The 115343-nt window shown below is 48.0% G+C and carries 85 protein-coding genes and 1 tRNA gene (2 of these 86 cut by a window edge); 30 read left to right on the top strand and 56 right to left on the bottom strand.

Features of this window, described 5'->3' with window-relative positions:
* From HPS54_RS00915 to lptB, 9 genes are all read right to left on the bottom strand, one after another.
* Window positions 1-775 carry the 5' portion of a peptidylprolyl isomerase gene (locus HPS54_RS00915; RefSeq protein WP_172343614.1) on the bottom strand. It extends 671 nt beyond the left edge of the window, so 775 of the gene's 1446 nt are visible here — the first part of the coding sequence; its start codon is at window positions 773-775; the stop codon falls past the left edge of the window.
* Complete coding sequence (locus HPS54_RS00910; protein WP_172343613.1) at window positions 775-2202, bottom strand: peptidylprolyl isomerase; 1428 nt, start codon at window positions 2200-2202, stop codon at window positions 775-777. Before HPS54_RS00910 ends, HPS54_RS00915 begins: the two co-directional genes overlap by 1 nt.
* Before the next feature lie 54 nt (window positions 2203-2256).
* Window positions 2257-3735 (bottom strand): IMP dehydrogenase, encoded by a 1479-nt coding sequence (gene guaB, locus HPS54_RS00905; protein WP_172343612.1) that lies wholly within the window; start codon window positions 3733-3735, stop codon window positions 2257-2259.
* Between the two features lie 277 nt (window positions 3736-4012).
* Window positions 4013-5575 (bottom strand): pectate lyase family protein, encoded by a 1563-nt coding sequence (locus HPS54_RS00900; protein WP_172343611.1) that lies wholly within the window; start codon window positions 5573-5575, stop codon window positions 4013-4015.
* Window positions 5576-6063: 488 nt separating this feature from the next.
* The gene (recQ, locus tag HPS54_RS00895; RefSeq protein ID WP_172343610.1) at window positions 6064-8241 is read right to left on the bottom strand and encodes a DNA helicase RecQ; all 2178 of its coding nucleotides are present in this window, start codon (window positions 8239-8241) and stop codon (window positions 6064-6066) included.
* Window positions 8242-8303: 62 nt separating this feature from the next.
* Window positions 8304-9536: an ATP-dependent Clp protease ATP-binding subunit ClpX gene (gene clpX / locus HPS54_RS00890; protein WP_172343609.1), complete on the bottom strand. Its 1233-nt coding sequence runs from the start codon at window positions 9534-9536 to the stop codon at window positions 8304-8306.
* A 17-nt stretch (window positions 9537-9553) separates the two neighbouring features.
* On the bottom strand, window positions 9554-10273 hold the full coding sequence (gene clpP, locus HPS54_RS00885) for an ATP-dependent Clp endopeptidase proteolytic subunit ClpP (RefSeq protein WP_172343608.1): 720 nt from the start codon (window positions 10271-10273) through the stop codon (window positions 9554-9556).
* Window positions 10274-10403: 130 nt separating this feature from the next.
* Window positions 10404-11759, bottom strand: coding sequence for a trigger factor (tig, locus tag HPS54_RS00880; RefSeq protein ID WP_172343607.1), 1356 nt, complete (start codon window positions 11757-11759; stop codon window positions 10404-10406).
* Window positions 11760-12119: 360 nt separating this feature from the next.
* Entirely contained in the window at window positions 12120-12938 is an 819-nt protein-coding gene (gene lptB, locus HPS54_RS00875) for an LPS export ABC transporter ATP-binding protein (RefSeq protein WP_253951899.1), read from the bottom strand.
* A 334-nt stretch (window positions 12939-13272) separates the two neighbouring features.
* On the opposite strand from lptB, the gene HPS54_RS00870 reads away from it, so the two are divergent.
* Both HPS54_RS00870 and HPS54_RS00865 read left to right on the top strand, forming a co-directional pair.
* Window positions 13273-14019, top strand: coding sequence for an MlaE family ABC transporter permease (locus HPS54_RS00870; RefSeq protein ID WP_172343606.1), 747 nt, complete (start codon window positions 13273-13275; stop codon window positions 14017-14019).
* Between the two features lie 71 nt (window positions 14020-14090).
* Window positions 14091-14870, top strand: coding sequence for an ABC transporter ATP-binding protein (locus HPS54_RS00865; RefSeq protein ID WP_172343605.1), 780 nt, complete (start codon window positions 14091-14093; stop codon window positions 14868-14870).
* 174 nt (window positions 14871-15044) lie between these two features.
* On the opposite strand, the gene HPS54_RS00860 is transcribed toward HPS54_RS00865, so the two are convergent.
* From HPS54_RS00860 to HPS54_RS00830, 7 genes are all read right to left on the bottom strand, one after another.
* The gene (locus HPS54_RS00860; protein ID WP_172343604.1) at window positions 15045-15407 is read right to left on the bottom strand and encodes a hypothetical protein; all 363 of its coding nucleotides are present in this window, start codon (window positions 15405-15407) and stop codon (window positions 15045-15047) included.
* Window positions 15408-15436: 29 nt separating this feature from the next.
* Window positions 15437-16750, bottom strand: a complete 1314-nt coding sequence (gene der / locus HPS54_RS00855) for a ribosome biogenesis GTPase Der (RefSeq protein ID WP_172343603.1) — start codon at window positions 16748-16750, stop codon at window positions 15437-15439.
* A gap of 136 nt (window positions 16751-16886) precedes the next feature.
* Window positions 16887-17768: a GTPase Era gene (gene era, locus HPS54_RS00850; protein ID WP_172343602.1), complete on the bottom strand. Its 882-nt coding sequence runs from the start codon at window positions 17766-17768 to the stop codon at window positions 16887-16889.
* A 324-nt stretch (window positions 17769-18092) separates the two neighbouring features.
* A complete protein-coding gene (locus HPS54_RS00845; RefSeq protein WP_172343601.1) occupies window positions 18093-19112 on the bottom strand; it encodes a beta-ketoacyl-ACP synthase III in 1020 nt (339 codons plus the stop codon).
* Window positions 19112-19297 (bottom strand): 50S ribosomal protein L32, encoded by a 186-nt coding sequence (gene rpmF, locus HPS54_RS00840; protein ID WP_172343600.1) that lies wholly within the window; start codon window positions 19295-19297, stop codon window positions 19112-19114. Before rpmF ends, HPS54_RS00845 begins: the two co-directional genes overlap by 1 nt.
* A gap of 6 nt (window positions 19298-19303) precedes the next feature.
* Window positions 19304-19861 (bottom strand): YceD family protein, encoded by a 558-nt coding sequence (locus HPS54_RS00835; RefSeq protein ID WP_172343599.1) that lies wholly within the window; start codon window positions 19859-19861, stop codon window positions 19304-19306.
* 549 nt (window positions 19862-20410) lie between these two features.
* The gene (locus tag HPS54_RS00830) at window positions 20411-20554 is read right to left on the bottom strand and encodes a hypothetical protein (protein WP_172343598.1); all 144 of its coding nucleotides are present in this window, start codon (window positions 20552-20554) and stop codon (window positions 20411-20413) included.
* 244 nt (window positions 20555-20798) lie between these two features.
* Here HPS54_RS00830 and HPS54_RS00825 point away from each other — a divergent pair, with 244 nt between their 5' ends.
* Window positions 20799-21224 carry an HIT family protein gene (locus HPS54_RS00825; RefSeq protein ID WP_172343597.1) on the top strand — a complete coding sequence of 142 codons (426 nt, stop codon included), beginning with the start codon at window positions 20799-20801 and terminating at the stop codon, window positions 21222-21224.
* Between the two features lie 170 nt (window positions 21225-21394).
* Here the strand turns inward: HPS54_RS00825 and HPS54_RS00820 are convergent, their stop codons facing one another.
* Genes HPS54_RS00820 through dut form a run of 4 tightly spaced genes read right to left on the bottom strand, consistent with a single transcriptional unit; the run spans window position 21395 to window position 26144 of the window.
* Entirely contained in the window at window positions 21395-23002 is a 1608-nt protein-coding gene (locus tag HPS54_RS00820) for a murein hydrolase activator EnvC family protein (protein ID WP_172343596.1), read from the bottom strand.
* Window positions 23003-23893, bottom strand: coding sequence for a lipoprotein insertase outer membrane protein LolB1 (gene lolB1, locus HPS54_RS00815; protein WP_172343595.1), 891 nt, complete (start codon window positions 23891-23893; stop codon window positions 23003-23005).
* Window positions 23880-25661: a tetratricopeptide repeat protein gene (locus tag HPS54_RS00810; protein ID WP_253951898.1), complete on the bottom strand. Its 1782-nt coding sequence runs from the start codon at window positions 25659-25661 to the stop codon at window positions 23880-23882. Before HPS54_RS00810 ends, lolB1 begins: the two co-directional genes overlap by 14 nt.
* 45 nt (window positions 25662-25706) lie before the next feature.
* Window positions 25707-26144, bottom strand: coding sequence for a dUTP diphosphatase (gene dut, locus HPS54_RS00805; RefSeq protein ID WP_172343594.1), 438 nt, complete (start codon window positions 26142-26144; stop codon window positions 25707-25709).
* A gap of 249 nt (window positions 26145-26393) precedes the next feature.
* Here dut and dgt point away from each other — a divergent pair, with 249 nt between their 5' ends.
* Entirely contained in the window at window positions 26394-27734 is a 1341-nt protein-coding gene (dgt, locus tag HPS54_RS00800; RefSeq protein WP_172343593.1) for a dGTP triphosphohydrolase, read from the top strand.
* A 331-nt stretch (window positions 27735-28065) separates the two neighbouring features.
* Here dgt and glsB read toward each other — a convergent pair whose 3' ends face one another.
* Together glsB and glsA are read right to left on the bottom strand one after the other, a co-directional pair.
* Window positions 28066-29055 carry a glycine N(alpha)-acyltransferase GlsB gene (gene glsB, locus HPS54_RS00795; RefSeq protein WP_172343592.1) on the bottom strand — a complete coding sequence of 330 codons (990 nt, stop codon included), beginning with the start codon at window positions 29053-29055 and terminating at the stop codon, window positions 28066-28068.
* A 72-nt stretch (window positions 29056-29127) separates the two neighbouring features.
* Window positions 29128-29955, bottom strand: coding sequence for a lyso-glycine lipid O-acyltransferase GlsA (gene glsA, locus HPS54_RS00790; RefSeq protein WP_172343591.1), 828 nt, complete (start codon window positions 29953-29955; stop codon window positions 29128-29130).
* A 344-nt stretch (window positions 29956-30299) separates the two neighbouring features.
* On the opposite strand from glsA, the gene mraZ reads away from it, so the two are divergent.
* From mraZ to HPS54_RS00710, 16 genes are all read left to right on the top strand, one after another.
* The gene (gene mraZ, locus HPS54_RS00785; protein WP_172343590.1) at window positions 30300-30767 is read left to right on the top strand and encodes a division/cell wall cluster transcriptional repressor MraZ; all 468 of its coding nucleotides are present in this window, start codon (window positions 30300-30302) and stop codon (window positions 30765-30767) included.
* Window positions 30768-30831: 64 nt separating this feature from the next.
* Window positions 30832-31794: a 16S rRNA (cytosine(1402)-N(4))-methyltransferase RsmH gene (gene rsmH, locus HPS54_RS00780; RefSeq protein WP_172343589.1), complete on the top strand. Its 963-nt coding sequence runs from the start codon at window positions 30832-30834 to the stop codon at window positions 31792-31794.
* Window positions 31791-32225, top strand: coding sequence for an FtsL-like putative cell division protein (locus HPS54_RS00775; RefSeq protein ID WP_172343588.1), 435 nt, complete (start codon window positions 31791-31793; stop codon window positions 32223-32225). Before rsmH ends, HPS54_RS00775 begins: the two co-directional genes overlap by 4 nt.
* Entirely contained in the window at window positions 32222-34375 is a 2154-nt protein-coding gene (locus HPS54_RS00770; protein ID WP_253951897.1) for a penicillin-binding protein, read from the top strand. Before HPS54_RS00775 ends, HPS54_RS00770 begins: the two co-directional genes overlap by 4 nt.
* A gap of 19 nt (window positions 34376-34394) precedes the next feature.
* On the top strand, window positions 34395-35846 hold the full coding sequence (locus HPS54_RS00765) for a UDP-N-acetylmuramoyl-L-alanyl-D-glutamate--2,6-diaminopimelate ligase (protein WP_172343587.1): 1452 nt from the start codon (window positions 34395-34397) through the stop codon (window positions 35844-35846).
* Window positions 35847-35916: 70 nt separating this feature from the next.
* Window positions 35917-37188, top strand: a complete 1272-nt coding sequence (locus HPS54_RS00760) for a phospho-N-acetylmuramoyl-pentapeptide-transferase (protein WP_172343586.1) — start codon at window positions 35917-35919, stop codon at window positions 37186-37188.
* Window positions 37189-37198: 10 nt separating this feature from the next.
* Entirely contained in the window at window positions 37199-38530 is a 1332-nt protein-coding gene (gene murD / locus HPS54_RS00755) for a UDP-N-acetylmuramoyl-L-alanine--D-glutamate ligase (protein WP_172343585.1), read from the top strand.
* 28 nt (window positions 38531-38558) lie between these two features.
* The gene (locus HPS54_RS00750; protein ID WP_172343584.1) at window positions 38559-39848 is read left to right on the top strand and encodes an FtsW/RodA/SpoVE family cell cycle protein; all 1290 of its coding nucleotides are present in this window, start codon (window positions 38559-38561) and stop codon (window positions 39846-39848) included.
* Between the two features lie 75 nt (window positions 39849-39923).
* Window positions 39924-41039 carry an undecaprenyldiphospho-muramoylpentapeptide beta-N-acetylglucosaminyltransferase gene (gene murG / locus HPS54_RS00745; protein WP_172343583.1) on the top strand — a complete coding sequence of 372 codons (1116 nt, stop codon included), beginning with the start codon at window positions 39924-39926 and terminating at the stop codon, window positions 41037-41039.
* A 39-nt stretch (window positions 41040-41078) separates the two neighbouring features.
* Window positions 41079-42461, top strand: coding sequence for a UDP-N-acetylmuramate--L-alanine ligase (gene murC, locus HPS54_RS00740; RefSeq protein ID WP_172343582.1), 1383 nt, complete (start codon window positions 41079-41081; stop codon window positions 42459-42461).
* Window positions 42462-43253: a cell division protein FtsQ/DivIB gene (locus HPS54_RS00735; RefSeq protein WP_172343581.1), complete on the top strand. Its 792-nt coding sequence runs from the start codon at window positions 42462-42464 to the stop codon at window positions 43251-43253.
* A gap of 21 nt (window positions 43254-43274) precedes the next feature.
* On the top strand, window positions 43275-44726 hold the full coding sequence (gene ftsA / locus HPS54_RS00730) for a cell division protein FtsA (RefSeq protein WP_172343580.1): 1452 nt from the start codon (window positions 43275-43277) through the stop codon (window positions 44724-44726).
* 52 nt (window positions 44727-44778) lie between these two features.
* Window positions 44779-46101: a cell division protein FtsZ gene (ftsZ, locus tag HPS54_RS00725; RefSeq protein ID WP_172343579.1), complete on the top strand. Its 1323-nt coding sequence runs from the start codon at window positions 44779-44781 to the stop codon at window positions 46099-46101.
* A 99-nt stretch (window positions 46102-46200) separates the two neighbouring features.
* The gene (locus HPS54_RS00720; protein ID WP_172343578.1) at window positions 46201-46650 is read left to right on the top strand and encodes a GatB/YqeY domain-containing protein; all 450 of its coding nucleotides are present in this window, start codon (window positions 46201-46203) and stop codon (window positions 46648-46650) included.
* Between the two features lie 737 nt (window positions 46651-47387).
* The gene (gene gyrB / locus HPS54_RS00715; protein ID WP_172343577.1) at window positions 47388-49361 is read left to right on the top strand and encodes a DNA topoisomerase (ATP-hydrolyzing) subunit B; all 1974 of its coding nucleotides are present in this window, start codon (window positions 47388-47390) and stop codon (window positions 49359-49361) included.
* A gap of 75 nt (window positions 49362-49436) precedes the next feature.
* A complete protein-coding gene (locus HPS54_RS00710) occupies window positions 49437-50312 on the top strand; it encodes an AraC family transcriptional regulator (protein ID WP_172343576.1) in 876 nt (291 codons plus the stop codon).
* A gap of 379 nt (window positions 50313-50691) precedes the next feature.
* On the opposite strand, the gene rpsT is transcribed toward HPS54_RS00710, so the two are convergent.
* Together rpsT and HPS54_RS00700 are read right to left on the bottom strand one after the other, a co-directional pair.
* Complete coding sequence (rpsT, locus tag HPS54_RS00705) at window positions 50692-50946, bottom strand: 30S ribosomal protein S20 (protein ID WP_172343575.1); 255 nt, start codon at window positions 50944-50946, stop codon at window positions 50692-50694.
* Between the two features lie 165 nt (window positions 50947-51111).
* Window positions 51112-51183, bottom strand: a tRNA-Glu gene (locus HPS54_RS00700).
* 188 nt (window positions 51184-51371) lie between these two features.
* Here HPS54_RS00700 and recO point away from each other — a divergent pair.
* Window positions 51372-52094, top strand: coding sequence for a DNA repair protein RecO (gene recO, locus HPS54_RS00695; RefSeq protein WP_172343742.1), 723 nt, complete (start codon window positions 51372-51374; stop codon window positions 52092-52094).
* Window positions 52095-52543: 449 nt separating this feature from the next.
* On the opposite strand, the gene HPS54_RS00690 is transcribed toward recO, so the two are convergent.
* From HPS54_RS00690 to ung, 18 genes are all read right to left on the bottom strand, one after another.
* Window positions 52544-52813: a hypothetical protein gene (locus HPS54_RS00690; protein ID WP_172343574.1), complete on the bottom strand. Its 270-nt coding sequence runs from the start codon at window positions 52811-52813 to the stop codon at window positions 52544-52546.
* Between the two features lie 131 nt (window positions 52814-52944).
* Window positions 52945-54696 carry a M6 family metalloprotease domain-containing protein gene (locus tag HPS54_RS00685; protein WP_172343573.1) on the bottom strand — a complete coding sequence of 584 codons (1752 nt, stop codon included), beginning with the start codon at window positions 54694-54696 and terminating at the stop codon, window positions 52945-52947.
* Between the two features lie 232 nt (window positions 54697-54928).
* Window positions 54929-58603: a choice-of-anchor J domain-containing protein gene (locus HPS54_RS00680; RefSeq protein ID WP_172343572.1), complete on the bottom strand. Its 3675-nt coding sequence runs from the start codon at window positions 58601-58603 to the stop codon at window positions 54929-54931.
* Between the two features lie 81 nt (window positions 58604-58684).
* Window positions 58685-62101, bottom strand: a complete 3417-nt coding sequence (locus HPS54_RS00675) for a hypothetical protein (RefSeq protein ID WP_172343571.1) — start codon at window positions 62099-62101, stop codon at window positions 58685-58687.
* Between the two features lie 49 nt (window positions 62102-62150).
* Window positions 62151-62804, bottom strand: a complete 654-nt coding sequence (locus HPS54_RS00670; protein ID WP_172343570.1) for a hypothetical protein — start codon at window positions 62802-62804, stop codon at window positions 62151-62153.
* A 14-nt stretch (window positions 62805-62818) separates the two neighbouring features.
* Window positions 62819-63619, bottom strand: coding sequence for an Omp28 family outer membrane lipoprotein (locus HPS54_RS00665; RefSeq protein ID WP_172343569.1), 801 nt, complete (start codon window positions 63617-63619; stop codon window positions 62819-62821).
* A gap of 6 nt (window positions 63620-63625) precedes the next feature.
* Window positions 63626-65287 (bottom strand): DUF6029 family protein, encoded by a 1662-nt coding sequence (locus tag HPS54_RS00660; protein ID WP_172343568.1) that lies wholly within the window; start codon window positions 65285-65287, stop codon window positions 63626-63628.
* Between the two features lies 1 nt (window position 65288).
* On the bottom strand, window positions 65289-65774 hold the full coding sequence (locus HPS54_RS00655; RefSeq protein ID WP_172343567.1) for a TlpA family protein disulfide reductase: 486 nt from the start codon (window positions 65772-65774) through the stop codon (window positions 65289-65291).
* Between the two features lie 38 nt (window positions 65775-65812).
* Window positions 65813-67897, bottom strand: a complete 2085-nt coding sequence (locus HPS54_RS00650; protein ID WP_172343566.1) for a M6 family metalloprotease domain-containing protein — start codon at window positions 67895-67897, stop codon at window positions 65813-65815.
* A gap of 691 nt (window positions 67898-68588) precedes the next feature.
* Entirely contained in the window at window positions 68589-69512 is a 924-nt protein-coding gene (locus tag HPS54_RS00645) for a tyrosine-type recombinase/integrase (RefSeq protein WP_172343565.1), read from the bottom strand.
* 565 nt (window positions 69513-70077) lie between these two features.
* Window positions 70078-72147: a M6 family metalloprotease domain-containing protein gene (locus tag HPS54_RS00640; protein ID WP_172343564.1), complete on the bottom strand. Its 2070-nt coding sequence runs from the start codon at window positions 72145-72147 to the stop codon at window positions 70078-70080.
* 384 nt (window positions 72148-72531) lie between these two features.
* On the bottom strand, window positions 72532-74208 hold the full coding sequence (locus HPS54_RS00635) for a hypothetical protein (protein WP_172343450.1): 1677 nt from the start codon (window positions 74206-74208) through the stop codon (window positions 72532-72534).
* An 11-nt stretch (window positions 74209-74219) separates the two neighbouring features.
* Window positions 74220-75578 carry a DUF4302 domain-containing protein gene (locus HPS54_RS00630; RefSeq protein ID WP_172343563.1) on the bottom strand — a complete coding sequence of 453 codons (1359 nt, stop codon included), beginning with the start codon at window positions 75576-75578 and terminating at the stop codon, window positions 74220-74222.
* Between the two features lie 22 nt (window positions 75579-75600).
* The gene (locus tag HPS54_RS00625; protein ID WP_172343562.1) at window positions 75601-76854 is read right to left on the bottom strand and encodes a substrate import-associated zinc metallohydrolase lipoprotein; all 1254 of its coding nucleotides are present in this window, start codon (window positions 76852-76854) and stop codon (window positions 75601-75603) included.
* Window positions 76855-76873: 19 nt separating this feature from the next.
* Window positions 76874-78625: a RagB/SusD family nutrient uptake outer membrane protein gene (locus HPS54_RS00620; RefSeq protein WP_172343561.1), complete on the bottom strand. Its 1752-nt coding sequence runs from the start codon at window positions 78623-78625 to the stop codon at window positions 76874-76876.
* 28 nt (window positions 78626-78653) lie between these two features.
* Window positions 78654-82001, bottom strand: a complete 3348-nt coding sequence (locus tag HPS54_RS00615; protein WP_172343560.1) for a SusC/RagA family TonB-linked outer membrane protein — start codon at window positions 81999-82001, stop codon at window positions 78654-78656.
* Window positions 82002-82589: 588 nt separating this feature from the next.
* A complete protein-coding gene (locus tag HPS54_RS00610; protein WP_172343559.1) occupies window positions 82590-83186 on the bottom strand; it encodes a DUF3109 family protein in 597 nt (198 codons plus the stop codon).
* A gap of 30 nt (window positions 83187-83216) precedes the next feature.
* Window positions 83217-83879 (bottom strand): uracil-DNA glycosylase, encoded by a 663-nt coding sequence (ung, locus tag HPS54_RS00605; protein WP_172343558.1) that lies wholly within the window; start codon window positions 83877-83879, stop codon window positions 83217-83219.
* Window positions 83880-84079: 200 nt separating this feature from the next.
* Between ung and HPS54_RS00600 the strand changes: the two genes are divergently transcribed.
* Both HPS54_RS00600 and HPS54_RS00595 read left to right on the top strand, forming a co-directional pair.
* Window positions 84080-84340, top strand: coding sequence for a hypothetical protein (locus HPS54_RS00600; RefSeq protein ID WP_172343557.1), 261 nt, complete (start codon window positions 84080-84082; stop codon window positions 84338-84340).
* A complete protein-coding gene (locus tag HPS54_RS00595) occupies window positions 84324-84656 on the top strand; it encodes a type II toxin-antitoxin system RelE/ParE family toxin (protein WP_172343556.1) in 333 nt (110 codons plus the stop codon). The genes HPS54_RS00600 and HPS54_RS00595 overlap by 17 nt, the downstream gene beginning before the upstream one ends.
* An 82-nt stretch (window positions 84657-84738) precedes the next feature.
* Here the strand turns inward: HPS54_RS00595 and gpmI are convergent, their stop codons facing one another.
* Window positions 84739-86256 (bottom strand): 2,3-bisphosphoglycerate-independent phosphoglycerate mutase, encoded by a 1518-nt coding sequence (gpmI, locus tag HPS54_RS00590; RefSeq protein WP_172343555.1) that lies wholly within the window; start codon window positions 86254-86256, stop codon window positions 84739-84741.
* A 450-nt stretch (window positions 86257-86706) separates the two neighbouring features.
* Here gpmI and HPS54_RS00585 point away from each other — a divergent pair, with 450 nt between their 5' ends.
* The 6 genes from HPS54_RS00585 (at window position 86707) to HPS54_RS00560 (ending at window position 97858) form a co-directional block, all read left to right on the top strand.
* Window positions 86707-90012 carry a SusC/RagA family TonB-linked outer membrane protein gene (locus tag HPS54_RS00585; RefSeq protein ID WP_172343554.1) on the top strand — a complete coding sequence of 1102 codons (3306 nt, stop codon included), beginning with the start codon at window positions 86707-86709 and terminating at the stop codon, window positions 90010-90012.
* Between the two features lie 31 nt (window positions 90013-90043).
* Window positions 90044-91618, top strand: a complete 1575-nt coding sequence (locus HPS54_RS00580) for a RagB/SusD family nutrient uptake outer membrane protein (protein ID WP_172343553.1) — start codon at window positions 90044-90046, stop codon at window positions 91616-91618.
* Between the two features lie 24 nt (window positions 91619-91642).
* Window positions 91643-92593 (top strand): zinc-binding metallopeptidase, encoded by a 951-nt coding sequence (locus HPS54_RS00575; protein WP_172343552.1) that lies wholly within the window; start codon window positions 91643-91645, stop codon window positions 92591-92593.
* Window positions 92586-93944 (top strand): DUF4302 domain-containing protein, encoded by a 1359-nt coding sequence (locus tag HPS54_RS00570; RefSeq protein ID WP_172343551.1) that lies wholly within the window; start codon window positions 92586-92588, stop codon window positions 93942-93944. The genes HPS54_RS00575 and HPS54_RS00570 overlap by 8 nt, the downstream gene beginning before the upstream one ends.
* A 234-nt stretch (window positions 93945-94178) precedes the next feature.
* Window positions 94179-95393, top strand: a complete 1215-nt coding sequence (locus HPS54_RS00565) for a hypothetical protein (RefSeq protein ID WP_172343550.1) — start codon at window positions 94179-94181, stop codon at window positions 95391-95393.
* 227 nt (window positions 95394-95620) lie between these two features.
* Entirely contained in the window at window positions 95621-97858 is a 2238-nt protein-coding gene (locus tag HPS54_RS00560; protein WP_172343549.1) for a M6 family metalloprotease domain-containing protein, read from the top strand.
* A 396-nt stretch (window positions 97859-98254) separates the two neighbouring features.
* On the opposite strand, the gene HPS54_RS00555 is transcribed toward HPS54_RS00560, so the two are convergent.
* Both HPS54_RS00555 and HPS54_RS00550 read right to left on the bottom strand, forming a co-directional pair.
* Complete coding sequence (locus HPS54_RS00555) at window positions 98255-99154, bottom strand: helix-turn-helix transcriptional regulator (protein ID WP_172343548.1); 900 nt, start codon at window positions 99152-99154, stop codon at window positions 98255-98257.
* A gap of 77 nt (window positions 99155-99231) precedes the next feature.
* On the bottom strand, window positions 99232-99852 hold the full coding sequence (locus HPS54_RS00550) for a ribonuclease HII (protein ID WP_172343547.1): 621 nt from the start codon (window positions 99850-99852) through the stop codon (window positions 99232-99234).
* A gap of 135 nt (window positions 99853-99987) precedes the next feature.
* Between HPS54_RS00550 and HPS54_RS00545 the strand changes: the two genes are divergently transcribed.
* Window positions 99988-100275, top strand: coding sequence for a hypothetical protein (locus HPS54_RS00545; RefSeq protein WP_172343546.1), 288 nt, complete (start codon window positions 99988-99990; stop codon window positions 100273-100275).
* A gap of 179 nt (window positions 100276-100454) precedes the next feature.
* On the opposite strand, the gene HPS54_RS00540 is transcribed toward HPS54_RS00545, so the two are convergent.
* The 11 genes from HPS54_RS00540 to speA all read right to left on the bottom strand — a co-directional run.
* Entirely contained in the window at window positions 100455-101669 is a 1215-nt protein-coding gene (locus tag HPS54_RS00540; RefSeq protein WP_172343545.1) for an aminotransferase class V-fold PLP-dependent enzyme, read from the bottom strand.
* A 204-nt stretch (window positions 101670-101873) separates the two neighbouring features.
* Window positions 101874-103220 carry a Fe-S cluster assembly protein SufD gene (gene sufD / locus HPS54_RS00535; protein WP_172343544.1) on the bottom strand — a complete coding sequence of 449 codons (1347 nt, stop codon included), beginning with the start codon at window positions 103218-103220 and terminating at the stop codon, window positions 101874-101876.
* A gap of 90 nt (window positions 103221-103310) precedes the next feature.
* On the bottom strand, window positions 103311-104063 hold the full coding sequence (gene sufC / locus HPS54_RS00530) for a Fe-S cluster assembly ATPase SufC (RefSeq protein ID WP_172343543.1): 753 nt from the start codon (window positions 104061-104063) through the stop codon (window positions 103311-103313).
* An 86-nt stretch (window positions 104064-104149) separates the two neighbouring features.
* Entirely contained in the window at window positions 104150-105610 is a 1461-nt protein-coding gene (sufB, locus tag HPS54_RS00525) for a Fe-S cluster assembly protein SufB (protein WP_172343740.1), read from the bottom strand.
* Window positions 105611-106114: 504 nt separating this feature from the next.
* The gene (gene infB, locus HPS54_RS00520) at window positions 106115-108961 is read right to left on the bottom strand and encodes a translation initiation factor IF-2 (RefSeq protein WP_172343542.1); all 2847 of its coding nucleotides are present in this window, start codon (window positions 108959-108961) and stop codon (window positions 106115-106117) included.
* A 180-nt stretch (window positions 108962-109141) separates the two neighbouring features.
* On the bottom strand, window positions 109142-110404 hold the full coding sequence (gene nusA / locus HPS54_RS00515) for a transcription termination factor NusA (protein WP_172343541.1): 1263 nt from the start codon (window positions 110402-110404) through the stop codon (window positions 109142-109144).
* 3 nt (window positions 110405-110407) lie between these two features.
* On the bottom strand, window positions 110408-110875 hold the full coding sequence (rimP, locus tag HPS54_RS00510) for a ribosome assembly cofactor RimP (RefSeq protein WP_172343540.1): 468 nt from the start codon (window positions 110873-110875) through the stop codon (window positions 110408-110410).
* A gap of 607 nt (window positions 110876-111482) precedes the next feature.
* Entirely contained in the window at window positions 111483-111953 is a 471-nt protein-coding gene (locus HPS54_RS00505) for a pyruvate ferredoxin oxidoreductase (RefSeq protein ID WP_172343539.1), read from the bottom strand.
* The gene (locus tag HPS54_RS00500) at window positions 111943-112458 is read right to left on the bottom strand and encodes an RNA polymerase sigma factor (RefSeq protein WP_172343538.1); all 516 of its coding nucleotides are present in this window, start codon (window positions 112456-112458) and stop codon (window positions 111943-111945) included. The genes HPS54_RS00505 and HPS54_RS00500 overlap by 11 nt, the downstream gene beginning before the upstream one ends.
* Window positions 112459-112563: 105 nt before the next feature.
* A complete protein-coding gene (argB, locus tag HPS54_RS00495) occupies window positions 112564-113334 on the bottom strand; it encodes an acetylglutamate kinase (RefSeq protein WP_172343537.1) in 771 nt (256 codons plus the stop codon).
* A gap of 152 nt (window positions 113335-113486) precedes the next feature.
* Window positions 113487-115343: the 3' portion of a biosynthetic arginine decarboxylase gene (speA, locus tag HPS54_RS00490; RefSeq protein ID WP_172343536.1), read on the bottom strand. 36 nt of this gene lie beyond the right edge of the window; only the last 1857 of its 1893 coding nucleotides appear in the window; its start codon lies off the right edge, out of view — the gene reads right to left on this strand; the stop codon is at window positions 113487-113489.

Genomic DNA, 115343 nt, shown 5'->3' with positions numbered 1-115343 from the left:
CTCCTCCAAGACGTGCTGTTCCCGGATCTTCCGAATACAGACGCGCAAGAGTAGAGAAAGAGGTCTCTCCGTTGATAACACGATCGGTATAATTCCTAAGCTCATCCTTTACACGGTTTATTTCCTCCGGTGCTACTTTGGGAGATTTTGTGATTATCTGCACTTCCACTTCCGTCGGGACAAGCGGAATGCTGTCTTCCGGCATATCCTTGAAAAAACGGCGCACATCGGCAGGCGACACGGTTATGTCCGACACCAGTTTGTCTTTCATCTTCTCTATCAGCTGACGGTCGCGGAAATCATCACGCATGCTTTGACGCATTGCCGTGATGCTTTGCTTTTTGTATTCCTCAAGCTTTTCCTTTCCTCCGGCAGCCTGTATCCAATAGTTTATCTGTTGGTCCACACTCTGCACCACCTCAGACTCCGTCACCTCGATACTGTCTATTGCAGCCTGATGCAGGAAGAGTTTCTGTACGGCTATCTGTTCCGGTATTGCACAGTCCGGATTACCGTTCCATTTAACTCCTTCCACCTCACCCTGCATACGGATAGCCTCAACGTCCGATTTCAATATCGGCTCATCTCCAACCACCCATATAACCTCGTCTATTATGCTGTTCTCATCTACCGCCGCAACCGTATCCGTCAAAACCTTTACAGTATCGGTATTCTCAGCAGTATCGTCTCCGTCATGCTGCGCCTTTACACCAAGTCCGCCAAGCAGCATCAGCGAGACAGCAAGACACAAGGTTATTATTTTTCCGTATTTCATCAATCGTGTTTATTTACCGTTTCCAACACTTCCCTGTTAACAACAACAGGATATTTCTTCCGGAGTTCCGCCACCCACTGTTTTTCGAGCATCTCCTGATAGTCGGCTGTTACAAGTCCGCGTACATCCTCATAACATTCCGGTCCTTTCTTCAAAAGTTTTCCGTATGTGGCATCGATGGGATATCCTTTCACACCGTTCACCGTCGTATCTTTCTTGAATATCACCTTATCTATATAAGCATTGTCTCCTTCCTTGAATATACCTTTCTCCACACGTATCCTTATTATGGTGTCGTTATTAAACGTGGTACGCAGTTTTTCTGCCCAACCGTTGAACGGCACCCCCTTGACACAGTCCTTTACAGCTTTCACGTCATCCTTTACCTTGACATGGTATGCCATACCTTTGAAACGCGGACGGTCCCAGTTATACTTTTTCTTGTTTTTCTTGAAATACGCGGCAAGCCCCTCATCGTCCTTCGCGGCCTTGTCCCATACGTTGCGGTTGCTTATCTCGTAAAGCAGCAGACCGTCATGATACTCACGTATAAGATTCTTCATATCCGAGTCGGTTGCCTCAAGTTCAGCCGCTCTTCTGCTCATTATGTCGTCTTTCGTAAGCTTTCCTTCCGACTGTGCCACAAGCTCCTCTATTTTTTTGTCTGCCACCCTGTCACGCACATTGCGGTTCTCCAGAAAACGTATTATATCGCTCTTGAGTGTGTCAAACGGCTCAAGCTGCTTGCGGTCTTTCATCAAGATTATATGATATCCGAAAGGAGAAAGCACCGGTTCCGACATTTCCCCCACCTCAAGGGCAAAGGCAGCATCATTGAACTCCTTTACTGTCTGATTGGATTCTATCCACGGAAGCAGTCCGCCATTACGTGCAGTACCAGGATCCTGCGATAAATTCTTTGCAAGTTCCGCAAAATCGGCTCCGCCCTTCAACGCCTTATAGATAGAATCTATGCGCAGTTTCGCCGCTTCCTGTTGTTCCTTTGTGGCATCTTGCGCCAAACGCAGCAATATATGTGCAGGCATTATAAGTCCGGCAGATCCTATACGCTTCACCGTCTCATCGTATACTTTCTTTGCTTCGGCAAGGATATCGGTATCTTCAACAAACGACGGACGTATCTGCTGGTCACGATACATTGCAAACTCCGACTTGAACGACGATAGCGTGTCAAGACGTGCGGCATACGCTTCAACCACTTTCAACTTATAGTTTATAAACAAGTCCACATACTCTTCTACGCTTTTCTTGTCTATTACGCCTTCCGAGTTATTCTTATTATACGAATATTCAAATTCCGAACGGCTTACCGGCTGTCCGTTGACAGTCATTATGGTCGGATCATTCTGCGCCTGTGCAAATGCGGTGCACAATAACAGAAAAGCCAACAACAGTCTTATTTTCATCTTCACCTTATTATATTATATAGATATATTCTCTTTTTATACGTGCAGCAACAACTATTCGGGTCTTGAATAATTCGGAGCCTCGCTTGTTATGGAAATATCATGAGGATGACTTTCCATTACACCGGCATTGGTTATACGCACGAACTTGGCATCATGCAGTTTATCTATGCAGCCTGCACCGCAATATCCCATGCCCGAACGCAGACCACCTACAAGCTGGTATACAACCTCCTGAAGGGTTCCCTTATAAGGCACGCGTCCGGCAATTCCTTCCGGAACAAGTTTCTTTACATCCTTCGTTCCTGCCTGGAAGTAACGGTCTTTGGAACCGTTCTCCATGGCCTCAAGACTGCCCATACCGCGATAACTCTTAAACTTACGTCCGTTAAAGATTATCGTATCGCCCGGGCTTTCTTCCGTTCCGGCAACGAGTGAACCAATCATCACACTGTATCCGCCGGCAGCAAGAGCCTTCACTACATCTCCGGAATAGCGCAAACCACCGTCGGCTATCAACGGAACCCCCGTTCCTGCAAGAGCACAAGCCACATCATACACCGCACTAAGCTGCGGCACCCCGACTCCGGCAACCACACGTGTTGTGCATATACTGCCCGGACCTATGCCCACCTTTATTGCATCGGCACCATGTTCCACAAGCATTTTAGCCGCAGCACCCGTAGCAACATTGCCCACAACGATATCCACACCGGGGAAAGCAGCCTTCGCTTCGACAAGTTTCTCTATCACCGACTTCGAGTGTCCGTGTGCGGTATCTATGACAATGGCATCGGCACCCGCCTCAACAAGTGCTTTCATACGGTCAAGCGTATCTGCCGTCACACCAACTCCGGCTGCTACACGCAGACGTCCTTTCTCGTCCTTACATGCCATAGGCTTATCCTTTGCCTTGGTAATGTCCTTGTATGTTATAAGTCCCACCAACTTGTTGTCACCATCGACCACCGGCAGTTTCTCAATCTTATTCTCCTGCAATATCTTTGCCGCAGCAACAAGATCTGTCTGAATATCTGTTGTCACAAGATTCTCGGAAGTCATTACCTCATCGATTTTCCTGTCAGGACAAAGTTCAAAACGCAAATCACGGTTGGTAACGATACCTACCAGACGGTTATCGTCGTCAACAACAGGAATACCTCCGATGTGGTATTCTGCCATCATGTCAAGAGCTTCACGCACCGTTGAACCGCGACGTATTGTCACAGGATCGTAAATCATGCCGTTCTCGGCACGTTTCACGATAGCCACCTGGCGTGCCTGCTCCTCTATCGACATATTCTTGTGTATCACACCGATACCTCCCTCGCGTGCTATGGCTATTGCCATTGCAGCCTCAGTCACGGTATCCATCGCTGCCGTAACAAACGGAATATTAAGTTCTATGTTACGCGAGAACTTGGTTTTCAACTCTACCGTGCGTGGAAGCACCTCTGAATAAGCGGGAATTAAAAGGACGTCGTCAAACGTAAGACCGTCCATCACAATCTTGTCTGCAACAAATGATGACATATTATTTTGGAATTTATTGCGTGCAAATTTAGCAAAAAAAATCCATTCGATAAAACATTAATTCCTTTCATTCGCCTTATTAATTCTATTTAACGTGCGCGCGTGAGAGTGCAATGCTCTTGTATACATGGAAATCAGTATTTAAAAGGCAACACAACGACGGCAAATGACGGTAAAACAAAAGTGCCGCCCTTATTCACATAAGAACGACACCAAATCAAGTAATTATTATTTTTTGATATATTACTACACACGGGATACACTATCCCCATTATCTTTATCTCATTACAATTTTCGAAACAATCTCTCTTCCCTGTGCATCCGATATCTTACGTATATATACTCCTTTTTCCGGAGCGTTCACACGCACACCGTCAAGTGTATAATATGCAGTATTTGCCACACTGCCGGAAAAGACATCGTCTATCGCTGTGGGAACATCGGTTATCTTGTTTCCGTCTTCATCATAAGCATCACCTGTCAGCTTATCCTTTACGGCATGTGCAAACTCATTTATATCCTCACCGGGAAGATTATCCGTATAGGTCTTGTATATTTCTATTTTTCCGGCTCCGGCATACTTTTTCAGCAGTTCCGGCACATCGGCAGTCTTGTCAAGAGTGTTCACCCTATATGACGAAGCAGACTGCGCCGGTGTCCAGTTTGTCGATGTTACAGGATAGTTTTTGCTTATCTTGTGACCGTCTGTATTTGTGTATCCCTCCATCAGGTTATTGCACCCTTTATATATAACGTCATATCCGGATATCTTGTTGACATTCAGAGAGCCGCCGCGATCCGAGCGGACAGGCGACTTGGTGTTCTCAAAATAACTCGCCTCAAGACAACCTACCGCTCCCGGACGTACATCCCAGCCGTCCTGGCACCCCAACATGTAATTATTGTAGAAGTGAAGATTGCCGCCACGCTGCAACGGAAGACGAGAGCCCTCTATATTTTCGAAGAAATTGTGGTGAAAAGATATTGTACGGCAGTTTTCATACACATCGGTATCTCCCTTACCGAAAAGACACGACTTGTCATGATTATGGAAGTGATTATAGCTGAAAGTCATCCACTGAACGTTGTTTTTACAGTCTAGCAACCCGTCATAGCGATCCTTGCTTGCCGCATTGCCGTTGAAAAACTCGCAATGGTCTATCCATATATGCCCACCCCAATCGGTCTTCGCACTTACCTTATCAGCCTGTATGCCTATACAATCGGGGTCTCCAACTTCCGCCTGCACACCATTACGGAATGCCACAATTTTGTTCTCACCACTTTTCAACACCGGTACGCCGTTCATGGTGAAACGGCAATTGCGTATGATGATATTATCAACACACTGCATAACAAATGTTATACGTGAGAAAAGAGGAGCCTTGCCTGTTGTCGGGTCTACCACACCGATAAGAGTTTTGTTCGGCGCCACCATAATGCGTTCCCCATAAGTTGTCGCCACACCCTGCGAACCATCCTGCGCATCGCACAGTTTTCCCGTATCAAGCCCGTCTACATAACATGTTATACCGGTTGTCATGTCTTTGTCTACAATGACTATATACGGGTCTTTTGCCTGAAGATATGCCTGAAGCTGAGAGAAATTGGCGGCATAAACTACCTTTCCACCTGCACCGCCGGTAGTTCCGCCGGCACGATAATGATTTGTACCGGCATTACCGTCAACTGCCGCAAAGCCGTCTATAGAGAAGTCGCGCCCGTCAATGACCTGCGCATTGACTGAAAAGCACGACAGGCACGAAACAAAAACTGCAGCGGAAAACAACCTTCTGCATGAACACAAAACACCCGACATAGGCTTTAACTCTAAATTCATTGTCTTTATCAATTTGATTTTATTGTTTTAAGTAGATTATGCAACAACCGGAAGAATGACACGCCGTCATTCCGCGAATAAACACATGTCATGAAACCGACATACAGCCGGCAGACATGATGATTGAATGTATTACGTCTTTTTTATTTCCTTTAGTAGTCTTTCGAATGCAAAGATAACAAAACAATATATTAATGCAATGGTATCATACCATAAAAAACTAAAATTACACATCACATCAAAAGAAGATAGAAGAAGATAGAAGAAGATAGGAGAAGATAAAGTAAGATAAAAGACAAATGTCAGGGAGATGTAGAACAAGGAGATAAGAGAAAATTGGAGAAGATATGTGACTTGCGCCATAGGAGATAAAGGACAATAGTCTTGGATTAAAGAACTCGACATTTGTCTTTTATCTCCTCTTTTCTTCTCCTAACTCCTCTTATCTCCTTTTGATGCCCCCTTATCTCCTTATTATATATTCCACATTAGTTCGCCATTTCCGAGAAGAACTTTATGCGCACAAGCCGTACTTCGTCCTCGGTATAGTCGCTTCCAAGCTCTTCCATCGCCGTTTCAAGGTCATCGGTCTCGCTTGTCTTGAAATATTCGTATATGTCATCGATGTGGTCTTCATCCATGACCTCGTCCAAGAAATAGTCTATATTAAGTTTCGTACCGCTGTATACGATGGCCTCCACCTCGGTAAGAAGGTCCTCGAAATCTATGTTCTGCGCATCGGCAATGTCGTCAAGGGGCACATGACGGTCTATGTTTTGTATTATCTTTACCTTAAGCATGGACTTCTTTGCTACCGTGCGCACACGCAGATCTTCGGGACGCTCGATACCGTTCTCTTCACAGTGTGCCTTTATCAATTCTATGAACTCCCTGCCGTAACGTCTTGCCTTGCCTGCTCCTACGCCCTGTATGTTCTGCAGTTCCTCCATTGTCACCGGATACACGGTTGCCATCTGATCTATTGACACGTCCTGGAATATGATGTATGGCGGCAAACCATGCTTCCGACTCACCTTACGACGCAGTTCTATAAGCATGGCGCAAAGCGTGGGGTCAAGAGCGCCACCGTGTTTTTCTCCTATTTCATCGTCGCCGTCTTCATTAAACTCGATGTCTTTCACAATCATGAACGACGACGGATTTTTCATAAAAGCCCTTCCTGCCGATGTAAGTTTGAGCAATCCGTAATTCTCAACATCTTTCTTTATATACCCTGCAATAATGGCCTGCCGTATCACTGGGTTCCATATATTGCCGTCCATATCCTCGCCGGTGCCGAAATCATCGAGTTTATCGTGCTTGTGCGCCGCGATATCGTCTGTGGGATTACCCTTTACGAAATCGATGACATAATCGGTTCTGAAATCTTCTTTGAGCACCGTTATTGCTTTCAATACGACGACAAGAGCGTCTTTTGCTTCTATCTTTGTCTTGGGATTAAGACAGTTATCGCAATTTTCACAGTTGTCCGGTTCAAAATCCTCGCCAAAGTAGTGCAACAGCAATTTGCGCCGGCATACCGACGACTCGGCATACGCCGCCGTCTCTTGAAGCAACTGCCTGCCTATGTCCTGTTCGGCTACAGGCTTGCCCTCCATGAACTTCTCGAGTTTCCGCAAGTCTTTCGATGAATAAAAGGCAATACACTTTCCTTCTCCGCCGTCACGTCCGGCACGTCCTGTCTCCTGATAATATCCTTCAAGACTTTTCGGTATGTCATAGTGTATGACAAATCTCACATCGGGTTTGTCTATACCCATTCCGAAAGCTATCGTCGCCACGATCACGTCTATGCGCTCCATAAGGAAGTCGTCCTGAGTGTTGGATCGTGTGGCAGAGTCAAGACCCGCGTGATATGCGGCAGCCTTGATGTCATTGGCTTTAAGAACCTCTGCCAGTTCTTCAACCTTCTTACGCGACAGACAATATATTATACCGCTCTTGCCGGAACTCTGTCTTATGAATTTTACTATCTGCTTGTCGATGTCCTTTGTCTTCGACCTTACCTCATAATAAAGGTTCGGACGGTTGAAAGAACTTCTGAACTCCACGGCGTCAAGTATGCCGAGACTCTTCTTGATGTCGGTTCGCACCTTGTCGGTGGCTGTTGCCGTGAGCGCAATAACCGGCGCCTTGCCTATCTCGTTTATTATCGGACGTATGCGGCGGTACTCCGGACGAAAGTCATGTCCCCACTCCGAGATACAGTGTGCCTCGTCGATTGCATAGAAAGAGATAGGTACTTTCTTCAGAAAACCCACATACTCATCTTTTGTAAGCGACTCCGGTGCTACATACAGAAGTTTTGTTCTGCCTGAAAGAATATCGGTTTTCACCTGGTCTATGGCAGACTTGTTGAGCGAAGAGTTAAGATAATGCGCCACGCCTTCATCCTCGCTCATGCCGTTTATGACATCTACCTGGTTTTTCATAAGGGCTATGAGCGGTGATATGACTATGGCGGTGCCTTTCATTATGAGCGAAGGAAGCTGATAGCATAAGGACTTGCCGCCACCCGTAGGCATAAGCACAAACGAGTCCTTGCCGTCAAGAACGTTGCGCACAATTGCCTCCTGATCGCCCTTAAACTTGTCGAAGCCGAAATACTGCTTCAGTTTTTCTATTAGATTAATGTCATTTGCCATAAACAACAGGCATTCTTGTTCTTATGTTATTAGGTTGTGTTTTCAATGGGAGCATCTCTCGGTCAGGCTTGGTCAAGCTTACTGAGGTTGGCTTTTTCGAGCTGGGAGCGTGCATATTCGGCATCTACCTCAAACGCATCGACATTCTGCGACGGTATGTCGAACATGGCGTCTATCACCACACTCTCTACTATGGAGCGCAGACCTCTTGCGCCGAGTTTGTACTCCATGGCCTTGTCTACTATGAAGTCGAGTGCCCCGTCGGTGAAAGTAAGCTTTATACCATCCATCTCAAACAGCTTTATATACTGCTTAACGATAGAGTTCTTGGGTTCTACAAGTATCGACCGGAGGGCTTTACGGTCCAACGGATTAAGATATGTAAGCACCGGCAGACGACCTATAATCTCCGGAATAAGCCCGAATGACTTGAGATCCTGCGGCTGTATGTACTTCATAAGGTTGTTTTTGTCTATGCCGCGCACATTGTCTACCGAGCTGAAGCCCACCACATGGGTGTTGAGGCGCTGGGCAATCTTGCGCTCTATGCCGTCGAAAGCACCTCCGCAGATAAACAGTATGTTCTTTGTGTCCACATGGATATATTCCTGATCGGGGTGCTTGCGCCCGCCCTGAGGCGGCACATTGACGACAGAACCTTCGAGAAGTTTGAGCAATCCCTGCTGCACACCCTCGCCGCTTACATCGCGGGTAATCGACGGATTGTCGCTCTTACGTGCTATCTTGTCCACCTCGTCGATGAACACTATACCCCTCTGAGCTGACTGTACGTTATAGTCGGCAACCTGAAGCAGACGGCTGAGGATGCTCTCCACGTCCTCGCCAACATATCCGGCCTCGGTAAAAACCGTTGCGTCCACAATGGTAAAAGGCACATCGAGCAGACGGGCTATAGTCCTGGCAAGGAGCGTCTTGCCCGTTCCGGTGCTTCCCACCATTATTATATTACTCTTCTCTATCTCTACACCGTCGTCTTCAGAAGCCTGCTGCAGACGTTTGTAATGATTATAAACAGCTACGGAAAGATAGCGTTTTGCCTCGTCCTGACCTATCACGTACTGGTCGAGATGCTCTTTTATCTGATGCGGTTTGGGTACTGCTTTCCAGTCTAATGCCGGAACGTCCTTTTCGTCTTCCTCCTCTGCAAATCCCGCCGAGCAGGCTATGTCGTATGCCTGTTTAGCACATTCCTCGCAGATGTGACCGTTAAGCCCCGTTATCAACAACTTTACCTCATTTTCACTTCTACCGCAGAAGCTGCAAGTTTTCTTCATCCTGTCCTGTCTTTTCTTTACTCCTGCACCGCGGCATCGTCTTGTCTGTCGTTGCCGACGGTTGTTGCAGGTTTGTTCTTTCTTACCATCACGGCATCTATCATGCCATATTCCTTTGCCTCATCGGCTGTCATCCAATAGTTACGGTCCGAGTCTTTCCATACTTTTTCGTATGGTGTATGCGAGTGTTCGGATATTATCGTGTAAAGTTCTTTCTTGAACTTCATTATCTCCTTTGCCTCGATCTCTATGTCCGAAGCTTGTCCCTGAACCCCTCCGAGAGGCTGGTGTATCATCACACGGCTGTGAGTAAGAGCGGTGCGCTTGCCTTCGGCACCGGCAACGAGGAGTACCGCCGCCATGGATGCAGCCATTCCGGTACACATCGTGGCAACATCGCTCGTTATGAATTGCATGGTGTCATAGATGCCGAGACCTGCCGTGACGCTGCCTCCGGGACTGTTGATATATATGGAGATGTCCTTTCCGGGGTCGGTAGAGTCGAGATACAGCAATTGCGCCTGCAACGTGTTTGCCGTATAGTCGTCTATCTGGGTTCCGAGAAATATTATACGATCCATCATCAACCTCGAGAATACGTCCATCTGAGTGACATTGAGCTGCCGCTCTTCCAATATATAGGGATTGAGATACTGTGCCTGGGCTTTCATCACATTGTCAACAACCATGCCGCTGATACCCAGATGACCTGTCGCATATTTTCTAAAATCATTCATAATCGTATGTTCGTTTTATTAGAAAGAAAAGAGGTTACCGGCACTTTCCGGTATCTTCTAAACACAAAGATACTAAAAAAAGCCGACAACCTCCTTGTATAAGAAAGTTTTTTCAAAAAAATGTACCTTTTTACTCGCTCATCATCTTGTTGAATTCGTCAAGGCTGATGTTCTTGCCGTTAAGTTTCACCACGTTCTTGAGCACCGATGTGAGTTTGCGGTCTATGCTGCGGTCAACCAAAGAATCGGTATATTCCTTCTTCTTGAGCATGTCTGTGGCATAATTCTCGATGTATTCTTCAGGAATATTGTTCATGCCATACTGTGCAAACTGTGCGCGTGCAGCTTCCTTGGCAGTGTCCATTATATCCTCGTCGTTAATCTTTATCTCGTTAGCGGCAACAAGCTGTTCCTTGATGAGGTGCCATGTCAGTTCCTTGATGCTCATGTCGTAGTTCTTGTCAACGAACTCTTGTCCCTTGTCCTTGTTGTTGTTAAGCATTATACGCTTAAGCATGGCATCGGGATATGTAAGCGCACCGACTTTGTCTTCGAGGTATTTGCGCACGTCTACAATGAACTTATAGTCCGAGTCGGATGCAAGTTGGTTCTTCAACCCTTCTGATATCTTCTCACGGAACTCCTTCTCGTCTTTCACTGTGTCCTTGCCGTAAACCTGATCGAAAAGTTCCTGATTGACCTCAGCTTTCACAAAGCGTGATATTTCGATGATCTGGAAGCTGAAATCGGATGTGAGTTCTGCCACGTCCTCTTTCTTCATCTTAAGCAGTGAAGATACTTCCACGTCGTTCTCGGGATATGCTTTCTTGGGGTTGAACGTGATTATGTCACCGAGTTTTGCACCTTCGAAAAGCTTTTTCTGGTCTTCAACCTTTATATATTCGGGCATCATCACAGCACCTTCGACCGTTATTCCGCCTTCCTTGGTATTTCCGTTCTCGTCAAGTTCGCGTATATCACCCTTAAGCATGTCGTTGGGCTGATATTCTTCTGCCTTGTCATAATGACCGCTGCGCGATGTAAACATATCTACCTGACGATCTATAAGGGCATCGTCAACGTCTATCGTATAATAGTCTATCGTATCGTCGCCTGTCAGAGACACATTGAAATCCGGAGCAACGGCTATGTCAAACATGAATGTATACGGTGCAGCGGCTTCCATATCCACCGGAGTCTGCTTGTCGGACGGCAGCGGCTCGCCAAGCATCTTTATGTTGTTGTCGTTTACATATTTGTAAATCTGTTCACCAAGAATCTTGTTTATCTCATCAACCTTCACTGATGTTCCGAACTGACGCTTAACCATACCCATAGGAACCTGTCCCGGACGGAAGCCGGGGATATTGGCTTTTTTACGATAGTCTTTCAGTGTTTTCTCGACTTTATCCTTATAATCGGCTTCTTCTACAGTCAAAGTCAACAGACCATTAACTTTGTCGGGATTTTCAAATGAAATCTTCATCTCTTGTATTTTTATGTTAATTATTAATTCAAAATTGAGGTGCAAAATTAAGGAATAAAGCCGTAAATACCTAATATAATAAGGAAAAATATATCAAAAGTTTATTTTTTTAACCATAACATGCATACTTACATATCGACATAAAGCTGAAGACAAAACAATAAAAAGCAACGGTGTCGCGGATGTATGAGAACTGCCGTTTTGCAAAAGGGCATCTTTCGGCGTCTAAAAGGTGCCCTTTCAGACGCTAAGAGGCGGTCTTTCGCACTGCAAAAGACCGCCTCTTATAACGTAGTGTATTTCAAGTGTTTACAAGGAAGGTGCTTTATGGCATTCTAATATGACCCAAAACAGCATCTGTCAGTCGTTTCCCTCGTCGTGAAACTGACCGGTATTAAAACGGAATTCTTTCTTTTTCAACTCGAAATCGCGCCCGAGATATTTCTCCTTTACTATCTTGTTGGCAGCAAGTTCTTCGGGTGTTCCCTGGAAAAGCACACGTCCCTCAAAGAGAAGATAGGCGCGGTCGGTAATGGCAAGGGTCTCGTCCACATTGTGGTCGGTTATCAGTATTCCGATGTTACGGTATTTAAGCTGTCCCACCACTTTCTGTATCTCGCCCACGGCAATAGGGTCTACGCCGGCAAAAGGTTCGTCGAGCATTATAAACTTAGGCTCTATCGCCATGCAACGGGCAATCTCCGTGCGGCGACGCTCGCCTCCGGAAAGCCTGTCGCCAAGGTTCTTACGCACCTTGCCAAGACTGAATTCGGTTATGAGACTCTCGAGTTTTTCCAACTGATACTTTCGCGGCTTGCCTGTCATTTCAAGAACGGAAAGGATATTGTCTTCCACACTCATCTTGCGGAAAACACTCGCCTCCTGAGGCAGATAGCCTATTCCCGCACGGGCACGCTTGTACACCGGATACTCCGTAATGTCCGTATCGTCGAGGTATATATGACCGGCATTGGGCACGATAAGTCCCGTAGTCATATAGAACGATGTTGTCTTACCTGCCCCGTTGGGACCAAGCAGACCTACAATCTCGCCCTGTCTCACATTAATGGAGACATCGTTGACAACGGTGCGTTTGCCATATTGTTTTACAAGACCTTCGGTACGAAGCATCATCCCTTCGCTCCCTACGCCGGAGCCTGTCATTTCGTTTCCGTCCATACAAATATTTTTTTGATAAGGTTTTAAGGTTTTTAGATCTCAGGTGACAGATTATTAGGTTTGAGGTTATAAGGTGATAATTGTCCGGATGATAGTTTGTTCATCGTGTCAAGAGTATTTTCACCTTATGACCTGAAACCTCACACTTGTCACCTCAAGACCTGAGACCTCACAACCTGAAACCTCTAACTAACTGCAAAAGTAGTAAATTTGTCTCTAATAAAGGTTGTTATACTAAAAAACTCTTAACCCCTTTGTAGTTTTTTGGCTATTTTTGGTTACTTTTGCAACAGATTTATCCGTCAAGGAAAGTAATATTTTTTATTTTGTTAAAATGCTGATAGACAAAGGACTTACACTCTTCGGACGTTATATTATACTCATGGGACGCGCTTTTTCACGTCCGGAACGCATAAGGATGTTTGCCAAGCAATATGTCAAGGAGATGTCTTCACTTGGAGTAAACTCGATAGGTATAGTGCTGTTGATATCGTTTTTCATCGGTGCCGTTATATGTATTCAGATGAAACTGAACATCCAAAGCCCGTGGATGCCACGCTGGGTGTCGGGCTATACAACGCGCGAGATTATGCTGCTCGAGTTCTCATCATCCATAATGTGTCTGATATTGGCAGGCAAAGTGGGGTCGAACATCGCCTCGGAACTGGGTACCATGAGGGTGACACAACAGATAGACGCGCTCGAGATAATGGGTGTCAACTCCGCCGGATACCTCATAATGCCTAAAATTCTGGGACTTGTAACGCTTATGCCGTTCCTTGTCATATTCTCGTCTGCCACCGGAATACTCGGAGCATACGGTACGGCATACATTGGAAACATACTTAGTCCGGAGGATCTGACGCTCGGGCTGCAACACAACTTCACGCCGTGGTTCGTATGGATGAGCATCATCAAGAGTCTGTTCTTTGCCTTCATTATATCAAGCGTGTCGTCTTTCTACGGATATACGGTAGAGGGCGGTTCGGTAGAAGTGGGCAAGGCAAGCACCAACGCCGTTGTATGCTCGAGCGTGTTGATATTGTTCTCGGACGTATTCCTCACAAAGTTGCTGTCGTAAACGGCATGGGCGGAAACGATCAACAGCATCAGCCGTAACTACGGTCATCCGCCGATAAAGAAAGAAACATCATGATAGAGATAAATCATTTATACAAATCATTCGGAGATAAGGAGGTGCTGAAAGACATCAGCGCAACCTTTGAGAATGGAAAAACAAACCTCATAATAGGTCAGAGTGGAAGCGGAAAGACCGTGTTGGTGAAAAATCTCGTCGGACTTCTTGATCCCACGAGCGGCGAGGTATTATACGACGGGCGTAATTTTGTGCTTATGGACAAGAATGAAAAGGTTGCCATGAGACGTGAAATGGGAATGATTTTCCAGAGCGCAGCGCTCTTCGACTCGCTCAACGTACTCGAAAACGTAATGTTTCCATTGGATATGTTTTCATCTATGAACTACCGCGAGAGGATGAAAAGGGCACAGGAGTGTCTTGCAAGGGTCAATCTGATAGACGCGGAAAAGAAATTTCCCGACGAGATATCGGGCGGAATGCAGAAGCGCGTGGCGATAGCAAGGGCAATAGCGCTTAACCCTAAATATCTGTTCTGCGACGAACCAAACTCGGGTCTGGACCCTAAGACATCACTTGTGATAGACGAACTGCTGCATGGCATCACACACGAGTTCAACATAACGACAATCATCAACACCCACGACATGAACTCCGTAATGGGCATCGGAGAAAAGATTATCTACATATATGAGGGAAAGAAGGAGTGGGAAGGCAAGAGCAGCGACATCATGATGTCTACAAACGAGAAGCTCACCGACTTCGTTTTCGCAAGCGATCTGTTGAAAAAGATGAAACAGAACGAGATGGAAAAGATGCGGAGGAACAACAGTTGAGAGAAAGACAGATACTTCGTTTGATGTAAGAAGGAAACAAAAGGATATAAAAGAAGATAGGAGAAGATATGTGGCTTGCGCCACAGAAGATAAATGACAATAGTCTTGAAACAAACAACAAGGCATTTGTCTTTTATCTTCCCTTTATCTTCTCCTATCTTCTTTTATCTCCTTTCATCTCATAAACCATTTGCCGTTGTGTTTCGTCATTGGCACTACGATTTCTTCTTTAAGACTGTCGCCATAGCATAAAAGGAGGAATGCCTGTGCTGTAGACGACAGACTGTCGGTCTTGGAGCCAATTATGCGCACCTCGCGCACGCCGTTATGCATTTCTTTCTGCCGTGCTGCAAACATAGCAGCATTGGCTATAAGCTGCCGGTGGTATGTCTCGGGAATACTGTCCGGAAAGAACATGGCAGCGGTAAAGCCGGCATAGTCGCCGGCAAAAAGCATGTCATAATATTCCTTCGCGGCATGTTCTGCCGTAATCTCCGCCTTCTGTTCCGAACAGGAAAGGCACAATGCAGCAATCATACAGATGCATGAAAGGAGACCTTTCCTCATCACTTCTGACGTATAAATATGTTTATCGGCGAACCGGTGAGTTTCCAGTTGTCGCGTATCTTGTTCTCAAGGAAGCGTCTGTAAGGCTCTTTGATATACTGAGGTAGGTTGGCATAGAAGACAAACGACGGTATCTGCGTGTTCGGCAACTGAGTACAATACTTTATCTTTATATACTTTCCCTTTATTGAAGGAGGCGGATAAGCCTCTATGAGCGGCAGCATCACCTCATTGAGCTTTGATGTTCCGATCTTTGCCTTACGGCTCAGATACACATCCTTTGCCGTCTCCAAAACCTTGAAAATACGTTGCTTCGTAAGAGCCGAGGCGAAAACTATCGGAAAATCGGTAAACGGTGCCATGCGGTTACGTATCGCGTTCTCGAACGTATCGATAACTTTCTGCGTCTTGTCCGCCACCAGATCCCACTTGTTTACCACCACTACAAGCGACTTGTTGTTCTTCTGTATGAGCTGGAAGATGTTCATATCCTGTGCCTCTATTCCCCTCGTGGCATCTATCATAAGAATGCAGACGTCCGAACTCTCTATGGAGCGTATGGAGCGCATTACCGAATAGAACTCCAGATCTTCGGTAACCTTATTCTTGCGGCGTATGCCGGCCGTGTCAACGAGATAGAAGTCGAAGCCGAACTTGTCGTATCTTGTATATATACTGTCACGTGTCGTGCCGGCAATCTCCGTCACAATGTTGCGGTCTTCACCGATAAATGCGTTTATGATACTGCTCTTTCCGGCATTTGGACGTCCCACCACGGCAAAGCGGGGGATGCCTTCCTCTATCTCATCGGTCTTGTCAAACGACAAGGTGTCTACCACTATGTCAAGCAGGTCGCCTGTTCCGCTGCCCGTGGCACTGCTTATGCAGACCGGATCACCCAGCCCAAGCTTGTAGAACTCGGCGGCGGCATAATGTTGATAGTTGTTGTCCGTCTTATTTGCAACAAGCACGACAGGCAGGTTGGAACGCCTCAGGATAAGGGCAACGTCCTCGTCCCAGTCCGTAAGACCTGTCGCAACGTCGACCAGGAAGAGCACAAGGTCTGCCTCTTCCGTCGCTATTATCACCTGCTTGCGTATCTCTTCCTCAAACACATCGTCCGAGTTTACGACCCATCCGCCCGTATCCACGACGGAAAACTCACGCCCGTTCCACTCGCACTTGCCATACTGGCGGTCGCGCGTGGTGCCTGCCTCATCGCTCACAATGGCACGGCGTGTCTTTGTTAGGCGGTTAAAAAGGGTGGACTTTCCTACATTTGGACGTCCGACAATTGCTACTAAATTTGCCATTTGATTTATTTTTAGGTGAAAGGCCGCAGACAGTAAGTATGCCCGGACATGTCTTCACCGGTTGTTTTTAATATTGTCCGACAGTTATCAGCCGTGTTGCGACAACCGCAGCCGTCACATTCTATCGTCTGTACGGCTAATCGGGATTATACCCGAAACTGTCAAGTTCTCTCTTGGAAGAGCGCCAGTCCTTGTCAACCTTTACGAAAGTCTCGAGAAATATACTCTTGCCGAAGAACTTTTCGAGCGCCTTGCGCGCTTCGGTACTCATCTTCTTCAACGCATATCCCTGATGTCCGATGATAATACCTTTCTGCGAATCGCGCTCAACATATATCACAGCATTGATGTGTATGCGTTTTTCGTCTTCCTTGAACGACTGCACGCTTACCTCCACCGAGTATGGTATTTCCTTGTCATAGTAAAGAAGTATCTTCTCACGGATAATCTCGCTGACAAAGAAACGTGCCGGTTTGTCCGTCAGCTGGTCCTTGTCGAAATACGGCGGAGAGTCGGGCAGAAGCTCTTTGATGCGCTTCAGGAGAATGTCGGTACCAAACCTGTTAAGTGCCGATATGGGTAATATATCGGCATCGGGCAGCAACGAGTGCCACTTGGCTACGATGTCACCAAGCTTTTTCTGATCGCTCATGTCTATTTTGTTTATAAGGAGGATGACAGGTATTGTCATTTTCTGTACCTTACCGAGAAAGTCGGCGTTCTTTTCGGGGTTCTCCACAACATCGGTTACATACAGAAGAACGTCTGCATCCTGCAGTGCCGACTCCGAGAATGCCAACATGGACTCCTGTAATTTATAATTAGGTTTGAGCACACCGGGCGTATCGGAGAACACAATCTGCATCTCGTCGGTATTCACTATGCCCATTATGCGGTGGCGCGTGGTCTGCGCCTTGAACGTGGCAATGCTTATGCGCTCGCCCACGAGCTGGTTCATGAGCGTCGATTTTCCAACGTTCGGATTGCCAACTATGTTTACAAAACCTGCCTTGTGCATCTGTTTAAGGTTTTACTTTATATTATATAACAATGTAAGTCTGCTGAAAAAGAACAGCAAGTATCGGGCGTCAGCACGGCTTGCGGTGGCGAAGCCTATTCTTTAATGCGACTGTATCAATTCTTTGATGCAAATATACTAAAAAAATCCGTTTTCCTCAAAAACGCCATATTTTACCTTGTTGAAAATCAAAACAAAAACGTTTATGTCTCATCAAACACCTGCAGGCAACCGAGATGCCGCGACAGAACGTGAAAAGACAAAAGAGACGCACCACATAAAACAACGTGATACGTCTCTTTCGTATTCAACTTGAGTTTCTTCTTATTTGCCCGAACCGGACTTGCATCCGTCGTAAGCCCACTTGTAATACGAAGCTCCGTGTACGAAACCGGCACCGAAAGCCGTCATTATCAGATTGTCACCTTTCTTTAACAAATGCTCGTTTTCCCAAAGCGCAAGCGGTATGGTTGCCGCACTGGTATTACCGAAGTGCTCAATATTGACCATCACCTTGTCCATGGGCAGGTCGAGTCGCTTTGCAACAGCCTCTATGATGCGTATGTTTGCCTGATGAGGAACGACAAATCGTATGTTGTCCTTGTCCAGATTGTTACGCTCTGCTATCAGCGCACAGTCATCGCTCATGCTCGTAACGGCATAACGGAACACTGTGCGACCCTCCTGATAGAGATAGTGCAGACGGTGGTCTACGGTGAAATGTGACGGAGTACATACAGAACCACCAGCCTTTACATGAAGGAAAGGCAAACCTTTGCCATCGGCACGGAAGTAAGAATCCATCACTCCGATGTTTTCTTCCGTAGTACCTTCAACCAATACTGCAGCTGCACCATCGCCGAAGAGTGCGCATGTGCTGCGGTCCTTATAGTCTACGACCGACGACATTTTGTCCGCACCTATGACTATTATCTTTTTATAGCGACCGCTCTGTATCATGCCGGCCGCAACATCGAGAGAATAAAGGAAGCCACAACATGCAGCCCAAAAGTCGAATGCGAAAGCATTCTTCAGTCCGAGCTTTCCGAGAACCACCGATGCCGTTGAAGGGAACTGATAATCGGCTGTCGAAGTGGATACAATCACCGCGTCTATAGAGTCGGGATCGGCTCCTGTTCTGGCAAGAAGCTGCTTGGCAGCCTTGCGCGCCATATATGATGTACCCAGTCCCTCTTCGGTCAGGATGCGGCGTTCTCTGATGCCGACACGCGTCATAATCCACTCATCGTTGGTGTCTACCATTCTGGAAAGCTCCTCGTTGTCAAGGACATAGTCCGGAACGTATCCGCCGATACCTGTGATTATTGCGTTTATTTTCTCCATTATTCAGCCGCTTCCTTTACTATAGCTACTTTTCCTCTGTAATAGCCACATGTAGGACAAACCGTGTGATAAACATAGTAAGCACCACAGTTAGGGCATTTTGCCAATGTTGGAGCTACAGCCTTATCATGAGTTCTTCTCTTAAGTGTACGAGTCTTAGACTGTCTTCTTTTAGGATGTGCCATTTTCTTTTAATCTTTAATTATTGTTTTTAATTTCTCTAATTCACTCCATCGGGGGTCTGTCGCCTGCCCGTCGTTATGTTCCTGAGAGCCTCCGGACATGTACCCGCCAAGCACCTTTACCATTTCCGGGTTGCATTCTCCATCCTCGTGTACATGCTTTATCGGTATGGCAAGGGCTATAAACTCGTAAATGAACCACGACACGTCGACAATGCCTTCGTTTTCATCAACAACAACAATGTCTCCGCCGTCCGTATCGCCGCCTGTCTGCACTGCTTCCACGTCGCCGAAACGCACTATCAGCATGCCGTCGGCAATTATCGGCTGGTCCATATCGTCAAGACACAAGTCGCACGAAACCACAGCCGTACCCTCTGCATGAAACTGCAACTCAAAGCTTCCATGCGTAACGGGACGCACTTCCACTGTTGCCTTGAGGTCGCCGCCTCTCACTTCGGACGCGTCGAGAGCTTCAAAAAACGAGTTATCAAGGTCAAAATGAAAGGTTTCACCACTCTCATCCAACCTATGCAAATCAATTTTGAAAAGCTCTAAATCGCACATTTACAATAGTTTATATGCAAAGTTGTGACATCACATACATGCAGCGATATGCTTGCATGGCTGAAACATGCACATACTTCGGGCTGCAAAGTTACAAATTATTTTTAATTTCTGCACGACAAATGTAAAAAAATCGCTCTTAATTAGTAATTTAGAATGATTTATAAAGATGTGGGATGACAAATTGAAAGACATCCGTCTTTTTCTCGGAGATGACATATCGGTTTCTAAAAGGTGGCATTTCAGGCTCTAAAAGGCGGTCTTTTAGCGTCTAAAAGGGCACCTTTTGGAAGCTAAAAGGTATCATTCTGGTTTTCAAGGGGTTACAGAACGGGATTTTAGATGCAAGGAGATAGAGGGAGACAGGGGAAGATAAAGGGGAGATAAAAGACAAATGTCGAGAGTTATTTGGTAATGATATAAAAGAAGATAAGGGAAGAGATGCGGCTTACGCCACGAGAGATAAAGGAAGATAGTCTTGTATTGAACAGCCCGACATTTGTCTTTTATCTCCCCTTTATCTTCCCCTATCTCCCTTTATCTCCTTATTTACACTTGGTTTTCCTCCGCCCGGTAGGGCTGTACCATGGTGCAGCCGCCGTCATGACGAATGATAAAAGCCATGCGGTTTAGGATACTCCATGGAGCATCCCTACGGGCAAACAGTCTATATCTCCCTACTACATAAACCATTACATATATGAATGTGTACGCGCCCGAATGATATTTTTATATCTCAAAGGCTCGTGTCTCGGTTTTTATTTATACCTTTGCGATAAGATAAGCGGCGTCTCTGCAAGTCAAGCAAGCTTGATTGCGTTCGGCTTGCATTATCTTTGTAAAGTGATGACGCAAACATGCGGGCATACTAAGGTTTGCACGTCACGGAAACAAACTACACCGGAAACACGTTTTTCATTAACTTAAATACTATAATATGAGAAGTAATCCCAACGAGTGTCTTTACTGTACAAACAACGAGACACTGCACAATCTGATGATTGAAATAGCTACACTCAGCGTTTCGAGGGTTTTCCTGTTCAAAGAGCAGACCTACCGCGGACGTTGCCTGGTTGCCTACAAAGACCACGTTAACGATCTTTTCGAACTGAGCGATGACGAACGCAACGCTTTCATGGCTGATGTCACACGCGTTACACGTGCCATGGACAAGGTATTCCACCCTGAAAAGATAAACTACGGGGCATACAGCGACAAGTTGTCGCACCTGCACTTTCACCTGGCACCTAAGTATGTGGACGGTCCCGACTACGGAGGAACATTCCAGATGAACCCCGGCAAAGTTTATCTTACCGACGAGGAATATGCCAAAATGATTGAGGACATCAAGGCTGCGCTGTAATCCGGGCGTGGCTTCTGCGACAGAGCATAAACAAAAGAGACAGGGAAACCGCTGCGTACAGTTGGTGATATGTCACCGAAAGAGTACATACGTAGCGATTTCCCTGTCTCTTTTATATTGTAACCGAACGCAACGCCATTCCTTGGCGACGGAATGACGGATGTCGGAAACTATCGTCCCAACCACACCTCGGGGTTCAGTTTGGCTGTTCCCTGACGCAACTGGAACTGGAGAATGTTGTCGGCCCCGACGGTTCCGAGCACCTGACGTGTGCTTACCTGTTGCCCCTTATGAACACTTACGGTGCGCAGGTTGCAATAGACAGATATGTAGTTGCCGTGACGAACCATGACAAGTTTCGTCCCTCCATATTCGAACACGGCACTCACCTCACCGTTGAAAATAGCCCGTGCACATGCCCCGGCACTTCCGAGGATGTTAATTCCCTTATTGTCGAGTGTCACATTCTTAAGTCCCTCCACTGTGTATTGCCCGAAATGGCTCACAATGCGGTACGAACCTGTTATCGGCATGGGCAGCCGCCCACGGTTGTCTGCAAAACGACGGTTAAGTTCGCGGTCAACAGAACTTACCGACAGTGCCTCGTCAGAACGCGTCTTAGCTTTCGCAACCTCCTTTTCATGGCGCGACTTGTCCACTTCCGCCTTTCTTTCGGCAGCCACACGGTTTGCCTCAGCCTCACGGGCTGCCCTCTCCGCACGTTCTCTTTCCGCACTGCTTTTCTTCTCGGCAGCACGGGCTTCAGCCTTCAGGCGCTCCTCTCTTGCCTTCGCTTCTGCCACTCTGCGCGCGTTCTCACGTGCTGCAGCCTCTGCGGCTGCTTTCTTACGGGCAAGTTCTTCCTCTCTCTTTTTCTTCGCGGCAGCTGCAGCCTCCGCCTTGCGCTTCGCTTCGGCGGCAGCCCTTGCACGGGCTTTCGCCACCTCTATGGCTATAAGACGGTCTATCTGTGCGTTCAGTGCGGCGTCTTTCTTGCGCTGTTCACCGATAATCGACTCTATCGTCTTTTGCTGTTTCTGAAGCGATTTTACCACCTTTTGCTGTTCCGCCTGCTTATCCTGCAATGCCGCATGCTCCTGCTTGCCTTTATAAAGAAGAGTGTTTTTCTGTCCTTTAACCATCTCAAGCTCCTCATGCTTACTGCTCACCTGCCGCTGCTTTGCCTTAAGCATCTCGCCCTGAGCCTGCTGATACGCCGCATATTCACGGACAAAACGCATGCGGCGGTACATCTGCGTGAAGTTGTCTGCACTGAAGATGAACATCAGACGATCCTGCACCGAGCGCTGCTTTGCCATGTAACGCATGGACTTTATATACTTAGCCTTACGGTCGGCGAGCTGCTGTTCGAGAGTGGAAAGCTGCGACTTAAGCAGACTTATGTTTCCTTCTATATGAGTAATGTCATCCTGTATTACATCGATTGATTTCTTGTGACGGTCTATATCGCCGTTTATCGCCATCAGATCTCCGAGCCGTTTCTTCACGTCTGCCCTGTTGGCACGCAGTAACCGTTCCTGTTCCTTTATCTTGCGCTGTACCGCAGCACGCTGGTTCTGCAACCCCTTGATTGATTCGTTGGTATATACCGGCTTCTTACCAACGTTTTTTTTCTTGAGCTTTCCAGTTGCTCTCTGCTTTGTTCCGCCTTTTCTCACGGTGGTTGCAGTACGTTTCTTTACAGTCTGCTTTCTGTTTTGTGCCGGCGTAGAGAGCACAAAAGACAACATAAAAAGTATGGTTAAAAATCTTCTCATTTACAAACTCAAAATTCTCTTCATAACATCGTCAACACCCACTTGCCTGTATTTACCGGATATATTGGTACGCGGTTCCCAGTCTGAGTCCGTATTCAGCGAGTTCATCTGTATGCCCATGCCCATTTTCCTGCCACCTTTCAAGGCGTCGGTCTTCATGTTCAGTATAAGAGAAGATGGGAATTTTTTTGCGCCGAGGGCTTTGAAAGCCGAGTAAGAGCATTCGAGCGATGTGACGCCATGTGTGCCGCTCTTATACGACACGACAACGTTCTTTATCATGCCGCTTGCCTTTTCCGCCGTCCAAAGACAACTCAGCTTGCCTTTCGACAGTTTTATATTATTGTCTGACATGTTATCCGACATCTCGACATCATATATTTTAAGCGATGAATCCTTGACTTTCTGCTCTCCGGGAATAAACAGTTCGTTCCAGAACAGGGCTTGAAGAGCGTAGAAATCTATGCCGTTGTCGCGCAAGAAATCAACCTGACTGTAGTCTGCCTTTATATATTCCTTATTTATACGGTCCATTATAAGAACATAATCCTTTGTAAACTCGAGCCGTCCCGCCTCTATCAACCCCAGCGGAGTGAGCTGTATGCGTATCACGTCGTCCTTTCTCATGTGCAGAGAACCTGCCACAGAGATGTTCTTGGAACCGGAAGAGATATTGAACTTGATTTTAGACGTAATGTTCCGGGCATACGTTGCGTTGTCCAGAACTTTCTGAAGATATTTCATCTTTGCCTGTTCCTTCCTGCCGGAATCTTTTTCCACGCCCGCACCAGAACCTGCACTGCCGGCAATGTTCTTGCCCGAGCCGCAAGAATACATGATAAAAGGTATCGCAACAAGAGCGATACGTATGAGCCACTTATTTGTTTTCATCTTTTATATACTTCTTTTGTCTTATCTTCCTTATAAGCACCTTGCTTTCGCTGCCTGCTTCCTTTGCCTTCCGCCAGTATTCAAGCGCCTTCACGACATCACCGTTCATGGCATGGATATCTCCCGCATGCTCGAGTATAACATCACTTGCGAGAGAGTCGGACGCCACCGCCTGGTCTATATACAATTTCGACTCGGCATACCGCTCCTGCATGAACAGTATCCAGGCATACGTATCCAGATAGGTACTGTTTGACGGTTCTTGTTTCACTGTGCGGTAACTCATCTGCTCCGCCTTTGTCAAATCACCTCCATGAAGACTCAGGAAATAGGCGTAGTTGTTAAGACATCCCATGTTGTCGTCCTTCCATTGCAGACAACTGTCATACGCGGCGAACGCCTTGACATAGTCATCCTTCTTGCAAAGGATATCCCCCATTATGGCATAAAGGTCGGAAACCATGTCAGGATTGGCACCTTTCTTGTCCAAGGACAATCCCTTCCTTACCACATCAAGCGTCTCGTTCTCCATTCCTTTATCCGTATACGCAATGCCAAGGAAGTAATAAAACACCATTTCATCGGGATTATATTCAATTGCCGGACGACAAAGTTCTATCACTCTATCGGCATCCTGCATGCTGAAAGCCTTTCGCACAAGTTCCATGCGCACCGGTGCATAATCCGGGAAATCGGTCAGGAACTTCTCTTCAAAAGCCTGAATGGTATCCTCGGGCATTTTCTTCAAATTAAGATAGGCAAGATACACAGCGGCTATATCCGGTGTTTTCTGCGGCATGTCGAGCATCCTTTCAAGCAGATTGAGCACATACGTACTGTCACCTCCGTTTTTCTCGCTTTCATCGACAATCTGACGAATGAGCGTAACCTTTGTATCAACGGCGTTGTCCGGATTAAACAACATCTTCTCTCGCAACGTTCCGGCAAGCGTATCTTTACCCACAGCCCTGTAATAGTCGAGCATCGACATCTGCGCCATGACATTATCGGGTTCCGCCGCCAACACATCGGCATACTCGCGGTGCGCTCCGTCATTGTCACCGTTCTGCAACAGCCAGTTGCCAATCATCACCCTATAGTTCATATCGTAAGGATGACCGGCGGCAAGTGCTCTCAGCACCTCTATCTCCTTGTCCTTCTTGCCTTGCATCGAGTAAACGTTCATCTTGGCAAGAGCCGTCTGCTCCGTCACGCCGTCCTGCTCTTCAAGTCTTTCAATGGTTCCGATCATGTTGTCATAATCTTTCTCGACACCATACAACTTCAAAAGAATCTGGAGCACATCGGTTCTCGACTGATCGCCGGCATAAAGTTTTTCATATACCTTACGTGCCTCTTTATAGTCGGCAATTCCGATATATGCCACGGCAAGACGTTCCTGGAAAGTGGCATTTTCCGGACGCAACTCGGCAGCACGTTTGATTTTCTGCAATGCCGCAGAGTCTCCGTTCAAGACTCCTTCGTAGCCGGACAAATAATAATATGCCTCCGCCGAATTGGGATTGATGCGAAGACAATTTGACATCAGTTCATAGGCAGCACCATAGTTGCCTTTCATCTGCTGTTTCAAAGCCTCATAATAGAAATATTTGAACCGCAGACTGTCGTTGCGACTGATTTCCGGAAGCGCGGCACGAACAATTTTTGCCGGTTTCACCGATGAACCGACAACATTTGTCCCACCACATCCCTGCAACACGGACACGACAGACAAAACCGCTGCAACATACCCAAAGAACCTGTACATTTATCTTATTAACGTATACATCAAGATATCACAAAATCATAAAAATCACTTCACGCCGGTGTGCCCGTAACCACCTTCTCCTCTTTCCGTGACATCCAGTTCCTCAACAAGAGTAAAATCCGCCTGTCCGTGGCGCGCTATTACCATTTGCGCAATGCGCTCGCCATCGTTCACGACAAAGTCTTCGGAAGACAAGTTTATAAGCAAAACGCCGATTTCACCGCGATAATCGGCATCTATGGTGCCGGGAGAATTAAGCACGGTGATACCGTGCTTAAGAGCCAAACCGCTACGCGGACGCACCTGTGCCTCGTATCCTGCAGGAAGGGCTATATGCAATCCGGTGGGTATTAGCCGCCTCTCCATGGGGTGCAGGACCACCGCATCGTTGATATTTGCCCTTAGATCCATTCCGGCACTTTGCTCTGTGGCATACGCGGGCAACGGCTGATGCCCTTTGTTTATGACTTTAACCTGTATCATTGTCTTGTTTTTAGTTTCATACATGCCTCCGACAGAAAGCCGGAACTTACATATTTAGAATTGCAAATGTAGCCATTTATATTTATATAATTGTATTTTTTAGAGCCAAAATGCAAGAATTTAGCCAAATTTAGACTACTTTTGTGCTGACTGCAAGGCACATATACAATACTCCGCCACAACCGCAAGGCAGATATTGCACAAACAATAATAATGCAAGAAACGAACAAAAATAAAACAAGAAACATCATGAAGTGGGAAAAACTCATATCAAACAAACGTTTGGGACAGGAAGACCGCCACGCCGAAAGGCACGACGACCGCAGCGAATTCAAGCGAGACTACGACCGTCTGATATTCTCCGCCCCGTTCAGACGGATGCAAAACAAGACACAGGTGTTCCCTCTTCCGGGCAGCATCTTCGTGCACAACCGGCTGACACACAGCCTCGAGGTGGCAAGTGTGGGCATGTCGTTAGGCAACGACGTGGCAAACGCGATACTGAAAAAACGTCCGGAACTTGCCGACACGCTGTTTCCTCAAATCGGAACGATAGTAAGCGCCGCATGCCTTGCCCACGACATGGGCAATCCTCCGTTCGGACACTCGGGCGAAAAGGCGATACAGACGTTCTTCACCGAGGGCAAAGGAGCTTTCCTCAAAGGCATGCTCAGTCGCGAGATGTGGAACGACATAACACATTTCGAAGGAAACGCCAACGCGTTCAGACTGCTCGCCCACCGTTACAAGGGTCGACGTGACGGCGGATTTGTAATGACCTACTCCACGCTTGCTTCCATTGTGAAGTATCCCTTTGCATCGGAGTGGACGAGAGATAACCATTCCAAGTTCGGGTTCTTTCACACGGAGAGCGACATTTACAGGAAAATCGCCGATGAATTGGGCATTTTACGCAAATCAACGGAGGGCGAACCGCCGGCATACGCACGTCATCCGCTGGTATATCTTGTGGAAGCAGCCGATGATATATGCTATGAAATAATGGACCTTGAAGACGCCCACAAACTGAAGATAATATCGTTTGAGGAGACCAAAGACCTGCTATTAGGTTTCTTTGACGGCGAAACAAGACAAAAAATAGAGAAACGCATAATCGACGAAGGCATAACCGACGACAGCGAAAAGGTGGTATACATGCGTGCATGTGTAATAGGCAAGCTGGAAAACGAGTGCGCAAACACTTTCATCAAGCATGAGGAAGAAATTCTGAAAGGCTCTTTCGAAGGCTGCCTTACGGCAAACATGGCGGAGCCTATGCAGAACGCATACAGACGGTGCACGGATGTCGCCGTAAGAAAGATATACAAGAGCAAGCCCGTGCTCGACGTGGAACTGAGCGGTTTCAAGATTATGGAGACACTGATGGAGGTAATGACAGATGCCGCCGTGCACCCCGACCGTTTCTACTCACGCCAACTTATAAGTCGGGTGAGCAGCCAGTACGACATAGACTCACCCGACCTTGACACACGCATCATGGCTGTCATCGACTATATAAGCGGCATGACGGATGTATATGCACTCGACGTATACCAGAAAATCAACGGTATAAGTCTTCCGATAATATAATTTACGGGGTGTTGTAACAACCGTTTAAAAGGCATAAAAACGCCTCGAACAGTCCCATCTGTAACACACTGAAAATCAAGATAATACCTTTTACGTTCCAAAAGGGCACCTTTCAGGCTCTGAAAGACCACCTTTTAGAAGCCAATATGCCGCCTTTTAGAAGATGAAAGATTATATATGAGAAGGAGATAGGGGAAGATATGAGGAGACAGAGGGAAATAAAGGACAATAGCCCGGTTGTTTAACCCAAGACCATTGTCCTTTATCTCCCGTGGCGCAAGCCACATATCTACCCTTATCTCCCTATATCTCCCTATAAAGAACTCCCCTTTCAGCTTTCCTTATATATTATGTTATTGGCTCCGGAAGTAATCTTCAGAGCATCGGGATTTTCCTTTATAAACGAGTCTATGTGGCGTATACGCTTCTGTTCAAGTATCTCATCCACGGCTATAAGTATTCCCGTTTCCTCCACATCGCCAAATCCGTAGTTGATAGCCGTACCGAACATCTTCATCGTAGGGCTAAGACTCATGTACGCATTGACCAACGGCGGAATGTTATATCCCATCTTGCGTATCTCTGTATTCAAGATGCGATAGTCCGACTTGAATGTCTTTTCACAGAAAAGAGCCTCCAGTTCGCTGCTATCGGTCTCTATTTTCAGCGGTTTCATCGGTATAATGAGATTTTCCGGGTCGTCAAAATGCTTCTTAAGGAAGTATAGTATCATATCCCTTCCGCGACGTACATACGACGGATACATTGTCATCTTGCCGAAGAAATACTTCACATTAGGCATCACAACGGTAAGCGCACCGAGCCCGTCCCAAAGGTTGTCGAGTGCAAAAAGGCTTTTCGAACCCATTCGCGAACTCTGGTATTCCACCGAAACAAACGAGCGTCCAAGCTCTATCGTACGCGGAAGATATTCTTTCATAAACTTCTCCGAGAAATGAAACATGTGGCTCGTGGCAAGTACCGGCTGCCCGTTGGCATCCACCTCAACGTCGGTACCAAGCAGATAGCGATAGCCTCCGATAATCTCTTCTGCCTCCGGATTCCACACGATGAGCTGCTTGTAACAGTTGTCCATCGTGTCAAAATCATCGATATCCATGCTTTTTCCTGTGCCTCCGCCTGCCTCGCGGAAGGCTATCTCACGCAGACGACCAATCTCCCTCATGACATTCGGCGCGTTATGAGCCGTGATGACATATATCTCGTTATGGCTTTTGTTGGTCATTCGGAGCTGCTTGTCCGGCGTAAGCTCGCTTTTAAGCAGTTCTTTGTCCACAGGTTTAATTATCTCTTGTTCCATCTCTTATTATGAATGTTATTGTCCTATATAAAGAATCTCAAACTAATCTGCCCTTTCACCGGACGCTTTCCACTACAGTCCGTACACCCGTTCGCGCACAAAAGCAGCCCATTCCAACGGTGTTTTCGTCTTGTCGAACGTCTGCCAAGGTATCGGTTTCCCTATTGAAACACGGAATGTCTTATGCACGTTTTTGTACATTTCATCGACAAGAAACAGCATTGCAATATTGAATTTTATGCCTGCCGCCTTACATATATTGGCAAGCCGATAGAAGAAATCGGAGTTCTGCCCTCCAAAGTGTATGGGCACAACATCGCGTTTAGTCTCCACGCTCTTTGTTATAAAAGTCTTCTTCCACTCCAGATCACGTATCTGTCCGTCTATGCGACGCGAGCATATACCTGCCGGAAACATAAGCATATGAGTGTCGCTCTTGAACCCTGCCTCTACCATTGCGGGGAAACTACGGCTCTGACTACCGGTCTTGTTTATCGGTATACACACGGGGGCAAGTCCCGGGAGATTCATCAACAGATCGTTGACAAGATATCTGAAACGCCCGTCGTAATGACGACCGATAATGGCACCGAGCGCCACTCCGTCGATACCGCCGAGCGGATGATTGCTCACAAAGGTATAAAGTCTGCCGTCGTTCTTGTCCGGAAGGTTCTCCAGACCCTCCACCTCAAGATGCATGTCAAGATATCTCACACACTCCTCAAGCCAATCAACGCCCGTAAGATGACGGCTGTCAAAAAGATAACGGTTAACCTCGTCCTGATGAATAATCCTCTTAAGCCAGCTGACAACAGGCTTCGGGACAAGACGCGCCTTATCACCCATCTTGCTCTTCAAGATTTTTTCGATGTCAATCGTTTTCTCTTCAATATTCTTCATATTCCCGTTTAAAAGACATGCAAAAATAAGCCATTTTTTCTAAAACGCCCTCTTTTTAGCCAAAAGATATCTGTTTTTTACACTTTTTACTACAAATATTTGAGAATTTAGCGTCATAAGGTTTCAGGTTGTAAGGCAGACGGGGATGTAAAGAAGTACCGATGCACCATGATAAAGAGCGCTTTTCCGGAACATCCTGCCACATTGCAGGAAAGCACTGCACCCTTGACAAACATCAAAAAATAAGAAAATGCAGTGTGATTTGATATTTTTGTGGAGTAAAGTGGTGAAGTGTGGTGAATTTTAAGTACCTTTGAAGCCACATTCTTTATAAAGATGTACGTATGCGTTTTTTAGGTAACATAGAGGCAAAAACCGACTCCAAAGGGCGTGTATTTCTCCCTGCGACATTCAGAAAAGTGCTGCAGGTGTCGGGAATGGAAAGACTGGTGATGCGAAAAGATGTCCACCAGCCTTGTCTCGTGTTGTATCCCGAAGCGGTATGGAACGAGCAGATGGATCTGCTGCGTTCGCGTCTAAACCGTTGGGACCGCGAGCAGCAAAAGATATTCCGCCAGTTTGTATCGGATGCCGAAGTGGTGACGCTCGACGGAAACGGACGTTTCTTAATTCCTAAAAGATACCTTAAGTTGGCAGACATATCACAGGCGATAAAGTTCATAGGCATGGGCGACACCATAGAGATATGGAGCAACGAAAAGACCGAAGTGCCTTTCATGGAACCGGACGAGTTCGGTATGGCACTGGAAAGGATTATGGACACCGGAAACGTAAATACGGAAATACAATAAAGACACTCTTTGTGAAACACACCGGATTACTTTTTTACAAGAAACTTCATCAAGGACAGACAATATGGCAATCAAAGCTGAAACATATCACGTACCTGTATTGAAAGGCGAAAGCATTGACGGACTGTGCATACGGAAAGGCGGAATATATGCAGATGTGACTTTCGGTGGCGGAGGACACAGCCGCGAAATACTCGCAAGACTGGAAGGAACAGGACATCTGTACAGTTTTGACCAAGATACCGATGCGGAAAGAAACATTGCAAATACAGGAAACGGCATGGATGATACAATGGAAGAGAGGGAGATAACGGCTCCGGAAAACTTTACATTTGTAAGAAGCAATTTCAGATATATAAAGAACTGGATGCGCTATTATGACGTGGAAGGTCTTGACGGACTACTTGCCGACCTCGGAGTGTCAAGCCATCATCTTGATGATGAGACGCGCGGATTTTCTTTCAGGTTCGATGCGCCGTTGGACATGAGGATGAACAAAAGAGCGGGAATGACAGCTGCCGACGTGCTGAACCAATACGATGAGGAAAGGCTGGCAGATGTATTATACCTGTACGGCGAGCTTAAGAACGCAAGGAAAATCGCATCTGCAATAGTAAAAGCAAGGGGTGAAAATCCTGTTGCCACGACACAAGACCTTACGGACATAGCCGCCGCACTGTTCAGCCGTGAGAGGGAGAAGAAAGAAATGGCCAAGCTTTTCCAGGCACTGCGCATAGAGGTGAACCACGAAATGGACGCATTAAAGGAAATGCTGACTGCCGCCGCAGATTTGTTGAAACCCGGCGGACGCCTATCGGTAATCACCTATCACAGTCTTGAAGACCGTATGGTGAAGAACATAATGAAGGCCGGCAATGTAGAGGGCAAGGTGAAGCAAGACTTCTTCGGACGGATAGAAGCACCATTCAGACCGGTAAACAACAAAGTAATTGTGCCGAGAGCAGAAGAACAGGAGCGTAATCCGAGAAGCAGAAGCGCAAAACTAAGAATTGCAGAGAAAGTATGAAAAAAGAGGAAATAAAGGAAAAAAAAGAGCTGGAAGAGTTGAAAATGCGCTCCGAGCTGCAGAATGCCATAAGAGAACAGGCAAGAGAGGACGAGCAGGAGCAATCCAGAAACTTCACACTGCGAAAGATACTCGGCGGCGACTTCCTTACGGCAAGGATGATAAGGCAGCAGATAGGACTGATACTGCTCATCGTCTTCTTCACCATCATCTATATATCAAATCGCTACAGTTGCGACAAGAACCTGATAGAGATAGACCGTCTTAACAAGGAACTGCAGGATGCAAAGTTCAAGGCTTTGTCGAGTTCGAGCGAACTTACGGAAAGATGCCGTGAGAGCAATGTACTGCAAATGTTGAAAAACAACAAGGACAGCACACTGAAAATACCAAGTCAACCACCATATATAATAAACATTCCGGAAAAATGAGCAACCAGTTTGAACGAAAAAAGATAATTCCACGGTATAAGATATTTGCATATCTGATGCTGATAATAGGCATAATAATATTATGCAAGGCACTGTGGATTGCAACGGTGGAACGCGAATACTGGACGCAAGTATCGTCGAGACTGAAGAAAGACAGTGTTGAGATAAGTCCGGTAAGGGGAAACATACTAAGTTGCGACGGAAGGCTGATGGCAAGTTCGCTGCCCGAGTTCAAGTTGTTCATGGACTTCAAGGCGGGAGGAGAGAAGAAAGACTCTCTTTGGAAAGTGAAAGTTGACAGCATCTGCGAAGGACTTCACGAGATATTTCCGGAGAAATCGGCATCCGAATTCAAAGCACATCTTGAGGAAGGACACAAGAAAATGAGCCAGAACTGGCCTATATGGCACAAGCGCGTGCCATACGACATCTATTCGCAGGTAAAAAAACTGCCCGTGTTCAACCTGTCAAAATTCAAGGGGGGATTTCACATAGTAGAGTTTAACGCCCGCCAACGCCCGTTCGGCTCGCTTGCCCGGCGCACCATAGGCGACATGTTCGGTGCAAAGGACACGGCGCGATGCGGTCTGGAACTGTCATACGACTCTATTCTGAGAGGCAAGAAGGGACTGCTGAAACGCCGTAAGGTGATGAACAAGTATCTGAGCATAACCGAAATGGAAGCCATAGACGGAGCAGACATCGTGACGACAATAGACGTCGGTATGCAAGACCTGGCTGAACGCGCAGTGATAGACGAGCTGAGAGAGATAAACGGTAACGTGGGCGTGGCTATAGTAATGGAAGTGCAAACGGGCGACATCAAGGCGATAGTGAACATGACAAAATGTAGCGACGGAGAATACCGCGAAGTGAAAAACAATGCCGTGGCAGACTTGCTCGAGCCGGGGTCGGTGTTCAAGACGGCATCGCTCATGGTTGCCTTGGACGACGGTGTGGTAGACACCACATACATGGTGGAAACCGGCAGCGGCATATGGGATATGTACGGGGCAAAGATGCGCGACCACAACTGGCACAAGGGCGGATATCAGACAATATCGCTTCCAAGGACGCTGGAAGTAAGTTCCAACATCGGAGTGAGCCGAATAATAGATCGTTTCTATGGAAAAAATCCGGAAAAGTTTGTAGAAGGCATCAACCGTCTGGGGCTTTCTGCAAACCTGAATCTGCCGTTAGTGGGAGCAACGGCACCGAGAATACGCATGCCTAAGAAAAACAGCAGAGGACAGTATATAAACTGGAGTAAGACTGCGCTGCCGTGGATGAGTATCGGATATGAGACACAAATTCCCCCTATATCGACACTTACGTTTTACAATGCGATAGCAAATAACGGGAAAATGGTACGCCCCAGATTTGTACAAAGAATTGTCAAAGACGGCGAGGTGATACAGGAATTTCCGACGGAAGTGATAAAGGAAAAGATATGCAAGGAGAAGACTCTGCGCGAAATGCAGACAATATTGGAACACGTCGTCAGCCAGGGACTGGGCAAGAAAGCCGGTTCGCCATCATTCAAAGTTGCAGGAAAAACCGGAACGGCACAGGTCTCAAAAGGTGCCGGGGGCTACAAGACGGGTATGACAAACTATCTACTGAGTTTTGCAGGATATTTCCCGGCAGACGCTCCGAGATACAGTTGCATAGTGTGCATACAGAAGTCGGGACTGCCGGCATCGGGAGGAGGAATGAGCGGACTGGTGTTTCATAACATAGCAGAAGGAATAATGGCACAAAATCTGAAGCTTGACGTTGCAGACGCACGGGACAGCATGTCGATATTCATGCCCGACGTGAAAAACGGCAACATACTGGCTGCGGACTATGTACTGTCGCATCTCGGCATAACCGCAAACAAGAACTGGAGCGGAAGCTATCTCGACGGCAACCCTATATGGGGCACGGCAAAAAGAGAAAAGAATTCCGTGGTATTGGCAAAGGCTCCGGTATATGCCAAAAACGTTGTCCCCGACGTAAGCGGCATGGGGGCAAGAGACGCCGTATATATGCTTGAGACACGAGGCATAAAAGTGCGGATGACAGGAAGAGGCAAAGTGCACGAACAGAGTCTGGCACCCGGACACGTAATAAGAAAAGGTGAGACATGTGTGCTGAAACTGGATTAAGAAAATAAAACGATATACTATGATACTAAAAGATTTACTGAAAGACATCTGCCCCGTATGCATAGAGGGCAATGACTGCATTGACATAACAGGAGTAAACATTGACTCCCGCCGTATAGAGAAAGGGCATCTGTTTGCCGCAATAAAGGGAACACAAACCGACGGGCACCGATATATCGGCAAAGCGATAGAGCTTGGAGCCGCAGCAATACTGTGTGAGAACATGCCGGAACAAAAGGTTGAAGGCGTAACATACATAAAGGTAAATTCTACGGAAGAGGCAACAGGAATGGCTGCCACGGCTTTCTACGGCAACCCGACAGAGAAATTCAAGTTGGTGGGAGTGACAGGAACAAACGGAAAGACAACCATTGCCACCTTATTATATAACATGTTCAGGAAACTCGGATACAAGTGCGGACTGTTGTCAACGGTATGTAACTATATCGAGGACGAAGCAATACCGGCATCGCACACAACCCCCGACCCTATCGAACTGAACAGACTGTTGGGAAAAATGGCAGACAGCGGATGCGAATATGTATTCATGGAGTGCAGTTCGCATGCCATAGCACAGAAGCGTATATCCGGACTGAAGTTCGCAGGAGGTATCTTCACGAACCTTACCCGGGACCACATGGACTATCACAAGACATTCGAGAACTACCGCAACGCCAAAAAGGAGTTCTTTGACAACCTGCCCAAGGGAGCTTTCGCCATAACAAATGCGGACGACAAGAACGGCATGGTGATGGTACAAAACTGCAAGGCAGACGTGAAAACATACTCCACACGCGCCATGGCAGACTTCAAGGCAAAAATTCTTGAATGTCATTTTGAGGGGATGTATCTCGAAATAGACGGCAAGGAAGTGGGCGTTCAATTTATCGGCAAATTCAATGTAAGCAATCTGCTTGCCGTATACGGTGCAGCCATAATGCTGAAACAGAAAGCGGAAGACATACTCGTTGTGATGAGCACTCTTAAAAGTGTAAGCGGCAGACTGGAACCTGTGCACTCGCCGACGGGCGTCACCGCAATAGTGGACTACGCCCACACGCCGGATGCAATAGAAAACGTTCTGAAAGCCATACACGAAGTGATGAACGGCAAGGGACAGATAATAACCGTATGTGGGGCAGGAGGAAACCGTGACAAAGGCAAGCGACCGCTAATGGCACAGGAGGCGGTAAAGCAGAGCGACAAGGTGATCATAACGAGCGACAACCCGCGATTTGAGGAGCCGCAGGACATAATAAACGATATGTTGGCAGGACTTGACAAGGCACAGATGAAGAATGTGCTGAGCATTGCAGACCGCAAGGAGGCGATACGCACGGCATATATGCTGGCGCAGAAAGGAGATGTAATACTTATTGCCGGAAAAGGACACGAAAACTATCAGGAGATAAAGGGCGTAAAACATCACTTTGACGACAAGGAGGTAATAATGGAGATAATGAACGGCTAAGCATGCAACAGACCGTGAATAATCGTCATTAATTAAATATTTTACTTGTAATTTAAACTTAAAAATAAAAATGTTATACTATCTGTTCCGCTTTTTAGAGCAATTCGGAATACCCGGTTCACACGTATGGGGTTACATATCGTTCCGGGCATTGCTGGCAATGATACTTGCTTTGGTGATATCTGCATGGTTCGGAGAGAAATTCATAAAGTATCTCAAGAAGAAACAGATAACCGAAGTGCAGCGCGATGCAAAGATAGATCCGTTCGGTGTAAAGAAGATAGGCGTGCCTTCGATGGGCGGTATCATATTGATCGTAGCCATTCTCGTTCCCGTACTGTTGCTGGGACGCATGCGAAACATATATCTCATACTGATGATTATCACCACAGTGTGGCTGGGATTTCTCGGCGGACTGGATGACTATATAAAGATATTCCGCCACAACAAGGAGGGACTGCCGGGCAAGTTCAAGATAATAGGGCAGATAAGCATCGGTCTGATTGTAGGCATGATGTTGTGGTACAGTCCTGATGCAAAGATAAACGAGAACCTTGCCATACAGAAAAACGACAACCAGGAACTTGTAATAAAACACAGGCAACAGGCAACAAAGTCTCTTAAGACGACAATACCGTTCGTGAAAGGACATAACCTCGACTATGCCGACATTATGTCGTTCTGCGGAAAATACAAGACTGCGGCCGGCTGGATACTGTTTGTGGTGATGACGATAATAGTGGTGACAGCGGTCTCGAACGGTGCGAACCTAAACGACGGAATGGATGGCATGTGTGCGGGAAACTCGGCAATAATAGGCGTGGCGCTCGGAATATTTGCCTATGTGAGCAGTCATATAGAGTTTGCTGCATACCTTAATATAATGTATATACCGGGATCACAGGAACTGGTGGTGTTCTTATGCGCATTCATCGGTGCCCTGATCGGTTTCCTGTGGTATAACGCTTATCCCGCACAAGTGTTTATGGGAGACACCGGCTCACTGACAATCGGAGGAATAATAGCCGTAAGCGCCATAATAATACACAAGGAACTGATGCTTCCGATACTCTGCGGAATATTCTTTGTGGAGAGCCTCAGCGTAATATTGCAGGTGTGGTATGCAAAACTGGGAACGCGCAAGGGTATAAAGCAAAGACTTATAAAGCGTGCTCCGCTTCACGACACGTTCAGAATTACACAGGAACAACTTGACCCGGAGATAAAATATGTATTCAAAAAGCCAAAGAATGTAGTGCACGAATCGAAGATAACAATCCGCTTCTGGATTGTCACAATACTTTTGGCGGCACTGACAATAATAACATTAAAGATAAGATAAGGAAAGATATATGGGAAGAATTGTCATATTGGGAGCCGGCGAAAGTGGAGCCGGAGCTGCCGTACTTGCAAAGAAAGAAGGATTCGACGTATTTGTTTCGGATATGTCGATGATAAAAGACAAATACAAGGAACTTCTTGACAGCCATGGTATAGAATGGGAGGAAAAAGGACATACAGAGGAAAAGATACTGAATGCCGATGAGATAATAAAAAGCCCCGGCATACCGGACAATGCCCCGATAATAAAGAAATGCGTGGCTAAGGGCATCGGCATAATAAGTGAAATAGAGTTTGCAGGAAGGTATACTACGTCCAAGATGATATGTATAACTGGTAGCAACGGCAAGACAACGACAACTTCGCTGATATACCATATATTCAAAAACGCCGGATATAACGTGGGACTGGCAGGCAACATAGGCAAAAGCCTCGCACTTCAGGTGGCTGAAGACCCGCACGAATATTACATAATAGAAATCAGCTCGTTTCAGTTGGACAATATGTACAACTTCCGTGCCAACATTGCCATTCTGCTTAACATAACCCCGGATCACCTCGACCGCTACGACAACTGCATGCAGAACTATGTCGACTCGAAGATGAGGATAATACAGAACCAGACAAAGGACGACACGTTCATATACTGGAACGATGACCCCATAATAAAAAGGGAGTTGAAAAAGTATAACATAAAGTCTGTACAATGCCCTTTCTCCGACCTTAAAGAGAAAGGTTCAATTGCATACATAGAGGAAGGAGAGTATAAAATAGAAGTGCCGACACCGTTCAACATGGAACAAGAAGCACTGAGCCTGACGGGAAAACATAATATATACAACTCGCTCGCAGCCGGCATTGCATCAAGGGTTTCAGGCATAAAGAAAGAAGACATACGCAAGAGCTTAAGCGATTTCCCAGGCGTGGAACACCGTCTGGAGAAAGTGACGACCGTAAGGGGGGTTCAATATATCAACGACTCGAAAGCCACTAACGTAGACGCATGCTGGTATGCGTTGGAAAGCATGAAGACACCTACAATCCTTATAATAGGAGGAAAAGACAAGGGCAACGACTATAACGCGATAAAAGAACTTGTAAAGAAGAAATGCTGCGGACTGGTTTACCTTGGTGCCGACAATGCAAAGCTGCACAATTTCTTTGACGGAATGGGCATTCCGGTACGCGACACACACAGCATGAAAGAATGTGTAGAGGCATGTTACGAAATGGCAAAACCCGGCGAGACGGTGCTGCTAAGCCCGTGCTGCGCAAGCTTCGACCTGTTCAAGAACATGGAAGACAGGGGTGAGCAGTTCAAGACACTGGTAAGAAACTTATAAAGACAGAACCGGAAGAAATCAAGACATAATGAACGAAAATGCAATAAGCAACAAACTGAAAGGCGACGGCATCATCTGGATGGTGTTCTTCTTTCTGTGCATCATAAGCATAATAGAGGTATACAGCGCATCAAGCGGACTCACCTACAAGGGAGGATACTACTGGGGACCTGCACTGAAACATACCTCTTTCCTGCTGATAGGCGTATGCTTCATGGTCGGCGTAATGAATATAAAGTGCAAATATTTTAAGATAATAACACCATTTGCACTTCTATTGTCGATGATAATGCTTATTATGGTGCTTGTATCCGGACACGCTGAAAACGACGCAACACGCTGGCTGTCGCTGTTCGGAATAAAGTTTCAGCCGTCAGAACTGGCTAAAGGCTCTCTCATTCTGGCAGAAGCACAGATACTGAGTGCCATGCAGACAAAGGACGGGGCCGACCCTCGCGCATTCAGATTTATATTGTTCATCAGCATTCCGACGATAATGCTCATCTTCTTTGAGAACTTTTCAACCGCCTTTCTGCTTGGCACGGTAGTTGTGATGATGATGATAATAGGCAGAGTGCCCGGAAAGCAGATCGGAAGACTTGTCGGAATAGTGGTTCTTGCCGGTGCAATGGCTGTCGCTGCGGTAATGATTTTCGGCACGGACAAGCAAAAAGAGAAGAACAGCACGACAAATACCGTGCTTGTAGAAAATGCGGACAAGAATGCCAAAAAGAGCGAAAAGAGCGCACTCAGCAAGGTTACGCACCGCTTTGACACATGGAAAACGCGTATAGACAAGTTCATTGACAACGAGTATGTGGCACCGAACGACTATGACTTGGACAATGACGCGCAGGTGGCTCACGCCAACATTGCGATAGTTTCGTCGAACATTGTGGGCAAAGGACCGGGAAACTCTGTTGAACGCGATTTCCTTTCACAGGCATTCTCCGACTTCATATATGCCATTGTCATAGAAGAAATGGGCATATTAGGGGCATTTGTGGTGTGCATGCTGTATATAATACTGTTATTCCGCACTGCAATCATCGCAAACAGATGTGCAAACACGTTCCCCGCACTGCTTATCATGGGCTTTGCCTTGCTTCTGGTTACTCAGGCAATGTTCAACATGGCTGTGGCGGTAGGACTGGCACCGGTGACCGGACAGCCGCTTCCGCTAATCAGCAAGGGCGGAACATCAACGATAATGAACTGTGTATATATTGGTATTATATTAAGTGTAAGCTACTCTGCCAAGAAAAACGACAGCACGGAAAGCAATACCCCGGTGACCGTTAAAGCAAAGACGGCATGACATAAAATGTAATATAAAATAATAGGAAGATAATTTTTTTATTTAATTTTGCGAAACAAACAAATCTCATACAGTATGGATGAAGAACTGAGAATTATAATAAGCGGCGGTGGAACAGGAGGACATATCTTTCCTGCCATATCCATTGCAAATGCCATTAAAGGAAAAAGACCCGGCACCAAGATATTATTCGTAGGTGCAGAAGGCAGAATGGAGATGCAACGCGTGCCTGCGGCAGGATACGAGATAAAAGGTCTTCCGATATGCGGATTCGACCGCAAGAACATGCTGAAGAACATCTTGGTTCTTTACAGGATCTGGAAAAGCCAGCTGATAGCAAAGAACATCATCCGTAAATTCAGACCGATGGCAGCCGTGGGAGTAGGCGGCTATGCCAGCGGACCCACCTTAAACAAATGTGCGGCAATGGGAATACCCTGCCTTATACAGGAACAGAACTCGTATGCAGGCGTCACCAACAAGCTGCTTGCAAAGAAAGCGACGAAAATATGCGTTGCCTATGAGGGCATGGAAAGGTTCTTTCCCGCCGAGAAAATCATAATGACGGGCAATCCCGTAAGACAGGCTTTACTCGAAACCACAACAAACAAGGAAGATGCAATAAAGAGTTTCGGACTCGACCCTTCAAAAAAGACCATACTGATAGTGGGAGGAAGCCTCGGAGCACGTACCGTAAACGAAAGCGTGATGCAGCATCTTGACCTGATAGAGACATCGGGTGTACAGTTCATCTGGCAGACCGGAAAGTATTATCACAACGAAATAAAGGAACGATTGAAAAGCCACAAGGATATGCCCATGCTGAAAGTGACCGACTTCATATCGGACATGGGAGCCGCATATACGGCAGCCGACTTGGTGATAAGTCGTGCCGGAGCAAGCAGCATATCCGAGTTCTGCCTCATAGGCAAGCCCGTAATACTTGTTCCCTCGCCCAACGTGGCAGAAGATCATCAGACAAAGAACGTCATGGCGCTTGTCAACAAGGATGCGGCGCTATACGTAAAAGACGCCGAGGCTGCCGATGTTGTGATAAAGCTTGCTATCGACACCGTAAAGAACGAAGACAAGCTGAAGTCGCTCAGCACAAACATCAAGAAGCTGGCACTGCCCGATTCTGCCGACATCATTGCCGATGAAGTCATAAAAATGGCAACAGCGAGACATTAAGCACATTCATTACGAGTCATCGAAAAACTTAAACAGCAAATGGAACTTAAAGATATTAAATCCATATATTTTATCGGTGCAGGCGGCATAGGCATGAGCGCCATTGCCCGTTACTTCATGAAAAAAGGCAAAGAAGTTGCCGGATACGACAAGACTCCTTCTAACCTGACACGCCAATTGGAACAAGAGGGAATGAACATTCACTATGACGAGAATATAGACAGTATCCCTCAAACCTGCAAGAACAAGGAAAATACACTCGTGGTATATACTCCCGCCATACCCGAAAGCCACAAGGAACTGGCTTATTTCCGTCAGGAAGGCTTCGATATAGAGAAACGTGCACAAGTGTTGGGCATGCTGACACGCACCCACAAGGGACTTTGTTTTGCCGGAACTCACGGAAAAACAACCACATCAACAATGTGCGCACACATCATGCACCAAAGCAAACACGACTGCAATGCCTTTCTTGGCGGCATATCAAAGAACTACTCTACAAACTATATACTAAGCGAGGATAGCGACTACGTGGTGATTGAGGCAGACGAATTTGACCGTAGCTTCCACCAGTTGCGCCCGTGGATGAGCGTGATAACGTCTACAGATCCCGACCACCTTGACATCTACGGCACCAAAGAGGCTTATCTCGAGAGCTTCCGCCACTACACCACGCTCATACAACCGGGCGGAGCACTCATCGTACACAAAGGTCTTGAAATGAAAGCCGACGTCGACAAAGACGTGAAAACATACGAATACGCGCTGGACGAAGGCGACTTCCATGCCGAGAACATAAAAATAGGCAACGGTAAAATCACCTTCGACTTCATCTCACCTATAGAAAACGTTACAGATATAGAGCTTGGACACCCCATACCGATAAACATCGAGAACGGCGTTGCAGCAATGGCAATGGCACAGTTGGCAGGATGTACGGCAGAGGAACTGCGTAACGGAATGAAGACATACCGTGGAGTAGACAGGCGGTTTGACTTCAAAATAAACAATGAGAACATTGTTTTTCTTAGCGACTACGCACATCATCCAAAAGAAATATACCAAAGTGCCAAAAGCATACGCGAACTTTATAAAAACAAGAAAATAACGGCAATATTCCAACCGCATCTCTATACAAGGACACGCGACTTCTATAAAGACTTTGCCGACAGCCTCAGCTTGCTGGACAGAGTGGTGCTTTGCGATATCTACCCTGCCCGCGAAGAACCCATTCCGGGAGTTTCGTCACAACTGATACTTGACAATCTGAAGCCGGGAGTGGAGAAAAGACTGGTCAAGAAAGAAGATATTCTTGACTTTGTAGCCACCGACAACTTTGAAGTGCTGTTGGTATTGGGTGCCGGCGACCTTGACAATTACGTTCCACAAATAGCAGAAATACTCTTAAACAAATACAAGTAAATGCGCATCAACGTAAAGAAATCAATAATAATAACACTTGATATAATCCTTGCCGTTTATATCATACTTGCCATGACATCGTTCAACAACCCGGACGAGACGGCAAGGGTATGCACAAAAGTATCGATAAACATAGAGGATGACAGCGCAAACGGATTTCTTAGCGTAAACGAAATAAAGAAGATTTTGCAACGCCGACATCTGTATCCGCTCAACAAGATGATGTCCGATGTCAATCCCCGGGAAATAGAAGAACTTCTCAAATCGAGTCCGTTTGTAAACGAAGTGCAGTGCTACAAGACCCAAGACAACAACGTCCATATCAGCGTTACACAGCGACTTCCTATCATACGAATAAAGAACATACGGGGAGAGGACTACTATCTTGATGACAAAGGCGGCATAATGCCTAACTCCAAATATACCTCCGACCTGATAATTGCAACCGGATATATAAATAAGAATTACGCAAAAAGCACCCTTTCGTATCTTGCCAAAGCACTTATGGCGAGCGACTTGTGGAAGAACCAGATTGTACAGATAAATGTTCTGCCCGATCTCGGAATAGAGCTTGTTCCGCGAGTAGGAGAACATGTAGTGTTCATGGGCTATCTGCCACAACACGGCAACAGATCAAAAAGAGAACAGGAAATCACGGATTTCGTAAACAAGAAGATGAAACGACTCGAAAAGTTCTATAAGTACGGACTGTCACAAGCCGGCTGGAACAAGTATCCGTATATCAACATAGAGTTCGACAATCAGATAATATGCAAGAAAAGAGAACAGTAAACAGAATAAATATATAATTGTATGGCAGCAAAAGAATTTATAGTAGCAATCGAGCTTGGTTCATCCAAGATGACCGGAATAGCAGGAAAGAAGAACGTAGACGGAAGTATTTCCGTACTTGCCGTAGTAAAAGAAGACTCATCATCATTCATACGAAAAGGTATAATATTCAATATAGACAAGACAGTACAGTGCATATCAAACATTGTAAAGAAACTGTCGAACAATCTCAAGACCGAAATATCACAGGTATATGTAGGCGTTGGCGGTCAGTCGATACGCAGTATCAAAAATGTAATAATAAAAGATCTGCCCGAGAACACCATTGTCACACAGGACATGGTGAACGAACTGATGGACACCAACCGCAATATGATATATCAGGATCAGGAAATTCTGGATGCCGCCACACAAGAATATAAAGTCGGAAACCAGTTACAGTCAGACCCGGTGGGCATACAGTGCTCACGCCTTGAAGGCAATTTCCTCAACATCCTGTGGCGTAAATCGTTCTACCACAACCTCAACAACTGCTTCGACCATGCCAATGTGGCAATTGCCGAGATGTATCTTGCACCGCTCGCCATGGCAGACAATGTCCTGACCGACGCCGAGAAACGTTCCGGTTGTGTACTTGTAGACCTTGGAGCCGACACCACCACCGTATCCGTTTATTACAAAAACATACTTCGCCACCTTGCCGTAATACCGCTCGGAGGCAGCAATATCACCAAGGATATCGCTTCGCTTCAGATGGAGGAAAGTGCAGCCGAGAACATGAAGATAAAATACGGATGCGCTTATACGGACAACAACGATATCGACAATACGCTTATGTTGCCGATAGACACAGACCGCAGCATCGAAAGCCGCAAGTTCATAGAGATTGTCGAAGGAAGGTTGCTCGAGATAATAGAGAACGTCTGGTCACAGGTTCCGGGCGAATACGCAGACAGACTGTTAGGTGGCATCATCCTTACCGGCGGCGGCTCGAACATGAAGAATATCGAAACCGCATTCCGCAACCACACTCACATAGACAAAATACGCATCGCCAAATTTGTGACACACACCATAACATCAAACAATCCCGAAATAACAGCACACAACGGAATGATGAACACCATTCTCGGACTGCTTGCCAAGGGAGACATGAACTGTGCCGGACAGGAGGTAACTCAAAACGGTGACCTTTTCAACGCTGAACAGAAACAGGGCACCACACCAAAGACAGGCGACCTGCACCAGAACCCCAGACGTCCCGACGAGCTCGGAAGCGGTATCGTTCTCACTGCGGCAGAAAAGGCGGCGGCAGAAGAGAAGAGACGTAAGGAGGCAGAAGAGGCTGCACGCATAGAAGAAGAAAGACTCAAGAAAGAGGAGGAAGAGAAAAAGAAAAAGAGCATGGGAAATGTCGGCAAGAAAGTGAAGAACTTCATATTCGGACTCCTCAAAGAACCGGAAGACGAATAACAGCAACCCCATACACGGCATATTAAACGACAACAATATAAAGAATACAGATATGGACAACAACTATAAGAAAAACGACATACTCGATTTCGGCGAACCCGAAAAGGAAAACAGCATAATAAAAGTCATCGGTGTGGGTGGCGGAGGCGGCAATGCCGTTAACCACATGTACCGCGAAGGCATACACGACGTATCGTTCGTGCTCTGCAACACCGACAACCAGGCACTCAACGACTCTCCCGTTCCCGTACACCTGCAGCTCGGCAAAGAAGGACTCGGAGCCGGAAACAAGCCAGCCAAAGCACGTCAGGCAGCGGAAGAGAGCCTTGACGACATAAAGAACATGCTGTCCGACGGCACCCGCATGACATTCATCACTGCCGGCATGGGCGGCGGCACCGGCACGGGAGCAGCTCCGGTGATAGCCCGTATATCAAAAGAAATGGGCATACTTACCGTCGGCATCGTGACAATACCTTTCCGTTTCGAGGGTGACCGCAAGATAGACCAGGCTCTCGACGGCGTTGAGGAAATGTCAAAACATGTCGATGCACTGCTTGTCATCAACAACGAAAGGCTCCGCGAGATTTATCCCGAGCTGACGGTTCTCGATGCTTTCGGCAAGGCAGACGACACTTTGAGCGTGGCTGCAAAGAGCATTGCAGAGATAATAACCGTTCACGGACTCATCAACCTTGACTTCAACGATGTGAAAACCGTACTCAAAGACGGCGGCGTTGCCATAATGAGTACAGGATACGGAGAAGGCGAAGGACGCGTAAAGAAGGCTATCGACGACGCTCTCAACTCACCGTTGCTCAACGACAACGATGTCTTCAACTCCAAAAAGATACTACTCAGCATCTCTTTCTGCGGACAGAAAGACGGCAAAGACTCGCTCATGATGGAGGAAATGAACGACGTAAACGACTTCATGGCAAAGTTCGGCGGCGACTTCGAGATAAAATGGGGACTTGCCACCGACCCCGAACTGGGCAAGAAAGTGAAAGTGACAATCCTTGCAACTGGCTTCGGTATAACCAATGTGGACGGCATGGACAACCATATAAAGCGTCATACACAGGAAGAAGCAAACCGCATTGCAGAGGCACAGGAAAAGGAGGCACAGCGCATAGAACGCCGCAGCCACTACTATGACAAGGGCGACCACAACAAGAAATACAAGCGCCGCCCGCACATATTCATATTCAGACAGGAAGATCTTGACAACGATGACGTCATCTCGGCAGTCGAATCCACTCCCACATACAACCGCACACGCCAGATACTCGACGAAATACGCAATCAGGCAACAGGCGAAACAAAGAAAGAAGAGGAAGAGAACAACGTGCAAGGAGTAATAAGTTTTCTTTAATACAAGGTTATAAACACTGCATATATCAGTGTTCCTACGTTGAAACAAGCAACGGAGACGAAACAAAAATATATACAATAAGAATTAAAAACAACAGTCATGGCACTATTCGATCAGATAAGCAACGACATCAAAGAAGCAATGAAAGCGCGCGACAAGGTACGACTTGAAACACTGCGCAACATCAAGAAAGTATTCATCGAGGCAAAGACAGCTCCCGGAGCGGACGATACACTTGAGGACGCCGACGCGTTGAAGATACTCTCCAAACTCGCAAAACAGGGTAAGGACGCAGCTGTAACCTTCGTGACACAAAACCGTCAGGACCTTGCAGACAACGAATTGGAACAGGTGAAGGTAATAGAGGAATATCTTCCCAAACAGATGAGCGAGGAAGAAATAAAACAGGCTGTAAAGGAAATAATCGCCGCCACCGGAGCTACAAGCATGAAAGACATGGGTAAAGTGATGGGAACGGCAAGTAAACAGCTTGCCGGCAAGGCAGACGGAAAAATCATATCAGGCATCGTAAAGAAACTGCTTGCCTGATCTAAGGTATCAATATTAAACACAGCGCCCCGTAAACAGAATTTGTTTACGGGGCGCAACGTTTTATCCGGTACAGCCCTTACGGGCTATATTCACTTCAATCACACCGTTTGACGCATACAACGCCACGGTCTTTACATATTGTCGGAAAAACAAAATAATTTCTTACACTTTTTAAAAATCGTGCTCTCTATATTTGCGATATTTCAGAATAAAAATATTCCGGGCGTAAATATCGCGAAAATGCGCGTGCAACGGCAAGACATTATATCACAACGCATTATGTGATATGCAGCAAAAATGTGCAATAAAAGATAGTATCTTAAATGAGAAAATACGCCACTTTCGTATAGAAATCAGGCAACTTTCGTGTGGTAAGTGTGGCACTTTAGGATGCAAAATGCCGCATATCGGAGTCTGAAATGCCACGTTTTGCATTGCAAAAGACGGTCTTTTGCATAAAGACACACGTCCCGAGGTGTTTTTTGACACGTGCGTTGCACGTTCCGAAACGTAGTTGAGGAAAAATCACGGCACTTTTTTGAAATCACAATGACACGTGAATGGCGATATGGCTTTCATTTTGTCAGATTTCAGGCGACAGGTTTTGAGACAGCCGCTTAGCCGTTTCCGGTTTGAAATTTTGAAGTTTTAGATTGCACACTAATAACATTAAAAATTTCACCATGTCGCGTTTTTTTCGTATATTTGCATGTTAATTATTTCTTAATCAAGACATGGCAGAAAATAAGATAAACGAAAACAACTATTCCGCCAGTAACATCCAGGTGCTCGAAGGTCTCGAGGCGGTGCGCAAGCGCCCTGCGATGTACATAGGCGACATAAGCGAGAAAGGTCTGCACCACTTAGTAAACGAGACAGTGGACAACTCTATAGACGAGGCAATGGCAGGCTACTGCACGCACATAGAAGTCACCATAAACGAAGATAACTCGATAACCGTCCAGGATAACGGTCGAGGCATACCTGTAGACGAACACAAGAAACTGCACAAGTCGGCACTCGAGGTGGTAATGACCGTGCTGCATGCCGGAGGAAAATTCGACAAAGGGTCGTACAAGGTATCGGGCGGACTGCACGGTGTCGGCGTGAGCTGTGTCAACGCCCTGTCCACACACATGATGTCGCAGGTGTTCCGCGACGGAAAGATTTACCAGCAGGAATACGAAAAAGGTAAGCCGCTATACCCGGTGAAGGTTGTAGGCGAAACCGAGTTAAGGGGTACACGCCAGCAGTTCTGGCCCGACCCGACGATATTCACCACTACCGAATACAAATACGAGATAATAGCAAAACGTATGCGCGAGTTGGCATATCTCAATGCAGGCATACACATCACGCTGACCGATATGCGCCCCGATGAGGAGGGAAAGACAAGGACCGAGGTATTCCACGCCAAGGACGGACTGAAAGAGTTTGTACGCTATGTGGACCGCCACCGTACCCACCTGTTTGACGACGTGATATATCTGAAGACCGAAAAGCAGAATATCCCCATAGAAGTTGCCGTGATGTACAACAACGACTATTCGGAGAACATACACTCATACGTAAACAACATCAATACCATCGAAGGCGGTACGCATCTTGTAGGTTTCCGCATGGCGCTCACACGCACGCTTAAGAAATATGCCGATAACGACCCGGCAATATCCAAGCAGATAGAAAAGGCGAAGATTGAGATTGCCGGCGAAGACTTTCGCGAGGGGCTTACAGCTGTCATATCCATAAAGGTGGCAGAGCCGCAGTTCGAAGGACAGACAAAGACAAAGTTGGGAAACAGCGAGGTGACAGGCGCCGTACAGCAGGCTGTGGCGGAAGCCCTTACATACTATCTCGAGGAACATCCGAAAGAGGCAAAGATGATATGCGACAAGGTGATACTTGCCGCAACGGCACGAATAGCGGCACGCAAGGCACGCGAGAGCGTACAGCGCAAGAACCCGATGACGGGTGGCGGACTGCCGGGCAAACTTGCCGACTGTTCGAACAAGGACCCGAAAGAGTGCGAGATATTCCTCGTCGAGGGAGACTCTGCCGGTGGTTCTGCCAAACAGGGACGCGATCGATACACACAGGCGATACTTCCGCTGCGCGGAAAAATCCTCAATGTTGAGAAAGTAATGTGGCACAAAGTGTTCGAGAGCGAGTCGGTAATGAACATCATACAGAGCATCGGCGTACGCTTCGGCGTTGAAGGCGAGGGCGACAAAGAAGCCAACATCGACAAGCTGCGCTACGACAAGATAATAATAATGACCGACGCCGATGTCGATGGCTCGCACATCGACACGCTGATAATGACTCTTTTCTACCGGTTCATGCCACGCGTGATACAGGAGGGACACCTCTATATAGCAACACCTCCGCTGTATCTGTGCACATACAAGAACCGCGTGAAGGAATACTGCTATACCGACCAGCAGCGACAGGCTTTCCTCGACAAGTACGGAAACGGCGTGGAAGACGGCAAGAGCATACACACGCAGCGCTACAAAGGTCTTGGAGAAATGAACCCCGAGCAGCTTTGGGAAACGACAATGGACCCGAAGACACGACTGCTGAAACAGGTCACAATAGAAAACGCCGCCGAGGCAGACGAGATATTCTCAATGCTCATGGGCGACGATGTGGAACCGAGACGGCAGTTCATCGAACAAAACGCGACATACGCAAACATCGACGCATAACAAACAGGCATCCGGAAGCCGTCGAAAGACGCTTCCGGATATTTTTTAATCAAACTCCAAGAGTCAGCATCCACAATGAACGGCAACATAACGGAAATATCCATATCCGAAATGAAGAAACTGTATAACGGCAGTTATATAGACGATGACATAATGGTCTTCAACGAGATAGGATCCTTACCGCTGCCAAACGAGCCGCGGCGCATGAAGTGTATACTGCTCGCCCTGTGCCGGCACGGTAAAGTACAATATTCCGTGGACACGGAAGAGCGTATGGTTGCCGCAAACGACGTTATCATAATAAGCGAAGGACAGGTAATAGACAACTACATGCTGAGCAACGATCTGAGTGGAATAGCTATCCTTATATCGCAGAATTTCTTCAGCGAGATAATAAAAGACATACACGGCATATCATCCCTGTTCCTCTTCTCACGCAGTCATCCGGTATTCGGACTGCGCCAGGATGAGGTCGGCAATCTCATGACTTACTTCGACCTGATATGGAATAAGATGAATGACAACGAGCATCATTTCCGCAAAGATGTGGTCCGTTCGCTCATAGCCACCATGATTTACGACCTTAGCCAGGTTATATACCGCATACAACAGCAGAAAAACAAAAGGTCGGGCAGAGCCGAATCGATATTCACCGAATTTATAAAACTGGTGGAACAGAACTTCAGACACGAACGCAGGGTGAGTCATTATGCCACCCGTCTGTGCATAACCCCCAAGTATCTTTCGGAAACAGTAAAGCAGGTCAGTCACCGCACACCTAACGAATGGATAGACAATTACGTGGCTCTGGAGATACGGGTAATGCTCAAGAACACCACAAAAAGCATAAAGGAAATAGCCGAAGAAATGAACTTTCCCAACCAGTCTTTCCTCGGGCGCTTCTTCAAAGAGCATGTGGGAATGTCGCCTTCGGAATACAGGAAGAGTTAAGAATGAGGTTAATTAAGAATTAAGACGTAAGTTCCGAACAATTATATTTAAATATATCCGCCCCTGTTGGAACAAATTCTTGTATTTGTCCGCACGCCTCATAGAGGCGTTATTTGCTGCATACACACGTATAAAACAGATGAAACAATAAAGATATTCGTATTGAATATTTTTAATTTATTGTGCAAACGCCTCTTCGATGCGTGCGGACAAATATAAGAAAAATGTCCCTAAATGAAAGGAATACAACGCAATACAAATACCAAAAAACAACAAACGTCACCCTCGCAACATACCGGAAAACATCCGACAACAAACGAAAACGGGTTGCAACCGACATGGTTACAACCCGTTTATACTTTCAAACAACCGGTAACTATTAACCCAGCTTGTTGATGTGGTTTGCCAGACTTGACTTGATATTGGCTGCCTTGTTCTTGTGAATGATGTTTGTCTTAGCCAACTTGTCAAGCATCTTCTGTACCGAAGGATACATCTTGACTGCTTCTTCCTTGTCTGTCAGAGCGCGCAGCTTACGTACTGCGTTACGCATTGTCTTCGCGTAGTACTTGTTGTGAAGAGTCTTGGTCTTTGTCTGACGAATTCTCTTTACCGATGATTTGTGATTTGCCATTTTGTTCTTTTGATAATTAACTATTATTTTCACTATACGGAACATGCCATACGGCTGCTCCTGAAATCCGGTGCCTTAAAGACACAAAATTAACGTCATCTTTTCCCGCAGCAGGTTCATCCTGCCTTGTTAGCGCATCACTGCGCAGATGACGTTCAACGGAAGTAGTCCCTAGGAGAGTCGAACTCCTCTTTAGAGAATGAAAATCTCTCGTCCTAACCGATAGACGAAGGGACCGTATCGCTACTTTTTGCGGTGCAAAGGTATGACTTTTATTTTATTCTTCCAAATTTTACGGCATATTTTTTCATTATCGTGCACTTTCACGGTGAAAAGAAGCGGTATAAGGATGTGCTACAAGCATGGAATGTAATAAAAGCAGGATTGTTTTTGTATTGTCTTCGGTATGGACTATCTTTGCAGACATGTTGATAAAGACAAAGGCTATAGTGTTGCATTCGTTCAAGTTCGGCGAGTCAAAGATGATAACGGACCTGCTTACGGAGAGTAACGGAAGGCTGTCGTGCATAACACATATATCCGGTTCGGCAAAGGCAAAGGTGAAGAAACAGTTTTTCCAACCGCTGACAATACTCGAAATGGAAATAGACATGCGGCGACAAAAGAATCTGCACACCATAAAGGAGGCAAGGATAAGCGTGCCGTTCTTTTCCATTCCATTCGATGCCTACAAGCTGTCGATAGCTCTTTTTACGGCGGAGTTCCTGTCTCGTGCCACACGTTATGAGCAGTCAGACGCCCTATTATATAAATATGTGGAAAACAGTGTGCGCTGGCTTGACGGCGTGAGCGACAGGTTCAGCAACTTCCATCTTGTCTTCATGATGCGAATGACAAGGTTTGCCGGCTTCTTTCCAAATCTTGACGACTACGTGCCGAACTGCTGTTTTGACATGCGCAACGGCTGTTTCACGCCCTCTCCTCCCCCACACAACGATTTTCTCGGTCCAGAAGAATCTATGAAAATACGCCTGCTCATGCGAATGAACTATGAAACGATGCACCTTTATGCCATGTCGAGGACAGAGCGCAACAGATGTGTGGACGTGATATTGGACTTCTACCGCCTGCATGTTCCCGATTTCAAGGAGATAAAATCGCTTGACGTACTTAAAGAACTGTTCTGAGAAAATGAAGAATGAAGAATAAAGAATGAAGAATTTAAGTTACTTGGGAGTGGTGCTCAAAAATGGTATCAGAAGGAGATAAGGGAAGATAAAAGGATATAAAGGACGTATGCTTTGTTTTGTGTAATAAGAAGACAAAAGGAGATAAAGGATGAATGCCTTGGATTAAACAACCATACATTCATCCTTTATCTCCTTTTTACTTTCGGTTTTCATACTCCTGGTAGGGCTGTACCCTGGTGCAGCCGATATGATTATGAATGATTATTCGCCGTGATTACAATTGATGCAAGCCATACGGTTTCGGATGCTCCGGGGAGCATCCCTACAAATAAACAGGCTCTGTTTTATTATCATTCATCGACAAAGCATTTGTCCTTTATCTCCTTTTATCTTCCCTTATCTCCTTCTATCTCCTCATTATAAATCATAAATTAATATCATCGCTCCTATTTCACGATCTTCTTGCCGCCGATGATATATATGCCGCGCGGAAGGGCGTGCATATCCGTTCCTATATAACGACCGTCAAGACTGTATATGCGCTTGTCAACGGGCTTCGCTGTCGTGTCCGAAGTGATGCCTTTTACTGCCGTGGTGGAAGGAACGAACGCCTTGACCTCATCGAGGAACATGCGCTTGCCTGGCGTAAAGGTTACCGTTACGCTTCCCTGACCTTTTATGGTAACAGTGAACGGAGTCCAGGTATGTGCCTGCATAACCAGTTCCGAAGGGCTTATTGTGGCATTGCCGCTTACCGAAAGGTCGAGCAGTTCGCTGTCCTTGTCCCACGGAGCGGCAAGGAATGTAAATGTTGCCTCACCATTTACAGTGAATGGAGGAGTGGTTACTACACCCGGTTTGCTGCTGTTCCCGAATTTAGCACACCTGTCGGCACCGTATTTGTAAGAAGAAGTCCATCCCCGTTGTCTGAGTTAAATTTTGCATTAGCTACGTTACCGCTCCACAGACCATCGTTACCACCGGATCCGGAACATCCGTCAAACGACTCATAGAACAGGTATTCGGACGGATTGACATCACCGCCGCCACCGCCGTTGCCGCCGGTATCATCATTGGCGATATTGAACGACACCGTGCCGTCGGCATTCTGCGTTATGCCCGTCACCGACTTGTTCATGCGCTTGGTGCCGTCGGTATTGGCATTGTAAAGCGCTGCATGTCTCGTCGAATTTGTTATGCTTGTCGCCGAACCGTAGGGAAAGGCATCGTGATATGCGTAGAAATACTTGTTACCCATATACGACTGATAATTGTATACACCGTCTGCCGGTATTATGGTGCACCTCTGGTGGTTGTTGCCGGAATAAGCGTTTGTGGTGGTGTTCACCTCATTCCAGTCCCACACGTTGGCATCATAGTCCACATGTATTGCTATCAGACCCTTGTCTTCCAGTCCTTCGTCCCATCCTGTGAGCTGACGATTCTCCAAAAGGAAATACTCGTTACGGTTGCCTTCATTATATAATATGTAGGCATCTCCACCCTCACTGTACGGCTTGAGGTTCTTCACCTCCATGTCTTCCGTCAGTTCCACCGGCTGTTTCCAGCCTACAGCCATCTTTTCATAACTGGTATAGCATGCCGGGATAAAGCCGTCGGCATTATAACTGCCGCCGTCCATAAGGCTCCACGAACACATGCCATAGTTCCCGCTGTACTCCGTATCATACATGTCGGGCAGTCCGAAACAATGTGAGAACTCATGGCAGATGGTGCCTATACCGTCTATCTTCTCACCCGAGCCAAGTTCACTGCCGCAGGCATACGAATTGACAAGAATACCGTCGAGCCGCAGTGTAATGCCGGCGCCGTCCTTTAGATACCACGCATGGGGCCATATTGTGTCATCATCATTATAAGAAGCCTCGCCATGACCGGCATAGAGCACGAACACCTGTTCCATCTCGCCGTCGCCGTCCCAATCGTACTGCGTGAAATCCACTTCATTATCCACCATTTTGCATGCCTCCACAATCATCTCTTCGGCACGCACGTCATTGCCGTCGCTGTCATTTGCTCCGTAATAAGCATAATTATGGGGCATTGTAACCGGACCAACAACATCGATATCGAAGTCAAACTGTCCATCACTCTGGTCGCGGAAATAGTCACGCACGCTGCCTTTGAAGCCAAGCGCCGCATTGGAATAGTTGGTTCCGCTGACCACCTGACGGTACAATTCGAGATTATTTGAAGCCTTGAACTTCTTGTCGCTGAACTGTACAAGTATAAGAAGCCCCTTCTTGCTGCCGGTGTAAAGTGGAGCCTTGGATGCCGCCTTTGACTTCCTCATTCTTGAAACCGAACGGGCTTTGGCTGCTGTACGACGGCGCGCCGATGCCTTCTCGGCTATCAACTGCATATCGGCAACCTTGTATCTGCCTGATGTCTTGTCTTCAATATATTTCACTCCGTCCTGAGACTGCCAGAAATGTCCGAACTCATCGCCTCTCAATTCGACCTTTACTTCTGTTCCATCAGCCAGACGAACAGTCTTCCAAACACCGCGCTTTGCGGGAACAGCAAACGCCACTGCCGTAACGGCAAGCAGCGAGAATGTTGTCAATAGTTTTCTCATATAATAATAGTTAAATAGAAATAAGCCTACAAATATACACAAAACATCTGTTTCAAAGAGCATAATTATGCGTTTTTTATAAGGGCGATAGTTGCTATAGATACTATAGAGGCTATAGAAGCTATAAATATTATGGAAGGACTTTGCCGCAAAAACAAAAAAGCCGGCATTGCTGCCGGCTTTATAATAAGATGCATCCCTGTCATCGTAGACACGTGACGGGAGCGATATGTCACTTAATAACAACCTTTCGTGTTGTACCGTCGGCATACTTGATGATGTTCAAGCCCTTCTGCGGACCTTCTATCATCTGACCTGCGGCATTATAACGTGCCACCTCTTCGGCACCGTTGCTGCCTGTCACTGTACCCGCGATGCCTGTAGCATCGGTCAGTTTTGCCTGTGCGACATTGATTACACGACCGGTATTGGCATCGAGCATCATGCAGATAACACTGCAGTTGCTTATTTCGTTCACCTTGGGCATATCGAACACGATGTTTCCCGTATACTCCTGTCCGCCGGTGATGCTTGTCGGCAGATAGCCGGTATAGCCGTAATAAGAAGAACCGGCGATACCACGCACCACATGGTTCTGAGTATAAGGCGCAACAGGATTGCTGCCATACTTGCCGCCCTTGCACCAGTCTTCTATTCCGATAAGGTTTTCCGGACTTTGGTTTGCAAAGTAATTCTCCTGATAACCCATAAGATTGTCTTCGGTAACGATGAGGAACATACCTATGTTCTGCTTGTCCATGTCAAGTGCGAAACTTGCACTGTAAGGCACGGTTATCTTGGATGCGGCCACATCGTATGCTCCGCTTATCGTAAGGTTGGCATCGGCATCGGTCTCAAACTCCTTTGATATAAGATCTGACCAGTTGGTGCCGTCAGGCGAGTTGAACGTATAATAATACTTACCCTCGCGTACTTCATAATACATAGGTGACGATACGTCGCTGCCACGGTTTATCTTCGCCGTCGGGGCGCCGTTCAGTCCGAGGAAATCTGTATACGTAGTCATTCCGCTCTCGTAGATATCGCCGGAGTATGTATGATATGCAGCCATAATAACTTTGTCGCCATAGATGCCCGACAGATGCTCCCATGCAAAATGTCCCTGCGGACAGAACTGACAGCCCATGCCCGTCTTCTCTTCGATGAGCACGCGTTTTACAGGCTGGAATGCAAGGTCCTTGACCGTATATTTCACCTCGTCGCTATATGCACCGAGCTGTGTGGCTATATACATAACGTTCTCCTTACCGACGGTAAGCGGCAGTTTCTTGCTGAATGTAAAGTCGTACTTGTCGTCTTTCTTGAGCGACAGACCGCTTTCCGAAATCTCGTCCACCACGTTCTTCTCTGCATCGAGCAGCTTGATGCTGATGCTATTGAATGTCTCCGTGACAGAGTTTACGATGATGCGTCCGCTGACAGGTGTGCTCTCCTTTGCCACAACCGTTGTTTCGGAGGTCAGCGCAGTGATAAAGCCGTTGTCGCGTACAATCTTTACGTTGTCTACAAACACAAGACTCTGGTCTTCGTTCTCGTTGACAAATGCCACATATATGCTCTTGCCCGCATATTTGTCAAGTTTGAAAGAGAATGCCGTCCAGTCGCCGGCAAGATTCTCATCGCTGTTGCCCGGCAGAACGACCTGATCAAGAACAACCTCGCCTTCTGCACGCATCTTGGCGCAAAGCTCGGCGCTGAGATAGTTGTGCACTGTCTCATCGGCATATACAATGACCTTCAGTTTGTCTTGCTTGTTGCTCCGGAAGCCCTGTGCGTCGAAATCGAGACGACATTTTGCGTCCGGAATATAAACCTGAGGAGTAACCATCCAGTCGTCTGCCTTTCCTGCGGGATCATATCCCGATGTGGAAGCAGCGGCAAAGTCGGTGCTGCCCTCATCACGAACCGGCACCCAGGCATAGGCATCGCCTGCCTTGAAGTCGTATCCCTGCATCTCTGCGTTGGGAGTTTTGCCGTCGCCATCACGCAACATCATGTTTGCCACACCGGTGTTGAAGTCCTCACTGTAGAGATTTTGGTCGTCGGCAACGATAACCCTCTCATAAAGTCCTTCGTAATTTACTGTATACTCCGTTGATGCGTTGTCACCGTTGACATCGGTTACGGCACCTGCCGGAACTACAATCTTATATTTGCTTCCGAGGAAGAGATACTGTGTCGTTGCGGGATAAACCATCACCATCTTAGACTGCTCTGCCTTGGTAGATGTAGCCAGGTTAAGTTCTGCCAAAGGCTCTGTCTCCTCATCGCGGTAGAGCTGTGCCTTTGCTCCTTCAGCCAATTTCACGTCTGTGTCGTATGTAAGCAGAACAGGATTTGTGGTTGCAGAGAGGCGGCTGAGAGAGTTTCCAGCCTCCGGTGTCACCGACACCACCTTTACCGGCGATGCCGCACGTCCCGTGTAGTGGAGCACAATCTGTTCGTTTGTGCGTGACGCGTCTGTCTTCAAAGCCATCATGCCCGCCGGAATAGTCAGCGTATAGTTCTCGCCGGATGCGAGAGAAGTAGAGCGGAAGGTTATCTTCAGCACTTTGTCATTATTGCTCTGTAGAGCTGCCGACACTATTCGTCCGAAGCTGTTGCCGTCTTTGTCGGTGAGCTTTATGTCCGCCGCCTTTCCAAGAAGCTGTATGCTGTAGTTGAAAGCAATCTCAACGGTTCTAAGCGATGTTACGGCTGCTCCGTCGGCAGGTGTCGCCCTATAGTTTTTCAAAAGGTTCACCTTGCGTGCCGCATCGGCAAACGTCTCGTTCATCTTTATGGCATAGCTCTTGTAAGGGTCGGGAAATGCCACCAGCACTTTGCCGTCGCCCGACACGCCAATACATGTACCGGTGTTGTCATAACCGGTCTTTACGTAATAGTCTATGCCATAGCGCATACTCAGAAGGTCGTCGAGCGGATACCAGAAACCGTCTACAAAGATATACAGGGTGCGTACCGGTGAAACTTCGGAAGAGGGACTACCGTACATCACACCATTGTTGTCAACTGTAATGAAAGAGTAGTTCTGACCTGTAGCGTCATTGTACAACTTGTATTCGCCTGTATCCATGTTGTATGTAAACGGGCAACGGTACTCGTCGGCAGCGGTATAAACAACAGCCGAACCGGCAAAGAACTTACCGTTGGGGCTGAAAGTGCCCTCAGCCACATAGGCATTGTCAAACACAGAAGTGCCGTCATCCTTGAAGCCGGGACGTATACATGATTTCTTTTCGCGGTCGTATATAAAGTTCACAGTATTCCATGTATAAGATAAGTCACCTACACCGCTGATGTAACGACCGTCGGCGGTGATGCTTGTAAACCTCATCTGTTTGAAATCCTCGCCGGCAGAGCCTTTGACAGGTATACCCGGAGTATCAAGCAGTTCACCGGTGGTGAGGTCATACAGCAACGGCGACTCGTTCCAATCCAAGGTCGCCCTACCCACGGCATATCTGCCGTCGGGAGTGACACTTTCCAGAAAGCCGCCGCTCCAGCCTATCGGCAAATCCAACATCTTCCAACCGCCGTCCTTTGTCCATGTTGCAGGCATGCCTTTATATTCGCCCACAACCATTCCGTCGTCTGTAACATCGCTTGCCATACAGTAAAGTGGTGTTGTCTCATCGTTCTCCAGTCCAATTGCCGTAACCTCGCCGGTCTCTATGTTTATAAGCCGGGAGTTCGTTGACATGGAGGAGTTGGAGACAGCCGAGCCGAACGACACAGCCCACTTACCGTTGTCTGACACCGTTTTTATACACGATTGGTCTTTAAAGTCGTAAGCGGTTATTGTCGGCGGAGCCACCTCTTGAGCAGATACATTGACAAACACGAGCATGCCAATGATGCAAAAAATAAGTTTCTTAATATCCATATTTTTCATTGTACATAAGTTAAGAAAGATTTAAGGTTGCGGAGCGACTGTCCCGCAACCTTAAATTACATTAGTCACAAATTATTTCTTGATAACCACCTTCTTGCCGTCGATGATGTAAAGACCGCTGTTGAGAGTCTTCACGGCAGCAGCATCGGCATTGCAAAGAACGTTTGTTCCATTGATAGTGTAAACGTCTACCTTACCGCCGGCATTGGCTACAATGTTGTCAATGCCTGTAGCATTTTCTATAATATAGGTGATGACAATGTCTTTGGTGAAGGTGTCGGTCTCGTCGTTACCATATACCGAACCGGCAGGGATTGTAAGGGTATAAGTACCTGCGGCATTGATGGCACCGCCTTCAAGAACAACATTCACCTCATTCCATCCGGTACCCCACTCATAGTGTGCGGCGTATGTGTTGCTCTTGTCATCTGTCAACACCGGAGAAGTACCATCGGCGAAATTAGCTGTCTCGCGTCCTTCTGCCGTCAACACTATTGTTGCAGGTATCTCCGTCACTGTGCCACCGGCGGGGTTGACCGCAATAACGAGTTCTTCCTTCGGCTCTGCTATCTCATAGTATATAACCATGGCCTCGTTAAGGTCATTGCCACTTTCGCCAAGTGAGAAGAATCCGGCGGGAACAGTAACCTCGTAATTACCGGCTGCAGTAATAGGCTCAGTCAGTTCCACCCTTACATTGGTAACATCGAAGAAATCTTCCGGAAGCTTGACATCATCTTTTGTGAACGATGCAACCTCGGTACGCGACGCTTTATTATAAATGGTAATCTTGTCATCGTTACCGCTATTCCAGTTGACGTTGATACCCGGTTCGTAAGTGAATACGATCTTGTCAATGCTCTCAAGAGTTGATTCGCTTTCAGGAGTAACTGTTATCTTTACACCCGTTGCAGCCTTAACCTCATAGTAAACAGATGTAGCCTTGCTTGCATAGCTTGAGAATTCTTCTCCGAGTACAAAGAATCCTGCCGGAATTTCAACCGTATAGTTACCGGCAGCGGTAATCGGTTCGTCAAACACTACACAAAGTTTATCAGTGGTGTCTTCACCTTCCGGACGTTTCAGTTCGCCTTGCTTAATCTCCTTCACCAACTGACGGTCGCACCAGATGTTTATCTTCCCGCCATCATAGCTGACATTGATACCGCCGTTATAAGAGAAAGTTATCTTGTCGATGCTTTCAAGAACAGACTCGCTTGCAGGCTCTACTGTGAAGTCTGGCTTGTTGAAATCGCAAGAGAAAGGAATGGTGAGCCATGTATTGTCTTCCGAACCCATAGACGAGGCATCCGGAGCCTTGTTGATTGCATGATGTTCTTTGTCTTCCGCAAACACATTGAGGTCGAATGCGTCGAACTGATTGAGAACTGATGGAGCCAATGTCACTACCCATTGTTTGTCGTCACTACCCTGTACGGCTTCAAAAGCACAATCTGCCGAAGAACCCATACCGGTGTTGATTACAGCTTTTTTCACTGTAGCAGGACCGCTGAATTCGAGAGTATAGGTGTTCTGATCCTTGCTTACCAATGGATATGGCTTGCTGATATGGTTCAGCAGAGTAACGTCACTGTAGACATACGGAGTCTCCGTACCGGTAAACGTAAATGTTGCGGTACCTATGTTAGGAGCTTTACCACCGCGAGAATCATCCTCGGTAGTCCATGCTTTCAGTGTAAAAGTATAGGTCTTGCCAGCCAGGAACTTTGTTGCAGCACCACGTATTGTAATATCAAATGACGATGCATTCGGAGTTTGATAACTGTTTTTTATGTAAGGGGATTCCGGTTCGTCGATAGACCACGTTATATAACCTACTTCTTTGTTTAACGTGATGGTTGCAATTGCATTGCGTGCAATAGTCCCTATCTGACCGTTAACCATCTCCACATCACCGCTTTCCGTTTTCAGCACCGCGCTGATAATCTGCAGTTCATCGGCAGCAACAGCCTTTCCCGTACAGTCGAATGTTCCGGATAGCGATTCGGGAACAACTCCGCTTGGAGTCTCAACACCGGCAAGCGAAACCGTAACCTTGCTGTTTGCATCGATGCTCACGTTAGGAACAGGGATTGTGATGATTTTAGCGGTTGCCTCGTCCGGATCATCTGTTATGGTGAGCGCCTTTGCCTCGACAACAGCTGTCTTGTCTGTGCCATTGTCTTTATATGCAAACTCAACACCTGTAAATGTAGCCTTGTCACCGTCCTCTTTCAACCATAGTTCTATGTTCTTGGTGTCTGAGTTTATGGCGTCGCCGTCAACAACAGCCCAGTCGGCAACCGGGTCGTATGCAATATCTTTATAGTTGAAGTTAAATCCATAAGTGCCTATAGTACCCTGACCTGCTGAATAAGCATAATTGCCATTGACATCTTTCACGCCACGAACCAAGAGGTTAATGGTTGAATACGTTGTTGTAACACCCGGCAACATATCGGCAGGGCGACGAAGCTTGCCCTTGAGGTTTAACGCAACCGTATTACCAAGAATGTTGGGGGGGGTAATATCCTCCTCATAATATTCCGATGCTTCGGAATCACCGACAGGCTCCGCACTACCGTATTGCAACTTTACTGCTTCGATAGACCCTACCTCGCCGCTGAACGTAAGCATAATCATGCCTGTGGCATCCGATGACATATAATATGACTTAAAGTCATTAACAGGAGTCTCGCTCGCCGGAGTATTGGTGCTTGACACAAGCATCAGAGATTTTGGACCGACCTTATAGGCAAGTTCGAGTACGCCATCTCCATTATATAATGTATTCTTGTCTGAAGCGGCAGAGATACCGGTGAATTTAATCTTAATATCATCGCCTTCCTTTATCGAACCGTCATTATACCATGTCACAAGCTGGTTTTTGATATCCACACCAGCGTATGCCAGAGTGACCATTACTTCAGGATTGACAGTCAGGCTGCCGCATGTCATGGTACATCCGCCTACACGCACCGACTGATTGAAAGCCAAGTCGACTTTTCCAGTCACTGCGTTTATCACACTGCCTTCTTTCGGAGAGCATGACTTCAGCTCAACCGGTTCTGCACCACCGGTAATGAACTTGAAAGTGGCAGTACCGCCATTCATTACAAAATTGTTTCCTACATAATAGGTCTTGCCTGCCTGACATTCAAACGTATAGGCTATATTTCCATAATCACCGTTGAAAGCCGGGCTTATGCTCTCATCTATTGTTCCAAATGTCTCATCGGTATAGACCGAATAAGAGTCTACTCCCCCAAGTTTGAACGTACCTGCGGAAGGTGCTGTAAACTTGGCATAGAAGCCTTTATACTTGACTACCTCATAGGTAGCACCGTCTTCCAACACATACGGGTCTTCCTTTGTGCCGGCACCCACTGCCGATGCCGTGGTACTTCCGCACCACAGAAACAGCAATGTCAACATAAGTACATGGAACGTGTACCCCACATACCTGTGTAAAGTCTTGTTTTGTTTCATAATTAAACAATTAATAGATAAAAATATATAAACACATTTTGTGTTCTCTTTATTCAACGGCAATCTTGCGTGTCTCGCCATTGCTCATCTTCACGATGTTCAAGCCTTTCTGCGGAGCACCCAGCTTCTTGCCGTTGGCATCATAACGTGCCGTTTCCGTAACGTTCTTGTCAGCCTCCGTGCCGGCAATGCCTGTCGGATCGGCATAGATGCAACGGATTGTAACTTTCGGTCCAACGGCTTTTTTGTCGCCACTGAGAATTGTCAGAGACACTGTTTCTTCAGCATATTTGCCTTTTTCGAAAATCCATTCCGAACTTAAATCTCTAACCTCATTTGCCATCATATCACCGGATGCAGTAGTAAATGAACCTCTGTCATGTGAGTCACATGAAGACGGGAAGCAGACCTGTACCTTACCGGAAACAGGGTTTAAGGATGCATCAACCTTCAGAGCAACCTTTGCTGTAGCACTTGTGTTGTTCTTTACCTTCAAGTCGAACTTTGACTGCACTTTGACTCCGAACATTGGCATTCCCGGTACGACCTCCTCTTCCACGGCATAGAATGTCACGGTACTGCCGTCCTTCACCTCGTTGCCGTCGGCATCGACAAAACCGAACGTGTTGTCTGTCTGTGCGCAAAGATTGCCTGCACCAAGGAACATGGCTGCTGCCAATGCCAAAAACTTTATCTTTTTCATACTTATCTTTTTGTTTATTCTTCGTTATCGTTTATAATCTTCACCTTAGCCGCCTGCATCACGCCGCTCTCGTTATATACAAAAGCAACGACAGAACAGTCTTCCGGTTTCCAGTTTGCTTTGAGCGCAGCCGAAGCCGTAACACTCTTTTCCTCGCCCTCGGCAATGTTGAAGCTCTCGCCCCATGTGCCGTTGACGGCAGAGCGGAATACATGGTTGTGCACGTAATCAACTTTTGTCGAACCGTCGGGCTGTCTCTGCGGAGCCACAATGTTGTCTTCTACAATCCAAAGCTGCAGCTTTCCTGCAACATTTCCGTCCACACCATTCGCTCCGACGGTAACATTAACCGTACGTGAGCCGGCATCGTAAACGGCAGCAAGGCTCAGCGACAGGGGTGCAGTCTTCTCGATTTCAGACGTAACAAGCTCCTGCCATGAGTCTATTGTCGACGGTTCTCCCTTACGGTTGATACGTCCCGACGGCTGCGACGGAGCACCTGCACTCTGATAGTATTCCTCGCTCTCTGCGGTTGCAAGTCCCAAGTCACTCAGACTGCTTGACAGTGACAGGCGTCCGCCGTGTATGCCGACGGCAATGATGTTGTCGCCATAAACTTCATGTATCTGATTTATCACGCCTACAGCTTTGGGACAGTTCACACATAGTTGTCCGGTATAGTCTTCGAGCAGCACGCAGCGTGCCACCGGAGCGGGCTTCACGTAGGTGAAACGCTCGTTGTCGTCCATATCGCTGCACGAAGCGACAAGCACGCCCACACACATTATTATATATATATATAAGAACTTTCTCATGACGTTTTAGAAGTTATAGTTGTAAGACAAAGTGAAACCTTTGGTCTGCGGGATGTACCGGCACACGCCGCCGGAGCAGTTGTAGCCCGCACGCGTGCGTCCCCAGCCGAGCTGTACGCGGTGCGACTTGATGTTGTATGTCACGTATGTCTGCCAATAGTGAGCCTGTGTCTCGCCGCAGTTGTACATGTCCGAAGCCGTGAACATCCAGTGCGGAGCCAGCGACAGTTCGGCAAGAGCGAACGCCCAGTCGCCCTCATCCTCGCCCGTTGTGAGGTATTGTCCCTCCACACGGAGCTTTGTCTTGGGGCTGAGGCTTATCAGACCGTCGGCAATGAAGATGTTGCTGTGTATCATTCCGCCCTCGCCCTCTACAACAGTCTTGTTATAGAACTGGTTCATGTACATAAGGTTGAGTTTGAAGCCCTTGGTCAGTCGGCGCTCTATCTGTATGTTCAGATCCTGATAGAATGTCTCGTCGCCCCATTTCCAGAAAGCCGAGCCGTAACCGTCGGTTCCCCATGCGCCCGGTACAAGTCCCGGAAGAGCCGTGCTGCCCTTGGGTGTCATGTCGATGGCATGCACATGCGAGAAGTTCACCTTCACGTTCATGCCATACCTTCCGCCTATCGCCGTGCGGCGCTTGAAATTGTATCCGAACTGTGCCTGATAAGCCCATTCACCGTTTTTGTTGGTGTTATAAGGATAAAGGGCAGCAAGTGCATATGTATGGTCTTCGGTAAACGCCGGCAGATGGTTTATTGCCGAGCCGCTGCCGCTTTCCGTGCGGTCGCTCACCGATGTGAAGTTGTCCGAGCGTTTTGCCTGCAACAGCAACGACGCGCCCTTCTTCGAGTATGACGCCGAGAGCATTCCTACATATCCCTTGCGATAGATGTAATTGTTCTTGAACGACGGATCCGCGTCTTTCTGTGCATACTCGGCAAGGATGTTAAGCCCGCCTTTGTTGAAGTTTGCACGCAGGTCATAGGCATTGACGTTCTTCGGGAAATTGAGACGATGTGTCGCATCCGCATTTCTCACAGCCTCGTCATCGCCGTGTTTGTTCACCCACGAACCGCCCAGGGTGAGGCTTGCGCCCCGGTCACCCAGTGCCTTGAACCAGCGGTCGAGACTGAATTCGACGTCGGCACCCGACACCAGAGCGTCGTTATAGCTCCAGTAGTGGCGTTGATAGCCGGTGAGTGCCTTTATCTGAACACCGTTGAACGGGCGTACGACAACACGCGCACCAAGCAGCGAGTTGTCTATGCCGAGACTTCTCTCCTCGTATGTGCGGAGGATGAAGCCCGAACCGAACTGCTCATAATAGTTTCCGAGAGTCACCTCAAGGTTCTTTGTGTGGATTTTAGCATATATGTTTGCCAAGCCCCAGCCTTTGAAACCCTTGTCGGTCTCAAAGCCCGGCAGCGGGTGATCGAGGTATTCGAGCCTTACGCCCAAGTCGATGTTCTTGCTCATCAGACTCATGTCGGCGTATGTGTTTGTGCGGAAATCCTCGTGAGAGCCGTCTTCCTGCTTGCCCATAGGCACAAGCATGTCGCTCTGCAAACTTCCCGTCACCGACACGCCCTTGCCGATGTCCACCTGCGCGTATGCCGCAGACGACAGCATAGCCGCGGTAATAATGGTATATATTCTTCTCATATCACTTTACAAGTTCTCTTACCTTCTCTATCAATTCATTCTCCGCACCGTCGGTATAACCGTTGTGCTTGTACACAATGTTACCCTTGCCGTCGACAATGAGCACGTATGGTATCATCTGTATGCCGAGCGCGCGCTTGAAATCGCCATTAGGGTCGAGGAGCACCTCATATTCCCAGCCTTGTTCGTCGACCATGGGCTTCACCTTGTTGATGTTCTGTGCCTGATCTATCGACACGGCGATGAGCTTCACGCCGGTTTCTTCCTGCCAGTCGGGATACACCTCGTGTATTGCCTTCAACTCGCGGTTACAGGGTTTGCACCACGTTGCGAAGAAGTCGATGATGAACGGTTTGCCGCCGTTGGACAAAGTGTCCGTTCTCACGGTCTTGCCGTTGATGTCTTTAAGCGTCACCGACGGCAGTTGTGCCAATGCCTTGCCGCCGAGGCAAAGGAGCACGAATGCAATTGCTAAAACTTTTCTCATTATATCTTGTATTTTTTAATTATCGGTATCACACAGTTTTATTTAACCACCTTTCTGCCGCCTACGATATACAGTCCCCTGGCAAGAACGTCGATGTCGGTGCCCATATAGCGACCGTCGATGCTGTAGATGCGTTTGCCGGCAGACGCCGACGGCGCAACGACATGGTCTATACCCGTTGCGGAAGGAGTGCTCACGCGCAACTCGTCTACAAAGAACGGACCGCCTGTAGTGAACGACAACTGTGTATAGCCTTCGCCTGAAAGGGTTGTCTTGAACTCTGTCCACGCACCGTTGGTCATGGTGAACGTTGTCTGTCCGAGCGTTCCCCTGTCTGTGCCGAGGGTCAGCGTCTCGGCATATCCGTTGCACGGAGCAGCCTTGAACGTTATCACCGCTCCGTTGTCGAAATAGAACATCGGGCTTTTCACCGTTCCGCCGGTAAACTTGGCGCACTTGTCGGCAGGGCGCAGGTTGTTGGCGTTGTCGCTCTCCCACCCTGCATTGTCGGTAAGGAAATCTTGCGGAAATCCACCCGTAGAGGCATTTCCCCATTTACCGTCGTTACCGCCGATACCGGCACACTTGTCAAACGACTCGTAGAACCAGTTGCCTTCGACATCGGGCTGCGGCTTTTCGTCTACCACTCTGAACGCGAACGACATGGTACCGTCTTCGTTTTTCGTTATATCTTCAACCGACTTGTTCATGAAATAAGAGCCGTCGGTGTTCTTGTTATACAGCGTTGCCGCTGGCGTGGTGGTGTTTGTCAGACTGTTGTTGCCGTTGTACGGGAACACATCGCCTGCACAGTCGGCGTCTTCTGACACGTATGAGTTGTCGGCGGCAATGGGTGAGAGGTGCGGATGACTGCCTTTGCTGCTGTTGACGGTATTTTCCGCCCACAACTTGGCATCGTAGTCTACATGTATCACGAGCAGACCTTCGCCCGGAAGCGCCGCATCCCAGCCTGTCTTGCGACGGTTTTCCAGAAGATAATACTCATTCCTGTCGCCATCGTTATATATAATGTACGCTGTGCCGCCCTCTTCCAAAGACTTCATGCCGCTTATGTCGGTGTCTTCTTTCAGTTCCACCGGCTCTATCCAACCGGCAAGCCAACGCTCGTAGCTTGTATATGCGGCGGGTACAAAGCTGTCGCCGTTGTAGTTGCCATAGCTCATGATGTCCCAACGGTACATGCCGTAGCCTCCGCTGTTGGACGTGTCGTACATGTCGGGAATGCCGAGACAGTGGGAAAATTCGTGACAGAATGTTCCGATGCCGTCGATGGTTCCTTTCTCGCCCAGTTCGCAGCTGAGTGCGTAAGTATCGACCTTCACTCCGTCTATCACCACGTCTTTGCCATATCTTGTCAGCTGTCCCTCGTGAGGCCAGATAGTGTTGGCATCGCCTCCCGAAGCCTCGCCGCGTCCGGCATATATGATACAAACCTGATCTGCCTCTCCGTCACCGTCCCAGTCGTAGTCGGCGAAATTCACCTTGCCTGCCACGGCTTTGCAGGCATATTCAACCATTTCATCGGGATGTGCATCGCTTCCGAGAAGCCCGGTGTTGGCTCCGTAATAGGCATAGCCGTTGGGCATCTGCACCGGACCCGTCACGTCGAAGTCTATAAGCAGCCGACCGTTGCTCTGATCGCGGAAATAGTCTCGCACGGAACCTACGAAACCTTTGTCATTCTTATAATTTTCGGCATTAAGGATATCGTTGTAAAGCGGCTGTGCGTTGTCCGAAGAGAACTTGGTGTCTTTAAACTCCACCAATATGACAAGTCCCTTAACGGTTCCTCCGACACGCGCTCCGGCACGTGCCTTTGCGCCCCGTCTTAGGCGCCTTTCATCCGACACGGCACGCTTCTCCCCTGCCGCGGCTTTGAGGGAAGCGATGTCGGCAACATCATAAAAACCGTCAGCGACAGGAACATAGAACGTTCCTGCCGCTGACTTATAATAATTCAAACATTCATCACCAATAAGTTCTGCATGAACCTCGCCGCCACCGACAAGAGGCAGAGTACGCCATATACCGCGCTTGGCAGGCACGGCAGACGCGCCCAACATTACGAAAAGTAATGATATGGACAAGAAAAGTCTATTCATCTATTGTGTGTATTATGATTGTCACTTATTATTGAAGTTACGATAAGACACGTCCTCCAATATGGAGAATGTTGCATGCAATACCGGCATTACATCGTCTTCACGACTTTTAGCTTATTTTTGCAAAATTAATCGTATTACGATTATTAAACAATTCTGGGGGGGTAATTTAAGGATGTTTAATTTTGCAATACGTAAATTAAATATAATTTAACATCCATTTGCTATATTTTACCTGCTTATATACATCTTTTCGGCTGTAGGAAGAGACTATCCCAGAAGCCTCCGGTCTGGTGTCCGACCTGCTCTGCAGGGTGTCGTGATACAATAAGGAGATAGATGGAGACAGGAGAAGATATGTGACTCATGCCACAGGAGATAAGGGACAATAGTCTTGTAAAAAGCAACAAGGCTATTGTCTTTTATCTCACTTTATCTTCTTATATCTTCTTTTATCTCCCCTTAGCTCCCATTAGCTTCTTTCCGCACGTGTCCTTATCCGGGCAACGGATACATACCCTATTGCAAAACATGGCAAATCGCATTGCAAAAGGTGCCCTTTTGGAAGACTAAATGCCGTCTTTCAGCCTCCAAAAGGGCACCTTTTGCAACATCGGAGGTATCATCTTGATTTACAAGAAGATACAGGCAGCCATCACAACATGAGGGTGTTGCAAAACAAGACGCCAACTTATCTCAATACCCTCATCATCCTGTCTATACATTTACGCTTCTGGTCAATGCCCGGATGCACGTAAAGGTTCATCGTGGTGGATATGTTTGCATGTCCCAGGATTATGCTCACCGTCTTGTAGTCGCACTTGCTCTCTATGCAGCGTGTGGCAAAGCTGTGGCGCAATCCGTGAAAGTTTATCCGGGGCAGGTTGTGCCTCCTTATCATGTTGTTGTAATAATTGTGGTAAAGGCGCGGTTCAAGTGGTTTGGTGTCGTTGGTAAGTATATACGCATCGTGGTACACAATCTTCATTATAGGGCGCAGCATCTTTATCAGCTGCATGCCGATGGGTATCTCCCTTATGGAGTTTACCGTCTTAGGAGGTCCCTCCGCAACCTCGGTATGTCGGTGGTCGGCATCGGTAATGTATATTCTCTCTATTGTGCGCTGCACGTTTATCACGCGGTCGCTTATGTTTATATCGCTCCACTTCAGTGCACATATCTCACCGATACGCATACCTGTGCTGAGACAGATGTATATGCCGAGATTGCGGTATGACATGTGCTGCGCCAGAAAATCCATTATCCGCCTCTGCTCCGAAGTGGTAAGCACCTTCAGTCCCTGCTTGCGGTGCTCCTTAGGATACTTTATGTCCCATTCCGTGTTGACAGCCCAACCGGTCTTTATACCGAACCTCATTACCATCTTTAGCACAATCATTATATCCTTGACGCTCTTATGGCTCAGTCCCTCGGATATCTTTTGCAGCACAAGGGTCTGTGCGTCATCCTCGCGTATATCCGTCCGCTGACCGAAGGTCGGCAACAGGTGTTTTTCCGCCAGCAGGGTATAGACGGACAGTGTGGAACGCTTTACAAACTCTTTTTTCGCTTCCTTCCATGATGAATACACTTCACCGAATGTTTTCTCGTTCATAAGTCAAAATGATTTAAATTGTTTATAATAAGGTACTTGACCCTGTCTGAAACATTTATGACGCCAAGCATCATGAACAAAAGAGCCTGTCCCGGCATAAGGACATACGCGGGGACGGGATAAGGACATAAAACTTTATACTGCCAAAGAAAGTGCCGACATGCCACACATATCATCATGAAAACGACGATAAAGATATGAATGGTTTACTTATCTGCAAAAGACAGACGGTAAAATTACATTTTTTAAACAAAAAGAGAGGGAGATAAAGAAGGAGATAGAGCCTGCTTACAGGTAGGGATGCACCCCGGTGCATCCGAAACCGCATGGCTTGTGTCATTCGTAATGACAGCGGATTATAATTCATAATCACGGCGGCTGCACCATGGTACAGCCCTACTCGGAGGATGAAAGCCCAATATAAAAAGGAGATAAAAGAAGATAGGAGAAGATAAAGGGAGATAGAGGACATATGCTTTGTTGTTTGTTTCAATACAACTGTCCTTTATCTCCCGTGGCGCAAGCCACATATCTTCTCCTATCTTCTTTTATCTCCTTATTATATTCATTTCACAATCTTACGGCCATTCACGATATATATTCCTTTTCCCAGCACGGACGCATCCGTACCCATATATCTGCCGTCGATACTATATATACTTTTTACACCGGTTGAAGGCGACACCTGTATTCCCATGATATCCGTAGAAGTGCTTTTCTTGACGATGACTTCATCGAGGAAGAAATGCTTTTCGGGCTTGAAAACTATACGTGTGTCGCCTATTGCGGTGAATGTTGTGTGGAACTCCGTCCACTTGCCGGCTTCCATGACAAAGTCGGTTTGCTCCATGTCTCCGGTTCCGTTCAACACAAGTGTCAACTCCGTTTCGTCTGTATTATACGGTGCTGCCTTGAAATAAAGATCGTATTCACCATTGAGTTTAAGTACCGGAGTGGCTGTATTACCGTCTTTTGCCGTTTTTCCGAACTTTGCACACCGGTCTGCACCATATCCGTACTGATAGTACCAGCCTTCATTGTCGGCACGCATGTTGGCGAATGTCACTTCCGTTCCCCAGAAGTTATCGTTGCCTCCCTGTCCCGTACACTTGTCGAAAGACTCGTAGAACACCGCATCCGTCGGGTCTGTCGAAGGACCGTTAAAGTCCGAAATAACCTCTGCTGTTCCCGCCTTGAAAGAGATAAGACCGTTTTCCTGCTTTATATCGGTTATGGGATAGTTCATGTAACGCTTGCCGTTATTATAATTGAACAGCGTGGCTGCCGGAGAAGACGTATCCGTCAGCTTGTTGTTGGTGCGGTAAGGATAAGGTACACCGGCATCATTGGCTATCCCGTTGTCGGCATGGAAAACCGTACAACGCTGATGAGCGGGGTCGTTGTTCACATTGTTTGTCGCCCACGAATACCAATTATAGTCCACATGGGTTATGACAAGTCCGGATGAGGGAAGAGCCGCATCCCAACCCGTAAGCTGGCGGTTTTCGAGCATGTAATACTCATTACGGTTGCTCTTGTTATAGATAATATATGTTTTGCCGCCGTTGTCGAGAGCCTCCATGCCGTTCACCTCAACCTCGCCCGTAAGTTCCACAGGCTGCTGCCAGCCGCTGAACACCCGTTCATAGGCAGTATAGTTTGCCGGCAGCATGCTGTTGCCGTTGTAGCTGCCCTGGTCCATGGGGCTCCACGGACCCATGCCGTATGCTCCGCTATAGTCGGTGTCGTACATGTCCGGAAGACCTAAGCAATGGCTGAATTCATGGCAGAACGTGCCGATACCTCCGGCACGCCCGTGCACCAGCTCGCTTCCGCAAGCGTATGTATACAGCCTTGTATTGTCGAGAGTTATGGAGGGCTGCAGCACAAACTCGTGCGGCCAGATGGTATTGCTGTCTCCTCCGCCCGCTTGTCCGTTGCCTGCAAAGAGAACGTATACTTGCTCAACCTCTCCGTCACCGTCCCAATCGTATCTTGAGAAATCAACATCCTTGTCGGCGGCGCGGCACGCCTCGGTTATCATGTCATAGGCATGTATGTCTTTCGACGTACCGTCTTCACCGTAGTATTCATAGTTTTTTGAGAGCGTGTACGGACCGGCAACATCGAATGTAAGGTCGAACCTGCCGTCGCTCTGCGACAGGAAATAGTCATGAACGCTGCCGCGGTAACCCTCAGAGTTTGTAAAGCCCACGGTGTTTGCCACATTATTATAATAGGCATTGTCATGACCCGTCCTGAATTTCAGATTTTGGAACTGCACAAGGATTATCAGTCCCTTGTGCGAACCGCTGTTCACGGACGATGCCGTGCCCACTGCCCTCTTTGCCGCACGCTTCATCCTGCGCTCGCTGTTGCTCTTTCTCATCTCCTGCGCCTTGGCATTTACAGCCTCGGGAGTTGTTTTCACGAATATGTCCGCCCCGGCTTTCTGCACGTAGGCATCGCCTTTGGCTGTACGCCAGAAGTGTGCATACTCATCACCGTACAGCTCTGCCCGCACCGACGTCCCGTCCTCCAAGATTATTGTCTTCCATGTTCCGCGCTTGGCGGGGATAGCTGTTGCAGACAATGCACATAGAGCAAGAATAGACGACATTAATATCTTTCTCATTTGTTGTTGTGTTTTTAATTAATATTTTATAGTAAGTTCGATGGATTTATCTTTCTTGTTATACTACCAACCACCCCTGCCTCACGTTCGGGTGGATTTGCAATCCGCCCGCATTCAATATTCAATTATTAATGAATTTGCAGTCCGCAGGCATTTCAAATGCCTTCAATGCGCTATATTTTTTATCGCGTTCAACCTGCACATGCGGGCGGATTGCAAATCCACCCGAACGTAAGAGGATGTTTATTAATAACCTACAGAGTTGATACAATTTGTCGAAATCACGTTATTTTATAGTATACGATTTATCAGCATAAGATAAAAATGAGGGTGTGCCGTTATATATCCGGCACATCCTCATCAATGTTTATTCCGTAATATCAATTATTTATTGATAATCTTCTTGCCATTCTTTATAAGAATACCCTGTGTATTTTCAGAAACTCTCTGACCGTTCAGGTTGTAAACCTTGTTGTCCTTAACTTCATCCTTTGTAACGATAGCATCAGATATATCTGTTGTTCCGTTGCCCTGTGTAACGTAGATAGGCGTTTCTGCTGTTATTCCACGTCCTTTGAGATAAAGCACCGCAGCTTCTCCGTCCTTGCCGTTGAGAGGCTCAGCTGTGAAGCTGACAACGTAATAACCATTTTCAGCATAATAAGAATCATCAACATTCACTGCAGTAATCCATTCGGGAAGATTTTCAAAATAGTAATATTCATTACCGTCTGCATCTTTCCACGGTGTCGCAGTTTCGATTATAACACCAGAAAGATTTGTACCGTTGGTCTGAGCACATGTTGTTCCATCGTCAGAAATTTTCAGTACATTGCCATTAGAATAGTTTGTACCACTGGCTGTAAGGTCTGTCCAAATATGGATTCCGTCAAACAGACCATTGAAAACAACATTTATAGCCAATGGGCTAGTATATTTCAAAGATGCTATTTTGCCTGTTGTCGGGTTGAGAAGGAGTACACCTGCTTGTTCAAGCATACCACTCTCTTCTTTATTGACAACTCCTCCTAATCCAAAGTTTACACCGGCCTGTTCCATACCTGTTATCATCACAGTGAAAGGTTCGTCTATAACAAAAGGTTCTGCTATATCTACACCCAGAATAGGATCCTTAACTTTATTAGAGAAAACAAGACTACCTGAATATATTTGACCATAGGTTGTATTTGTATAGGATCCATATCCAACCATATCTTCTGCCTTTGCAGTAAGTGTTGCTATTGTTTTTTCTGTTTCCGTGCCAACTATAGCCATGGTTATTGTCGTTCCTGCAGGTATTGGAGTTGTTTCTTCAAAAGAGAAAACTTCTATAAATGCATTCTCAACATAGAGAGGTGAAGCTGGCTTTTCATAATTCTGAGCAGCTCCAACGCTTGTATAGGTAACATCACCCTGTGTAAAAGTTCCGCTTCCAAACAAATAATGTGTACTCAATACTCCCCAGCCCAATTGATTTTCGTCGAAATCATGATCATTAAAATATGACATAGGAGAAACTGTACCTGTACCTTGCATACGTGTATAACCTGCACCTTTATCGTTATACATATTATTTTCTCCTAAGACAAATTGCGTCTCACCGTTCTCCAAAGTCGGAACAGGCCATACATGCTGACCATCTACTTCAAACCCCCAATTACCAGAAGCATCCGCATATTCTGTATAGTCATATTTCCCATTAGTATTTATAAGATACCATTTAGATTCTGTTGGATTGGCAGATTTATTCATAAATGTACATTCTTTGAATGCTGGCATATACAAATATATTGTATATGAACCACGTCCCTCTTCGTTCCATGCCCTAAAGAATGTACCTGCAGGACGTGTGTAGTACGTTCCGTCTGCCACAGCACGTGATATTACATTTGATTTCCCCAGTGTGAAAGGCTTCAAGTCTGTAACTTCCGTATAAGCCTTCGAACTTGTCATTGCAGCCTTGTTCATCTTTACCAGTGGCTCGCTTACAGTTGCTTCCTGTGCGAACGCTGCCATACCTATTGCAAATAAGGCACCAGTCAATAGTAAATTCTTTTTCATAACTATAAATTTCAATTAATTAATGTAACAACAAACCAATCATTTGGATTTGCCGAAGAAGTAAGTTTTGTTTTTGTCAAATCAAAGCCTGTCTCTGATTTCGATGCAGTGAAACTGCTGGAAAGCGCATTCAACATGTCCAACAGACTCGGTATTGTATTCAGCACATTGCCTGATGTTCCTACAGGCTCTATATATTTAAAGGTTACAGCTCCGTCTGACAGTTCCATAGAGAACTTATAATTAAGCGTGGCAGATGTACCACGGTTTGTACGATAACTAACCCTGCACACCAGTCCGTTGTTTACATCATTCAAAATCTGTACATTTGAAAGAGTATAGTTAAGCTTTCTGAAACCTTGATATACATTTTCATAAACGTCTTTCATCTGTCCCGCACTTTCGCTCTGCCTGTCCCACTGTATCTTGTGCTTATCTGTGATATATGAATAAACAAAGGCATTGGCATCCGGTCCGGCAATTGTGAAGTCATTATTTTCCAAGCCGTGGAACACATCATCTTCCTCATTATATGCAAACTCCTGTGCTGTTGAGCCGTCTTCAAGCTCTATTGCGTCACGGAAACGCAGGCGGAACTCGCCGTTGTGGACAAACGTCAGGAACGGACGGATTACGGCATCGGCAACTTCGTCGCCGCCTACAGGCCATGTGGTGATAAGACCCGTGCCGGCATCCTTTACGTTCATAGCCGTCTCGCCGAGTGTCATTACAAGGTTGTTTGGTGCCGACGGGTTGAAATACTTGCCGTTGAGGGCATCAAGATTGCTGTAATATGAAGCAAAATCGGTGTCGGCATCGAGGCGCGACATACGCACGTATGTTCCGCGCTTCTTGCCTTTCAACATTATATATTCAGGATTTTCGGGCACATCGAGCATCATGAACTCATAGTCACCCTCAAGCCCCTTACCCTTGTCCGTATCGAGCACGCCGCTCTCTTCAGGCTGGGCAAACGGGTGTATGCAGTTGTTGTAAGTACTGAACGAGAGCACCGGACCGAGGTCGGTTATCACATCCCATGCCGAACGGTCACTTATGAACCTGTTTCCTGACACGATGTTCTTCATTCCCATATTCACCGATCCGTCTTTATTGAAGTCGGCAAGCAGCAGATAGCCCTGCACCTGATATTGGTTGTCTACAGTTGGATCGAAGTCTTCAATGATTGTGGGATAGTATTCTATAGCCCATCCGCCCTCCGAAGAAGCCAGACGTTCTGAATAAAGCTCACTCACCTCATTGAGGATTTCGGCAGCCGACTTGTCAAAAATATCGTCTTCCTCGTGTGTACATGAGGAAAATGTCAGCGCGGAAGCGACAAGCAGTGAGAAATAAAATATCTTTTTCATTCTTGATATAGTCTTTTAGATGTTATTGCTGTAATGCTTTATACTGGTTGACCTCATCGAGCAGCTCGTCAATGAACATGCGCGTAGGATCGCTTTCTGAAGGTGAGGTAAAACGGTTCACGTAGTTCCCCTTTGCATCGAACACAAAATTTCCGTCCGCATCAGTAAGGAACTGGCGGCGCTGCACCTCCATACGCAGTTCTTCAAGGTCTACATTGAAGTTCTCTTTAAGCCACTTACGCGCCATTTCCAGCTTCTGCAATATGATGGCACGTCCGTCCACGCCATCCTCAAAGCGGAATATCGGCTTCTGGTTTTCATCGAGCACGGCAGAACCGTCTGCATTGCGCTGTATCAGCTTGCGCTGTATCTTCCATGTGGCAATCTCTCCATTCTCCCTTGAACCAACTTCAGGGCTTCCTCCAACGGTACGTATGATGTAGTAGCCCAGTGTATCACGGTCAGCCCCGCGCGCTATTGCCGCGTCAAAAGCCTTTGCGTTATAGTCCAGTTCTTCCCAGTCGTAATGCGCAGACTCAAGCGTGGCATCCCAGCTTTTCATGTCCATCGTCACATACTTTGCAATGATTTCCACCCAGTCCTCGCGCGACTGAGACGAAGCATAGGGAGAAATGAAGCCCTTTGTCACTGCAAGCGAGTCGGCAGTATTGTTCCAGTCGATAGGGTTGTAAAGCGACTTGGATATGGCATCGAAAGCTGTCGGTGTTATCACATTCTGCTGGAGGATGTGCGAGAACTCATGGTGCATGGTGCCGAAGAAGTACTCGTTCATGTACTCTATGTTGTTTACGTCAAGGAAGTTGCCGCGTATCAGCGTAACCTTCACGCCACCCTCGGCAACACCAAGTGTCTCAGTGCCCGATGTCGGGTTGAAGCTGTGAGAGCCAACAAGATGTATTATGCGCGGACTATACTGCTTGAGAAATTCTTCTCCGGTAATCTTCTTATATACATCGAACCACAGATACTTTGAAAGAACAGCCAAGACGGTGGCATTCTCATAGTTGATGGGCACAAGGTTCTTGTCAAGGTCGGAACCGATGTCTTCCATCTTGTATATGTACTTGAGGTTGTACGGCTCGAGGAAGTTCTTCTTCAGGAACGTATCCAGCGGGAATGTATACGAAGCCTTGTCAAGCGAATACTCGGTAGTATCGAATATAGATGCCGTAAAATCATCATCGGTGCATGCCGTGAATGCAACTGCATTCACGGTGATAAGCACCCCTGCTAATATTTTTACTATAGATCTCATATATCTTCTTGTTTATTTTTTAGTTACTATAGACCTTCTTCTCCGTACTCATTTTCAGTTCGGAGTTGTCCGGTTGCTTCTCCAACTTGGTATATGAAGATTCCAATCCTGCAGAAAGGGCTTCTTGCGGAACCTCTATGGCACGGCGTGGATCATTCCATACAAGTTTGTTTTCCTCGTTGTTCGGACCTATAAAGTGAGAGTATTCAATGCCGTAGCGCTTCAAATCAAAGAAGCGTGTACCCTCCATCACTGTCTCAAAACGGCGCAGGTCGTTGACTGCATTCATATATATCACCACATCCTGAGGAACAACAAAGCTGCCGCTCATGTTCTGTGTGAAGTTCCAGTCGGCAAAACAGTTGGGGTTCTTCACATCTTTATAATGCTTCTCTATAATGTCGCGGGTAAGCGGATTAAGAGTGTTGTTTGCCGTATACGTAGCCTTGTCGGCAGCTGCAAACGACTGGCGGCTGTTGTCATACGCAATGATATCTGCTATTGCGCCGTCTATGTCACGGTTGGTCTTGGACAGGAGCTTGGCTTCAGCACGGTCGAGCAACAGTGATGTTGCGGTAAACTCGCGGCGTATAATGTGTGCGTAGCCAATTCCGGCAACCTTGTCGGTATACTCAAACGACTCGCCCACTTTCATCGGGAAATATCCGTAGTCGGAGTTGCCTGAATAGAACAGGAAGCCCGACGCGTAGCAATACGGATTGACATACCATAGCCACCATGTGTAGCCCGAGCCCATTGCCGTATGATAGACAGTCTCGTCAAGCGCCTTGCCGTTCCATGCGTAACGATAACCGCGCAAATGGCGCTGGAATGTCGACATTGTAGATATCAGCATAAGATTGTTATTATCTTCCGGATCAATCCACTTGTTCACATAGTCTGTTGATGTTACGCACGACTCGAAAACAGAGAGCTTCATAAGTTTGTCGGGCAATATCGACGGGTCGGTGCCAAGCACGGCATTGGCATGCTCTATAACCTTGTCATATTCGCGCTTGTAAAGGTAGAAGCGCGCTGCAAAGGCATGTGCGGCATTCACATTGAAGTGGTATTTGGGCATCTCATAGTTGTTGTCATTAATGTCCTTAAGTCCCTCTTCAAGGTCTGCCTGTATCTTTTCATACACATCGGCAACGTTACCGCGGTCGTATGTAACATGCACCTTGTCCTCCGGTTTTGTTACATACGGCACGCCGATATCATACTTGCTCGCCTCAGCATCTTTGTATGCCTGAGAGAAAACGTTTACAAGTATGAAGTGACTGTAGGCACGTATGAGAAGTGCTTCGGCACGCGCCGACTTCAGTTTGTCGGACATTACGCCACCGTTCTTTGCCACAATCTCGTCAATAGCCTGCAATGTAAGATTTGCAGTGGCTATCGATTCGTAAAAACCGCCCCATACATACGATGGAGAATCTTGCTGGTTTCCCGACTTGGCAGGCTCAAATGCAAATATCTCATCGTCTATACGCGAGTAGCTCGGACGGTTATAATAGAACGTGCCGCCCTTTTTATCAGGACCGGCTTCCTGATGAGGGGCATTGTTGTCTATAATGTTATCAGAAGAAAACTCTGTAAGAAGTGCATAGTTTGCCGTAGGATATGCACTCACAAGCAACTTGGTTACCTTGTCTTCGGTGTCTATGTCGACACGCTGGTCAGGCTCCGTGTCAAGGAAGTCAGAACATGACGAAAGGGCAAATGCAGCCAAGAACAGCGACAAAGCTATATATTTATATGATTTCATATCTTCTTTTATAATATGGTTAGTTATGTTAAAGTCCCAGACGCAATGTAAACGTAAACTGCTTGGGCAGCGGCGTGGCAACACCTCCGGCGTTGACAAACTCCGGATCCTGTCCGTTCAGCTTGTCGTCAGCATAAAGCAGGAACAGGTTTGTGGCGTCGAGCTTGAGCGATGCCGTGGTGAGTCCGAGCTTCTGCAGGAATGTATGAGATATGTCGTATGTAAGCGACACGTCCTTCAGACGGATGAAGCCGCCGTCGGCAACACGCGCTGTAGAATAGTTGTACGCGTTGTATGCGTAAGAAAGATACGGGTCGTTCTTATACTGGCGCACGCTGGCAATAGCCGGGATGTTCGTATAGTTCTCGTGTCCTGATATCACGAAGCGGTTCTTGAACTCCTTCGGCATAGCCGACATGTCCGAATAAGCCGATGCGAAAACGGGGTCGAGACGCACCTTGTTGCCGAAGGCGTAAGTGATGAACACGTTCAGACGCCAGTTCTTGTACGTAAACATGTTGTTCAGACCGCCGGTGATTGTAGGCTCCGTAGGACCTTCATACTTCAGGAAGTCAATCTTTTCGTACTCCTGGAAGTTGATGTCAGATGTCGTAACCTCGCCGTCCTCATTAATGATAAGCGGCAGACCCTCATCGTTGAGACCTACGAAAGGTATTGAGAACAACGCCGACACCGGATATCCCTGACGGAAGTGACCTGCCGAGCTGGCACTTGTTCCCGACACAAGGCTTATCACGTTTGAGTGGGAATTGAGGTCGGTAATCTCGTTCTTGGCGTATGCAAACGTAAGGTCGGATGTCCAGTTGAAGTCCTTCGTCTGTATGTTGCGCGTAGAGAGCGTAAGCTCCACACCGTTAGACTTCATCGTTGCCACGTTGGCATATTTCGTCAGCGCACCTCCGCCACCCTGTGTCTGGGTAATACCGATAAGGTCGTAGTTGTTGCGCCAGTATATGTCGAAGTTGAGATTGATGCGGTTCTTCAGGAAACCTGCGTCAAAGCCGAGGTTCAGCTCGTGCTTCTTCTCGTATGTAAGCTCGGTGTTGGCAATGTCCGACAGATATATCATCTGCTCCACCTGGCTTCCCTGCGGGCGCCATACGTTCTGGCTGTAGAACACGGGGCGCGCATTTGTAACCCACGACGGACCGCGATCGGCTGTCAGCGAGTATGATATACGTGCTGCAAGGTGCGATACAACGCTGTTTGTCTTCTCCATCCACTTCTTGAAGAACTCCTCTTCGTGGGCGTTCCACAGTCCCGACACGTTCCATGTCGGCAGCCAGCGCGCGTTGCGGCTCTTGCCCAGTTTGTTCGTTCCCTCATAGCGTCCGGTGGCGTTAACGGAGTAACGTCCCTTGTAAGAGTACGACAGGTTGGCAAAATAAGCAATGTTGCGGTAGAACGACTTGCTGAAGCTGTTAAGCTCGGTACCCTGCTCCTTCGCCATCTTATAGAACTCGGGAACAATGTTTATGACATCGTTGTTGTCATAGTCACGACCATAAACCGATGCGAAAACAACCTCCTTGTCGGTCTTGTTGACCTCCATACCGCCGAAGGCGTTGAAGATATGCGTATCGTTCCACACCTTATTATATTGTACGGTGCCACGGAAGTCGAGCTGCGAAACGGTATAGTCGTTTCTTGTATATATACCACCAGTCGGCATCACACTCATCGGCAGGGAGTTTGGTTTGTCCGGATCCTTGTACAGATACGGGTTGCTGTTCATCACGTTGGGGTTGTCAACACCGGCGCGGTAAGCCTCAGCCATGTTCGACGAGTTCTTTATAAAGTGCTCGTTCGTGCTCTTCTGCGTACGGTATGCACCGAGCAGGCGCACCTCAAGACCCATGAACGGCTTCCATGCCAGCTCGCCCTGGAACTTCATGTCCATCACCGACAAGCCGATATAGTTGTTCTCAAGCTCGCGGAAGATGTTGAACGGGGCATAATTGCGCGTGTATGTCTCATCAGGGTCGAGCGTACGCGACGTGTTCATCGCATAGCTGTAGGGGTTGATGTCGAAAGAGCGGCTCACCGAACCGTCAACCGTGTTGGTAGACTGGCTCAAAGTTCCCGGCGCTCTCTGCTTGCGGTAAGAACCGTTGGTAAGAATCATCGCCGTAACGTGCTTTGAGAGGTTATACGATGCGTTCATGTTTGCCGTATAACGCTCCACCTTGCTCTGCTCAGACCACCCCGGGTCGTTCATTGCCGAGATAGAGGCATAGAGGCTTGCCTTGTCCGAACCGGTAGAGATGCTTACCGAGTGGTTCTGCACGATGTTGTCGTTGAAAAGCAGGTCGAACCAGTCTGTGTTGCGGAACTCCGCCTCCTGAAGGTATGCGTTCATCGCTGCCGTGGTGTTGGGCAGTCCGAACTGACCGTTCGTCTTGTCATACTGAGCCATGAGAGAGTACATCTTTCCGTACAGACCCGATGAGCTTCCGTTGGCAAGAGCAGAGAACTCAAGCCATCCCTTTGCAGCCATTTCCTTGTATATACCCATCTGCTCCTGCGAGTTGCTGACGTTATAGTCGTTGTACGAAGGCTTCAGACGATAGGTGAACTCACCGGTATAGTTTACCGAACTGCGTCCCGCCTTGCCTCGCTTGGTGGTGATTACAACCACGCCAGCCATGGCTCGCGCACCGTAGATAGACGTCGCCGAACCGTCCTTGAGGACTTGGAAACTCTCTATATCGTCGGCGCTCAAGCCGGAAATTGCATTTGAAATAAGCGTCACGGCGTCACCTGACGACAAGTCGTCGGCACTGACATCGACAGCGTCTTCCTGTATAACGCCGTCAATAACCCACAATGGTTTTGAGTTACCGTATATAGATGTGGCACCGCGCACACGTATCTTCGGCGCCGTACCGAATGTTCCCGACACGTTCTGCACGCTTACACCCGACACACGACCTTCGAGAGCACGACTCACGTCGGCAACTCCGTCGAGCTTGGCTTTCTCTGCATCAATCTTCGTCGTCGCACCGGTGAACAGTCGCTTGTCCATCTTCTGCATACCGGTGACCACGACCTCGTCGATGACGTGAGAGTCGTTCTTAAGCGTTATCCTCATGTTTGCGGCACCCTTCAGCGTCACCGTCTCCATGCCCACGTAGCTCACCGTGATGTAGGAGCCCGCCTTCGGGGCATTGAGGCGGAAATGGCCGTCGACGTCGGACACCACGCCTGTCTTCGTACCCTTGAGCATGACGGACGCGCCGATCACGGGCTCGCCGTCGTCCTGGGACACTATGACACCTGAAATCTCAGTCTGCGCCATGGCAAGCCCTACGAACAGAACGAGCATGGACGCGATCATAGTAAGTCTTTTCTTCATAAAATCTCTCTCTAATTAAATAAATAAATTATACTTTTGTTACAAATTGCAAAATTAAGGACATTTTTTATCAAAACCAAAATAAACATACAAAAAACGTTTATTTAACCTAATATTTTAACAAACATCGCAATTAAAAAGGGTATGTAACGTACATTATGAAAGTTTAAAGGCTTTATTTCTTTCATTTTTATCACTTGGCGGGAAACGTCATACTGCATATAAGATGTATAAAAATAGATTTTTCGGAGTGTGAAAGAATATTTATTCTATTATATGCTATATATAATAAGGTGTAAAAGGAACGTATTATAAAACCCGCAGAAGTTCTTTTATAAAATAACGTGAGTTCGATGAATATCACAAACCACCCTGGAGGGTGTGTCAAAATTTCTCATGCAGCGCCAAGTAGGGACATATTCTTGTATTTGTCCGTTCGTAACATCCTGATATTCAATGGCTGTTTGGCGGACAAATACAAGAATATGTCCCTACAGGTTGGAAGAGTTGAGTTTTGACACACACTCCAGGGGTGGTTTGTAATATGACAAGAAAGATAAATTTGTCGAACTAACGTTATATATAATATCATCCCAACAGCTCTTCCGCCGCCTTTTCAAGCTCCCGATACCACTCCTCGCCGAAGCGGCGGATGAGCGGCTGGCGCAGGAACTTGTACACCGGAAGGTCCAGTTCGGCACCCTTCCGGCGTGCACACTCGCATATTTTCCACCGGTTGTAGTTCAGTCCCACGGTACCGTCCCTGAACGTTTTTTCGCGTATAGGGTATAGCGAGCAGCTCATGGGCTTGCAGAACGAGGTCCTGCCGTTGCGCCATGCACGTTCGAGGGCACAGAGGCAACAGCCGTTTTCGTAACATGTGAAGACGCAGTCCTTGCCGTTCACGATGCTCGTGACAAGGTCGCCCTCCTCGTCGGTGTATGCCACGCCCTGCCTGTCTATCACCGCCTGCGCCCCGGCAGACAGCTCGTTCCACACCGTGTCGAGAGCATCCTCAATTCCGGCAATCTCGTCGGGCGTCACCGGCGCACCTGCATCGCCCTCTATGCAGCATGCTCCCTTGCAAACGTCGAGGTCGCAGCAGAAACGCTCGGTAAACAGTTCGGGCGACACGAGTACGTTGCCTATCTGTATTATGGGAAGATATTTGTTTTTATCTGTCATGTCTTGAAACAATGATAATTTGCATTCCGTCTACCAATCTATAGGTTCTATGCCGTTGTCCTGCAAGTATTTGTTGCACTTTGAGAAGTGTCTGTTTCCGAAAAATCCCCTGTGCGCCGACAGCGGCGACGGATGTACGGACCTAAGTATGAGATGCTTGGAGGCATCGATGAGTTGCGCCTTGCTCTGTGCATAGCTGCCCCAGAGTATGAACACGATGTGCTCGCGCCCTGCAGAGAGGGCACGTATAGCCGCATCGGTAAACTCCTCCCAGCCGCGGCGCTGGTGACTGCCCGCCTGATGTGCCCTCACGGTGAGCGTGGCGTTGAGCAGCAGCACGCCCTGCTCTGCCCATCTCACAAGGCTTCCGCTCTGCGGCACGGGCTTTCCGAGGTCGCTGCTTATCTCGCTGAAGATATTTACGAGCGACGGCGGGAACCTTACTCCGTCATTCACCGAGAAGCAAAGTCCGTGTGCCTGTCCCGGCTCATGATAAGGGTCCTGACCGATAATCACCGCCTTTACCTTGTCGAACGGGCACAGGTTGAAGGCATTGAAGATAAGTTTCCCGGGAGGGTAACACGTGCCGGCGGTATATTCCGAGCGTACAAAAGCCGTAAGGGCTGCAAAGTAGGGCTTGTCAAACTCTGCGGCAAGCTGCGTGTGCCACGACGGCTCAATCCTGACATTCATGGTCTGAAGTGTTTATATGAAACGTCCAAACATCAGAAACAGTGACAAAAAACGCGAGTCCATGCTGACCGATTACACCGCGGTCTTCGCCCCGTTACCGATGTGATAAAGTGCAAAAATACTAAAAACGCCACTTTCTGCCAAATATATTTGGCGATAAGAAAAGACTTACTTATTTTTGTAAGAAAAAGAAAGGAGACATGAAAATGGACGATACGATAACATTACGGCAGTCTGTCATGCAGGATGTGGTATCCCTTATGGACGACAACGATGCCATGATGAAGCTCAAGAAGTATCTGCGCAAGCTCATAAGCGAGAGCGAAAAGGAAATGAGCAAGGCGGAGAAAGAAGAGGTTTTAGACAGTATAAGGCAGGGACTTGTCGAGGTGAGAGAAGCCAGGAGAAACGGTATTAAGTTACAAACTGCAAGGGACTTCCTGAATGAGATACGAGGTTGAGGCGGGCAAACAGTTCAAGAAAGATTTCAAGAGATTATATAAGAAGTACCGCAATATAAGCAATGACCTTGAAATCCTTATCGAAGATTTGGAGAATAATCCCTATATCGGCGTAGACCTCGGCAACAACGTGCGCAAGATACGCATGGCGATAAGCGACAAGGGCAGGGGCAAGAGCCACGGCGCGCGCGTCATCACCTACACTATCGAGCTTGACGAAGAAAGCGGAACGGTGACTTTGCTTGCCATTTACGACAAGAAAGACCGCGACACTATCACCGAAAAAGAAATTAAGGAACTCATAGATACATTATAAAAAGGTATAAGAAAGCCTCAGGGAGGTGTGCAGAAATGTTGATATATCATATTTCTGCACACCTCCCTGAGGCTTTTTATATTTAGTCGCAAATCAGGTTCTCGCCCGTCATGTCCGCCGGTTTCTCCAGTCCCATGATGTGCAATATCGACGGAGCCACGTCTGCAAGGCGTCCGTCCTTCACCGTTGCGCTGTTGTTGTCGGTAACGTAGATAAACGGAACGGGGTTCAGCGAGTGTGCCGTGTTCGGCGTTCCATCGGCATTGATGGCGTTGTCGGCGTTGCCGTGGTCGGCAATTATTATCGCCTCATAGCCGTTAGCCTTTGCCGCCTCGATAACCTCTCGCACACAGTTGTCAACGGCATGCACCGCCTTTGCTATGGCGTTGTACACTCCCGTGTGTCCCACCATGTCGCCGTTGGCAAAGTTTACCACGATGAAATCATATTCCTGAGTGTTTATCGCACCCACCAGCTTGTCCTTCACCTCATATGCGCTCATCTCGGGCTTGAGGTCGTATGTCGCAACCTTCGGCGAAGGCACCAATATGCGGTCCTCGTTCTCATACGGCTTCTCGCGTCCTCCGTTGAAGAAGAATGTCACGTGGGCATACTTCTCGGTCTCGGCTGTGTGCAGCTGTTTCTTTCCCTGCCTGCTCAGATATTCGCCCAGGGTGTCCATGACGTTCTCTTTCGGGAAGAGGATGTGCACGCCCGTGAACGATGCGTCATACGGCGTCATGCAGAAATATTGCAGTCCCGGAACGGTGTGCATGCCCTGCTCCGGCATGTCCTGCTGCGTGAGCACCTGTGTAAGCTCCTTTGCACGGTCGTTGCGGAAGTTGAAGAATATCACCACGTCGCCCTCCTCAATCTTTCCGTTGACGGAAGAATTGACGATAGGTTTTATGAATTCGTCGGTCACGCCTGCCTCATAGCTCTCTTCCATTGCCCTGACCATGTCGGCGGCTGGCGTTCCCTTGCCCTCCACTAACAGCGAGTAAGCCTCGTGCACGCGGTCCCAGCGCTTGTCGCGGTCCATGGCGTAGAAGCGTCCCACGATGCTTGCAATGTGCGCACCGTTTTCCTTGCACACGCCGTCGAGCTGGCTTATGAAGCCCGCACCGCTCTTCGGGTCGGTGTCGCGCCCGTCCATGAAGCAGTGTACGTATGTCTCTTTAAGCCCGTATTCCTTTGATATCTCGATGAGCTTGAACAGGTGGTCGAGCGACGAGTGCACTCCTCCGTTGCTCGTAAGACCCATCAGATGCAGCTTCTTGCCTGTCTCCTTGGCATATCCGTAAGCCTTCTTTATCTCCGGGTTGTCAAGTATCGAGCCGTCCTTGCAGGCACGGTTTATCTTCACGAGGTCCTGATACACTATGCGTCCGGCACCGATGTTGAGGTGACCCACCTCCGAGTTGCCCATCTGTCCGTCGGGAAGACCGACGTCCTCGCCCGACGCGCTGAGGTGAGAATGCGCCGAAACGGCGTTGAGATAGTCAAGATAAGGTGTGGGAGTGTTGAATATCACGTCGCCGGCACCATGTTTTCCGATACCCCATCCGTCGAGTATCATCAATAAAGCTTTCTTTGCCATAATCGTTATAGTTGTTAAAGTTATTATTGTCACATCTGCCCCTGATCCCTCCGGGGCACCATAAAGCTGTATGGGTGTTGCAAAGTTCTGTTCTTTTAGTGGGATGATTTCATGTCTTGCAACACCCTCGGCATGCAAAATTAATAAGATTTGCACGAAGTACAAAATATATCTTACGGTTTGTACGCACCGCTGTTCTTTTGCGGCATGCAACCTTCCGCCTTCCAAAAGACCGTCTTTCAGCTTCCAATATGCCGTCTTTTGCATCCTGAAATGCCATCTTTTAGAGCCCCAAAGATATCATCTTGATTATCAAGAGCTTACAAACGGGATTATGTGTCCTATATGGCTTATTAGTCTTATAAGACTCATCAGTCTTATATCACTATCCTCTTTGCTGACGAAAAAACATAAAATTATCCCTAATTTATTTAATTAGAGAGAGATTTTATGAAGAAAAGACTTACTATGATCGCGTCCATGCTCGTTCTGTTCGTAGGGCTTGCCATGGCGCAGACTGAGATTTCAGGTGTCATAGTGTCCCAGGACGACGGCGAGCCCGTGATCGGCGCGTCCGTCATGCTCAAGGGTACGAAGACAGGCGTGGTGTCCGACGTCGACGGGCATTTCCGCCTCAATGCCCCGAAGGCGGGCTCCTACATCACGGTGAGCTACGTGGGCATGGAGACGGTGACGCTGAAGGGTGCCGCAAACATGAGGATAACGCTGAAGAACGACTCTCACGTCATAGACGAGGTCGTGGTCACCGGTATGCAGAAGATGGACAAGCGACTGTTCACCGGAGCGACGACGAAGGTGGACGCGAGCAAGGCTAAGCTCGACGGAGTTGCCGATGTGAGCCGTGCCTTGGAGGGCCGTGCAGCCGGTGTCTCGGTGCAGAACGTGTCGGGAACATTCGGTACGGCACCGAAGATACGTGTGCGCGGTGCAACGTCTATATATGGTTCGTCCAAGCCTTTGTGGGTTGTAGACGGCGTAATCATGGAGGATGTGACGGAGGTGGATGCCGACGCCCTTTCATCGGGTGACGCGGCAACGCTTATTTCAAGTGCCATCGCTGGTCTTAACGCCGACGACATAGAGAGCTTCCAGATATTGAAGGACGGTTCGGCAACGTCTATCTACGGTGCGCGCGCCATGTCGGGCGTCATCGTCGTTACCACCAAGCGCGGTAAGGCGGGAGCAACGAAGATAAGCTATACGGGCGAATACACCATGCGCCTCAAGCCGAGCTACAGCCAGTTCAACATCATGAACTCGCAGGACCAGATGTCCGTGTACAACGAAATGTACAACAACGGCTTCTTCTCGTTCGAGAACTCATACCGTGCGGCAAGCAGTGGTGTGTTCGGACGCATGTATCACCTCATGCACGACTACGATTCGTCGACCAGCAGCTATGGTCTGCCTAACACGATAGAGGCTATGGAGGGCTATCTGCGCGAGGCGGAGTACCGCAACACCGACTGGTTTGACGAGCTGTTCAGCAACAACATATCGATGAACCACTCCATAAGCATGTCTTCGGGTACGGAGAAGGCACAGTACTATGCTTCGTTCAGCTACATGAACGACCCGGGATGGTCGCGCAAGAGCAAGGTGGAGCGCTATACATCGAACATCAACGCGATGTACAATCTCAGCCCGAAGGTGTCATTGAACATGATCGGAAACGCCAGCTACCGTAAGCAGGAGGCTCCCGGAACAGCAAATAGAAGTGTTGACGCTGTAACAGGAACTGTGTCGCGCGACTTTGACATCAACCCCTATTCGTATGCGATAAACTCTTCGCGTACGCTCGACCCGAACGCCTACTACATGAGAAACTATGCCGCGTTCAACATCAAGAACGAGCTTGACAACAACTATATGGACCTTGACGTTGTGGACCTGAAGTTCCAGGCAGAGCTTAAATACAAGCCTATAACAAAGGTTGAGCTGTCGGTTTTGGGAGCATACAAGTTCTCTACTACTACACAGGCGCACAGCATCACAGAGCACTCCAACCAGGCACAGGCATTCCGCGCCATGGAAGATGCGACGATACGCGACAACAACCCGTGGCTCTACACCGACCCGGACAATGCGAACTCGCTGCCCGGAACAGTGCTGCCGGTGGGAGGTTTCTACCGTGAGACAAAATACAAGATGAACAGCTGGGACTTCCGCGCCACCGCAAGCTACAACGATGTGTTCAACGACACACACATACTGAACGTCTACGGAGGTCTGGAAGTGAACAACACCGAGCGCAGCCGCTCTTACTTCAACGGCGTGGGCATGCAGTATGACATGGGCATGCTCGGCAGCTACGACTACAAATATTTCAAGCAGGCGAGCGAAGAGAACTCCATCTACTACTCGCTGAACAACGGCTACAGCCGCGAAGCTTCTTTCTTCGGCACCGCCACCTATTCTTATAAGGGACGCTACACCGTCAACGGAACAATGCGCTACGAGGGTTCTAACCGTCTGGGCAAGGCAAGGAGCGCACGCTGGCTGCCCACATGGAACATATCAGGTGCATGGAACGCCCACGAGGAGACATGGTTCAACAAGCAGAAGGTATTGTCGCACGCAACACTGAAGGCTTCTTACTCGCTTACGGGCGACAAGCCGGCGGTCACAAACTCGCAGGTCATCATACAGAGCTACAACCCGTGGCGTCCGTTCACGACTGACAAGGAATCGGGTCTGGAGATATACGACCTTGCCAACCCCGACCTTACATATGAGAAGAAACATGAGTTCAACGTCGGCGTGGACCTCGGTTTCCTTGACAACCGCATCAACTTCTCGTTCGACTGGTACACACGCAACAACTACGACCTTATAGGTCCGAAGCGTACATCGGGCGTAAACGGAAGCATCCTGCAGTATGCCAACGTGGCAAGCATGAAGTCTTACGGTGAGGAGTTTACCCTCAGCACGAAGAACATCGTGAAGAAGGACTTTACATGGACAACCGACTTCATCTTCTCACACACCAAGAGCGAGGTTACCGACCTTGACGCACGCAACCGCGTCATCGACCTTATCTCAGGAACAGGCTTCACACAGAAGGGTTATCCCTACCGTGCACTGTTCTCGATAGACTTCCGCGGACTTAACGAAAACGGTCTGCCTACATTCATAAACGAGAAAGGAGAACTGACCGTAAGCGACCATAACTTCCAGTCGTATGTAACCGACCACCTTATTTACGAAGGTCCTACAGACCCCACCATCACGGGTTCTTTAGGCAACGTGTTCACATACAAGGGATGGCATCTTAACATCTTCATGACCTACTCGTTCGGAAACGTGGTTCGTCTTGACCCGACTTTCGCATCGTCTTACTCTGACCTGACGGCTATGCCCAAGGAATTTATCAACCGCTGGGTTGTGCCGGGCGATGAGAAATATACTACGATACCGGCTATCGCAGACCTCAGACAGTTGCAGACGGACAGGTATCTGAACCGCGCCTACAACGCATACAACATGTCTTCAGAACGTACTGCAAAGGGAGACTTCATCCGAATGAAGGAAATATCACTCGCATACGACTTCCCGAAGTCATGGGTAGGACACATCGGACTGAGCAATGCCAGCGTGAAGCTTCAGGCTACAAACCTGTTCCTGATATATGCTGACAAGAAACTCAACGGACAAGACCCGGAATTCTTCAACTCTGGAGGTGTTGCCGTGCCTATGGCAAGGCAGTTCACGTTCACACTGCGCTTAGGTATTTAATGGAACATACAACAAAACGGAGCATTTAAACATGAAAAAAATCAAATATATAGCACTGTCGGCATGCGCGGCCTTATCGCTGACATCATGCAACGACTTCCTTGACAAGTTGCCAGACGACCGTGCAGAAGTAAACTCAAACGAAAAGATAACCAATCTTCTTGTTTCAGCTTATCCCACTGCATCAAACATCATGATAAACGAAATGAGTACAGACAATGTCAGCGATAATGGCAAACAGTACTCAACAGGGTTGCTTAAAGAAGAGCTCTATCGTTTCAACGATGTAACAAATGAAGGGAACGACTCACCGCGTCAAATCTGGAACGGATACTATTCGGCAATAGCCTCTGCCAACCAGGCAATCGAGGCAATAGAAAGCATGGGCAGCCCTGCATCGCTCAAAGCGCAAATGGCAGAGGCTAAGCTGTGCCGCGCATTCTCGATGTTCCAGCTTGCCACGACATTCTGCATGGCATGGAACCCTGAGAAGGCAGACGAATATCTCGGACTGCCATACCCGAAGAACACCGGAAACAGCGTTAACGACATGCCGCGCGGAACACTCCGCGAGCTTTACGATAATATCAACACCGATATTGAAGCGGCACTGCCCGATGTAAGCGACGACATCTATTCCGTGCCGAAGTACCACTTCAACCTGAAGGCGGCATACGCGTTCGCTACACGGTTCAACCTATACTACATGAACTACGACAGGTGCATACAATATGCCAACATAGTGCTCGGCACCGTGCCTACATCAGTCATGCGTAACTTTGCGCCATACACCACATTCGGACGTGAAGACATAGGCAACCGATACGTAATGACAAGCGAGTCGGCAAACCTTCTGCTCATTCCGGCATATTCAAATGCAGGAAGTACATTAGTAGGTCTTGGCGAACCGCGCTTCGGCCATAATCAGGCAATGGCTTCATACGAGACCTACTGGGTTTCAATGCCATGGGGTTCGGGCAGTAGCAACAACACGCTCTATTATGCAACTATGCTTTATGGATCCAACCAAAGCGTTGCTTTCCCTAAATTGGAAAGATTTGTTGAATGGATAGACAAGGTTCTACAAACTGGATATCTGCACATTGTAGACCCCGTATTCACAGGCGACGAGACACTGTTATGCCGTGCGGAGGCATACGCCCTGAAAGGCGGCGAGGACAATTTGAAGAAGGCAGTGGACGACATGAACGTATGGATAGGCACCCACTGTAAGGAAACAGAAGGACCGACAAAGCGTCCCACGCTCACCGTGGACAACATCTTCAGTTTCATCGACGGTCTTGACGTGGCTCCGGCACTGCCCGACGGCAACCGCGACCGCTCAATGCGCAAGGCTCTCCACCCGCAGGGCTTCACCGTGGCAGAGGGCCGTCAGGAGAACGTAATCGTGTTCCTGCTCCACATGCGCCGCCTCGAAACCATATTCCAGGGCTTGCGCTTCATGGACATCAAACGTTACGGAATTGAGCACAGCCACCTGATCGCAGGCGAAGATGCCGTTACTTTCACGGCAGGCGACCTGAGAGGAGCAATACAGTTGCCGAACGATGTGACAAATGCAGGTCTTGAGGCAAACCCACGTTAAACATCTTTTAAAATGCAAATGATTATGAAACACATAGGATTAGTTTTACTGTTCGCCGCAACGGTGGCATTCACCGGATGCAGCGAAGACGACCTGAGCCCCACAAGTGTGATAAATATCAACAACCCGCAGGACAACGAAGACAGCGAGGAAAGCAAATCCTTCGACGCGTGGCTTGACAAGAACTACACCCAAGAGTACAACATCAGGTTCCAGTACAGGTACAACGACAAGGAAACCGACCTTACATACAATGTCATCCCGGCATCTTTCGCCGAGTCGAAGGCACTTGCAAGGCTCATCCAGCACATCTGGCTGGAGGTTTACGCAGAAGCTGTGGGCAAGGAATTCATCAAGACCTACAGTCCGCGCGTAATCCAGCTGATCGGCTCATACGAGTATAATGCCAACGGCTTCATTATCAAGGGTACGGCAGAAAAGGGTCTGAAGATAATGCTCTACGGCGTGAACAACCTCGACATTGACAACCCGCGCATCAACGTTGACAACCCTTACGAGGAGAAAGAGGCAAAGCCCATCGACCTCAACTACGGGTTCTTCAACACCATGCACCACGAGTTCTGCCATATCCTGACGCAGACCAAGAACTATTCGCCCGACTTCCAGACCATCAGCTCAGGACGTTACCACTCTACAGACTGGATAAACGTGAAGGATCCTGACGCTGCAAAGGAAGGCTTCGTGACAGGTTATGCCAGCGGCGAGTACAACGAGGACTTTGCCGAAGTGTATGCCAACTACGTCACTCTGTCGCCAACGGGCTGGCAGACGATACTTACCCAGGCGGGTCCTGACGGTGCTGCGATAATAAACAAGAAGCTGTCCATGGTAAAGGAATATTTTCAGAACAGCTGGGGAGTAGACCTCGATGACCTCCGCGCGATAATACTGCGCCGCTCGGCAGAGGCTCCTACACTTGATTTACGTAACTTCAACATAAACGAAAATGAATAAGTTATATAGCATATTTTCACTGCTTGTGGGCGTATTCGCGTTCACGGCATGTACGCCTGAGGTTGATGACAAGTTCAGTGAGACTCCCACTGAACGTGTAGAAGAAACCGGCAACAATACAAGAGACATACTCAAAGCAGCCCCGAACGGCTGGAGGATAGAGTATTATGCTTCCACCACGTATGGCGGATACAACGTATTCGCAAAGTTCGAAGACAACAACGTTACCGTTGCAAGCGAGAAAGTCGGAAGCAACCACAATGCAGGCTTCGGTCCGGACGGCAAGCTCATCACGACTACATCTCACTACAAGATAGAAGCAAGCCAGGGCGTCGTACTCTCGTTTGACGAATACAACGACATATTCCACTACTTCTCGGATCCGGCAAACCCCGATTATGGTACAAAGGGCGAGGGCATGGAAGGAGACTTCGAGTTCCGTGTACAGTCGGCAACTGCCGAGAAAGTGGAGATGATCGGCAAGAAACATCAGGCAAGGATAGTAATGTATCCCGTAGAAGAAGGCAAGACATGGGAGGACTGCGTAAACGAAGTAAATGCCACGAGAGACTTCATGGCATCGCGCTCGTACCAGTTTGTTGTTGACGGTTCGGAACGCGAAATAAGCGTAACGACATCTTACCGCCGCCTTGTCTTCACATGGCTCAACGATAAAGGAGAGAAGCAGCAGGTTGTTGCGCCGTTCATAATAACCAAGGACGGCTACACGCTATACAGCACTGTTGATGTGGACGGCACCGAAATATCAAGTATCCTTAAAGGAAATACCGAGGAATATTTTGTAGTCGAAGGCAACGAGAATGCCCGTCTGTATACATACGTGCCTACTCTGAAAGAGACTCTTGAAAGCGGAGTATGGTTCATCACATACGAAGACCTCAGCCCGTTCGCACGCCCCTATTGGGACACTATGCGTAACAAGCTGGCAACAGCTGGTCCGAACAACAGCAGAAACCGTCTCTATTGGGCTTTGATCGGTACTTATCTCAATCGTTTGGCATTCCACATGCAGGCAGGTGGTGACTACTGCTACCAAGGAATAACCATTACGCAGCTTGATGAGGACGGCAATGAGGTATTTATCAAATGGGATTCTAAAACAAATAATGCGGCAGGAAAACTGTATTACAGAAGCTATGGAATGAACCAAGCTATGATTCCCTTTGTCGGAACAGGTTCAACAGGACGTACTTTCACTTTGTCTACCGATGATAAACGACATCCGTCTTATATCATTCTCACAGACAAGAAAGAACCTACTAACGTCATAAAGCTTTGGGCGGAAGAGAAGAACTATCCGTACGGAGATCTCGATGCAGATGAGAAATGAAATTAAATTACAGCCATAAAACACATAAAAAACGGCAATATGTAATAACACAATAATCTATAGTAGGGACATCTTCTTGTATTTGTCCGCATGTTAAGAAATATCTGATATTACTTTTCATTGAACATATAACAATAACATGTCCCTACTCTAAGATTTGAATAACATCAATATCATACAAACAAGCATCAAATATAAGCCAACATTTATATTAACATTAAAAATTTATCAGTTATGAAAAAGTTATTACTTTTTGTATGTGCAGCTATCACGGCAATATCCGGCAATGCACAGTCTACACTTATCGGAAAATCTTTCACTGTTGAACAGTTGAAGAAGAACGTTGTAAACAAGGTTGTCTCCACAACAAATACAAATGAGACTGCAAACCTGAACAATTCAATAGCAAAAGCACCAGAATTGAATAAACTTTCAGGAAACTATGTAGAAGCAAGCTTTAATGAAATTTACAATTGTTCTGAGGCAAACATCACAGCCAACGGTGAGAATGTACAATTTAGTATTTCTAGTGGTTCAGCAACATTCACCGGAGCATACGATGCAACATCCGGTATCATAACAGTAAACCAACAGAATGCAGGAACATATACTGACGCACGTGGTACATTTACCTTTGAATTCGTAGGTCTCCTGGAAAACGCCCAAACAGGACAAATCAATGTAGTAAACGGAGCAACATTCACTGCATCAGATGCAGGTGAAATATCTTGTAACCAAAAAGGTTATGGAATTGCTATTTCTGATTTCGAACCGGCTGTAGGCTCAAGTTATACAAAAAAAGATTTGGTCGGCAAATGGTGGACATTAAGTTGGGAAACACGCTTCATGCCCGTAAACGGTACAAATGAATGCACTGCTAATTTATATAGTGAAGGTTATAAAGATCATAAATTTAATGTATCTATAGAAGACTATGAATACGCTGTGAACGTATATGGCTTCTGTGGATTAGGCTGTGTTGCTCTTGACATAGACGACGAACTCAATGTTTCTATTTCTGCAGGACAGCCTATATACGTTAATCCTAATGTAACGACAGAGGAAGATATCGCTACTTATGGTCAATATTTTTATGTTGTAGGATGCAACATTGTAGGAACGTCACTCATTCCTGATTACAATAAAGTTGTGCCAGGTAAGCTTTCAGGAAACACTATCACTCTGTCTGAATATTTACTGTTCCGTTCCAGAAATGATGCAGAGGACATGGGATACTCGTTGGGTGCTGTTGCAGATGGCTTGACAATAACGCTTAACGATGGTAACTTCCTTGCAGCCGGAACAACAGGCATTGAGGAAATCGGAGTTACACGTGAGGAGAAAATAAAGAACACCAAGACATACAATTTGATGGGTCAGCAGGTGAACCGCGCTACGGCTAAGGGTCTGCTTATCCGCGACGGCAAGAAGTATATCAAGAAGAACTAATACGGATTGTCTTAACACCACAAAGGTGTGACAGGATAAAAGTATTCACTCTTAAAGTAGGGACTTATTCTTGTATATGTCCGCACGCAAGCACCGTTAAATCAGGCTGCCAAGGATGGACATATACAAGGATAGGTCCCTATAAAGGTGAATAAAGAATGTATTACAACATATATTTGCAGGTACATTAAATATCTCAATGCACCTGTATTTTGCACAAGATATCTATGAAACGACAACTTATTTTATTCTTATTCGTTACCGGCGTGAGCCTGTCCCTCCACGCCATTCCCGCCAAGCCGGGCAAGACAACCGTCCGCCAGGCTGACGGCACATACGTGACGGTGGTTCTCCACGGCGACGAGCACTCGCACTTCACAACCACCGACGACGGCTATACCCTCATCTTCAACGGCGGCTCATGGCAGTACGCCACGCTCAAGGACGGCAGTCTCGTGGCATCAGGAATAACGGCACACGACGCCGCGGAGCGCACTGGCAAGGAAACGACCTTCCTGAGCGGTCACAAGAAGATGCTCCGCGCCGAACCTACAGCGGCACAGCAGGAAGAGGCGAAACGCTCGCGCAGCCTGTGGAAGGCACCCGCAGGGGGCACGGCACCGGCAAGGGCGACACGCTACGACTACAACAACTTCCGCGGGCTGGTGATACTCGTGGAATGGAACGACCTCGGCTTCACCCGCACCGATGCCAAGGAGTTCTTCTCATCAATGATGAACGACAAGGGCTACGGCGGATACTACACGCAAGGCACGCCGCGCCAGTGGGTGGAGTGCACGGGAAGCGTGCACGACTACTTCTCCGACAACTCCGCGGGGATGTTCCAGCCGACGTTCGACGTGGTCGGTCCCGTAAGGATAAACCGCAGCTGCACCTACCCCGCCGGAACGTCAAACGGCTGGCAGTGCGCCGTGGATGCCATAAATGCAGCCAACCCGCTCGTAGACTACAGCAAGTACGATGCCGACGGCGACGGCGTGGTGGACATGTTCTACATCATCTATGCAGGCTACGGCAGCAACGTCAGCGGAAACAACGGCGACTACATCTGGCCGTATGCCAGCCAGTATGCCTACCCTTATCAGAGGTACGACGGCGTGCGCATGGGGCGCTATGCCTGCAGCACCGAGCTGTGCGACAGCGAGGTGCGGGGCGGCAAGACGCTCGACGGCATCGGCACGATATGCCACGAGTTCAGCCACGTGCTCGGACTTCCCGACCTTTACGACACCGACTACGAGGAAAACGGGCAGAGCAACGACCCCGGCGTATGGAGCATAATGGCAGGCGGAGGATACAACAACAGCAGTCGCACGCCTACGGGATACGGCGCCTACGAACGCTATGCGATAGGTTTCATGCAGCCGGAACTGATAAAGGAAAAGGGCGGTACATACACCCTCGGCGCCATGAACGAGACAAACAGTGCCTATAGAATAAACTCGGCGGTGGACAAAGAGTACTTCTTACTGGAGAACAGGCAGCGCACGAGGTGGGACGAGTACCTGCCCGGAAACGGCATGCTGGTGTTCCGCGTGGACTCGACCAATGCAAGTATATGGACAAGCAACAAGGTGAACTGCTACCCCACGCACAACTACTACGAAATGGTGCGTGCCAACCCGCGCACAACCGGAAATGTGATTACCGAGTCGGGATACGACCCGTTCCCCGGACTGGGAAACATAACGGAACTTAACAGCGAGATGATAGAACAGTTCAAGTCGTGGTCGGGAGAAGCGGTACCTCTGTCACTAAGCAACATAAGCGAGAAGAACGGCATCATAAGTTTCAGCGTAGGAGGCTCGGAGATAGACCGGAAGATTGAAGACTTCGAGAACATGGCACTGACACAGGAGGACGCCACGGGAGTGAAAGGGGTGTTCTGCAACTGGGACATGGTGAAGACAAGGGTCGTGGAAACAACCGACAAGCATGGAACAGGCAAGAAAGCACTGAGCATAGTAAGAGGCGGAAGCCTTACATCATCTGTGATTGAAAAAGGCATCAGCAACATAGAGTTCGACTTCTGGAACGCCTCGCCCGTACAGTCAATCATCCGCTGCTATAGTTCCACCGACGGCGGCAATACCTGGACACTAATGAAAAACATCGACGGGCTGACACAAATAAACGTAACCGCAGGCAAGAACATACACACCAAATACGTCGCCAACCTGCCGGCAGGCTCGATGTTCCGCATACAGCAGGACTCGGGTCTTCCCACGGTGATAAACTATATAGACGACATCTCGATGATTTTCAACGGCAACACTGCCACCGGCATCGGCGAAATAAAAGCTGAAAACGGTGCCGACACAGTGGAAGAGACCGCATACAACCTCTCGGGACAGCGCGTATCGGCATGCAGCAAGGGCATTCTGATTGTAAAGAAACGCACTGCCGACGGCAGAGTGATTACACGTAAGGTGGTGAGACGTTGACACACCACAAAACAACATGCCGTCTTTTGCGTTCTGAAAGACGGCATATTGCATGCTAAAAGACCGCCTTTTGCACTCCAAAAGGTGGTCTTTTAGATTGTAAAAGGTATCATTCTGATTATCAGGATGTCTCCAACAGAGTAGGGACACATTCTTGTATCTGTCCGCACGCCTCATAGAGGCGTTCCTTATACCGTTCATACAGATAAAAATGACCAAACGACAAGGCATTTGTATTGAAGACCTTGACTTCTTATCTGAACGCCTCTATGAGGCGTGCGGACAGATACAAGACGTGTTGTTGAACGAAGTGAAAAATGTGTCCCTATGAGGAGGATATGTTTGGATGTCCGTTATCCCGAACTCGCGTCATATAAGAAGGAAACAAAACGCCCATCAACGGCATACCATTCGCATGATTTTATCCCTGAGATACGCCTTGAAATCATCGTCGCCAAGCACCTCTATGTCTTCGTAAAGCCCGAGCACGAACCTGCCTATGCCGGCATGGCTGCACACGTTAAGAGACAGATGCCAGCGCATGTCACCGGCGGGAGTTATATGCTTGGATGCCGACGGGTATTCCTCTTTCAGGACATTATACGACAGCGAACCGAGGGATAGGCTCACGGGAAACAGCTCCTCGCCGCTAAACATAAAGATGTCGGTATACATGCGGCGATGCCCTGCTTCATGTTGCCACGGCTGTTCAAGAAGCGTAACATCCTCCATGCGCGCCACCTTGAATGTCTTGTTCATGCCCGACGCCGGTTCGTGACAGCGCACCTCGTTGTTGCCGTTCATCAGCATAAACGGTTCTACAAGACGGTCACGACACGTATTGCTGTGAGGCGACGAATAGTTGCGTAGCAACACCTGACGCTTTGTCTTTATAGCCTCGTGCAGAATGCTGACATTGTGGGCTGTCTGCTCGCGCATCTCGCCACTGTCAAGAATGTCAAAATCGTAAAAACGGTCCATCTTGCGCTTGAGGTTTTCCACTACGGCATTGTTGCCCGAAACCTTGTCGAGCAACCGGCGCATCAGCACCGCCTCGTCATCGGTAAACGACACACGCTCCACCAGACGCCCGAAGAAAGGCGAAGAGCGGTCGATGCAGTACACCTTGCCGCGTTTGTAGACCTCAAAGCCGGTGTCGCGGAAGAACTCGAGATAGTAGTAAAGGTTACGGCGGGATATGCCAACCTTATCACACAGCTTTTCTATTGTCAGCGTGTGGTTGTCTGTAAGCAGCAGGAGCAGATGTAGCTCGCGTTCAAGTTTGTCGTGTCGCATGGTGGGAGGAATTGGGGTTGGGGCAATGCTTTTTAGGGGCTTTAAGGTCCTTAAGGTCTTTAAAGTCCTTAAAGATCTTAAACGCCAGCCTCTTCGGCAAATGGCAACATCGGTTCGGCATCGCCAAGAAGGTTATAGCTCATACGATGATACGGCGTCACGCCGAAACGGCGTATCGCCTCGCGGTGGTGACGGGTGGGATAACCCTTGTTGCCTTTCCAGTCGTATTGCGGATATTCGGCATGCAGGCGTTCCATATAATCGTCGCGATATGTCTTGGCAAGGATACTTGCCGCCGCTATCGACAGATACTTTCCGTCGCCCTTGACAATGGTGGCATAGGGCAATGTATGATAGGGCTTGAAGCGATTGCCGTCTACTATAACCGCTTCCGGACGCACTTTCAGTGCGTCGAGGGCACGGTGCATGGCAAGAAAACTGGCGTTGAGGATATTGATTTTATCGATTTCATCGGGCGTAACAATGCCCACAGCCCACGCCACGGCATCTCGTTCTATAACGCTGCGAAGTTCGTTACGCTTACGCGACGTCAGCTTCTTCGAGTCGTTCAGTTCGGCATTCTCATATCCTTCCGGTAATATCACCGCCGCAGCATACACGCTACCGGCAAGACATCCGCGTCCTGCCTCGTCGCATCCTGCTTCTATCACGCCGTCGAAATACTTGTTTTTTAACATTTATATATTGTTTTGGGAATTCTCAAAGATATTTTTACGTTATTTAACTAATAACGTTTCAACGTTGAACTTATTGTGCACAAAAGGACGTTTATTTTGCAATCAGAAACAATAAACTCATAAAACAACAGATCTATGGAAAAGAATATGGTGCTTGAAACAAGTTTTTCGGACAATAAATTCACTACCGAGACCATGAAGTATATAATAAATAAGGTGAACGCACCCATGCGTATCGTATGCCGCTACTATTCTCAAGTGCTCGAAAAGAACGTGAGCGTGCGCCAGGGATGGCTGCTAACAGAGGCTCAGACGACATTTCTTGCCGGTGTGCTGCCCATGGAAATGCCGTTTGCAGTGCGCGCGCTGATGTTTGCATGGTTTGTCGTGGCGGTGAAGAAATGCAAAAAGAGTGGGGTTTAAGATAAAGGGAGATAGGAGGAGATAGAGGAAAATAAGTGGAGATAAAGGACAAATGTCCGGTTGATTGTTACAAGAGTATTGTCCTTTATCTCCCGTGGCGCGAGCCACATACCTTCTCCTATCTTCCCTTATATCTACTTTATTAACCCCATATACCATCTCTCAACAGACAATAACTATCAGAACATGCGGCTGACGCGCTCTATTCCGGCTATAAGGGCGTCTATCTCGTCTTTCGTGTTGTACAGTGCGAAAGACGCACGGACGGTGCCCTGTATGCCGAGACGATGCATAAGGGGCTGCGCACAATGATGACCGGTGCGCACGGCAATGCCGAGACGGTCGAGCAGGGTCCCCATGTCGAGATGGTGTATGTTGCCGACAAGGAATGAAATGACGGCGTCTTTATGCTCGGAAGTGCCAAAAACAGCCATTCCATCGATGTTTTTCATCTTCTCCATGACATATTTTGTAAGCTCGCGTTCATGCTTCTCGATATTGTCCATGCCGAGAGCAGTGACGTAGTCTATGGCTTTTGCCAGCCCGTTGGTGGCAACATAGTCGGGCGTTCCTGCCTCGAACTTGAACGGGAGGCGCTCGAACGTAGTCTTTTCAAAACTTACATTGTCTATCATCTCGCCCCCACCCTGATACGGCGGAAGTCTGTCGAGCCACTCTTCCTTGCCATAGAGAACGCCCACACCCGTGGGACCGTAGAGTTTGTGACCGCTCAGTGCAAAGAAATCGCAGTCGAGCTGCTGCATGTCAACGGCAAAGTGAGGAGCGCTCTGGGCACCGTCAAGCATGAAAGGCACACCGTGAGCATGGGCGATACGTGCCATTTCCTTCACCGGATTGACCGTTCCGAGCACGTTGCTGACATGTGCCACGCTCACCATACGTGTCTTCTCATTAAACAGTTTCTCATACTCATCGAGCATGAGTTCTCCCCTGTCGTCCATCGGAATGACGCGTATTACTATTCCCTTGCGTGTTGCCTGCAACTGCCAGGGCACGATATTGGAATGGTGTTCCATGACGGAGACAATCACCTCGTCACCCTCGTTCATGAACGCATCGCAGTAGGAAGACGCCACGAGGTTTATGCTTTCGGTCGTACCGCGCGTAAATATTATCTCGCTTGTCGAACGGGCGTTGATAAACCGGCGCACCGTCTCGCGCGAAGCCTCGTGCAGGTCGGTCGCCTGTTGCGACAAATAGTGAACGCCGCGGTGAACGTTGGCATTCACATTATAATACTCTTCCATTATCGACTCTACGACCACACGTGGTTTCTGCGTGGTGGCGGCATTGTCGAGATATACCAGCGGACGATCGTAAACAGTCCTTGACAATATCGGGAAGTCTTCTCTTACCTTATTTATATCGTACATAATAAATCTTTTATCGGATGTATCGGTGTTTTATATTAAATATACGAAGATAAAAGAAGTCAGGGGAAGTTATGTGGCTAAAGCCACGAAAGATAAAAGACGAATGTCCCTGAATTTGTAATAAAGCATACGTCCCTTATCTTCACGTATCTCCTTATATCTTCACGTATCTCCTTTTAACAAGCCTCCGGCTGCCTTGCGCCATCACTTACACAGCTTGCAGCCCTCGCAACGGCTCAGTTCACCACGGAAACGCTTCTCCACCAGATAGTGCAGACGGTCGCGCAGAGGCTCGAGCCTGATGCCGTCTATCACTTCATTAGCAAACGCGAACTGCAACAGCAGACGGGCTTCCTTCAGGCTGATGCCACGCTGGCGCATGTAGAAAAGAGCCGCATCGTTGAGCTGTCCCACTGTACTGCCATGGGCACACTTCACATCATCGGCGTAAATCTCAAGCATGGGCTGGGTGTACATGCGTGCTTCTTTCGTGGCACACAGGTTCCGGTTGTTCATGACAGACGATGTCTGCTGCGCCCCGTGATGCACGAGCACACGACCGGCAAATGCTCCCACAGCCTTACCGTCAAGCACATACTTGTACAGTTCGTTGCTTGTGCAGTGGGGAACACGGTGCTCTATGAGCGTGTTGTTGTCCACATGCTGTTCCTTGTCGGCAATTACGCATCCGGATAAGTTGCACTCCGCGCCCTCACCACGGAAGATGAGGTCGGTACGGTTGCGTGTTACACCGTTGTGAAGGGTTATGATATTGTGGTTTACACGGCTGTTTGCCTGCTGCTCTATGTACACGTTGCTCACACGGGTATTCTTTGCATGGGTTTCCTCAAGGCAGTACAGGTCGAGCGAGGCATTATCCGCCACATACGCTTCGATGACCTGTGTGGTGAGGAAACGGCGGTCGTCCATAGCATGGTCGCAGAAGAGCAGCTTTATCTCGGCGCCCTCTTCCACAACGATGAGCACACGGCGGTTTATCATCAGGTCGACATCCGAACGCAGGATGTTTATAACCTGCACGGCACGGTCTACCTTCACACCGCGCGGAACATAAATAAAAAGACCGTCTTGCGCCAGCATTGTGTTGAGCGCAGTTATCGGATCTTCAGTCGTTTTGGCTATTTTAGAGTAATATTTTGCGATGAAATCGGGATTTTTTGCTGCTTCCTTGCAAAGCGAACCGATGATCACTCCGTCGGGAAGAAGCCCTCCCTTGGGCAGTGCCTTGTCGTAAAATCCGTCGTTAAGAATAAAGTAAAGCGATGTACTGAGATTGGGAACATCGCACTTGAAAGCCTCGTATGGATTGGCAGGAATGTCCAGCCGGTTGATGTTCAGACCGTAGTCGGGAGCGAACAATGATTGCATGTCGGTATATTTGTAGCGTTCCACCTTGCGAGTGGGCAGCCCCTGTCTGCTGAAATCGGCAAAGGCTCCGTCGCGCACGGCGTTCATCACGTCCGCACTGTGACTGAACAGCATGTCACGGCAACTGCCGTAGAGGTCTATATATTGTTTCTCGCTTTGCATCTTATATTCTCCATTGATAAGGAATACGTCTTCCCGGGACGAAAAAGAAGTCCTTCGGACCACGGGAAATAGGTATTCGGACTATGAAAATCAGCTCTCCGACTCGGCTTTTATCCAGTCGAAGCCACGCTGCTGTATCTCTTTCGCAAGCTCGGGACCTGCCGTCTTGACGATACGACCCTTGTAAAGGACATGCACGACGTCCGGACGTATCATGTCGAGAAGACGGTCGTAGTGGGTTATGACAATGCAACTCGATTGCGGCGTGCGCAGTTTGTTTACACCTTCGGCAACGATACGCATCGCATCGACATCCAGACCGGAGTCCGTCTCGTCAAGTATCGCGAGCTTAGGCTCAAGCATTGCCATCTGGAAAATCTCGTTTCTCTTCTTCTCTCCGCCACTGAAGCCCTCGTTGACCGAACGGTTTGTGAGCTTGGTATCAAGCTCCACAATCTTACGTTTCTCGCGCATCAGCTTAAGAAAGTCCGCCGCATTGAGCGGTTCAAGACCTTCGTAAGCACGTTTCTCGTTTATAGCAGCGCGCATGAAGTTGGTCATCGACACGCCGGGGATTTCCACCGGATACTGGAAAGACAGGAAAAGCCCCTCGTGTGCACGGTCTTCGGGCTTCATGTCAAGCAGGTTCTTGCCGTTGAAAGTAACTGTTCCGCCTGTCACTTCGTAAAGGGGATTGCCCACAAGTACGGCGCTCAGCGTCGATTTACCCGACCCGTTGGGTCCCATTATGGCATGAGTCTCACCGTCGTTTATCGTCAGACTTATGCCTCTCAGTATCTCTTTGTCGCCTATTTTGGCGTGAAGGTCTTTTACTTCTAACATCTTTCTGTAATTAAGAATTAAGAGTTAAGCATTAAGAAAATATACTCTTTATATATATAAGACAATGTGCAGTACTGCCAAAGGTGTCATCCAACCGTTCCTTCCAGCGACACAGACAGGAGTTTCTGCGCCTCCACGGCAAACTCCATGGGCAGTTTGTTGAGCACATCCTTAGCATATCCGTTAACGATAAGCCCTACAGCCTGTTCCGTAGGAATGCCCCTCTGATTGCAATAGAAAAGCTGGTCCTCGCTGATTTTGCTCGTAGTGGCTTCGTGTTCCACCACCGCAGTGTCGTTGTGTATGTCCATATAAGGGAAGGTATGCGCCCCGCAGTCGCTGCCGAGCAGCAGACTGTCGCACGAACTGTAGTTACGGGCGTTGTCGGCGTTCGACGTCGCGCGCACCAGACCACGGTAAGAGTTCTGGCTGTGACCGGCACTGATACCCTTGCTTATAATCGTGCTCTTTGTATTTTTCCCCATGTGTATCATCTTGGTGCCCGTGTCCGCCTCCTGCCAGTTGTTCGTCACCGCCACGGAATAGAACTCCGCCTGCGAGTTGTCGCCGCGCAACACACACGAAGGATACTTCCATGTAATAGCCGAACCTGTCTCTACCTGAGTCCACGAGAGCTTGCTGTTGACGCCGCGAAGCTCTCCCCGCTTGGTCACGAGGTTCAACACACCGCCCTTTCCGTTCTCATCGCCGGGATACCAGTTCTGCACCGTGGAGTACTTCACCTCCGCATTGTCCTTCACGACAATCTCCACAATGGCGGCATGAAGCTGGTTCTCGTCCCTCATAGGTGCCGTACAGCCCTCGAGATAGCTTACATACGAGTCGTCGTCGGCAACTATCAGCGTGCGCTCGAACTGCCCCGTATTGCGCGCATTGATACGGAAATAAGAGCTTAGCTCCATAGGACAGCGGACGCCCTTTGGTATATATACGAACGAACCGTCGCTGAACACAGCGCTGTTGAGTGCCGCAAAGAAGTTGTCACGATAAGGAACTACCGACCCGAGGTATTCTTTCACCAGATCGGGATGCTGCTGTATGGCATCGCCGATGGAACAGAATATGATGCCCTTCTCCGCCAGTTTCTCCTTGAAAGTCGTCTTCACGGACACCGAGTCCATAATGGCATCCACGGCGACACCGCTCAGTGCGAGCCGCTCTTCAAGTGGAATGCCGAGCTTGTCGAAGGTCTTCATCAGTTCCGGGTCTATCTCCTTCGGCTTTCCATCGTCCTTTTTCTTCGCCATGGGGTCGGCATAATACGATATTGCCTGATAGTCTATCTCCGGCAGAGTGACATGCGCCCATGACGGCTGCTCAAGTGTCTGCCAGTATCTGAATGCCTTAAGGCGGAAGTCGAGCATCCACTCCGGCTCCTGCTTCTTTGCCGAAATAAGGCGCACAACATCCTCGTTCAGCCCCTTGTCTATAATCTCGGTATGCACATCAGTAGTGAAGCCGAACTCATATTTCTGCTCCGCCACCTGCCTTACAAACTCGTTCTTGTCGCTGCTTTTGGTCTCCATTACTTTCTTTCCACTGTTCGAAGGTATGCCAGAATAAATAATCATCCGTGCCATGTAGGGACATATTCTTGTATTTGTCCGGTATATAGCCACTGATTTTTCAGATTGTTACAGGCGGACAAATACAAGAATATGTCCCTACATGGCACAGCTGTTGAATTTTGACACACCCTCCTTTAAGTTGCAAAGTTACGAAAGAATGGGCGTAATGCAAAGGTTTTAATTCAAAAATACAGTTATATTTTACAAAGGAACATGACATGCCGCCACACCTTATTATATAGCGTGAGTTCTATTTAACGAGAAACAAGATAAGGATATAAAAGAAGATAGGAGAAGATATGTGGCTTACGCCACGGGAGATAAAGGACAATAGTCTTGAAACAAGCAACAAGGCATTTGTCTTTTATCTTCCCTTTATCTTCTCCTATCTTCTCTTATATCCTTTTCACAAACAGGCGGAATGAATGCAACCGCGGTCTGTCCTGCCTTTAGGCACAGGTATTACAATTTCTGCTTTACCTCTATCTCCGTGAATGTCTCTATAATATCGCCGGTCTGTATGTCATTGAAATTGACCAGGCTGATACCACACTCGAAGTTGACGCCAACCTCCTTGACATCGTCCTTGAAACGCTTCAGAGCGTTTATCTCACCGGTGTGAACCACAATACCGTCGCGAACCAGACGTGCCTTGTCCGAACGATGCACCTTGCCTTCGCTCACATAAGCACCTGCAACGGTACCGACCTTGGATATGCGGTAAACCTCGCGCACCTCAACCTGTCCGGTGACAACCTCTTTGACAACCTTGTCGAGCATACCTTCCATTGCCGACTTCACGTCTTCAATGGCATCGTAAATCACCGAATAGGTGTTTATCTCAACACCCTGCTGCTCCGCCAGCTTGCGTGCGGCTCCCGAAGGACGAACCTGGAAACCGACGATGATTGCATCGGAAGCGTCGGCAAGCGTAACGTCGCTCTCCGAAATCTGTCCCACTGCCTTGTGTATCACGTCCACCTTTATCTTCTCCGTAGAGAGCTTGATGAACGAATCGCTCAGCGCCTCGATACTTCCGTCGGTGTCACCCTTAACGATAATGTTAAGTTCCTTGAACGAACCAAGGGCTATACGGTGAGAAATGTCGCTCAGAGTCAAGCGTTTCTGAGTACGCAGACCCTGCTCGCGCTGCAATTGCAGACGTTTGTTGGCAATGTCACGTGCCTCCTGTTCCGTCTCAAGCACATGGAAAGAGTCACCGGCGGTAGGTGCTCCGTTAAGACCGAGGATTATCGCCGGTTCTGCCGGACATGCTTTCTCTATGCGCTGGTTACGCTCGTTGAACATCGCCTTGATGCGTCCCCAACTTGTTCCGGCTATCACGTTGTCGCCAACTTTCAGCGTTCCGTTGCTTACAAGCACAGTCGATACATAGCCGCGACCCTTGTCGAGCGAAGACTCGATGATGCTTCCCGTCGCCTTGCGGTTGGGGTTTGCCTTCAAGTCAAGCATCTCCGCCTCAAGCAGCACTTTCTCCAAAAGGTCGTCTACGCCCACGCCTTTCTTGGCGCTTATTTCCTGACACTGATATTTTCCGCCCCATTCCTCGACAAGGAGGTTCATGTTTGCCAAGTCCTCACGTATCTTGTCCGGATTAGCACCGGGCTTGTCAATCTTGTTGATAGCAAAGACCATGGGCACGTTTGCCGCCTGGGCATGAGCTATCGCCTCGCGTGTTGTCGGCATGACGCTGTCGTCAGCCGCTATTATTATTATGGCAATGTCCGTAACCTGGGCACCGCGTGCACGCATGGCAGTAAATGCCTCGTGTCCTGGAGTGTCGAGGAACGTTATCTTGCGACCGTCTCCCAACATCACGTTATATGCTCCGATGTGCTGCGTAATGCCACCTGCCTCGCCGGCAATGACATTCGTATTGCGTATATGGTCGAGCAGCGATGTCTTTCCGTGGTCGACATGTCCCATCACAGTAACGATGGGAGCACGCGGTATGAGGTCGTTCTCATCGTCCTCCTCCTCTGTTATCGCCTCGGAAACTTCGGCACTGACATACTCTGTCTTGAACCCGAACTCGTCGGCAACGATATTTATCGTCTCCGCGTCGAGACGCTGGTTGATAGACACCATTATGCCCACGCTCATACACGTACTGATGACCTGGTTTACCGATACGTTCATCATGGTTGCCAACTCGCTCACCGTTACATACTCGGTAAGTTTCAGTATCTTGCTCTCCGCACGTTCCTCGGCGCGCTGCTCCTTAAGGTGTTCCTGCACCGCCTCACGCTTCTCCTTACGATACTTGGCACCCTTCTTGTTCTGGTTCTTGCTTGTAAGACGTGCAAGCGTCTCCTTTACCTGGCGTGCCACATCTTCCTCGTTAACCTCGAGCGGCTTATGATTCTTCTTACGGTTTTTCTTCTTTCCCGCTCCCGCACCTGCACCGGACTTGCCGGCGTTGGCGTTTGCGCCGTGCTGCTTAGCCGCAGCATCAATGTCCACGCGCTCCTTTGTTATACGCGCGCGTTTCTTTTTCTCTCCGCCATGTGCCTGTGCGCTCTTTTCCTCACGCTCCTTGCGTCGCTCCTCCTTGGTCTTTTTCTTCGGACGCGTGCTCTGGTTGAGCGAGTCAAGGTCTATCTTGCCCAGCACGTTTACCTTCGGTGCCATTTTCTTCTCGCTGTTGAGCGTAAACACCTTGGAACCCAATGTTTCGGAGGTTTTGACCTCTACCGGTTTGACAGTTTCCTTTGCCTCCGTTACCGCAGGCTGTGTCTTTGGTTCTTTCTTTACCGCAGGCTGTACAGGAGCCGGCTTAGACTCCTTTACAACGTGGTTTGATACCGGTCGTTCCGGCTCGGGCTGTACCGTCACCGGCTGTGTGACAGGCTTGGATGCGGCTGCCGCAACATTATGTTTCTCCGCTTCCGGGCTTACGGCAGAAGTTTTTTCCGGTTTTGCTTGCGGTTTCTCCGACGAGACATCAGCCTTCACCGGTTTCTTTCCGAGACTGTCAAGGTCTATTTTGCCCAGCGGCTTGTACTGCTGTGCGGGGCGTTTACCCACTGTTGCCTCGACATTTTTGCCTTTTGCCTCGACCGGACGTTTCTTTTCTTTCGGATGTTTCTGAAACAGTTTCTCCGCCTGATTTCTCACTTCCTTGTCCGACTGAAAAGCCTCAACGAGCGCTTTGTGCTGCGCATCGCTCAACTTGAAGCTGAGGTCTGCCCTGACTTCACCCAGTTCGGGTTGTTTCTCAAGGAATTCAACTGCCGTCTGAAGTCCTATGTTTAACTCACGTATTGCTTTATTTAATCTGATGCTCATCTGCTTTATTTAATGAAGAATGAAAAATGAAAAATGAAGAATTTCACATCAACATACTTTCATCCGCATATCTTCGTTTTTACTTTTATGTTATTATTTATACAGAAGAACAGAACTTGAGATGAAGCGGCGAACATCATGCCGCCTTTATTCTTCATTCTTCATTCCTCATTCTTCATTTTATTCGAATTCCGCTTTCAGTATCCTCAATACATTGTCAACGGTCTCTTCTTCAAGGTCGGCTTTTTCAACAAGCATTTCGCGCGGAGCGTTTATCACAGCCTTTGCCGTGTCAAGACCTATGCTCTTTATGGCATCGAGTATCCACTGGTCTATCTCGTCCGAGAACTCGTCAAGGTAGATATCCTCGTCTGCCTCGTTTTCGTCTACTTCACGGAACACGTCTATGGTGAACTCGGTAAGCATGCTCGCCAGTTTTATGTTAAGACCGCCGCGACCTATGGCAAGCGAAACTTCCTCGGGGCGAAGGAACACCTCCGCCTTGTGGTTCTCCTCGTCTACGGTTATACTCGAAATCTTTGCCGGACTGAGGGCACGCTGTATAAAGAGCTTGATATTCGCGGTATAGTTTATCACGTCTATATTCTCATTACCAAGTTCACGCACGATACCGTGAACACGGCTTCCCTTAACGCCCACGCATGCTCCGACAGGGTCTATGCGGTCGTCGTAGCTCTCTACGGCAATCTTGGCTCTTTCTCCCGGCATTCGGGCAATACGCTTTACGGTTATCAGTCCGTCGGCTATCTCGGGCACCTCAGCCTCGAGCAGTCTCTCAAGGAACATGGTGCTGGTGCGGCTCAATATTATCTTGGGATTGTTGTTCTCGTTGTCAACACGAAGTATTACGGCACGCACGGTCTCGCCCTTGTGATACTGATCGGACGGTATCTGCTCCGACTTCGGGAGGATAAGTTCGTTGTTCTCATCGTCTACGAGCAGAACCTCACGCTTCCACACTTGATATACCTCGCCGGCAATAACCTGTCCCACACGGTCCTTGTACTTGTTGTAAAGACTGTCGTGTTCAAGTTCGAGTATCTTCGAAGCAAGTGTCTGGCGCAGGTTCAATATGGCGCGACGACCGAATTGTGCAAAGTTAACCGGTTCGCTCACTTCCTCGCCCACCTCATAGTCGGGTTCTATCTTCTGTGCGGCAGTAAGCGCAATCTCCTTATTTTCGTCTTTCACCTCGCCGTCTGCCACAACGATACGATTGCGATATATTTCAAAGTCGCCCTTGTCGGGGTTTACGATGACATCGAAATTCTCGTCGCTGCCGAATATCTTCGCTATGACGTTGCGGAAGCTCTCTTCCAGAACGCTCATAAGTGTGGTGCGGTCAATATTCTTGGTTTCCTTAAACTCTCTGAAAGTGTCGACCATGCTTATGGTCTCTTCATCTTTTCTTCTTGCTGCCATAGCTTATTTGAAACTTATTAGGTATTTTGTATATTTCACTTCGTCCATATTGAAAGACTTGTCTACCGGTGTCAGCACGGGGCGTTTCTTGCCTTCGGGCTTTATCTTTTCCTCCACCGTCACCGTGAAGTCTCTGCCGTCCACCACTTTAAGCACACCTCTCAGTTTCTTGCCGTCGGCAGTAAGCACCTCCACGTCCTTGCCTATGAAATTGACATACTGCTGCGGAACCTTGAAAGGCTGCCCCAAACCGGCGCTGCCGACCTCAAGTTCGTAATCTTCTTCATCACGACTGAGGTTTTCTTCTATGAACCGGCTCAACTGTACACAGTCTTCTATCCACACACCATCGGCATGGTCTATCTCCACGACAATCTTGTCCGCCGGACTTATCTCTACGTCAACAAGGAAGTAATCCTTTCCCTCAAGCCACCGATTAACTAAGTCTTCAACTACGCTTTTATTTATCATACTAATGTTTTTAAAATGAAAATGAGGAGCTTTTGCAAGCCCCTCATTCCACTGAACGCTGCAAAATTACTAATTATTTCGCATGCGCACAAGTATTTCCGCCTTATTTTATATAAAAAAGAAGATTATGCGGTTTCTCCCCATACATTATTTAATAACGCAAGCCATGCGGTTTTGGATGTTCCATGGGACATCCCTACCGGTAAGCAGGCTTTATTCTCTTTTAACTTTCAACGTTCATCCTCCACATCCCCACCCTATGCCACACTAATGCAAAAGGAGACCTTTCAGGCTCTAAAAGGCGGTCTTTTACACTGCAAGAGATGCCCTTTCAGACTGTAAAAGGGCACCTCTTGAAAAGTAATATAAAGCACATTGATTATCAACAGGTTACAAAAACAACTGTTTAAAGGTAAAAAATACGCCCTTACCAGCACCGGATTATGCGGAAAAAGGCGTGGTATAAAAACAAGTCCTGCCCCATTTTGATATGGAGCAGGACGTTTATAACATTGTAGTGTTACTAAAAATTTGAGAGAATTGAGGCTTCACAGTCTCATAGTGTTTTACAAAACGTTTTTTTATTGAGAAAGCATTGAAAATTATCTTACTTTATTATTACCACCGACTGCATGGCTTTTTTCATCGTGTCAACCTTAACCGAATCTTTCATCGCCACCGACGAGCCACTCACGGGCATCCTTATTTCTGCCGTGCCGGGGGCGTCTGTTGCCGTGCCGTCGTTGAAAAGGTGTTGCGAGGCGTTGCCCAGCGTGAGCACCAGTGCCACCATGGCGGCTGCCTTGAACAGCGGCATGAGACGCGTTGTCATCCTTACGGTCTTAGCCTTGACGCGAACCTGTCCTTCGGTTTGCTCCAATATACGTTCATCGAAGTCTTTGCCGAGAATGCAATCCGTCTTTTCCGTCTGCTCGTAAACAAACAGGTCTTTATAGCGGAGCAGTTCTGCCGGGATGTTTTCCTGACTGAAAAACGCGCGCAGTATCGTCTCTTCTTCGAGCGATGTCTCGCATGTCCAATAGCGTTCCAGCAACTGTTCGATGTATTTATAGTCCATATTTGTCTATTTCAACGTATTTTTGTTTGATTGTCTGACGTGCCCTGAATATACTGACTTTCACCTGTTCTTCCGTGATATTCATCACTGCGGCAATGTCTTTGTAGCTTTTCCCCTCAAAGTCGCGCAACTGCATGCAGGTGCGTTGTTTTTCGGGAAGGGCATTCATGAGACGTCTCACCGTGTCGAACCGGTCCCTCTGCACTATTCTGTCGTACGGGTCGGCACCCGTTCTGTCGGCTGCTTCCGTTCCCGTTTGCTCCAACGAGCCTGTGCTGCGGCTTGCTTTTTTCACCTTGTCGAGCGACAGATTGCGGCACACCGTCATGCAGAAAGCCTCAATGGAGTCTATTTCGTGCCAGTCGTCACGTTTGTTCCAAACCTTTACCAGCGTGTCCTGCACCACGTCTTCCGCGTCTTCACGGTTCAGCGTTATACGCAAGGCGAGACGGAAAAGCACGTTTTTAAGCGGCAGGATGTCGTTTCTGAAGCTGATATTGTTCATTTGTCTCTGTTTAATAGACGAGCCGTAAGGCAGGAAGTTACACTCGGAAGTGTTTTAATTCGATTTTTAACGTTGTTTAATACTTATCTCCACGCCGGGCACAACTTATCTTATCACCGTTCCGTGCTTGCCGTCTATGGCGTCGGCAAGGGTTATTATCACGCGCTCCACGCCGGCATCTATGGCTCCGAACGCATTCTCCAACTTTGGTATCATGCCACCCGCAACAGTGCCGTCCGCCACATACCGCCCGAAGTCGGGACGTGTAATCTCTGCTATCACGCTGTTGTCATTATCGGGGTCGGCAAGCACCCCTTTCTTCTCGAAACAGAAAATAAGCGTCACATCATAGTGTGCGGCAAGCGCCTTAGCCGTCTCTCCGGCAATGGTGTCGGCATTGGTATTGAGCATTGTGCCTTTTCCATCGTGCGTAAGTGGTGCCATAACGGGTGTCACACCGCTCTCTACAAGCATTCGGAGTTTGTCTCCGTCAACGCGCTCCACATCGCCCACAAAGCCATAGTCGATGTCCTTAACGGGGCGTTTGTGCGAGCGTATCACGTCCATGTCGGCACCTGTCAGTCCCAAGGCGTTGACACCGCACGCCTGAAGACGTGCCACGATGTTCTTGTTGACAAGTCCGCCGTAAACCATCGTCACCACTCCGAGCATCTGCTCATCGGTGATGCGGCGCCCGTTAACCATTTTGCTTTCTATGCCGAGCTGTGCGGCAACCTGCGTGGCGCGTCTTCCGCCACCGTGGACAAGCACCTTTCTGCCCTCTATGTCACAAAAGCCGCACAACAGACGGGCGAGTTTCGCCTCGTCTTCCACCACTGCACCGCCAACCTTTACTACTGTAATCTTTTCTCTCATGTCTTTTTTGCTTATGAAAAAGGTCCGTACCTGCCTTTTCAGACCGGCACGGACCGATTGTCAATTGTATTTTTCCATCGGCAGACCGAACGTATGTCAGCAATAAACAAATTGCCTGTCAGTCTGCCGTATGTATCCTTCGTCTCCCCGGATTATTCAAGATAGGTATATCCGTAAAGCCCCGAGCGATAGTTAGAAAGGAACTCCTTGCCTTCTTCAAGCGATATCTTGCCTTGTTTCACGCTCTTCGTAACCCAGCGCTCGAGCTGTCTCACCAGTTTCTTGGGGTCGTACTGCACGTATGCCAGCACCTCCTCGACAGTCTCACCGTCGAATATCTGGTCGATGTGATATTGCCCGTCGTTCACAGATATATGCACGGCATTGGTGTCGCCAAAGAGGTTGTGCATGTCGCCAAGTATCTCCTGATATGCCCCGATGAGGAATACACCTATATAATAAGGCTCGTTCTTGCGCAGTGCATGCACCGGCAGGATGTGCGAGATGTTGCGGTTGGTAACGAAATTGGTTATCTTTCCGTCGCTGTCGCACGTTATGTCCTGTAGCGTTGCGCTGCGTGTGGGTCTCTCGTCGAGCCGCTGTATCGGCACGATAGGAAAGAGTTGGTCTATCGCCCACGAGTCGGGGAGAGACTGGAATAGCGAGAAATTGCAAAAATACTTGTCCGCCAAGAGCTTGTCAAGGCTCTTAAGCTCTTCAGGAACATGCTTCAAAGTTCGGGTAAGACTGCTTATCTCGCGGCACACGCTCCAATACATACGCTCTATCTCGGCACGTGTCTGGAGGTCTATCATACCGTGGCTGAACAGGTCGAGAGCCTCTTCGCGTATCTGTTCGGCATCATGCCAGTCCTCGAGCATCGACCTCTGACTAAGGTTATCCCATATATCATAGAGGTCTTTCACCAGTTTGTGCGCTCCCTCCTGCGGCTCGAACTCCTCGTTCATCTCGGGCAACGACGCAGTTTCAAGCACGTCTATCACCAAAACGGAGTGATGGGCAGTGAGCGACCGACCGCTTTCGGTTATTATATTGGGGTGTGCTATGCCGTTGGCATCAGACGCTTCAACAAACGTGTAGATACAGTCGTTGACATATTCCTGTATCGAATAGTTCACACTACTCTCACTGCTGGGCGACCGCGTGCCGTCGTAATCTACTCCGAGTCCGCCTCCACAGTCTACAAAATCCACGTTATAACCCATTTTGTGAAGCTGTATGTAGAACTGAGACGCCTCGCGCAGTGCCGTCTGTATACGCCTTATCTTCGTTATCTGACTGCCTATATGAAAGTGTATCAGCCTCAGACAGTCTTTCATGCCTTTCTTTTCGAGTATCTCGAGAGCAGTGAGCAGTTCCGAACTTGTCAGTCCGAACTTGCTTGCATCGCCTCCGCTCTCTTCCCACTTGCCGCTTCCAGACGAAGCAAGTTTTATTCTTATGCCCAGATTTGGACGCACATTAAGCTTCTTCGCGGTCTTGGCAATGGTCTCAAGCTCGTTCAGTTTCTCCACAACGATGAATATGCGCTTACCCATTTTCTGTGCAAGCAACGCCAGTTCGATGTAGTTCTGGTCTTTATAACCATTGCAGATGATGAGCGACTCGCTCTGACACTGAACGGCAATGACAGCATGCAACTCCGGCTTGCTTCCCGCCTCAAGTCCTAAATTGAACTTCTTGCCATGGCTGATGATTTCCTCCACCACCGGCTGCATTTGGTTTACTTTAATCGGATAGATGATAAAGTTCTCTCCTTTGTAGCCATATTCCTCCGCCGCGCGCTTGAAACAGCTCGACGTTTTCTCAATTCTGTTATCCAGGATATCGGGAAAACGCAACAGCACGGGCGGCGTGATGTCACGCAAGGCAAGCTCGTCCATTATTTCACGAATGTCCACCTGCACGTCGCTCTTGCACGGTGTAACGTAGGCATTGCCCTTTTCGTTTATTCCGAAGTAGGATGTGCCCCACCCGTTCATGTTATA

This window comes from Xylanibacter caecicola (assembly GCF_013166515.1).
GTDB lineage: Bacteria > Bacteroidota > Bacteroidia > Bacteroidales > Bacteroidaceae > Prevotella > Prevotella caecicola.
The sequence above is the reverse complement of the archived record's forward strand: the minus strand, read 5'-3'. Positions and strand labels throughout refer to the sequence as shown.

Excerpts from the sequence above, each read along its gene's own strand:
- ftsA (WP_172343580.1), top strand. The coding sequence starts at position 43,275 with ATGGCAGCAAAAGAATTTATAGTAGCAATCGAGCTTGGTTCATCCAAG.
- HPS54_RS00565 (WP_172343550.1), top strand. The coding sequence starts at position 94,179 with ATGAAAAAGTTATTACTTTTTGTATGTGCAGCTATCACGGCAATATCC.
- HPS54_RS00585 (WP_172343554.1), top strand. The coding sequence starts at position 86,707 with ATGAAGAAAAGACTTACTATGATCGCGTCCATGCTCGTTCTGTTCGTA.
- clpP (WP_172343608.1), bottom strand. The coding sequence starts at position 10,273 with ATGAATGATTTTAGAAAATATGCGACAGGTCATCTGGGTATCAGCGGC.
- HPS54_RS00830 (WP_172343598.1), bottom strand. The coding sequence starts at position 20,554 with ATGGTTTATGTAGTAGGGAGATATAGACTGTTTGCCCGTAGGGATGCT.
- HPS54_RS00630 (WP_172343563.1), bottom strand. The coding sequence starts at position 75,578 with ATGAAAAAGATATTTTATTTCTCACTGCTTGTCGCTTCCGCGCTGACA.
- HPS54_RS00750 (WP_172343584.1), top strand. The coding sequence starts at position 38,559 with ATGAACGAAAATGCAATAAGCAACAAACTGAAAGGCGACGGCATCATC.
- rpmF (WP_172343600.1), bottom strand. The coding sequence starts at position 19,297 with ATGGCACATCCTAAAAGAAGACAGTCTAAGACTCGTACACTTAAGAGA.
- HPS54_RS00505 (WP_172343539.1), bottom strand. The coding sequence starts at position 111,953 with ATGGACTATAAATACATCGAACAGTTGCTGGAACGCTATTGGACATGC.
- rsmH (WP_172343589.1), top strand. The coding sequence starts at position 30,832 with ATGGCAATCAAAGCTGAAACATATCACGTACCTGTATTGAAAGGCGAA.
- glsB (WP_172343592.1), bottom strand. The coding sequence starts at position 29,055 with ATGGAACAAGAGATAATTAAACCTGTGGACAAAGAACTGCTTAAAAGC.
- HPS54_RS00900 (WP_172343611.1), bottom strand. The coding sequence starts at position 5,575 with ATGAATTTAGAGTTAAAGCCTATGTCGGGTGTTTTGTGTTCATGCAGA.
- HPS54_RS00690 (WP_172343574.1), bottom strand. The coding sequence starts at position 52,813 with ATGCAGGCACATACCTGGACTCCGTTCACTGTTACCATAAAAGGTCAG.
- HPS54_RS00550 (WP_172343547.1), bottom strand. The coding sequence starts at position 99,852 with ATGTTAAAAAACAAGTATTTCGACGGCGTGATAGAAGCAGGATGCGAC.
- HPS54_RS00650 (WP_172343566.1), bottom strand. The coding sequence starts at position 67,897 with ATGAATAGACTTTTCTTGTCCATATCATTACTTTTCGTAATGTTGGGC.
- HPS54_RS00770 (WP_253951897.1), top strand. The coding sequence starts at position 32,222 with ATGAGCAACCAGTTTGAACGAAAAAAGATAATTCCACGGTATAAGATA.
- rpsT (WP_172343575.1), bottom strand. The coding sequence starts at position 50,946 with ATGGCAAATCACAAATCATCGGTAAAGAGAATTCGTCAGACAAAGACC.
- era (WP_172343602.1), bottom strand. The coding sequence starts at position 17,768 with ATGCACAAGGCAGGTTTTGTAAACATAGTTGGCAATCCGAACGTTGGA.
- sufB (WP_172343740.1), bottom strand. The coding sequence starts at position 105,610 with ATGGAGACCAAAAGCAGCGACAAGAACGAGTTTGTAAGGCAGGTGGCG.
- HPS54_RS00545 (WP_172343546.1), top strand. The coding sequence starts at position 99,988 with ATGGAAAAGAATATGGTGCTTGAAACAAGTTTTTCGGACAATAAATTC.
- HPS54_RS00655 (WP_172343567.1), bottom strand. The coding sequence starts at position 65,774 with ATGAGAAAAGTTTTAGCAATTGCATTCGTGCTCCTTTGCCTCGGCGGC.
- HPS54_RS00500 (WP_172343538.1), bottom strand. The coding sequence starts at position 112,458 with ATGAACAATATCAGCTTCAGAAACGACATCCTGCCGCTTAAAAACGTG.
- HPS54_RS00680 (WP_172343572.1), bottom strand. The coding sequence starts at position 58,603 with ATGGATATTAAGAAACTTATTTTTTGCATCATTGGCATGCTCGTGTTT.
- HPS54_RS00640 (WP_172343564.1), bottom strand. The coding sequence starts at position 72,147 with ATGAGAAAGATATTAATGTCGTCTATTCTTGCTCTATGTGCATTGTCT.
- HPS54_RS00845 (WP_172343601.1), bottom strand. The coding sequence starts at position 19,112 with ATGGAGAAAATAAACGCAATAATCACAGGTATCGGCGGATACGTTCCG.
- sufD (WP_172343544.1), bottom strand. The coding sequence starts at position 103,220 with ATGCAAAGCGAGAAACAATATATAGACCTCTACGGCAGTTGCCGTGAC.
- gyrB (WP_172343577.1), top strand. The coding sequence starts at position 47,388 with ATGGCAGAAAATAAGATAAACGAAAACAACTATTCCGCCAGTAACATC.
- glsA (WP_172343591.1), bottom strand. The coding sequence starts at position 29,955 with ATGAAGAATATTGAAGAGAAAACGATTGACATCGAAAAAATCTTGAAG.
- dgt (WP_172343593.1), top strand. The coding sequence starts at position 26,394 with ATGAAGTGGGAAAAACTCATATCAAACAAACGTTTGGGACAGGAAGAC.
- HPS54_RS00720 (WP_172343578.1), top strand. The coding sequence starts at position 46,201 with ATGGCACTATTCGATCAGATAAGCAACGACATCAAAGAAGCAATGAAA.
- HPS54_RS00575 (WP_172343552.1), top strand. The coding sequence starts at position 91,643 with ATGAAACACATAGGATTAGTTTTACTGTTCGCCGCAACGGTGGCATTC.
- infB (WP_172343542.1), bottom strand. The coding sequence starts at position 108,961 with ATGAGCATCAGATTAAATAAAGCAATACGTGAGTTAAACATAGGACTT.
- der (WP_172343603.1), bottom strand. The coding sequence starts at position 16,750 with ATGGCAAATTTAGTAGCAATTGTCGGACGTCCAAATGTAGGAAAGTCC.
- dut (WP_172343594.1), bottom strand. The coding sequence starts at position 26,144 with ATGATACAGGTTAAAGTCATAAACAAAGGGCATCAGCCGTTGCCCGCG.
- HPS54_RS00665 (WP_172343569.1), bottom strand. The coding sequence starts at position 63,619 with ATGAGAAAGTTCTTATATATATATATAATAATGTGTGTGGGCGTGCTT.
- ftsZ (WP_172343579.1), top strand. The coding sequence starts at position 44,779 with ATGGACAACAACTATAAGAAAAACGACATACTCGATTTCGGCGAACCC.
- HPS54_RS00670 (WP_172343570.1), bottom strand. The coding sequence starts at position 62,804 with ATGAAAAAGATAAAGTTTTTGGCATTGGCAGCAGCCATGTTCCTTGGT.
- HPS54_RS00675 (WP_172343571.1), bottom strand. The coding sequence starts at position 62,101 with ATGAAACAAAACAAGACTTTACACAGGTATGTGGGGTACACGTTCCAT.
- HPS54_RS00860 (WP_172343604.1), bottom strand. The coding sequence starts at position 15,407 with ATGATTGCTGCATTGTGCCTTTCCTGTTCGGAACAGAAGGCGGAGATT.
- HPS54_RS00625 (WP_172343562.1), bottom strand. The coding sequence starts at position 76,854 with ATGAGATCTATAGTAAAAATATTAGCAGGGGTGCTTATCACCGTGAAT.
- guaB (WP_172343612.1), bottom strand. The coding sequence starts at position 3,735 with ATGTCATCATTTGTTGCAGACAAGATTGTGATGGACGGTCTTACGTTT.
- HPS54_RS00835 (WP_172343599.1), bottom strand. The coding sequence starts at position 19,861 with ATGTGCGATTTAGAGCTTTTCAAAATTGATTTGCATAGGTTGGATGAG.
- ung (WP_172343558.1), bottom strand. The coding sequence starts at position 83,879 with ATGAATGTCAGGATTGAGCCGTCGTGGCACACGCAGCTTGCCGCAGAG.
- HPS54_RS00555 (WP_172343548.1), bottom strand. The coding sequence starts at position 99,154 with ATGCGACACGACAAACTTGAACGCGAGCTACATCTGCTCCTGCTGCTT.
- HPS54_RS00570 (WP_172343551.1), top strand. The coding sequence starts at position 92,586 with ATGAATAAGTTATATAGCATATTTTCACTGCTTGTGGGCGTATTCGCG.
- HPS54_RS00865 (WP_172343605.1), top strand. The coding sequence starts at position 14,091 with ATGATAGAGATAAATCATTTATACAAATCATTCGGAGATAAGGAGGTG.
- HPS54_RS00685 (WP_172343573.1), bottom strand. The coding sequence starts at position 54,696 with ATGAGAAAACTATTGACAACATTCTCGCTGCTTGCCGTTACGGCAGTG.
- HPS54_RS00760 (WP_172343586.1), top strand. The coding sequence starts at position 35,917 with ATGTTATACTATCTGTTCCGCTTTTTAGAGCAATTCGGAATACCCGGT.
- murD (WP_172343585.1), top strand. The coding sequence starts at position 37,199 with ATGGGAAGAATTGTCATATTGGGAGCCGGCGAAAGTGGAGCCGGAGCT.
- HPS54_RS00765 (WP_172343587.1), top strand. The coding sequence starts at position 34,395 with ATGATACTAAAAGATTTACTGAAAGACATCTGCCCCGTATGCATAGAG.
- HPS54_RS00580 (WP_172343553.1), top strand. The coding sequence starts at position 90,044 with ATGAAAAAAATCAAATATATAGCACTGTCGGCATGCGCGGCCTTATCG.
- tig (WP_172343607.1), bottom strand. The coding sequence starts at position 11,759 with ATGAAGATTTCATTTGAAAATCCCGACAAAGTTAATGGTCTGTTGACT.
- HPS54_RS00615 (WP_172343560.1), bottom strand. The coding sequence starts at position 82,001 with ATGAAGAAAAGACTTACTATGATCGCGTCCATGCTCGTTCTGTTCGTA.
- argB (WP_172343537.1), bottom strand. The coding sequence starts at position 113,334 with ATGAGAGAAAAGATTACAGTAGTAAAGGTTGGCGGTGCAGTGGTGGAA.
- HPS54_RS00710 (WP_172343576.1), top strand. The coding sequence starts at position 49,437 with ATGAACGGCAACATAACGGAAATATCCATATCCGAAATGAAGAAACTG.
- HPS54_RS00620 (WP_172343561.1), bottom strand. The coding sequence starts at position 78,625 with ATGAAATCATATAAATATATAGCTTTGTCGCTGTTCTTGGCTGCATTT.
- HPS54_RS00825 (WP_172343597.1), top strand. The coding sequence starts at position 20,799 with ATGAGAAGTAATCCCAACGAGTGTCTTTACTGTACAAACAACGAGACA.
- rimP (WP_172343540.1), bottom strand. The coding sequence starts at position 110,875 with ATGATAAATAAAAGCGTAGTTGAAGACTTAGTTAATCGGTGGCTTGAG.
- lptB (WP_253951899.1), bottom strand. The coding sequence starts at position 12,938 with ATGGACGGAAACGAAATGACAGGCTCCGGCGTAGGGAGCGAAGGGATG.
- HPS54_RS00540 (WP_172343545.1), bottom strand. The coding sequence starts at position 101,669 with ATGTACGATATAAATAAGGTAAGAGAAGACTTCCCGATATTGTCAAGG.
- HPS54_RS00820 (WP_172343596.1), bottom strand. The coding sequence starts at position 23,002 with ATGAGAAGATTTTTAACCATACTTTTTATGTTGTCTTTTGTGCTCTCT.
- sufC (WP_172343543.1), bottom strand. The coding sequence starts at position 104,063 with ATGTTAGAAGTAAAAGACCTTCACGCCAAAATAGGCGACAAAGAGATA.
- mraZ (WP_172343590.1), top strand. The coding sequence starts at position 30,300 with ATGCGTTTTTTAGGTAACATAGAGGCAAAAACCGACTCCAAAGGGCGT.
- HPS54_RS00870 (WP_172343606.1), top strand. The coding sequence starts at position 13,273 with ATGCTGATAGACAAAGGACTTACACTCTTCGGACGTTATATTATACTC.
- HPS54_RS00600 (WP_172343557.1), top strand. The coding sequence starts at position 84,080 with ATGAAAATGGACGATACGATAACATTACGGCAGTCTGTCATGCAGGAT.
- HPS54_RS00660 (WP_172343568.1), bottom strand. The coding sequence starts at position 65,287 with ATGAGAAGAATATATACCATTATTACCGCGGCTATGCTGTCGTCTGCG.
- murC (WP_172343582.1), top strand. The coding sequence starts at position 41,079 with ATGGAACTTAAAGATATTAAATCCATATATTTTATCGGTGCAGGCGGC.
- gpmI (WP_172343555.1), bottom strand. The coding sequence starts at position 86,256 with ATGGCAAAGAAAGCTTTATTGATGATACTCGACGGATGGGGTATCGGA.
- HPS54_RS00735 (WP_172343581.1), top strand. The coding sequence starts at position 42,462 with ATGCGCATCAACGTAAAGAAATCAATAATAATAACACTTGATATAATC.
- HPS54_RS00645 (WP_172343565.1), bottom strand. The coding sequence starts at position 69,512 with ATGAACGAGAAAACATTCGGTGAAGTGTATTCATCATGGAAGGAAGCG.
- clpX (WP_172343609.1), bottom strand. The coding sequence starts at position 9,536 with ATGAAGAAAACTTGCAGCTTCTGCGGTAGAAGTGAAAATGAGGTAAAG.
- HPS54_RS00610 (WP_172343559.1), bottom strand. The coding sequence starts at position 83,186 with ATGACAGATAAAAACAAATATCTTCCCATAATACAGATAGGCAACGTA.
- nusA (WP_172343541.1), bottom strand. The coding sequence starts at position 110,404 with ATGGCAGCAAGAAGAAAAGATGAAGAGACCATAAGCATGGTCGACACT.
- HPS54_RS00810 (WP_253951898.1), bottom strand. The coding sequence starts at position 25,661 with ATGTACAGGTTCTTTGGGTATGTTGCAGCGGTTTTGTCTGTCGTGTCC.
- recQ (WP_172343610.1), bottom strand. The coding sequence starts at position 8,241 with ATGGCAAATGACATTAATCTAATAGAAAAACTGAAGCAGTATTTCGGC.
- recO (WP_172343742.1), top strand. The coding sequence starts at position 51,372 with ATGTTGATAAAGACAAAGGCTATAGTGTTGCATTCGTTCAAGTTCGGC.
- murG (WP_172343583.1), top strand. The coding sequence starts at position 39,924 with ATGGATGAAGAACTGAGAATTATAATAAGCGGCGGTGGAACAGGAGGA.
- HPS54_RS00775 (WP_172343588.1), top strand. The coding sequence starts at position 31,791 with ATGAAAAAAGAGGAAATAAAGGAAAAAAAAGAGCTGGAAGAGTTGAAA.
- lolB1 (WP_172343595.1), bottom strand. The coding sequence starts at position 23,893 with ATGAAAACAAATAAGTGGCTCATACGTATCGCTCTTGTTGCGATACCT.
- HPS54_RS00560 (WP_172343549.1), top strand. The coding sequence starts at position 95,621 with ATGAAACGACAACTTATTTTATTCTTATTCGTTACCGGCGTGAGCCTG.
- HPS54_RS00635 (WP_172343450.1), bottom strand. The coding sequence starts at position 74,208 with ATGAAAAAGAATTTACTATTGACTGGTGCCTTATTTGCAATAGGTATG.
- HPS54_RS00910 (WP_172343613.1), bottom strand. The coding sequence starts at position 2,202 with ATGAAAATAAGACTGTTGTTGGCTTTTCTGTTATTGTGCACCGCATTT.
- HPS54_RS00595 (WP_172343556.1), top strand. The coding sequence starts at position 84,324 with ATGAGATACGAGGTTGAGGCGGGCAAACAGTTCAAGAAAGATTTCAAG.